The sequence below is a fragment of the Lacinutrix sp. WUR7 genome, assembly GCF_016864015.1.
Taxonomy (GTDB): Bacteria; Bacteroidota; Bacteroidia; order Flavobacteriales; family Flavobacteriaceae; genus Oceanihabitans.
The window spans coordinates 3,333,426-3,448,768 of the sequence record NZ_CP045067.1 but is presented as its reverse complement, the minus strand read 5'-3'; the positions used below and the strand labels follow the sequence as shown (position 1 = coordinate 3,448,768).

73 protein-coding genes, 3 tRNA genes and 1 other RNA gene (2 of these 77 cut by a window edge) are annotated in these 115,343 nt (G+C 33.1%); 38 read left to right on the top strand and 39 right to left on the bottom strand.

The genetic code is table 11. The annotated features are described in order from the left end of the window. Together FG167_RS15005 and FG167_RS15000 are read right to left on the bottom strand one after the other, a co-directional pair. A protein-coding gene (locus tag FG167_RS15005) for a gliding motility-associated C-terminal domain-containing protein (protein WP_203459030.1) crosses the window boundary here: on the bottom strand, positions 1-15,273 show its 5' portion. It extends 678 nt beyond the left edge of the window; 15,273 of the gene's 15,951 nt are visible here — the first part of the coding sequence; it begins with the start codon at positions 15,271-15,273; its stop codon lies beyond the left edge, outside the window. A 10-nt stretch (positions 15,274-15,283) separates the two neighbouring features. Next, positions 15,284-15,766, bottom strand: coding sequence for a hypothetical protein (locus FG167_RS15000; RefSeq protein WP_203459029.1), 483 nt, complete (start codon positions 15,764-15,766; stop codon positions 15,284-15,286). A 335-nt stretch (positions 15,767-16,101) separates the two neighbouring features. Between FG167_RS15000 and FG167_RS14995 the strand changes: the two genes are divergently transcribed. From FG167_RS14995 to FG167_RS14975, 5 genes are all read left to right on the top strand, one after another. Next, the gene (locus FG167_RS14995; RefSeq protein ID WP_203459028.1) at positions 16,102-16,587 is read left to right on the top strand and encodes a histidine phosphatase family protein; all 486 of its coding nucleotides are present in this window, start codon (positions 16,102-16,104) and stop codon (positions 16,585-16,587) included. Between the two features lie 72 nt (positions 16,588-16,659). After that, positions 16,660-18,717, top strand: a complete 2,058-nt coding sequence (gene ppk1 / locus FG167_RS14990) for a polyphosphate kinase 1 (RefSeq protein ID WP_203459027.1) — start codon at positions 16,660-16,662, stop codon at positions 18,715-18,717. Beyond that, entirely contained in the window at positions 18,718-19,623 is a 906-nt protein-coding gene (locus tag FG167_RS14985; protein WP_203459026.1) for a Ppx/GppA phosphatase family protein, read from the top strand. It abuts the gene before it with no gap. A 166-nt stretch (positions 19,624-19,789) separates the two neighbouring features. Next, positions 19,790-20,323, top strand: a complete 534-nt coding sequence (locus tag FG167_RS14980; protein ID WP_203459025.1) for a porin family protein — start codon at positions 19,790-19,792, stop codon at positions 20,321-20,323. A gap of 62 nt (positions 20,324-20,385) precedes the next feature. After that, positions 20,386-20,913, top strand: coding sequence for a porin family protein (locus tag FG167_RS14975; protein WP_203459024.1), 528 nt, complete (start codon positions 20,386-20,388; stop codon positions 20,911-20,913). Between the two features lie 75 nt (positions 20,914-20,988). On the opposite strand, the gene FG167_RS14970 is transcribed toward FG167_RS14975, so the two are convergent. Genes FG167_RS14970 through dnaX form a run of 3 tightly spaced genes read right to left on the bottom strand, consistent with a single transcriptional unit; the run spans position 20,989 to position 23,846 of the window. Further along, the gene (locus FG167_RS14970; RefSeq protein ID WP_055445026.1) at positions 20,989-21,570 is read right to left on the bottom strand and encodes a tRNA-(ms[2]io[6]A)-hydroxylase; all 582 of its coding nucleotides are present in this window, start codon (positions 21,568-21,570) and stop codon (positions 20,989-20,991) included. A 1-nt stretch (position 21,571) separates the two neighbouring features. Continuing rightward, positions 21,572-22,150 carry a hypothetical protein gene (locus FG167_RS14965; protein ID WP_203459023.1) on the bottom strand — a complete coding sequence of 193 codons (579 nt, stop codon included), beginning with the start codon at positions 22,148-22,150 and terminating at the stop codon, positions 21,572-21,574. After that, positions 22,143-23,846 carry a DNA polymerase III subunit gamma/tau gene (gene dnaX / locus FG167_RS14960; RefSeq protein WP_203459022.1) on the bottom strand — a complete coding sequence of 568 codons (1,704 nt, stop codon included), beginning with the start codon at positions 23,844-23,846 and terminating at the stop codon, positions 22,143-22,145. The genes FG167_RS14965 and dnaX overlap by 8 nt, the downstream gene beginning before the upstream one ends. Before the next feature lie 418 nt (positions 23,847-24,264). On the opposite strand from dnaX, the gene FG167_RS14955 reads away from it, so the two are divergent. After that, on the top strand, positions 24,265-24,981 hold the full coding sequence (locus FG167_RS14955) for a DUF6090 family protein (RefSeq protein WP_203459021.1): 717 nt from the start codon (positions 24,265-24,267) through the stop codon (positions 24,979-24,981). 488 nt (positions 24,982-25,469) lie between these two features. Here FG167_RS14955 and FG167_RS14950 read toward each other — a convergent pair whose 3' ends face one another. Next, the gene (locus tag FG167_RS14950) at positions 25,470-25,676 is read right to left on the bottom strand and encodes a helix-turn-helix transcriptional regulator (RefSeq protein ID WP_055445021.1); all 207 of its coding nucleotides are present in this window, start codon (positions 25,674-25,676) and stop codon (positions 25,470-25,472) included. Beyond that, positions 25,666-26,148, bottom strand: coding sequence for a hypothetical protein (locus FG167_RS14945; protein ID WP_203459020.1), 483 nt, complete (start codon positions 26,146-26,148; stop codon positions 25,666-25,668). The genes FG167_RS14950 and FG167_RS14945 overlap by 11 nt, the downstream gene beginning before the upstream one ends. Before the next feature lie 243 nt (positions 26,149-26,391). On the opposite strand from FG167_RS14945, the gene rnpB reads away from it, so the two are divergent. After that, positions 26,392-26,704: RNase P RNA component class A (gene rnpB / locus FG167_RS14940), an RNA gene on the top strand. A gap of 50 nt (positions 26,705-26,754) precedes the next feature. Here the strand turns inward: rnpB and FG167_RS14935 are convergent. The 4 genes from FG167_RS14935 to FG167_RS14920 form a co-directional block, all read right to left on the bottom strand. After that, positions 26,755-27,282, bottom strand: coding sequence for a hypothetical protein (locus FG167_RS14935; protein ID WP_203459019.1), 528 nt, complete (start codon positions 27,280-27,282; stop codon positions 26,755-26,757). Between the two features lie 111 nt (positions 27,283-27,393). Next, positions 27,394-27,942, bottom strand: a complete 549-nt coding sequence (gene rsmD, locus FG167_RS14930) for a 16S rRNA (guanine(966)-N(2))-methyltransferase RsmD (protein ID WP_203459018.1) — start codon at positions 27,940-27,942, stop codon at positions 27,394-27,396. Next, entirely contained in the window at positions 27,942-28,763 is an 822-nt protein-coding gene (locus tag FG167_RS14925; protein ID WP_203459017.1) for a DUF3822 family protein, read from the bottom strand. Before FG167_RS14925 ends, rsmD begins: the two co-directional genes overlap by 1 nt. Continuing rightward, a complete protein-coding gene (locus FG167_RS14920) occupies positions 28,747-29,484 on the bottom strand; it encodes a hypothetical protein (protein WP_203459016.1) in 738 nt (245 codons plus the stop codon). Before FG167_RS14920 ends, FG167_RS14925 begins: the two co-directional genes overlap by 17 nt. Before the next feature lie 125 nt (positions 29,485-29,609). On the opposite strand from FG167_RS14920, the gene FG167_RS14915 reads away from it, so the two are divergent. The 12 genes from FG167_RS14915 to FG167_RS14860 all read left to right on the top strand — a co-directional run bounded on the left by FG167_RS14915 (position 29,610) and on the right by FG167_RS14860 (position 41,955). Then, complete coding sequence (locus FG167_RS14915) at positions 29,610-31,043, top strand: ATP-dependent RecD-like DNA helicase (RefSeq protein ID WP_203459015.1); 1,434 nt, start codon at positions 29,610-29,612, stop codon at positions 31,041-31,043. Positions 31,044-31,154: 111 nt separating this feature from the next. Beyond that, on the top strand, positions 31,155-31,721 hold the full coding sequence (locus tag FG167_RS14910; protein WP_203459014.1) for a DUF4126 domain-containing protein: 567 nt from the start codon (positions 31,155-31,157) through the stop codon (positions 31,719-31,721). Between the two features lie 212 nt (positions 31,722-31,933). Beyond that, positions 31,934-32,662: a 3-deoxy-manno-octulosonate cytidylyltransferase gene (gene kdsB / locus FG167_RS14905; protein ID WP_239004406.1), complete on the top strand. Its 729-nt coding sequence runs from the start codon at positions 31,934-31,936 to the stop codon at positions 32,660-32,662. 60 nt (positions 32,663-32,722) lie between these two features. Then, positions 32,723-33,424: an HAD family hydrolase gene (locus FG167_RS14900; protein WP_203459013.1), complete on the top strand. Its 702-nt coding sequence runs from the start codon at positions 32,723-32,725 to the stop codon at positions 33,422-33,424. 4 nt (positions 33,425-33,428) lie between these two features. Beyond that, positions 33,429-34,046, top strand: coding sequence for a CatA-like O-acetyltransferase (locus FG167_RS14895; protein WP_203459012.1), 618 nt, complete (start codon positions 33,429-33,431; stop codon positions 34,044-34,046). Between the two features lie 46 nt (positions 34,047-34,092). Next, positions 34,093-35,175 (top strand): iron-containing alcohol dehydrogenase family protein, encoded by a 1,083-nt coding sequence (locus FG167_RS14890; protein ID WP_239004405.1) that lies wholly within the window; start codon positions 34,093-34,095, stop codon positions 35,173-35,175. 45 nt (positions 35,176-35,220) lie between these two features. After that, positions 35,221-35,727 (top strand): 1-acyl-sn-glycerol-3-phosphate acyltransferase, encoded by a 507-nt coding sequence (locus tag FG167_RS14885; protein ID WP_239004404.1) that lies wholly within the window; start codon positions 35,221-35,223, stop codon positions 35,725-35,727. 441 nt (positions 35,728-36,168) lie between these two features. Then, complete coding sequence (locus FG167_RS14880; RefSeq protein ID WP_203459010.1) at positions 36,169-39,222, top strand: hypothetical protein; 3,054 nt, start codon at positions 36,169-36,171, stop codon at positions 39,220-39,222. Next, positions 39,203-40,147 carry a C25 family cysteine peptidase gene (locus FG167_RS14875; RefSeq protein WP_203459009.1) on the top strand — a complete coding sequence of 315 codons (945 nt, stop codon included), beginning with the start codon at positions 39,203-39,205 and terminating at the stop codon, positions 40,145-40,147. Before FG167_RS14880 ends, FG167_RS14875 begins: the two co-directional genes overlap by 20 nt. After that, on the top strand, positions 40,144-40,380 hold the full coding sequence (locus FG167_RS14870) for an acyl carrier protein (protein WP_055445009.1): 237 nt from the start codon (positions 40,144-40,146) through the stop codon (positions 40,378-40,380). Before FG167_RS14875 ends, FG167_RS14870 begins: the two co-directional genes overlap by 4 nt. Beyond that, entirely contained in the window at positions 40,367-41,515 is a 1,149-nt protein-coding gene (locus tag FG167_RS14865; protein WP_203459008.1) for a beta-ketoacyl-[acyl-carrier-protein] synthase family protein, read from the top strand. The genes FG167_RS14870 and FG167_RS14865 overlap by 14 nt, the downstream gene beginning before the upstream one ends. Further along, positions 41,506-41,955, top strand: a complete 450-nt coding sequence (locus tag FG167_RS14860; protein ID WP_203459007.1) for a hypothetical protein — start codon at positions 41,506-41,508, stop codon at positions 41,953-41,955. The genes FG167_RS14865 and FG167_RS14860 overlap by 10 nt, the downstream gene beginning before the upstream one ends. 122 nt (positions 41,956-42,077) lie before the next feature. On the opposite strand, the gene FG167_RS14855 is transcribed toward FG167_RS14860, so the two are convergent. The 15 genes from FG167_RS14855 to FG167_RS14785 all read right to left on the bottom strand — a co-directional run bounded on the left by FG167_RS14855 (position 42,078) and on the right by FG167_RS14785 (position 58,498). Continuing rightward, positions 42,078-43,571, bottom strand: a complete 1,494-nt coding sequence (locus tag FG167_RS14855; RefSeq protein ID WP_203459006.1) for a carboxypeptidase-like regulatory domain-containing protein — start codon at positions 43,569-43,571, stop codon at positions 42,078-42,080. Positions 43,572-43,616: 45 nt separating this feature from the next. Continuing rightward, positions 43,617-45,095 (bottom strand): hypothetical protein, encoded by a 1,479-nt coding sequence (locus tag FG167_RS14850; RefSeq protein WP_203459005.1) that lies wholly within the window; start codon positions 45,093-45,095, stop codon positions 43,617-43,619. A 184-nt stretch (positions 45,096-45,279) separates the two neighbouring features. Continuing rightward, positions 45,280-46,002, bottom strand: a complete 723-nt coding sequence (locus FG167_RS14845; protein WP_203459004.1) for a YebC/PmpR family DNA-binding transcriptional regulator — start codon at positions 46,000-46,002, stop codon at positions 45,280-45,282. A 75-nt stretch (positions 46,003-46,077) separates the two neighbouring features. After that, complete coding sequence (locus tag FG167_RS14840; protein WP_203459003.1) at positions 46,078-47,115, bottom strand: hypothetical protein; 1,038 nt, start codon at positions 47,113-47,115, stop codon at positions 46,078-46,080. A gap of 3 nt (positions 47,116-47,118) precedes the next feature. Next, positions 47,119-49,161 (bottom strand): carboxy terminal-processing peptidase, encoded by a 2,043-nt coding sequence (locus FG167_RS14835; RefSeq protein ID WP_203459002.1) that lies wholly within the window; start codon positions 49,159-49,161, stop codon positions 47,119-47,121. A gap of 24 nt (positions 49,162-49,185) precedes the next feature. Beyond that, a complete protein-coding gene (locus tag FG167_RS14830; protein WP_203461130.1) occupies positions 49,186-49,479 on the bottom strand; it encodes a 4a-hydroxytetrahydrobiopterin dehydratase in 294 nt (97 codons plus the stop codon). 22 nt (positions 49,480-49,501) lie between these two features. Then, positions 49,502-50,329 (bottom strand): sugar nucleotide-binding protein, encoded by an 828-nt coding sequence (locus tag FG167_RS14825; RefSeq protein WP_203459001.1) that lies wholly within the window; start codon positions 50,327-50,329, stop codon positions 49,502-49,504. Positions 50,330-50,346: 17 nt separating this feature from the next. Next, positions 50,347-51,261, bottom strand: a complete 915-nt coding sequence (locus tag FG167_RS14820; RefSeq protein ID WP_203459000.1) for a glutaminase — start codon at positions 51,259-51,261, stop codon at positions 50,347-50,349. A gap of 1 nt (position 51,262) precedes the next feature. Continuing rightward, entirely contained in the window at positions 51,263-52,333 is a 1,071-nt protein-coding gene (gene gcvT / locus FG167_RS14815; RefSeq protein ID WP_203458999.1) for a glycine cleavage system aminomethyltransferase GcvT, read from the bottom strand. A gap of 326 nt (positions 52,334-52,659) precedes the next feature. Beyond that, positions 52,660-53,382, bottom strand: coding sequence for a DUF6090 family protein (locus FG167_RS14810; RefSeq protein ID WP_203461150.1), 723 nt, complete (start codon positions 53,380-53,382; stop codon positions 52,660-52,662). 229 nt (positions 53,383-53,611) lie between these two features. Further along, the gene (locus FG167_RS14805) at positions 53,612-54,265 is read right to left on the bottom strand and encodes a YdcF family protein (RefSeq protein ID WP_203458998.1); all 654 of its coding nucleotides are present in this window, start codon (positions 54,263-54,265) and stop codon (positions 53,612-53,614) included. A 75-nt stretch (positions 54,266-54,340) separates the two neighbouring features. Continuing rightward, complete coding sequence (locus tag FG167_RS14800; protein WP_203458997.1) at positions 54,341-55,531, bottom strand: dipeptidase; 1,191 nt, start codon at positions 55,529-55,531, stop codon at positions 54,341-54,343. Positions 55,532-55,664: 133 nt separating this feature from the next. Beyond that, complete coding sequence (locus tag FG167_RS14795; RefSeq protein ID WP_203458996.1) at positions 55,665-55,868, bottom strand: hypothetical protein; 204 nt, start codon at positions 55,866-55,868, stop codon at positions 55,665-55,667. A gap of 234 nt (positions 55,869-56,102) precedes the next feature. Continuing rightward, complete coding sequence (locus tag FG167_RS14790) at positions 56,103-57,563, bottom strand: potassium/proton antiporter (RefSeq protein ID WP_203458995.1); 1,461 nt, start codon at positions 57,561-57,563, stop codon at positions 56,103-56,105. A gap of 134 nt (positions 57,564-57,697) precedes the next feature. After that, positions 57,698-58,498, bottom strand: a complete 801-nt coding sequence (locus FG167_RS14785) for a DUF1853 family protein (RefSeq protein ID WP_203458994.1) — start codon at positions 58,496-58,498, stop codon at positions 57,698-57,700. A gap of 237 nt (positions 58,499-58,735) precedes the next feature. On the opposite strand from FG167_RS14785, the gene FG167_RS14780 reads away from it, so the two are divergent. Further along, positions 58,736-59,386, top strand: a complete 651-nt coding sequence (locus FG167_RS14780) for an SDR family oxidoreductase (RefSeq protein ID WP_203458993.1) — start codon at positions 58,736-58,738, stop codon at positions 59,384-59,386. Here the strand turns inward: FG167_RS14780 and thrC are convergent, their stop codons facing one another. The 3 genes from thrC to thrA form a co-directional block, all read right to left on the bottom strand. Continuing rightward, positions 59,387-60,682: a threonine synthase gene (thrC, locus tag FG167_RS14775; RefSeq protein ID WP_203458992.1), complete on the bottom strand. Its 1,296-nt coding sequence runs from the start codon at positions 60,680-60,682 to the stop codon at positions 59,387-59,389. It abuts the gene before it with no gap. Positions 60,683-60,753: 71 nt separating this feature from the next. Continuing rightward, positions 60,754-61,686, bottom strand: a complete 933-nt coding sequence (locus FG167_RS14770; protein WP_203458991.1) for a homoserine kinase — start codon at positions 61,684-61,686, stop codon at positions 60,754-60,756. 141 nt (positions 61,687-61,827) lie between these two features. After that, positions 61,828-64,272, bottom strand: coding sequence for a bifunctional aspartate kinase/homoserine dehydrogenase I (thrA, locus tag FG167_RS14765; RefSeq protein ID WP_203458990.1), 2,445 nt, complete (start codon positions 64,270-64,272; stop codon positions 61,828-61,830). A 122-nt stretch (positions 64,273-64,394) separates the two neighbouring features. Here thrA and FG167_RS14760 point away from each other — a divergent pair, with 122 nt between their 5' ends. After that, entirely contained in the window at positions 64,395-65,954 is a 1,560-nt protein-coding gene (locus tag FG167_RS14760) for an NAD(P)H-hydrate dehydratase (RefSeq protein WP_203458989.1), read from the top strand. Between the two features lie 85 nt (positions 65,955-66,039). Here the strand turns inward: FG167_RS14760 and FG167_RS14755 are convergent, their stop codons facing one another. Next, entirely contained in the window at positions 66,040-67,089 is a 1,050-nt protein-coding gene (locus tag FG167_RS14755) for a redoxin family protein (protein ID WP_203458988.1), read from the bottom strand. A 118-nt stretch (positions 67,090-67,207) separates the two neighbouring features. Between FG167_RS14755 and hutH the strand changes: the two genes are divergently transcribed. Next, on the top strand, positions 67,208-68,734 hold the full coding sequence (gene hutH / locus FG167_RS14750; RefSeq protein WP_203458987.1) for a histidine ammonia-lyase: 1,527 nt from the start codon (positions 67,208-67,210) through the stop codon (positions 68,732-68,734). Here hutH and FG167_RS14745 read toward each other — a convergent pair. Both FG167_RS14745 and FG167_RS14740 read right to left on the bottom strand, forming a co-directional pair. Further along, positions 68,731-69,108: a hypothetical protein gene (locus tag FG167_RS14745; RefSeq protein ID WP_203458986.1), complete on the bottom strand. Its 378-nt coding sequence runs from the start codon at positions 69,106-69,108 to the stop codon at positions 68,731-68,733. The genes hutH and FG167_RS14745 overlap by 4 nt on opposite strands. 85 nt (positions 69,109-69,193) lie before the next feature. Next, a complete protein-coding gene (locus FG167_RS14740; RefSeq protein WP_203458985.1) occupies positions 69,194-71,740 on the bottom strand; it encodes an ATP-dependent Clp protease ATP-binding subunit in 2,547 nt (848 codons plus the stop codon). A gap of 262 nt (positions 71,741-72,002) precedes the next feature. Here FG167_RS14740 and gyrA point away from each other — a divergent pair, with 262 nt between their 5' ends. After that, on the top strand, positions 72,003-74,555 hold the full coding sequence (gene gyrA, locus FG167_RS14735) for a DNA gyrase subunit A (RefSeq protein WP_203458984.1): 2,553 nt from the start codon (positions 72,003-72,005) through the stop codon (positions 74,553-74,555). A gap of 29 nt (positions 74,556-74,584) precedes the next feature. Next, positions 74,585-75,829 (top strand): tetratricopeptide repeat protein, encoded by a 1,245-nt coding sequence (locus FG167_RS14730; RefSeq protein ID WP_203458983.1) that lies wholly within the window; start codon positions 74,585-74,587, stop codon positions 75,827-75,829. 84 nt (positions 75,830-75,913) lie between these two features. Here FG167_RS14730 and FG167_RS14725 read toward each other — a convergent pair whose 3' ends face one another. Together FG167_RS14725 and FG167_RS14720 are read right to left on the bottom strand one after the other, a co-directional pair. After that, positions 75,914-76,663 carry a C40 family peptidase gene (locus FG167_RS14725; RefSeq protein WP_203458982.1) on the bottom strand — a complete coding sequence of 250 codons (750 nt, stop codon included), beginning with the start codon at positions 76,661-76,663 and terminating at the stop codon, positions 75,914-75,916. A gap of 66 nt (positions 76,664-76,729) precedes the next feature. Then, a complete protein-coding gene (locus FG167_RS14720) occupies positions 76,730-77,908 on the bottom strand; it encodes an acetyl-CoA C-acyltransferase (RefSeq protein WP_203458981.1) in 1,179 nt (392 codons plus the stop codon). Between the two features lie 124 nt (positions 77,909-78,032). On the opposite strand from FG167_RS14720, the gene FG167_RS14715 reads away from it, so the two are divergent. The 4 genes from FG167_RS14715 (at position 78,033) to FG167_RS14700 (ending at position 80,482) form a co-directional block, all read left to right on the top strand. Beyond that, the gene (locus FG167_RS14715; protein ID WP_203458980.1) at positions 78,033-80,081 is read left to right on the top strand and encodes an HD family phosphohydrolase; all 2,049 of its coding nucleotides are present in this window, start codon (positions 78,033-78,035) and stop codon (positions 80,079-80,081) included. A gap of 103 nt (positions 80,082-80,184) precedes the next feature. Then, positions 80,185-80,273 (top strand) — tRNA-Ser (locus tag FG167_RS14710). Positions 80,274-80,304: 31 nt separating this feature from the next. Next, positions 80,305-80,379: transfer RNA gene (locus tag FG167_RS14705), tRNA-Pro, on the top strand. 29 nt (positions 80,380-80,408) lie between these two features. Next, positions 80,409-80,482, top strand: a tRNA-Arg gene (locus FG167_RS14700). 299 nt (positions 80,483-80,781) lie between these two features. On the opposite strand, the gene FG167_RS14695 is transcribed toward FG167_RS14700, so the two are convergent. Both FG167_RS14695 and FG167_RS14690 read right to left on the bottom strand, forming a co-directional pair. Beyond that, positions 80,782-81,903, bottom strand: coding sequence for a GTP cyclohydrolase (locus tag FG167_RS14695; RefSeq protein ID WP_203458979.1), 1,122 nt, complete (start codon positions 81,901-81,903; stop codon positions 80,782-80,784). Between the two features lie 15 nt (positions 81,904-81,918). Beyond that, positions 81,919-82,923 (bottom strand): transporter, encoded by a 1,005-nt coding sequence (locus tag FG167_RS14690; RefSeq protein WP_203458978.1) that lies wholly within the window; start codon positions 82,921-82,923, stop codon positions 81,919-81,921. A gap of 106 nt (positions 82,924-83,029) precedes the next feature. Here FG167_RS14690 and FG167_RS14685 point away from each other — a divergent pair, with 106 nt between their 5' ends. The 4 genes from FG167_RS14685 (at position 83,030) to FG167_RS14670 (ending at position 88,848) form a co-directional block, all read left to right on the top strand. Next, complete coding sequence (locus FG167_RS14685; RefSeq protein ID WP_203458977.1) at positions 83,030-83,305, top strand: DUF4834 family protein; 276 nt, start codon at positions 83,030-83,032, stop codon at positions 83,303-83,305. 117 nt (positions 83,306-83,422) lie between these two features. After that, positions 83,423-85,828, top strand: a complete 2,406-nt coding sequence (locus FG167_RS14680) for a YfhO family protein (RefSeq protein ID WP_203458976.1) — start codon at positions 83,423-83,425, stop codon at positions 85,826-85,828. A 75-nt stretch (positions 85,829-85,903) separates the two neighbouring features. Further along, positions 85,904-87,193 (top strand): glycosyltransferase family 4 protein, encoded by a 1,290-nt coding sequence (locus FG167_RS14675; protein ID WP_203458975.1) that lies wholly within the window; start codon positions 85,904-85,906, stop codon positions 87,191-87,193. A 197-nt stretch (positions 87,194-87,390) separates the two neighbouring features. Then, the gene (locus FG167_RS14670; protein WP_203458974.1) at positions 87,391-88,848 is read left to right on the top strand and encodes a lipopolysaccharide biosynthesis protein; all 1,458 of its coding nucleotides are present in this window, start codon (positions 87,391-87,393) and stop codon (positions 88,846-88,848) included. Positions 88,849-89,024: 176 nt separating this feature from the next. On the opposite strand, the gene FG167_RS14665 is transcribed toward FG167_RS14670, so the two are convergent. Continuing rightward, positions 89,025-90,098, bottom strand: a complete 1,074-nt coding sequence (locus FG167_RS14665; RefSeq protein WP_203458973.1) for a hypothetical protein — start codon at positions 90,096-90,098, stop codon at positions 89,025-89,027. Between the two features lie 658 nt (positions 90,099-90,756). Between FG167_RS14665 and FG167_RS14660 the strand changes: the two genes are divergently transcribed. The 5 genes from FG167_RS14660 (at position 90,757) to FG167_RS14640 (ending at position 111,192) form a co-directional block, all read left to right on the top strand. Further along, positions 90,757-100,956 carry an immunoglobulin-like domain-containing protein gene (locus tag FG167_RS14660; RefSeq protein ID WP_203458972.1) on the top strand — a complete coding sequence of 3,400 codons (10,200 nt, stop codon included), beginning with the start codon at positions 90,757-90,759 and terminating at the stop codon, positions 100,954-100,956. A 160-nt stretch (positions 100,957-101,116) separates the two neighbouring features. Next, on the top strand, positions 101,117-106,285 hold the full coding sequence (locus FG167_RS14655) for an immunoglobulin-like domain-containing protein (protein ID WP_203458971.1): 5,169 nt from the start codon (positions 101,117-101,119) through the stop codon (positions 106,283-106,285). A gap of 129 nt (positions 106,286-106,414) precedes the next feature. Then, on the top strand, positions 106,415-107,932 hold the full coding sequence (locus FG167_RS14650) for a nuclear transport factor 2 family protein (protein WP_203458970.1): 1,518 nt from the start codon (positions 106,415-106,417) through the stop codon (positions 107,930-107,932). A gap of 153 nt (positions 107,933-108,085) precedes the next feature. Beyond that, positions 108,086-109,825 carry an amidohydrolase family protein gene (locus tag FG167_RS14645; protein WP_203458969.1) on the top strand — a complete coding sequence of 580 codons (1,740 nt, stop codon included), beginning with the start codon at positions 108,086-108,088 and terminating at the stop codon, positions 109,823-109,825. A 116-nt stretch (positions 109,826-109,941) separates the two neighbouring features. Continuing rightward, positions 109,942-111,192: a DoxX family protein gene (locus FG167_RS14640; RefSeq protein WP_203458968.1), complete on the top strand. Its 1,251-nt coding sequence runs from the start codon at positions 109,942-109,944 to the stop codon at positions 111,190-111,192. Between the two features lie 180 nt (positions 111,193-111,372). Here FG167_RS14640 and FG167_RS14635 read toward each other — a convergent pair whose 3' ends face one another. Continuing rightward, the gene (locus FG167_RS14635; RefSeq protein WP_055444965.1) at positions 111,373-111,753 is read right to left on the bottom strand and encodes a RidA family protein; all 381 of its coding nucleotides are present in this window, start codon (positions 111,751-111,753) and stop codon (positions 111,373-111,375) included. A 197-nt stretch (positions 111,754-111,950) separates the two neighbouring features. Then, positions 111,951-114,677 (bottom strand): putative LPS assembly protein LptD, encoded by a 2,727-nt coding sequence (locus FG167_RS14630; RefSeq protein ID WP_203458967.1) that lies wholly within the window; start codon positions 114,675-114,677, stop codon positions 111,951-111,953. A gap of 127 nt (positions 114,678-114,804) precedes the next feature. Here FG167_RS14630 and FG167_RS14625 point away from each other — a divergent pair, with 127 nt between their 5' ends. Beyond that, positions 114,805-115,343: the 5' portion of an N-acetylmuramoyl-L-alanine amidase gene (locus FG167_RS14625; RefSeq protein ID WP_203458966.1), read on the top strand. 586 nt of this gene lie beyond the right edge of the window; only the first 539 of its 1,125 coding nucleotides appear in the window; it begins with the start codon at positions 114,805-114,807; its stop codon lies beyond the right edge, outside the window.

Here is a 115,343-nt window from a genome sequence, read left to right as displayed (position 1 = left end):
TAAACCAGGAGCAGAAGATAAATCAGCAAAGTTATAATCTGAAGTTATTTGACCAGAAAAGTCTAAATCACAACCATCTGTAACACATGCTTCAAGAGCTGCAATGTTTTCCGCATTCCATTGGTCTGCAATTGCTTCATTGTTATCTCCATCACAGTCTAATGTTTGATCGGTTACACAATTAGTTGCATCTGGAGCCGTATTATCTACTATAGTAAGTGTCGCAGTAAGTGTTGTAGAATTATTACAATCATCTTTTACAACATAATTAACTTCTATTGAACCAGTAAGACCACAAGCAGCTACAAGATTAGTGAAATCATAATCAGAAGTTACATCAAATACTGCATCTGTATCACATGCATCTGTACCACAAGATTGAAGCGCAAGAATGTTTGCAGCATTCCAATCGTTAGCAAGTGTTTCATTATTTGTTCCGTCACATTCAATCGTTTCATCTACCACGGTACAAGACGTTAAATCTGGACCGATAGAATCTTCAAGAGTAATCGTTGCAGTAAGTATGGTTTCATTACCACAATCATCTGCAACTGTATACGTAACTAAGATAGTACCACCAGCTCCACATGTAGAAGCAAGGTTTGTAAACACATAATCAGAAGTTACATCGAATACTGCATCTGTATCACAAGTATCTGTACCACAAGATTGCAGTGCTAAAATATTAGCAGCATTCCAATCGTTGGCGATCGTTTCGTTATCTGTACCATTACATTCTATAGTTTCGTCTACAACCACACAAGACGTTAAGTCTGGACCGATAGAATCTTCAAGCGTAAGCGTTGCAGTAAGTATTGTTTCATTACCACAATCGTCTGCTACCGTATACGTAACTAGGATAGTACCACCAGCTCCACAAGTAGAAGTAAGGTTGGTGAATACATAATCAGAAGTTACATCAAATACTGCATTTGTATCACAGCTATCTGTACCACAAGATTGAAGTGCTAATATGTTTGCTGCATTCCAATCGTTAGCAATTGTTTCATTATCTGTACCGTTACATTCTATAGTTTCATCAACAACTGTACAAGACGTTAAGTCTGGACCGATAGAATCTTCAAGCGTAAGCGTTGCAGTAAGTATTGTTTCATTACCACAATCGTCTGCTATCGTATACGTAACTAGGATTGTACCACCAGCTCCACAAGTAGAAGTAAGGTTGGTGAATACATAATCAGAAGTTACATCAAATACTGCATCTGTATCACAGCTATCTGTACCACAAGATTGAAGTGCTAAAATGTTAGCAGCATTCCAATCGTTAGCAAGCGTTTCATTATTTGTTCCGTCACATTCTATAGTTTCATCAACAACTGTACAAGACGTTAAGTCAGGTCCGATAGAATCTTCAAGAGTAAGTGTTGCAGTAAGTATGGTTTCATTACCACAATCATCTGCAACTGTATACGTAACTAGGATATTACCACCAGCTCCACAAGTGGAAGCAAGGTTAGCAAAAGTATAATCTGAAGTTACATCAAAAACAGCATCTGTATCACAGCTATCTGTACCACAAGATTGAAGTGCTAAAATATTAGCAGCATTCCAATCATTCGCGATCGTTTCGTTATCTGTTCCATTACATTCTATAGTTTCGTCGATTACCGTACAAGCCGTAAGGTCTGGTCCGATAGAATCTTCAAGAGTAAGCGTTGCAGTAAGTATAGTTTCATTATCACAATCATCTGCAACGGTATAAGTAACTGTTAATGTACCACCAGCTCCACAAGTAGAAGCAAGGTTTGTGTACGCGTAATCAGAAGTTACATCAAAAACAGCATCTGTATCACAAGCATCTGTACCACAAGATTGAAGCGCTAATATGTTAGCCGCATTCCAATCGTTAGCAAGTGTTTCGTTATTTGTTCCATCACATTCTATAGTTTCATCTACCACGGTACAAGACGTTAAGTCAGGTCCGATAGAATCTTCAAGAGTAAGTGTTGCAGTAAGTATGGTTTCATTACCACAATCATCAGCAACTGTATACGTAACTAGAATAGTACCACCAGCACCACAAGTGGAAGTAAGGTTGGTGAATACATAATCAGAAGTTACATCAAATACTGCATTTGTATCACAGCTATCTGTACCACAAGATTGAAGTGCTAATATGTTTGCTGCATTCCAATCGTTAGCAATTGTTTCATTATCTGTACCGTTACATTCTATAGTTTCATCAACAACTGTACAAGACGTTAAGTCTGGACCAATAGAATCTTCTAGAGTAAGTGTTGCAGTAAGTATTGTTTCATTACCACAATCGTCTGCTACCGTATACGAAACTAGGATAGTACCACCAGCTCCACAAGTGGAAGCAAGGTTCGTAAATACATAATCCGAAGTTACATCAAATACTGCATCTGTATCACAGCTATCTGTACCACAAGATTGAAGTGCTAAAATGTTAGCAGCATTCCAATCGTTAGCAAGCGTTTCATTATTTGTTCCGTCACATTCTATAGTTTCATCAACAACTGTACAAGACGTTAAGTCTGGACCGATAGAATCTTCTAGAGTAAGTGTTGCAGTAAGTATTGTTTCATTACCACAATCATCTGCTACCGTAAACGTAACTAGGATTGTACCACCAGCTCCACAAGTAGAAGTAAGGTTGGTGAATACATAATCAGAAGTTACATCAAATACTGCATCTGTATCACAGCTATCTGTACCACAAGATTGAAGTGCTAATATGTTTGCTGCATTCCAATCGTTAGCAATTGTTTCATTATCTGTACCGTTACATTCTATAGTTTCATCAACAACGGTACAAGACGTTAAGTCTGGTCCGATAGAATCTTCAAGAGTAAGTGTTGCAGTAAGTATGGTTTCATTATCACAATCATCTGCAACTGTATACGTAACTAGGATAGTACCACCAGCTCCACAAGTAGAAGCAAGGTTGGTATAAGCATAATCAGAAGTTACATCAAATACAGCATCTGTATCACAAGCATCTGTACCACAAGATTGAAGTGCTAGTATGTTAGCGGCATTCCAATCGTTAGCAATCGTTTCGTTATTTGTTCCATCACATTCAATCGTTTCATCTGCAACAGTACAAGCTGTAAGGTCAGGACCAATAGAATCGTTAAGTGTAAGAGTAGCAGTAACCGAAGAAGTATTTAAACAATCATCAGTAGCAGTATATGTTACTTGAATAGTTCCACCAGCACCACAAGTTGTAGCTAGGTTAGTGAAAGCGTAATCAGAAGTAATGTTTACATTAATATCATCTGCACAAGCTTGAAGTTCTGCAATATTATCCGCATTCCAAGTATCTGCTAAAGTTTGGTTATTATCACCATCACATTCGATCGTTTCATCTACCACATTACAAGCAGTAAGATCTGGACCAGTAGCATCACCGAAGTTCAGTGTTACTGTAATTGTAGATTCATTACCACAATCATCTGCAACGGTATAGGTAACCGGAAGCGAACCACAAGGACCACAAACTACATTTAAGTTATTGAAGTCGTAATCTGAAGTTACGTTATAAACACCATCTGCATCACAGCTATCTGAACCACAAGATTCCAAAGCAAGTATGTTAGCAGTATTCCAAGCATCTGCAATTGTTTCGTTATCATCCGCTGTACAATCTACAGACTCATCTGTAACTGTAGTACAAACTGTTAAGTCCGGACCGATAGAATCGTTAAGGGTAAGAATTGCAACAAGTATTGTTTCGTTATCACAATCATCTGCAACGGTATAGGTAACTGTAATTGTACCACCAAGTCCACAAGTGGAAGCAAGGTTAGCAAAAGCATAATCTGAAGTTACATCAAATACTGCATCTGTATCACAAGCATCTGTACCACAAGATTGAAGAGCAAGAATGTTAACAGTATTCCAATCGTTAGCAAGTGTTTCGTTATTTGTTCCGTCACACTCGATAGTTTCATCTGCTACCGTACAAGCTGTAAGATCAGGACCAATAGAATCATTTAGTGTAAGAATTGCAACAAGTATAGTTTCATTATCACAATCATCCCCAACGGTATAAGTAACTGTTAATGTACCACCAGCTCCACAAGTAGAAGCAAGGTTGGTGTACGCATAATCAGAAGTTACATCAAATACTGCATCTGTATCACAAGCATCTGTACCACAAGATTGAAGTGCTAGTATGTTAGCGGCATTCCAATCGTTAGCAATCGTTTCGTTATTTGTTCCATCACATTCAATCGTTTCATCTGCAACAGTACAAGCTGTAAGGTCAGGACCAATAGAATCGTTAAGTGTAAGAGTAGCAGTAACCGAAGAAGTATTTAAACAATCATCAGTAGCAGTATATGTTACTTGAATAGTTCCACCAGCACCACAAGTTGTAGCTAGGTTAGTGAAAGCGTAATCAGAAGTAATGTTTACATTAATATCATCTGCACAAGCTTGAAGTTCTGCAATATTATCTGCATTCCAAGTATCTGCTAAAGTTTGGTTATTATCACCATCACATTCGATCGTTTCATCTACCACATTACAAGCAGTAAGATCTGGACCAGTAGCATCACCGAAGTTCAGTGTTACTGTAATTGTAGATTCATTACCACAATCATCTGCAACGGTATAGGTAACCGGAAGCGAACCACAAGGACCACAAACTACATTTAAGTTATTGAAGTCGTAATCTGAAGTTACGTTATAAACACCATCTGCATCACAGCTATCTGAACCACAAGATTCCAAAGCAAGTATGTTAGCAGTATTCCAAGCATCTGCAATAGTTTCGTTATCATCCGCTGTACAATCTACAGACTCATCTGTAACTGTAGTACAAACTGTTAAGTCCGGACCGATTGAATCGTTAAGAGTAAGAATTGCAACAAGTATTGTTTCGTTATCACAATCATCAGCAACGGTATAGGTAACTGTGATTGTACCACCAAGTCCACAAGTGGAAGCAAGGTTAGCAAAAGCATAATCTGAAGTTACATCAAATACTGCATCTGTATCACAAGCATCTGTACCACAAGATTGAAGAGCAAGTATGTTAGCAGTATTCCAATCGTTAGCAAGCGTTTCATTATTTGTTCCGTCACATTCGATAGTTTCATCCGCTACAGTACAAGCTGTAAGATCAGGACCAATAGAATCGTTAAGTGTAAGAATTGCAACAAGTATAGTTTCATTATCACAATCATCCGCAACGGTATAAGTAACTGTTAATGTACCACCAGCTCCACAAGTAGAAGCAAGGTTGGTGTACGCATAATCAGAAGTTACATCAAATACTGCATCTGTATCACAAGCATCTGTACCACAAGATTGAAGCGCTAATATGTTAGCCGCATTCCAATCGTTAGCAAGTGTTTCGTTATTTGTTCCATCACATTCAATCGTTTCATCTGCAACAGTACAAGCTGTAAGATCAGGACCAATAGAATCGTTAAGTGTAAGTGTCGCAGTAACCGAAGAAGTATTTAAACAATCATCAGTAGCAGTATATGTTACTTGAATAGTTCCACCAGCACCACAAGTTGTAGCAAGGTTAGTGAAAGCGTAATCAGAAGTAATATTTACATTAATATCATCAGCACAAGCTTGAAGTTCTGCAATATTATCCGCATTCCAAGTATCTGCTAAAGTTTGGTTATTATCACCATCACATTCGATCGTTTCATCTACTACATTACAAGCAGTAAGATCAGGACCAGTAGCATCACCGAAGTTCAGTGTTACTGTAATTGTAGATTCATTACCACAATCATCAGCAACGGTATAGGTAACCGGAAGCGAACCACAAGGACCACAAACTGCATTTAAGTTATTGAAGTCGTAATCTGAAGTTACGTTATAAACACCATCTGCATCACAGCTATCTGAACCACAAGATTCCAAAGCAAGTATGTTAGCAGTATTCCAAGCATCTGCAATAGTTTCGTTATCATCCGCTGTACAATCTACAGACTCATCTGTAACTGTAGTACAAACTGTTAAGTCTGGACCGATAGAATCGTTAAGCGTAAGAATTGCAACAAGTATTGTTTCATTATCACAATCATCAGAAACAGTATAGGTAACTGTAATTGTACCACCAAGTCCACAAGTGGAAGCAAGGTTAGCAAAAGCATAATCTGAAGTTACATCAAAAACAGCATCTGTATCACAAGCATCTGTACCACAAGATTGAAGAGCAAGTATGTTAGCAGTATTCCAATCGTTAGCAAGTGTTTCGTTATTTGTTCCGTCACACTCGATAGTTTCATCTGCTACAGTACAAGCTGTAAGATCAGGACCAATAGAATCATTTAGTGTAAGTATTGCAACAAGTATAGTTTCATTATCACAATCATCCGCAACGGTATAAGTAACTGTTAATGTACCACCAGCTCCACAAGTAGAAGCAAGGTTGGTGTACGCATAATCAGAAGTTACATCAAATACTGCATCTGTATCACAAGCATCTGTACCACAAGATTGAAGCGCTAATATGTTAGCCGCATTCCAATCGTTAGCAAGTGTTTCGTTATTTGTTCCATCACACTCGATAGTTTCATCTGCAACAGTACAAGCTGTAAGGTCAGGACCGATAGAATCGTTAAGTGTAAGTGTCGCAGTAACCGAAGAAGTATTTAAACAATCATCAGTAGCAGTATATGTTACTTGAATAGTTCCACCAGCACCACAAGTTGTAGCTAGGTTAGTGAAAGCGTAATCAGAAGTAATGTTTACATTAATATCATCTGCACAAGCTTGAAGTTCTGCAATATTATCTGCATTCCAAGTATCTGCTAAAGTTTGGTTATTATCACCATCACATTCTATCGTTTCATCTACCACATTACAAGCAGTAAGATCTGGACCAGTAGCATCACCGAAGTTCAGTGTTACTGTAATTGTAGATTCATTACCACAATCATCAGCAACGGTATAGGTAACCGGAAGCGAACCACAAGGACCACAAACTACATTTAAGTTATTGAAGTCGTAATCTGAAGTTACGTTATAAACACCATCTGCATCACAGCTATCTGAACCACAAGATTCCAAAGCAAGTATGTTAGCAGTATTCCAAGCATCTGCAATTGTTTCGTTATCATCCGCTGTACAATCTACAGACTCATCTGTAACTGTAGTACAAACTGTTAAGTCCGGACCGATAGAATCGTTAAGGGTAAGAATTGCAACAAGTATTGTTTCGTTATCACAATCATCAGCAACAGTATAGGTAACTGTAATTGTACCACCAAGTCCACAAGTGGAAGCAAGGTTAGCAAAAGCATAATCTGAAGTTACATCAAAAACAGCATCTGTATCACAAGAATCTGTACCACAAGATTGAAGAGCAAGTATGTTAGCAGTATTCCAATCGTTAGCAAGCGTTTCATTATTTGTTCCGTCACATTCGATAGTTTCATCCGCTACAGTACAAGCTGTAAGATCAGGACCAATAGAATCGTTAAGGGTAAGAATTGCAACAAGTATAGTTTCATTATCACAATCATCCGCAACGGTATAAGTAACTGTTAATGTACCACCAGCTCCACAAGTAGAAGCAAGGTTGGTATAAGCATAATCAGAAGTTACATCAAATACAGCATCTGTATCACAAGCATCTGTACCACAAGACTGCAATGCTAATATGTTAGCCGCATTCCAATCGTTAGCAATCGTTTCGTTATTTGTTCCATCACACTCGATAGTTTCATCTGCAACAGTACAAGCTGTAAGGTCAGGACCAATAGAGTCGTTAAGTGTAAGTGTCGCAGTAACCGAAGAAGTATTTAAACAATCATCAGTAGCAGTATATGTTACTTGAATAGTTCCACCAGCACCACAAGTTGTAGCTAGGTGAGTGAAAACATAATCAGAAGTAATGTTTACATTAATATCATCTGCACAAGCTTGAAGTTCTGCAATATTATCCGCATTCCAAGTATCTGCTAAAGTTTGGTTATTATCACCATCACATTCTATCGTTTCATCTACCACATTACAAGCAGTAAGATCTGGACCAGTAGCATCACCGAAGTTCAGTGTTACTGTAATTGTAGATTCATTACCACAATCATCAGCAACGGTATAGGTAACCGGAAGCGAACCACAAGGACCACAAACTACATTTAAGTTATTGAAGTCGTAATCTGAAGTTACGTTATAAACACCATCTGCATCACAGCTATCTGAACCACAAGATTCCAAAGCAAGTATGTTAGCAGTATTCCAAGCATCTGCAATAGTTTCGTTATCATCCGCTGTACAATCTACAGACTCATCTGTAACTGTAGTACAAACTGTTAAGTCCGGACCGATAGAATCGTTAAGGGTAAGAATTGCAACAAGTATTGTTTCGTTATCACAATCATCTGCAACGGTATAGGTAACTGTAATTGTACCACCAAGTCCACAAGTGGAAGCAAGGTTAGCAAAAGCATAATCTGAAGTTACATCAAATACCGCATCTGTATCACAAGAATCTGTACCGCAAGATTGAAGAGCAAGTATGTTAGCCGCATTCCAATCGTTAGCAAGCGTTTCGTTATTTGTTCCGTCACATTCAATCGTTTCATCCGCTACAGTACAAGCTGTAAGATCAGGACCAATAGAATCATTTAGTGTAAGAATTGCAACAAGTATAGTTTCATTATCACAATCATCCGGAACGGTATAAGTAACTGTTAATGTACCACCAGCTCCACAAGTAGAAGCAAGGTTGGTGTACGCATAATCAGAAGTTACATCAAAAACAGCATCTGTATCACAAGCATCTGTACCACAAGACTGCAATGCTAATATGTTAGCCGCATTCCAATCGTTAGCAATCGTTTCGTTATTTGTTCCATCACACTCGATAGTTTCATCTGCAACAGTACAAGCTGTAAGGTCAGGACCAATAGAATCGTTAAGTGTAAGTGTCGCAGTAACCGAAGAAGTATTTAAACAATCATCAGTAGCAGTATATGTTACTTGAATAGTTCCACCAGCACCACAAGTTGTAGCTAGGTTAGTGAAAGCATAATCAGAAGTAATGTTTACATTAATATCATCAGCACAAGCTTGAAGTTCTGCAATATTATCCGCATTCCAAGTATCTGCTAAAGTTTGGTTATTATCACCATCACATTCGATCGTTTCATCTACCACATTACAAGCAGTAAGATCTGGACCAGTAGCATCACCGAAGTTCAGTGTTACTGTAATTGTAGATTCATTACCACAATCATCAGCAACGGTATAGGTAACCGGAAGCGAACCACAAGGACCACAAACTACATTTAAGTTATTGAAGTCGTAATTAGAAGTTACTTGACCAACAAGATTCGTATCACAGTTATCTGTAGCACAAGATTCAAGCGCAGCAATATTGGCAGCATTCCAAGCATCCGCTATGGTTTCGTTATCACCTGCTGTACAATCTACAGACTGATCTATAACACTAGTACAACTAGTAATATCCGGAGCGGTATTATCTGAAACAGTAATCGTTTGTGTTTGCGGCGTTGCAGTATTCCCACAATCGTCTGATAAAGTCCAAGTTCTAGTAATAACAAAAGAACCTTCACAAGCACCATCTGTTACAACATCTGTAAAAGTAGCATCTAAAGTAGTATCACAATTATCAGCTTCATTAGTTACATCACCAGTTTCGCTAACCGTTGCATCATAATTACAAGAAGCATCCGTAAAAATTTCAATAGCTGCAGGAGCAGTAAATGTTGGCGCAATATTATCTGAAACGGTAATCGTTTGTATTTGCGGCGTTGCAGTGTTCCCACAATCGTCTGATAAAGTCCAAGTTCTAGTTATAACAAAAGAACCTTCACAAGAACCAGCTGTTACAACATCTGTAAAAGTAGCATCTAAAGTAGTATCACAATTATCAGCTTCATTAGTTACATCACCAGTTTCGCTAACCGTTGCATCATAATTACAAGAAGCATCCGTAAAAATTTCAATAGCTGCAGGAGCAGTAAATGTTGGAGCGGTATTATCTGAAACGGTAATCGTTTGTATTTGCGGCGTTGCAGTGTTCCCACAATCGTCTGATAAAGTCCAAGTTCTAGTTATAACAAAAGAACCTTCACAAGAACCAGCTGTTACAACATCTGTAAAAGTAGCATCTAAAGTAGTATCACAATTATCAGCTTCATTAGTTACATCACCAGTTTCGCTAACCGTTGCATCATAATTACAAGAAGCATCCGTAAAAATTTCAATAGCTGCAGGAGCAGTAAATGTAGGCGCGGTATTATCTGAAACAGTAATCGTTTGTGTTTGTGGCGTTGCAGTGTTCCCACAATCGTCTGATAAAGTCCAAGTTCTAGTTATAACGAAAGAACCTTCACAAGAACCAGCTGTTACAACATCTGTAAAAGTAGCATCTAAAGTAGTATCACAATTATCAGCTTCATTAGTTACATCACCAGTTTCGCTAACCGTTGCATCATAATTACAAGAAGCATTCGTAAAAATTTCAATAGCTGCAGGAGCAGTAAATGTTGGAGCGGTATTATCTGAAACGGTAATCGTTTGTATTTGCGGCGTTGCAGTATTCCCACAATCGTCTGATAAAGTCCAAGTTCTAGTTATAACAAAAGAACCTTCACAAGCACCATCTGTTACAACATCTGTAAAAGTAGCATCTAAAGTAGTATCACAATTATCAGCTTCATTAGTTACATCACCAGTTTCACTAACCGTTGCATCATAATTACAAGAAGCATCCGTAAAAATTTCAATAGCTGCAGGAGCAGTAAATGTTGGAGCAATATTATCTGAAACAGTAATCGTTTGTATTTGTGGCGTTGCAGTATTCCCACAATCGTCTGATAAAGTCCAAGTTCTAGTAATAACAAAAGAACCTTCACAAGAACCAGCTGTTACAACATCTGTAAAAGTAGCATCTAAAGTAGTATCACAATTATCAGCTTCATTAGTTACATCACCAGTTTCGCTAACCGTTGCATCATAATTACAAGAAGCATCCGTAAAAATTTCAATAGCTGCAGGAGCAGTAAATGTAGGCGCGGTATTATCTGAAACAGTAATCGTTTGTGTTTGTGGCGTTGCAGTATTTCCACAATCGTCTGATAAAGTCCAAGTTCTAGTAATAACAAACGAACCTTCACAAGCACCATCTGTTACAACATCTGTAAAAGTAGCATCTAAAGTAGTATCACAATTATCAGCTTCATTAGTTACATCACCAGTTTCACTAACCGTTGCATCATAATTACAAGAAGCATCCGTGAAAATTTCAATAGCTGCAGGAGCCGTAAATGTTGGCGCAATATTATCTGAAACGGTAATCGTTTGTATTTGTGGCGTTGCAGTGTTTCCGCAATCGTCTGATAAAGTCCAAGTTCTAGTTATAACAAAAGAACCTTCACAAGCACCATCTGTTACAACATCTGTAAAAGTAGCATCTAAAGTAGTATCACAATTATCAGCTTCATTGGTTACATCACCAGTTTCGCTAACCGTTGCATCATAATTACAAGAAGCATCCGTAAAAATTTCAATAGCTGCAGGAGCAGTAAATGTAGGCGCTGTATTATCTGAAACGGTAATCGTTTGTGTTTGCGGCGTTGCAGTATTTCCACAATCGTCTGATAAAGTCCAAGTTCTAGTAATAACAAAAGAACCTTCACAAGCACCATCTGTTACAACATCTGTAAAAGTAGCATCTAAAGTAGTATCACAATTATCAGCTTCATTAGTTACATCACCAGTTTCGCTAACCGTTGCATCATAATTACAAGAAGCATCCGTGAAAATTTCAATAGCTGTAGGAGCAGTAAATGTAGGCGCGGTATTATCTGAAACGGTAATCGTTTGTATTTGTGGCGTTGCAGTATTCCCACAATCGTCTGATAAAGTCCAAGTTCTAGTTATAACAAAAGAACCTTCACAAGTACCAGCTGTTACAACATCTGTAAAAGTAGCATCTAAAGTAGTGCCACAATTATCAGCTTCATTGGTTACATCACCAGTTTCGCTAACCGTTGCATCATAATCACAAGAAGCATCCGTGAAAATTTCAATAGCTGCAGGAGCAGTAAATGTTGGAGCAATATTATCTGAAACAGTAATCGTTTGTATTTGTGGCGTTGCAGTGTTTCCGCAATCGTCTGATAAAGTCCAAGTTCTAGTTATAACAAAAGAACCTTCACAAGCACCATCTGTTACAACATCTGTAAAAGTAGCATCTAAAGTAGTATCACAATTATCAGCTTCATTGGTTACATCACCAGTTTCACTAACCGTTGCATCATAATTACAAGAAGCATCCGTAAAAATTTCAATAGCTGCAGGAGCAGTAAATGTTGGAGCGGTATTATCTGAAACGGTAATCGTTTGTATTTGCGGCGTTGCAGTATTCCCACAATCGTCTGATAAAGTCCAAGTTCTAGTTATAACAAAAGAACCTTCACAAGCACCATCTGTTACAACATCTGTAAAAGTAGCATCTAAAGTAGTATCACAATTATCAGCTTCATTGGTTACATCACCAGTTTCGCTAACCGTTGCATCATAATTACAAGAAGCATCCGTAAAAATTTCAATAGCTGCAGGAGCCGTAAATGTTGGCGCAATATTATCTGAAACGGTAATCGTTTGTGTTTGCGGCGTTGCAGTATTCCCACAATCGTCTGATAAAGTCCAAGTTCTAGTTATAACAAAAGAACCTTCACAAGCACCATCTGTTACAACATCTGTAAAAGTAGCATCTAAAGTAGTATCACAATTATCAGTTTCATTAGTTACATCACCAGTTTCACTAACCGTTGCATCATAATTACAAGAAGCATCCGTGAAAATTTCAATAGCTGCAGGAGCAGTAAATGTAGGCGCTGTATTATCTGAAACAGTAATCGTTTGTATTTGTGGCGTTGCAGTGTTTCCACAATCGTCTGATAAAGTCCAAGTTCTAGTTATAACAAAAGAACCTTCACAAGCACCATCTGTTACAACATCTGTAAAAGTAGCATCTAAAGTAGTATCACAATTATCAGCTTCATTGGTTACATCACCAGTTTCACTAACAGTAGCATCATAATTACAAGAAGCATCCGTAAAAATTTCAATAGCTGCAGGAGCAGTAAATGTTGGCGCGGTATTATCTGAAACAGTAATCGTTTGTATTTGTGGCGTTGCAGTATTCCCACAATCGTCTGATAAAGTCCAAGTTCTAGTTATAACAAAAGAACCTTCACAAGTACCATCTGTTACAACATCTGTAAAAGTAGCATCTAAAGTAGTATCACAATTATCAGCTTCATTAGTTACATCACCAGTTTCACTAATCGTTGCATCATAATTACAAGAAGCATCCGTGAAAATTTCAATAGCTGCAGGAGCAGTAAATGTTGGGTCCGTATCATCTATTATAGTAAGTAAAGCAGAAGTAGTTGTGGTATTTCCACAAGAATCCGTTGCAGTAAAAATTACGGTTGTAGATCCTGCTGCACCACATTGATTAGATGTTACTCCGTTAAAATCATTAGTCCAAGTTATAATGCAATCCCCTACAACAGAGGCATTTCCACCTGATGCTAACCAGTCATTTACAGCGGTTGTATTTCCAGAACCATCACATTCGACAGTAAGGTTTGAAGCAGCTATATCTATTTCAAGAGAAGGGATAACCGTTATTATAATAGGTTCTGATATTGGGTAAGCAATACAAGGAGCTTCTTGATAGCCACTATTAAATTTTATGAAAAACGGACTTTGTGAGACCGCTCCAGTACCTGTCATTAAAGCACTTGATAAAGAAATAGTTGGACTACAGTTTGGAGGATTAAAAGCTTCACAGTTTGCAGAAGCTTCTACTTCAAAGGATAATGAAGCTAAAACATCACTTAAGTTTATTGCTTCAGGCAAATCTCCAAATTGCCATATAATTCCTCCATTAGTTCCAAAAGCAGCATCATAATAAGGAGTTGTTGTGGTATTAGCAGGAGCATTTACTGCGTATTGAATACTACCAGGAACGAAATTAGCCGTTTCTGGAATAGGAATTTGTATTAAAAAATCTTCTAATGGTTCATTTCCATTATTATGAATTTCAATATCAAACTGAGCAGTTTCACCTGGATTAATAGCATATGGTTCTGATACATTAACATCACCAAAGATATTGTTAATAGAAACTTGACCATCTATGGAAGGTACAAAGGCATCAATAGCCATTGCAATATTAAAAATAATATACGTATCTTGTGTAGAACCATATCTGAAACTAGTGTTTGTATCACCATTATCAATAATACTATTATTAGCATTATTAATATTAAACATACTAATATCTAAACCAGTATTGTTTGTTAAAGAAGGGGTTCTAGCGTTTCCGCCAGTTTGAATAGAGGAATTAAAAAAGTTTCCAGTAGAATTTCCAGAATGTGATAAAGGAGTCCATTCATCAATAGAAGGAATAGCACTAACGTCTATAACTCCATCATCATCTTTATCTTCCCATATTTCAATATAATCTCCAGAAATACCTCTATCTCCTTCACCAGCAATTAACCCCAGTTTTACATTCACAGGACCGTTTTGTATCGCATTAAATCCACTAACATCTAATTGATTACTTGTTGTCTGAGAACCAACTAAATACGCATAACCATCAAAAACGGTTACATCTCTCCATTCCATTAAGTCATTGTCATATACAACAACCAATGCCCAACCACCATAATAACCTGTACCACCACCATCTCCAGTAGATACCTCTACGTTTCCAGTAAAATATTCACCAGTACCATTTGCTTTTACAATATTGGTAACTTCCGCGTAAGCGGCATACATATTATTATCGCCAGGGAAATAAATATTATTAACATCAGCAACAACATCTTCGTATGCACTTTGGTCTACATGTTTAAACTTTACGCTACGTTTTGCTAATGTTACAGCAGAACTAGAAGTTCTACCTGTCCAATATAAACCTGCGTAAATAATGTTGGAACAATCTGGAATAGCACCATTTTCTGTGCTAAAATTTAAAGTAGCAGAAGAAGAATTGGTTGTGCTAGAATCCCCATCAACATCTACAGCAATCATAGTATTATTACTATTAGTAGTATTCGTACCGTAATTTTGTAGCGTTAAATTGGTGTTACCTATTAAAGTAAAATCTCCTTTAATACTATAAACCGTTTGACCAGGAGTATCAGCCGCTGTTCTTTGCGTAAAAGGAACTCTAACTTGACTGTAAAGATTATTTAAACTAAAAAAGCATAGACAAATAACTACTATTGCTTTTATAAATGGGTTAGTAAATGTTTTCATAGTCTATGTTTTAAGAAGCTAATTGTTTCGTGTAATATTGTTTTACGTTAACAGGTAAACAATTAATTTTTTGTAATTCACTATTATTTTTGATTTCTATTTGATATCTAAAGTAGATGTATTTTAAATTATCAAATTGTTTTAGTTTAGAACAGTCTATCGTTTCTAAATTAAAATTAGGTTTTAAAATATCTATTATTATCATTTCAACAGAACTGGAGAAATCTAAGGATGCATTTAATTCTTCAATAGCACTACTTGTAACACGAATTAACTTTATGCCGTTTTTAGCATTATAAGTCTTTGTATTATTTTGTTCTAAGTATGCAACTCCAATTTCCGCTTTAGTAGCTAAATTTTTAAAGTCTTCTAGAGAACTACTTTTCATTAATTGACTATTCTCAAAATCGGAATAATCGAGTTTAACTAATTCTTGTGTAAAACCAATTTGCGATATAAGAGATACCACAAGTAATAAGATTACTTTTTTCATAATATTAAAATCTTAAATTCTTTAATTTATTTAAGTTACATTGTAATTAGCAATGTTTTGACTCTTACGTTATTTTAAAAGTCAATTTATTAAATAAAAACAACCAAAATGTAAAGCATTACAATAATCTTTAGAGAGGGAAGTACATTAATTTCTTAATGTGTTTAGATTAAGTTTAATTATTAAATTTGGGTTATTAATTAATAGCTTATATAACAAATTAATAGCGATTTTCTATTTTCATCAAATAAAAGTGCTAAGTAACTCAAAAATTCGACAAAATGAAAAACGATTACATTTAATCGTTAAATTATAATATTTTAACGAATACAGAAATGAAAAAATTAACCATAATTAGACATGCAAAATCTTCATGGGAGCATCCAGTGATAGATTTTGAAAGACCATTGAAAAAGAGGGGGTTAGAGGATGCTTCTTTAGTTTCATCTTATGCCAAAGATAAAATTATTATTCCAGATTTAATCCTGTCTAGTGCTGCAAATAGAGCTAGGTCAACAGCTGCCATTTTTATAAAAACACTAGATTTTCAACATGTTGATTTTCAGGAAGATAATAAACTGTATGATTTTGCAGGAAAAGACTTAATTGAGGTGATAAATAGTTGTGATAATGCTATAAATCATTTAATGATTTTTGGGCACAATTTTGCCATTACCTCCTTTGTAAACGCTTATGGATCTGTATTATACGATAATGTACCAACAAGTGGTTTGGTAAGTATTGATTTTGACACAGATACATGGCAAAATCTAAGTGCTGGGAAAACGGTTTTGAAAATTTTTCCGAAGGATTTAAAATAACATAAATCTATTCCTTTTTGAGCTAAAAAAAAGTATTAATTCATTTATATTTGTTTTAGAAAATACTACTAAATGATTAAACCTGAAAAATTAAATAATATTTATATTAATAGAGAAGTTAGCTGGTTGCAGTTTAACGCAAGAGTCTTACAAGAAGCAGAAGATGAGGATGTTCCGTTGATTGAGCGCTTGCGTTTTTTAGGGATTTTTTCTAATAATTTAGATGAATTTTTTAAGGTAAGATATGCAACCGTAAAACGTATTGTTGAAGCTGGAAAAGGTGGTAAAAGTGAACTTGGTGGAGTAAAAGCTAGTGAGTTGTTAGAAATTATTACTCAAATAGTTATAAAACAACAAAGCGAAAGCTTGAAAATTTTAAATGTTATTCAAAAGAAGTTAGAATTAGAGAACATTTTTGTTATTAATGAAACTCAAATTAATGAAGAACAGCATAAGTTTATTAAAAACTACTTCATTCAAAAAGTAAGTCCTGCTCTTGTAACTATTGTACTTAATGAATTTGTAAAGTTGCCTAATCTTAAGGATAGTGCGGCGTATTTAGCAGTAAATATGGTGCTAAACAATAACGAAAATCAATATGCTTTCATTGAAATTTCAAAAGCAATGGATCGGTTTATTGTTTTACCAAAACAAGAAGACAAAAACTATATTATCATGGTTGACGATTTACTTCGTTATTGCCTAGATGATATCTTTAATATTTTTGATTACAAAAGCATAACAGCGCACATGATTAAAATTACTAGAGACGGAGAGTTAGATTTAGAAAGTGATTTAAGTAAAAGTTTTATTGAAAAAATTTCCGATAGTGTTAAAGGTCGACAAATAGGGGATCCTGTTCGGTTTGTTTATGATAAGACCATAGATAAAAAGACACTTCAATATTTCATGACTAAAATGGGAATTGAAAACACAGATAGTATTATTCCAGGAGGTAGATATCATAATAGAAGGGATTATATGGATTTCCCTAGTTTAGGAAGAACAGATTTACTTTACGAAAAGATTGAAGCCTTACCAATAAAAGGGCTAAGTCTCGAAAAAAGTATTTTTAGTGAGATTGCTAAAAAAGATTATCTGCTATATGCACCGTATCATACTTTTTCTTATATCGTTAAATTTTTACGAGAAGCAGCTTTAGATCCTGCAGTAAAAACGATTAAAATTACCATTTACAGACTTGCACAAATTTCGCATGTAGCAAGTTCCTTAATTAATGCTGCCAAAAACGGAAAAAAAGTTACGGTTTCTATAGAAATTAGAGCAAGGTTTGATGAACAGGCAAATATTGATTATGCCGAACAAATGGAAAAAGAAGGTGTAAATCTAATCTTTGGAGTTCCTGGTCTAAAAGTGCACAGTAAAATGTGCGTAATAGAACGTCAAGAAAAAAATAAAATAGTTCGTTATGGATTTGTAAGCACAGGGAATTTTAACGAATCTACGGCAAGAATCTATACCGATTATACTTTATTTACTAGCGACCAAAAAATACTAAAAGACCTTAATAAAGTATTTAGTTTTTTCGATACGAATTATCGCGTTTTTAGATATAAACATATTATTACATCTCCACATTATACTAGGTCTGCATTTTTTAAATTAATTAATAAAGAAATAGAAAATGTAAAAGCTGGAAAACCCGCATATATAAAGCTTAAAATGAATAGTATGTCTAGCTATAAAATGATAGATAAATTATATGAAGCAAGTAGAGCGGGTGTGAAAATTCAGTTAATAATAAGAGGCCTTTGCTGCTTGATTCCTGGAAAAAAAGGAATGAGTGAAAACATTGAAGCTATTAGTATTATTGATAAATTTTTAGAACATACTAGGCTATTTATTTTCTGTAACAATGATAATCCTAAGGTGTATATATCTTCAGCAGATTGGATGACCAGAAATATTGATAATAGAGTAGAAGTCAGCTGTCCTATTTATGACGAAGAAATAAAACAAGAACTTATTGATACTTATAATATATGTTGGAGCGATAATGTGAAAGCAAGAATTTTAAACGCGAACCAAAATAATAAATACAAGCGAAATGATAAACCAAAGGTTCGTACGCAATTTGAAACGTATAAGTATTACTTAAATAAACAATAAATGTTATCTATAAAAAAATACGCGGCAATAGATATTGGTTCCAATGCTGTACGACTATTAATAGCAAATATTATAGAAGAAAAAGGGAAAGCTCCTCGATTTAAAAAGAGTTCTTTAGTGCGTGTGCCAATTCGTTTAGGTGCTGATGTTTTTATTAAACAAAAAATATCTAAAGAAAACACAAAGCGGATGCTAGATACTATGCAAGCTTTTAAATTACTAATGCAATCGCATAAAGTTGAAAAATATAAAGCATGTGCTACTTCAGCAATGCGAGAAGCTGTGAATGGAGAAAAAATATCTTCGCTTATTTTAGAGCAAACCGAAGTGAAAATTGATATAATTGATGGTGAAGAAGAAGCTGCAATTATTGCTGCAACAGATTTGCATGCATTTATAGATAAAAATAAAACCTATTTATATGTAGATGTTGGTGGAGGAAGTACCGAATTTACTGTGATAAGAAACGGAGATTTTATTACTTCAAAATCTTTTAAAATAGGAACCGTAAGACTATTAAATGATATTGTTAAAAAGGAAACTTGGTACGAACTTGAGCAATGGATAAAAGAAAAAACAGCACCTTATGATAAAATAGATGTTATAGGATCTGGTGGTAATATTAATAAAATATTTAAGATCTCTGGTAAAGCATTTGGTAAACCATTAACGTATTTCTATTTAACCAGTTATTATAATATGCTACAAACCTATTCTTATGAAGAACGTATTACTGAATTAAACTTAAACCAAGATAGAGCAGATGTAATTATTCCTGCAACTAGAATTTATTTGTCGGCAATGAAATGGAGCGGCGCAAAAGATTTGTATGTTCCAAAAATTGGTTTGGCAGATGGTATAATTAAGAGTATGTATTATGACACCGTTTCTAGTAATATACAGTAGAAAATTGCTTTTTATCTTTTAAATGTTTGAATTTTAGTATTTTAATTTATATTTATCCGACAAATAATAAAACGTATAAACTAATTTATTTTTGAAGGTTCTTGTATTCAAATCTTATATGTAATACCGGAAAACTTCAGACCTAATTAATAATAATCGTATCCAAATGAAAAAATCAATACTAATAATTACACTTTTATTTAGCACTTTTTACGGATTCTCTCAAGAAAAAGATGTGCTTTATGGTATAAGAGGCGGACTGAATATTTCTAATTTAGATTTTGATCCAGAACCAAATTTTACAAATGAACACAGAAACGGTTTTGCTTTTGGTTTTTTTGGCGAATTAGATTTAACTGAAAAAATTTCCTTAATGCCAGAACTTCAGTTTTCTGCCGAAGGTGCTAAGGAAAAATCCATACGTATTGATTATATTCAAGCACCAATTCTATTTAAATACAGAATTACAGATAAAATAGCTGCCGGAGTTGGACCTTTAGTAGGAGTTAAAATTCATGAAGAAAACGACGGATTTAAAAACTTTGCACTTTCTGGTATTGTTGGAGGAGAGTATATGATTACTAGTGAGATATTTATAGATGTAAGATACAGTTATGGTTTTACCAATAAAATTGATAAAGAATCCGATTATAAAGTAAAACAAACCAATATTCAGTTTGGTGTTGGTTATAAAATTTAATTTTATTCTTTTCTAAACATTTTTATTATTACTTTCGTTCCTTTAATTTTAAATTATAAACAATGAGAAAAAATTTACTTTTAGCAGTCTTTTTATTTACAGGATTTTTAATGCAAGCGCAGAATGTAACTTCTGGTATACGTGTAGCAGTTAATATTTCTAATTTAGATTTTGATCCAGATGCAACTTTTGGTAATACGCATAGAAACGGATTAGCAATGGGAGCTTTTGTAGATTATGCTTTTTCAGATAAAATATCCATCATGCCAGAATTAATGTATTCTGCTGAAGGAGGAAAAGAAGAAAACCTAAGGGTAAACTATATTCAATTACCAATTACTTTACGTTACCATATTGGTGAATTATCTATTGGTGTTGGACCACAAGCAAATTTGAAAATTTGGGATTACGAAGATGGTTATAAAACATTTAACTTCTCTGGAGTAGCAGGATTACAATATGATATATTGGAAAACCTTTTTCTAGATGCAAGATTTAGCTATGGATTTGGAAACATTTTAGATGATAATGTTGCTAATATTGAGGCTACAAATTCTACCATTCAATTAGGTATTGGATTAAAAATATAAGTACAATTACACCATATAAAAAGCCTTCAAGATTATTCTTGAAGGCTTTTTTATTTCCATCTATTTTATAAATGTTTAACCGTGTATGCTTTCGCTTTTACTTAAATCTTTCATGATTTCAGCTTCGTAATCTAGTAAGCCTTGCCATTTTTCATCTACTTCTTTTCGGTCACCATATTGTCTTGCAAAGCCCAAAAACATGGTATAATGATTGGCTTCACTAACCATTAAGTTTTTGTAAAAAAGAGCTAGTTTCTTATCTTCTAATTCTTCCGATAATAATCTAAAACGCTCACAGCTTCGTGCTTCAATTAAAGCTGCATAAAGCAGTCTATGTACCAATTGTGTCGTTCTGCTTCCGCCTTTAGGAAAGAACTTTAAAAGGGCAATTACGTATTCGTCCTTTCTATCTCTACCAAGTATCCAGCCTTTTTCAAGAATGATATCATGTACCATTTTAAAATGGCTAATTTCTTCTTTAACCAAAGCCACCATTTCCTGAACCAAATCGGTATATTCTGGAAAACTTACAATTAATGAAATTGCCGTACTTGTTGCTTTTTGCTCACAAAAGGCATGATCTGTAAGAATATCTTCTATATTCTTTTCTACAATATTTACCCAACGTGGATCTGTTGGTAGTTTTAATCCTAGCATATTAGTCTACTTCTTCAATTTCTTTAATGGAATATTCTCCTTGATTATTAATAATCATTTTATATAAATAGGAGTAATCTGTTTCTGGTTTATTAAATAGTATATAAATGAAAATTTCATCTTTGGTAAGCGCACTTTTTTCATCTAGCCAAACACCTGTTAAATTAGAAATTTTAAAATAATCTTCTAATGTATTGTCAAATTTTAAAAAGAATGGTTTGCCAATAACTTCAGATAAAATAATTTGTCCGTTTTTGGATACCTCAATTTTAGAAATTAAATCTCTATAATAATGTTTATGATTTGTAGTGTCTACTTTAAAAGCGTTAAGAACACTGTTTTTCATATCTGTAGAAGTGTTAATCTTTACTTCAAATCCATTGCTTAAAATAGTGTCTGTAACTACTTGTGTATATTTTTCAGGAAAATATGTAACAACATCACTAAAAGTATCTAATGCTTTATTTTCTATTAAATCTTGCTGTGTAGTGCGATGCTTTTTATCTCGTCCATCGCAACTAGAAAGTGCAATTGCAAGGAGTAAAAAGAGTAGTGGAAGGTGTTTTTTAAAACTAAACATCTAAGTCGAAAGTTTTTCGGAGTAATTCTATATTGGCATTTTTCTCCATTAATTTCTCAAACTTATCCTGGTTGGTATAGGCGTATTTTTTCTCCAATTGTTCGTTTACGGTAACCGATAAATTAATGTCATAATTATTCAGTTGTTTTCGAATAAAACCTAATAAAGGATATTGCTGACGCTCTATTTCCACCTTGTTAGTAGCATTTGGGTATTCTACATGTATGGTGGTTCCCGAAATTTTTGGTTTGTCTATTGATAAAATGGAAGCTAAATTATACTGTCCTTCTGCTTCTATTTTCTTAACAAAAGCATACCAAGCTTCAAGAGCAGCTTCTTCTGTAAACGCATCAGATGGTAAGTCTTCTTCATCAAGAACAACATCCATTTGTTTAATTTGGTGTTCTTTTTTTAGTCGAATACTTTTTAAAGAAAGTCCGGAAGCCCTATTTTTCTGTTTATTTAAAAGAATGCTTGGTGCTTTTTCGGTATTTGTAGCAACAGCTTGTGGTGCTGTCTCTGCTTTCTTCGGAATACTTTTTTCTTCCGCTTTAGGTCTTTGTACAGGAATTGGTGTTATTCCTTTTTTAGCAAAGTAGGAAGCAGGAATTATGTAGTTTTTGCTATTTTTTTTTTCTCCATCAAAAGTGATAGAGGCAAGCTGCATTAGAGTTAGTTCGACGAGTAGTCGCTGATTCTTACTAGTTTTATATTTTAAGTCGCAATCATTAGCGAGTTCTATTCCTTTTAACAGAAAGCTTTGCGAGGCTTTTTTACTTTGGGCTAAATACTTTGCTTTGGTTTGTTCACCAACTTCTAGAAGCTCTATTGTTTGTTCATGTTTACAAACCATTAAATCTCTAAAGTGACTTGCTAGTCCTGCAATATAATGATGCCCATCAAAACCTTTAGATAGCGTAGTGTTAAACTGCACTAATAATTCTGGAATTTTGTTTTCTAAAATAAAGTCGGTACTCGTAAAATACGTTTCGTAATCTAAAACATTTAAGTTTTCGGTTACTGCTTGACGCGTTAAGTTTTTACCAGAAAAACTAACCACTCTATCAAAAATAGAAAGTGCATCACGCATGGCTCCATCTGCTTTTTGAGCAATAATATGAAGTGCATCATCTTCAGCTTCTACACCTTGTTCTTTAGCAATGTATTTTAAATATCCTTTAGCGTCTTTAACTGTAATTCTCTTAAAATCGAAAATCTGACAACGCGATAAGATAGTTGGTATAATCTTATGCTTTTCGGTAGTTGCAAGAATAAATATACAATGCTTTGGTGGCTCTTCTAAAGTCTTTAAAAAAGCATTAAAAGCTGCTTGAGATAACATGTGTACCTCATCAATAATATATACTTTGTATTTACCAACTTGTGGCGGAATACGAACTTGATCTGTTAAACTTCTAATATCATCTACAGAGTTGTTAGAAGCTGCATCTAATTCAAAAATATTAAAAGCAAAATCTTCATCTGGTTTTTCGGTACCATCGCTATTAATCATTTTAGCAAGAATACGTGCACAGGTTGTTTTACCAACACCACGAGGACCTGTAAATAATAATGCTTGGGCTAGATGATTGTTTTCTATTGCATTAAGTAAGGTGTTTGTAATAGCCTGCTGACCCACAACATCTTTAAATGTTTGGGGTCTGTATTTTCTAGCCGATACTACAAAGTGTTCCAAGGTAACTTAATTGTTTTAGCATCTGAAAATGCTAGTTAATAAATAGAATAACAAAGTTAAAAATTACAATTAGAATTGTGGGTTTTAGACTTAAAATTTAATAGGAGTTATTAACAAAAAGGAGGTGAGATAAGGACTTAATAGATTGTCTTTATGCTATCTTTTTGGGAATTAGCTTTGTGTAGGATAACGTATCTTAAAATCAAAGCATATATTAAATAGAATCTACTCGTGCATGTATAGATTTGTTGTTTTAAAAAATGGTTATATTTATGGGATAACTACAACAAAAAAATCATCATATGCTGATTTGTTTTGAGGATATGGATAAAAAAATGTTGGATATAACGAGTTGTGCTTCATTACCAGAAACCGCTAACCAATGATAAAATTCTTTAGAAAAATACGCTACGACCTTATGGAAAAAAATAACGCTGGAAAGTATTTAAAGTATGCTATTGGAGAAATTGTTTTGGTCGTTATTGGAATTTTAATTGCGCTGAGTTTAAATAATTGGAATGAATCAAGGAAAAATGAGATAATTAAACAGCAATTAATTGAAGACTTAATTGTAGAATTACAATCATCGAGGGTTATAATAAATGATGCTATTGCCCTTGGTGATTCTCTAATTGCAGATGGTCAATTGTATTTAAAACATATTGGATCTAAAGAATTTACAATTCAAATAGATTCACTGAAAAAACTTGGAGATTTTATAACATATGGTATTCCTTATGATCTCAATTTACCAATTTATGAAGATTCAAAATCGTCAGGCAGGCTTAGTATGATTAATAATAAGAAAGTACTAATACTTTACGCTGAGATAATGTCTGCCGACATTGGTGGATCCATTCACCGTAAAATTAGTAATGATATGTATTATAATGGTTCTGACTGGGAACTAAGAAAAGAAATAGGATTAAGCGAAATTTTATCTACGCCTAATGAAATGATACCTGAAAGATTTAGATTAACTGAAAAAGAATTTTTGGAAATCCTTGCACGTCCTTCTACGTTTGCCACGTTAAATAATTCTTTACAGATGAAAGTTGTAAGGATTAATTATATGAATAGAATAAGCAATGGAATGACAGAAGTTATTGGATTACTTGAAGAAGAAAAAAAATAATCTTAAGTTATAAAAAATAACGAAAGCACAACAGCATATAAAAATAATTACTATTTTGTGCTTAACCAATATGAGTTGCTTTATTTGCTTACTTCTAATTTTCCTTCAGCAAATCCTCGCACACAAAACCATTGATGCTTATACCTAAACGTTTTATAAATTAAAAAAGTGCGTTAGTAGCTATTAGAAAAAATTATAGAAGGAATTGGTTTAAAAATAATTGCTAATAATGATATAGCATCTATTTGGGATTATCCGAATACCCATATTGCTTTAAAAGGATTATTATCTGCCGGTCCAGCAGGCAAAGCTATTGACAATAGTGATTTTGAAAAAGTTTATGAAACAATGACAGAAGCCATAAAACCACATATTCAAAATGATGGTCGCGTACTGTATAATAATAAATGGAGAGTTGTTATTTGTGAGCAATAGGAATAATAACTACTTCTGCTAATGCATATAGAAATCTGTTGGTAGCAATAAACCTAATCCCAATCGGAATCTTCCAAAGTAAAGATTTCACTAATTTCGACTTCAAAAATTTGAGCTAATCGTAAAGCCAAAACTGTGGATGGAACATATTTACCTAATTCCATAGCATTAATTGTTTGCCTACTAACTTTCGCTAATTTAGCTAAGTCAGCTTGCGTAATATTTTTTTTTGCTCTTTCTACTTTAATACTATTCTTCATAATGAGCTGACTTTTTAAGTTTAGAAATTTGCCAATTAAATCGGATTATGAAAAATAATAAAACAGTGAACATATTGAATATCATAACCCATAAAAAGGAAAAGTCGAAAATAAATATAAATGAAATTAGAAGAATTACATAATTAACATACACCGCCCAAACTAAAGACTCTAATCTGATTTTGGATATGTATTCGTCTTCTGATTTTTCTTTAGAAAAAGCCACAAATAAGGAACTAACAATAATTAAAACTCCAAGAATCTCATTAAGAATATTGTTGTTTACCATTCCAAAAAGTCGTTTACTATCTGTAAATGAAATTTCATTCACAAAAATTGCAGGAACATTAAAGTCTAAAAAGGAAGGTTCATACTCATAAATAAGCGTTATTAAACCAATAATAGCGGAAGGAATAAGTATAAGCCAGCCAATTTTCTTGAACTTATTCGGAAACAAATAATTTATTTTCATAATATTCGGATTGAATTCCTTCCAAATGTAAGAAATATAATACTATTAGTCAAGCAAACTTTACTTTTAGTTAGAATTATCTTACTTATAGCATTCCTATATAAAAAATTTAAATCCAAGTTTCCACCCAGTAAATTACAAGATGTTACCACCTAATTTTAGTAATATGGATACATAGAAAAACTTCCAAAATAAAAAACCTTTTCCTTGAAAAACATAAAATTGTTTGTTGTAATTTTGCAGCAAGTATTTCGCCTTATCGCTATTTGGAGCAATCCAGATGGAGGAAAGTCCGGACACCATAGTGTAACAAAGTGGTTAACAGCCACCAGTCGTGAGGCTAGGAAAAGTGCAACAGAAAGTATGTACAGGTAATGCTGTAGTGAAACCAGGTAAACTCTTTGTGGTGCAATGTCATGTAAACTAATGTTTGAGCGTACACGCGCGATGTTAGAGGGTAGGCAGCTAAAGTGTATTGGTAACAATACACGTAGATAAATGATAAGGGTACCGATGTATCGGGATACAAAATCCGGCTTATAGATTTACTTAATCAAACATGCCCTTTACGTGAGTAAAGGGCATTGTTTTTTGCTATAAAATCAACTATTCCTTGGGAGGAATTACTTTATATCCCAATGAATTAGCAATGGTTAGATTATCAAAATATATTCTGCTTCTGTTTATTTTTCCGTCGCTTACTCGTGCTGTTAATTGATAGGGAAGCTCCACGTGTTTTCCGTTTTGAGTAAAACTGTAAGTTCCCCATTGTGAAACCCAATCACCTTGTAAATCGCCTTGCAGAACTCTAAAGGTTTGGGATACAAAGCCTACTTTTTCATTGCTACGTACTTGGTGTGTTTCTGTCCATGCTTTAATTGTTCCTTGTTTTGAAATTGAGTCGTTAGGACCAGGTCCATATCCAATATATTTTTCGGATAGTAAGTTTTCTGCTTCTAGCATTTTATTATTAACTAAAGCATTAACATAGGAGCTTAGCACTTGTATATCTTCTTCAGCTTCTGGATTCTCTACAACCAGATCTTTATATCTTGGGGAATCACTTTGTGAAAAGGATAGTTGACTACTTATGACAAGACATAATAATAGTACTGAAAGTTTTAAAGTTTTCATAATTTATGTGTTTGATTATTAGCAACTTAAAGATAGTGAAAATGCTAATGCAAAAAACGTAAACTATTGAATTTCAGTATAATTACGTAAGAGAATAATTACGTGAGAATGCTATTCCTTATTTGCGGATTCAAAAAAACTAAACATATTTCCACCATAACTTTTAGAATGCGAGTAGTTTTCTAAATGGGAAATGTCTGTATGTTTAGAGTGCTCTATAATTAATAAACCATCATCTTCTAGCAAGTTATTCTGAAAAATTAATTCTGGTATTTTAGAAAATTTTTCAACAGGAAAGTCATAAGGAGGATCGGCAAAAATAATAGTATGCTTTGTGGTGGCTTTTTCTAAATACTTAAATACATCACTTTTTATGGTTTGTATTTGCATCTCAAAAGCTTCGGCAGTTTCGTTTATAAACTTAATACAACCAAAATGAGCGTCTACACTAGTAATTTCTGTGGTTCCTCTAGAGGCAAACTCATAGCTTATATTACCGCTTCCGCTAAATAAATCTAATACAGATACAGCATCAAAATAATACTGGTTATTTAAGATGTTAAATAGAGATTCCTTAGCCATATCTGTTGTTGGTCTAATGGGTAATTTTTTTGGTGCAGTTATTCTTCTGCCTTTGTATGTACCTGAGATTATTCGCATTAAAAGCTATGCTTTAAAATATAATTAGAATGTGCTGTTTGTTGTTCTACTTCTAGTAAGTAATTTGTATTTGGTTTTCCAAATTGTATATGTCGTATATACTTAAATACTATAGTGTATAAATCATCTCCTTCAAAAATTTCACCTAGAAGGATCAATGTTATGGTTTCTGGATTAAGTTGTAATTGTTCTGCTGTAAAGAGAATGTAATATATGAAATCTTCTTTTGTTGTAAAGGTAAACGTGTTATAAAGTATTAATTTTCCTTTATTGGTGACTACAATTTCAAAGTGATTGGTATGCACATGTACATACATTTTTTGATCTTGTTCCTGTTTTTCTGTTTGTAGAATTTCTTCCAATAAAATAGTAGAAAAATGCTTGTATGCAAAGGTGCCAAACCTTTCGTATAAATAATTATTGATATTCATGTAGGGTACATAAACATTTATACTATCATTTATCACAACAGTATCCTGAGCAATAAAATCGGATTGCAGAATCTTAGAATTGAATTTTAAGTAGTCTGCAATGGCATCTTCATGAAATAAAGGTTTTGGTACCAGAGTAGAGAGTTCGTTAATATAAATAACGTGTATCGTGCTAAAATTGATTTGTAGCTCTGTTGTCGTTTTAAATATTTTCTTTAATTCATCTAATACTTGAAATGGTGTGTGTTTTTGATTAAAAGCAAAATGCTTTAAATAACAAATCGTATTTGTATCTGATTGTAGTATACAAAAAGAAAGTCCATTCAAACTTATTTGAATGGACAATTCTTGGTTAATTAGTATAGTTGTTTTATTACTCGCTGTCGCCATAAGTTTTTGGCCAGTTACCACTAGTATTTATTTCTTCTAAAGATCCAACTCTAATTGCATCTCCATTAACACCATCCACAGAAATTGTTTCGTTTTCTTGTGCTAATAAATCTTTATTTTGATCTGCTAAAATTACGCTCTTTAATAGTTTTGCTTCAAAAACAGGAATCTTATTTTCTCCTTCTTCACCAAGTAAACCAGCTTTCATTTCTATTTTTGCACCTTCAATACTTGGAACAGTCATCATTGTTTTATATCTATCTGAATTCTTAAATAAAGAATCTTTAACAGAAACATAACCTAATGTATCAATAACAGTAATATCTTTCATGGTTTCAACACCACCAAAAAGTTTTGTTCTTTCTTCATCTAGAACCGTTTCAATTCTACGTTGTGTAATAGTAAACTTTGCAGTATCAATAAATTTAATTAAGCTTTCAAAGTTAGGAGCAAAATCACCAATAACTTGTCTGTGTGCTAATTGCGCATCTCTAACATCTACCATTTTTTCAATAACAGCAGCGTAACGCTTTTCTTTTACTTTGTTAAATTTAATAGGCTCATAAATAGAATTAAATGTTTGGTATCCTAAAAAGGCGATTAAAGCCCAAAGAGCGATCATTAAAACTGGTCTTAACTTAGATGGAATGAACTTGTCAATAAGCCAAACCAAACCAATAGTTACAAGAATTACTGCAATTGCAATTAGTATTAATTTCATAGTATGATTAATTAAATTTTATTAAAGGTCTTTCGCAAATCTACAATTTTTTTTTAATCGTTAAAACCAAACAGCATAAAAATCATCACTATATTTGACGAAATTTTATCTCACAGCCACAATTAATGAACGCATCCCAATTTTATTCCCTTATAAAACAACAGTTTCCGTTTAAACCAACACCAAAACAAGATATTGTTTTATTGCAACTTTCTGAGTTTATTTTTTCGGAAAGACCCAATGCGCTTTATTTATTAAAAGGATATGCAGGAACAGGTAAAACCACTATTATTGGTACTATTGTTACCCATTTATGGCAAGCTAAAAAAAGCGCTGTGCTAATGGCACCAACAGGTAGAGCAGCAAAGGTGATTTCTAGTTATTCTAAAAAAACAGCATTTACTATTCACAAAAAAATATATTTCCCAAAAAAAAATAAAGGAGGAGGTGTTAATTTTGTTTTACAACCTAATAAGCATAAGAACACCATTTTTATCGTAGATGAAGCTTCTATGATTCCAGATACTCCTGGAGATTCTAAACTTTTTGAAAATGGTTCTTTGCTAGACGATTTAATGAAATACGTATATTCTGGACATAATTGTAAATTATTATTAATTGGAGATACGGCACAATTACCTCCTGTAAAATTAGATTTAAGTCCAGCCTTAGACGAAAACACATTAACGCTAAACTATGATAAGGATGTCACTAGAATGGAATTAGACGAAGTAGTGCGTCAAGGACAAGATTCAGGAATTTTAGAAAATGCTACTATTTTAAGGGAAGCTATTGCTAGCTCTTTTGCCGAAACATTTAAATTTGATTTAAAAGACTTTAAAGATATTGTACGTCTTGTGGATGGTTACGAAATTATGGATGCTATAAACGATTCGTATAGCAACCTTGGAAACGAAGAAACTGCCATTATTGTTAGAAGTAACAAACGTGCGAATATGTATAATCAGCAAATTAGAGAGCGTATTTTATTTAATGAAAATGAGCTTTCTGCAGGCGATTATTTGATGGTGGTTAAAAATAATTACTTCTGGCTTAAACCAACAACCGAAGCTGGTTTTATTGCAAATGGTGATATTATTGAAGTATTAGAAATATTCTCTATTCAAGAATTATATGGTTTTCGCTTCGCGGAAGTAAAAATACGTATGGTCGATTATCCGAATATGATTCCTTTTGAAACGGTGTTACTTTTAGATACTATTTCTGCGGAAACTCCTTCGTTAGCCTATGAAGATTCCAACCGATTATACCAAGAAGTACAAAAAGATTTTGAAGACGAAACGAGTAATTATAAAAAGTTTTTAAAAATTAAAGGAAACAAACACTTTAACGCTTTACAAGTAAAATTCTCCTATGCCATTACTTGTCATAAATCACAAGGTGGACAATGGAATACCGTTTTTGTAGAACAACCATATCTACCAGATGGCATTAATAGAGATTACTTGCGTTGGCTATATACAGCAGTTACAAGAGCCAAAGAAAAATTGTACCTTATTGGTTTTAAGGAGGAGTTTTTTGTAGAAGATCAACGATAGAAGTCGATAACCATGGACAGATGATGAAAAATTTAAGAATAGCAATTAACGAATAAATAATTATTAAATAACAAGATTTCTTCTCTTTGGGAAGATGTCACAAAGTGATAGATGGGAACAGAAGCTATATTAAGTATTTTTTTAGGTATCGGACTTGCAGCATCTGTTGGTTTTAGAGTTTTTGTGCCATTATTTACATTAAGTCTTGCAGCACATTTTAATGTTTGGGAACTTAATGATTCTTGGTTATGGATAGGTAGTTTAACAGCCGTGATAACACTTGGAGTTGCTACTATTGTTGAAATATTTGCATATTACATTCCGTTTGTAGATAATATATTAGACACCATTGCAGTGCCTTTAGCAGCTATTGCAGGAACTGCTGTTATGGTTTCTACAGTTGTAGATTTAAGTCCGGTAATAACTTGGGCTTTAGCAATAATTGCTGGAGGAGGAACAGCTGCTGCAGTAGCAGGAACTTCCAGTGTTACGCGATTAGCATCTACAACCACAACCGCAGGTTTAGCAAATCCTGTAATCTCTACTTTAGAAACAGGAACCGCAATTGTAATGTCTATTATCTCTGTATTTCTTCCTGTTTTAGCTGTTGTACTGGTTGTAATAGTACTGTTTATTATTTTCAGACTTTATAAAAAGTTTAAATCTAGTAAGGCATAATCAAAAAACTATTTCTCTAGGTATAGCCTTGAGATTTCTATTAAAATTGTCATTCTCGCGAATGCGGAATCTAAAATACAGATTTTCGATTTTTAATATAAAACGAAAAGCAATTAAATATTTCTAATGCTTTGTCAGGAGTATATTTGGTTTCAAAAAATCTTTATTTCAATTTAAAAAGTTATATTTTTGTAAGAACATTAATAGCATATATGAAAATAATCTCCATGATTCCTGCACGTTATAGTGCTTCTCGTTTTCCAGGTAAGCTCATGCAAGACCTTAATGGTAAAACAGTTATTCTTCGTACTTACGAAGCTACAAAGGCAACCAATCTATTTGATGATGTTTTTGTGGTAACCGATAGCGAAATTATCTTTAAAGAAATTACAAGTCATGGAGGTAAAGCAATCATGAGCATTAAAGAGCATGAATGTGGAAGTGATAGAATTGCTGAAGCTGTAGAGCATCTAGATATAGATATTGTTGTAAATGTACAAGGAGATGAACCGTTTACAGAAGTCGCTTCCTTAAAAAAGCTAATCCAAGTTTTTAAAGAAGATACAGAAAAACAAGTCGATTTAGCTTCTTTAATGGTACATATTACCGACGAAGAAGAAATTAAAAACTCCAATACGGTAAAAGTAATCGTAGACCAAAACAACTTCGCTTTGTATTTTTCACGAAGCCCAATTCCGTTTCCAAGAGCAACAGATGTTGGCGCAAAGTATTACAAACACAAAGGGGTTTATGCGTTTAGAAAAGAAGCATTATTAGATTTTTATAGATTACCAATGTTACCATTAGAAGCATCAGAAAAAATTGAATGCATTCGCTACTTAGAATATGGAAAACGTATCAAAATGGTAGAAACCAATGTGCAAGGTGTAGAAATTGATACTCCTGAAGATTTAGAAAGAGCAAAAAAACTCTGGAAGTGACGAAGTCATTCCCTTGAAAAAGGGAATCTTATAAATTCAAATTAAAAATTTGTAAAAGAATTGAATAAAGAATACAAAAATATAAAAGTAATAGGCTTTGATGCAGATGATACGCTTTGGGTAAACGAAACGTATTTTCGGGATGCTGAGTTAGAATTTGCCAAACTTTTAGGAGGTTTTGAAACTGCTAATAAAGTAGATCAAGAGCTCTTTAAAATGGAAATGAAGAATTTACCTTTATATGGTTATGGCGTGAAAGGTTTTGTTTTATCTATGGTAGAAATGGCTTTAGAATTATCTAATTATACCATTTCTAATAAAACCATAGAACAGATTTTAAACATTGGGAAACAAATGCTTAATGAACCGGTAGAATTGTTGGACGGTGTGCAAGAAATATTGGAAGGTTTATCTGGAAAATATAAATTAATCGTTGCCACAAAAGGCGATTTATTAGACCAAGAACGAAAGTTGGAAAAATCGGGTTTACTGGATTATTTTCATCATATTGAAGTCTTAAGCGATAAAAAAGAAGAAAATTATTCTAAATTATTAAAGCATTTAGATATCAATCCGTCAGAATTTTTAATGATTGGAAACTCATTAAAATCCGATATATTACCTTTAATAAATATTCAAGCAAAGGCTATTCACGTTCCTTTTCATACCACTTGGGCACATGAACAAGTAACCGAAAAAGAAACCAATGGTAAAGCATATAGAACCGTAAAAAGTTTAAAAGAAATTTTAAATCTATTATAGCAATTTGAAAAAAATAAATTTAAAAACATGGAATAGATCAGAGCAGTTTCAGCATTTTAATAAAATGTTTGATCCTTATTTTGGAGTTACTATTCCGTTGGATGTTACCAAAGCATATCAGTTTTCTAAGGAGAATGATATTAGTTTTTTTGGTAAATATTTACACGCTTGCATGCAAGCAATCAATAGTGTAGATAATTTAAAATATAGAATTATTGATGATGAAGTAGTTGCTTATGATATTATTCATGCATCGCCGACTATAATGAGAGAAGATAAAACCTTCGGATTTTCATTCGTCGATTTTGATGAGAATTTAGATGTGTTTTTAAAAAATTTAGAATCGGAAAAATCAAGGATTCAATCCTCAAGTAATTTGTTTCCAGAAAGAAATGGATTAGATTGCATACATTGTTCGGCATTACCTTGGGTGAATTTTTCAGGGCATAAAGAACCGTTTTTTGGAGAAAAAGATTCTGTACCTAAAATAGCATTTAGTAAAGTAAATAGAGAGAAAAAGACCTTAAGCATGAATGTAGCAATATCCGTAAATCACGCATTGGTGGATGGCTATCATGTTGGTTTATTTTCTGAAAAGTTTCAATATTTTTTAAATCAGTAGGAATTAAAGCAATAGTATTTCTATTTTTGTTAAACAATTATAATAAATGAGTTATAAAAATTACCCAATGGTGTCCAGAGTAGTTTACGGACGTGGAAGTTTTAATCAGTTAAATGAAATTCTATCGCCTAAACGACAAAACGTTAAAGCGCCATTCATATTTTTAGTAGACGACGTATTTAAAGGTAAATCTTGGTTAACCTCTAGAATACCATTGTCTTATGATGATAAATTATTGTACATATCTGCAAACGAAGAACCAAAAACTTCGCAAGTAGATGACTTGGTAGAACAAATTATTCTGGATTATAAAGAAAGACCATCTGGAATTATTGGAATAGGAGGAGGAACCATTTTAGATTTAGCAAAAGCTGTAGCTTTAATGTTAACCAATAAAGGGGAATCTAAAGATTACCAAGGTTGGGATTTAATTAAAAACCCAGCAATTTACCATGTTGGTATTCCTACCATTTCTGGAACAGGAGCCGAAGTTTCTAGAACTACTATTTTAACAGGACCTATTAGAAAACTTGGAATCAATAGCGATTTTACACCTTTTGATCAGGTTATACTAGATCCTGAATTAACTAAAGATGTACCAAAAGACCAATGGTTTTATACAGGAATGGACTGTTTTGTACATTGTATAGAATCCTTAAAAGGAACGTACCTAAATGCCTTTAGTCAAAGTTATGGTGAAAAAGCTTTAGAACTTTGTAAAGAGATTTTTCTAGAAGATACATTAAGTGAAAAAGAAGCTGCAGATAAATTAATGATGGCTTCTTGGCATGGTGGAATGAGCATTGCTTACTCTCAAGTTGGTGTTGCACATGCCATGAGTTATGGTTTAGGTTATTTATTAGGCGTAAAACATGGCGTTGGTAACTGTATCGTTTTTGAACATCTAGAAGAATATTATCCAGAAGGAGTAGCCATGTATAAAGCCATGCGCGAAAAACATAACATAACTATTCCTCAAGGTATTTGTGCAGATTTAAGTGATAAAGAGTTGGATATCATGATAGATGTTGCCTTAAGTTTAGAACCGCTTTGGGAAAATGCAATTGGTAAAAACTGGAAAAAAACAATTACTAGAGAAAAGCTTAAAGCTCTATATCAAAAAATGTAATTTTTTATGTTAACAATTATATACAAATTTATATACTTCAAAATCATGAAATGGAAACTTATTGGTGAGTTTCCAAAAGACCTGAAGAAATACGTTATAATAGCTGTTCCTCATACGAGTTGGCATGATTTCTATATTGGATTATTAATCCGAAAAATCACAAATACAAAAATTAATTTTCTCGGTAAAAAAGAAATATTCATATTCCCATTTGGTTATTATTTTAGAGCTGTTGGAGGAAGAGCATTAGATAGAACTCCTGGTCAGAATAAAGTGGAAGCTATTGCTAAACTTTTTGAAACTAATGATGAATTACGATTAACATTAGCTCCAGAAGGTACTAGAGATAAAGTATCCGAATGGAAAACAGGTTTTTATCATATAGCAAAAGCTGCACATGTGCCAATTGTAATGGTTACTTTCGATTTTGGTAGAAAACAAAACAAAATTTCGAAACCTTTTTATCCTACAGATAATATGGAAGAAGATTTTGCTTTTATGCACAATTTCTTCAAAGGGGTAAAAGGAAAAGTATCCCATAAATCTTTTTAAAGTATTGGTATTTCTCTTCTAGGAGAAAATTTCTGCACACAAAACGTTAACCTTTTCTAAGTTTATCTATCAAATAGGAAAGATGCAAACTACTTCACGAAACATAAAGTAGACAATGTAAATTGTCCATAAAAAGAAACATGAAGTGAAGTAATAAAAAATGAATCACAAATCGCATTTATCCTATAAGTTACTGTGTGTTAGTTTGTTACGCTTTAATTCTTACGTTAATACAGATAATGTAAATAACTGTATTACAGGTGTTTTAAAATTAATCTATTATTTAATATACTGATTATCAGTTAATTAAATTTGTAATATTCCTAATTTTTATTACATTTGTGCTTTCTTCCTAACTTTTTTAACTGTATTTCCTAAAATACACGTACTGACAATTACTATTAATTCTTTTAGTGGCATTAATTTTTAAAACCATAAACCATGGGAAAGAAAAAATCCACATCGGGAAAATCTGCTCCGAAAAAAAAGACAGTTTCAAAAAAGGTTACTAAAGCTGCATTAGAAAAAGTTGAAACTCGTAAAAAAAACCTTAGTAAAACGAAGTTCGTAACTGGTAAAAATTCCATTTTAACAGCACTAGAATCTGCTTCTTTTAGAAGTAAAAAATCGGTAACAGATGCTGTAAAAAAATGTAAATACAAAGCAGTAGAACTTGCTCCTGCAGTACAAATATTATTTAAGGAAAGTGAAAACAAAGCGGTTAAACTATCCGAATCTTATGCCAAAACCATTAAAGATCCTAAAGAAAATAGAGAATTCTTTCAAGGGGTTGCACAAATGGATAAAAAAGAACGTTGCGCTGTTATTAAAGGCTATAGAAATGCAAACCAAGCTAGAGGTGTAGTGCATGCAATGAGCCAATTACCAAGACAACAATGTAGAACAATAATGCAAGATTTTGTATTTGATGATAAAGGCAATAAAGATGAAAATGGTGTTAATGAAGTTTTATTTTGGCTTCGAGATGCGGGAGCGCAAATACGAAAAGTAGAAGGACACACTCCTGTTTTTTCCGATGGAGAAATGGATGATGCCGTTTTAGAATTTTTTGAAGACATTGGGGATTTTATCGTGGAATCTATTCAAACAATTGTTGATGAACTTACCGGTTTTTTTGAAGATTTAGCCGAAGCTTTTGTAAAAGCGGTTCATTGGGTTGTTGATGAAGTTGCTAGTCTTGCAAAAGCATTAATTATAGCAGGTCAAGAAATTTGGAAAATCTTAAAAGCAGCCGCAGAGTACACTTTTTCTGTAGTTAAAAAGTTTGTCGAAGCAATACAACTTATAGGAAAAACATTTATTGAAATATTAGAAGATGTTTTTGCTTTTGCTAAAGATATCATTGAATCTGTAATTAAGGCTATCGATCAATTAGGTGAAGTTTTAGCAGATTTACTAAAATGGTTAGCAACAAAAACATACGAATTTGTTAAAGCTGGAGTAGAAGCCTTAATTCGTATTGGTAAAGAAATTGGTAATATTTTAAATCAAGCATTTCAATTTGGACTTACGCTAATTCGAAATACCGTTCGAGTACTCTTAGAAATAGGGGAAACCATAGGTTCTATCTTAGTAACCTTAGTTACGCGTCCTAGAGATTTAGTAAATGAAGTGGTTAGAGCTTTCACCGAATTAGGAAATACCTTAACGGAAATTATTCAGGAAACCGCAAATGCCGCAGCAGACTTCGTTAGTGAAGTAGTAAGAGCTGCTTCAGAAATTGGAACTGCATTAGTAGAATTTACAGACTTTGTAATTACAACCACAAAAGAATTAGCTACCAAAATTGTAGAAGGCTTACTTGCTGCCGGAAAAACATTAGTAGAATTAATTCAAACCATAGCAACTCAAAGTGTGGTCGCAATTAAAAAAATTGTAGAAGCTGCTTTTGAGCTTGGTAAATCTATGGTAAACATTTTAAAGGATGTGTTTGATTTAACGGTGGACTTATTAAAGGAAACCATACAAGCCATGTTAGAAATTGGACGACAAATAGCCGAATTCACGAAGGCCATGATTGCATTTACATACAGAAGTGCAGCAAGGCTTATTGAAGCTGCGATTGCTGCAGGAGCTACAATTGCAGATATTTTAGAGTCCGTAATTGAAGAAACCTATTATGTGTTCCGAAAAATAGTGAATGGCATCTTACAAGCTTTAGGTCCTGTTGGAGATATTTTTGAATGGCTAATTGCTAGAGGTGAAGATTTAGCTTCCGAAATTTGGAGACAATCCATTTTAGCAATTCGTTTTGTAAAGGAATCCATTACAGAAGTTATGGATTGGGCTTTAGAACAAGCAGATGCTATTTTTGATAAACTTTTAGAACTCGTCGAAGATATAGGAAGTCGAATTTCTGAAGTTATCGATTGGGCAATTGCTGTTGGTGATGCCGCTTTAGAGTTTTTAGGAGAAGCAACAGAACGAATAGGTAACTCTATTAGTTATGTACTTAATTATCTAGAAAATGATTTTATTCCTGGTATTCGAAAATTTGTAGAAGGCGCTTTAAGAGCAGCAAGTGCAATAGCAGGATTAATTGCTTGGGTTGCCAATAAAACTTTTGAAATCATGCGAGAAGTAGTTATTGGTGCTTTAGCAGCAGGAGTTGGTTTAGCTACTTTATTAACCGAAGTCATGTTGCACCCAGATCAAACCCTCGATCTCTTTATTGCCGCAGCTAGAGATGTAGGAAATTCTATTCAGGATATTTATCAGTCCGTTTTAGATACCGGTGAAGAATTTGTAGAAGAAGTAACGGAAACGCTTAGAGAATTAGGAGAGTCTATTGATGATATGCTAGAGGCAGCCTTCGAAGTGAGTACAGGAATGCTTGGTACTACAATATCTATTCTTTTTGAAATGCTTGGTAGTTATAGAAGTTTAACGGCGGCAGAAGAAGCAGATGGTCGTTTTGTTTTTGGAGATGGCATCGATTGGAATAATACATTCATTGCAAAAGAAGTAGCGTTAAATGATATTGTTTTTGGTGTTCAAGATTTTGTCACTAGAAATCCAGATTCTCGTGCTTTTGTAACAGGAAACTTAATCAATTTTGATGTAGATGATGATTTTAGTAGAGCGACACTAGTGCATGAATTAACGCATGTTTGGCAAAATCAAAATACCGGACCAGTTTATTTAGCACATGCTGTTGCGGCACAATTGGTGGGAGCAGGTTATAATTATGGCTATAATGAAGGTCCAGCGGATGTAGGGATTAATATTCCAAATGCATTTTTTGCACCAGTTGGAACACCGCCATCTACAACGTTGATTGGAGCTTCTCAAGGGATATTTACTGGAGCTGGAGGAGAAACGGTTTTGGACAATGCCACATCTATTCATGATTTTAACGAAGAGCAACAAGGTCAGATTTTAATGCAATACTTTGTTAGAGCACGTTTATTAGGACAAACAGGAACAGATATTAACAGATTTCAACCTTTTGTAGATGAAGCTAAAGCAGCATAAAACCATTTTAATTGTAAAACCACAATTTTCTTCCGATGCCAAATCGGAAGAAAATTTTATGTTGCTTAAAAGTACATATATAAAGCATCATATAGAGGTGCATGTGATTGATTATGATGCAAGACCAAGTTATAATCAGATTCAAAGTCAAGTTAAAAATCAAGATGCCGTATTATTAATTGGTGATGCGAAATGCTTTCCAAAAAACGCATTAAAGTTTCCATTTATTAAAACCATGGAAAATAAAAAAATACCGATTGCTTGGTTGCCCATTAGAAATAGTGAAGATCTCTTTACCTTTTCTAAAACTATTGATGAAGTGCATGGCAGAAAACAAGAACAATGTGCTATCGCTTTACTTTCACAAAAGCATCCTAGGTTTGTCAGAATTGTAGATCGTATGGCCACTATTTTGAAAACACCAAGTTTGTTGTCCTACAAATGGAGTAGTGATTTACTATTTCGAGAAAGTATGATTGCAGGTTTGGAAAGCGGAATCGGATTAGCAACCTATTTCGGACATGGCAGACCTATTGGTTGGGTGGGCTATTATGGTTTGCGTTCGCATCATTTTGAAAATAAAAAATCAAAACCTGTTGGAGCTTTGCTATCCTTATGTTGTAAAACTGCGAGTAGAAAAAATACAGAAATCTCCTTTTGTGAGCAATTGGTTTTAGATGGAAAAACGGCGGTTACATTTGGTGCAGTAGACAGTACTTTACATACAGACAATACCAGGTGGTCTGTTGGTATTACCAAAGCATTATTAGGAGGCGCAAGCACTATTGCAGAATTAGTTATTCAAGCAACACCAAAAAATCTTTCGTCATATACACACTATAGATTAATTGGAGATCCGTTAGCACCAATTTATTCTTCCAAAGAAACCGCATTATTAGCTAATACTATAAAAACATATCCATGAAAAATATTATTATAAATACCATTTTAACGCATTTTAGAGATGTGAAACCTAAATTGGAAATCGATTCTAATGACTCTAATTTTAAAGAAGAATTGGGTGTCGATTCTTTAGATATGGCAGAGTTTGTTGCCAGAATAGAACAGGAGTATAGAATAGAAATTCCAGATACAGATTGGTCACAAATTGCGACAGTAAATCTAATGGCAGAATACATTCATAATGTACAACACTAATGAAATAGCAGTTACTGGATTAGGTGTTGTTTGTTCGTTAGCAAATAATATCACGGATTTCTGGAATGCACTATTAAACGATAGTTCTGGTATTAAAAACTGGGAAGATTTAAAACATTCCGATTTTAAATATATCCATGCAAGTCGCGTAGAAAATATAGAATGTGATCCTTTACAGCGAGGATTTCATTTTTCTGTTGCAGCAATAGAGCAAGCTATAAAACAAGCGAACTGTTCAAAAACAGAAAAATGGGGTTTATTTCTAGGAACTACTATGGGAGAATCTGCTGCTTTTGAAGCTATAGCAGAAAATAAACAAACACTAATTCCGGAAGCGTATACTGGTTTCGGAATTTGTAAACGCTTGATGAAAAAGTATCCTGCAATAGATAAATTTCAATGTTTCGCAACCGCTTGTGCAGCTGGAAATTATGCGCTTAAAGCGGGAATGGATGCTTTACAAAAAGGAGAAATTTCTATGGCTATTGTTGGTGGAGTAGATCCTTTTTCTAAAATTGCAATGACAGGTTTTAGTAGGAGTAGAGCGATGAGTCCTTCCGGGATTTGTAAACCTTTTGATGCGAATCGGGATGGAATGATTTTAGGCGAAGGTGCTGGTTTTTTAGTTTTAGAAAAAGTAGAAAATGCAACCAAGAGAAATGCGAATTTCCTTGCTGTTTTAGACGATTGTGCTTTGTCTTGTGATGCCTATCATCCAACAGCTCCAAAACCGGATTCTTCCGGAATTATCAACTGTTTTCAGCAACTTTTAAAAACAAATAATTTGAAACCTTCGCAAATCGATTGGATTTCTGCACATGGAACTGGAACCAAATTGTCCGATCAATCGGAAGCTCAAGCAATAGCAAAAGTGTTTGATACACATTCACCGTATGTTTCTAGTATTAAACCTAAAATCGGACATACATTAGGTGCTTCCACAGCAATTGAAGCTATCGTTTCTGTGCTTTCTATTCAGCATCAAACCATTCCGCATACGCTTAATTATACCAATGCCGAATTTGATATTCGTATTCCGAAGAAACCTGTTTTAACCAAAGTCGATAAAGTACTGAATTGTGGTTATGCTTTTGGAGGATTAAATTCTATAACCTTATTTTCATCATGGAATTAAACTGGAATACATACCAAGCTACAGGGAAAACGGAAGCAGATTTAGCAACCCATTTTGTCGACGTTATTTCTGCGGAACAAGATTTTGAGTTTTATGGAAATCAATCTGCGGTTTACTTGATATCTTCTAATGCAGGAACTTTTTCTTCTATTGCTTTTTGGGAAAACGCTTTAGAGCATAGTCCGCGTTTTGCAAATCCTGGAATTTTTCCTTGGACCCTAGCCAATGCAACTTCCGGATATATTGCAAGAAAGTTTTCTATCACAGGACCCAATTATACCATCGTAGATAATACAGTAGATGAAGCACAATTAGTTTCAAATTTTAAAACGGATGCTTTAAAGTATTCTTTAAAAAATGCCATCTGTGTGCATTGGGAATTAAAAGTAGAAAACCACCAACTAACTGTGCTTGTGCAATGGTGTATTATTTTGGCATAATATTTGAAATTAATAAACTAGTAGGAAACTAGTGAAACATAAAGTAAACGATATGTCCCTAAAAAGAAACATTAGCATACTACTAACAAAAGCTATTTTAACTCCAGTTGATGTAGCTTTTTTTAGTTTTCTTCTTCAGATTCTATCTTAAAGTTTTTCATATCATTTAAAGGTTCTAAAACATTGTAATCGCTCCAAATTGTGGCATCGTAGGCTTTAGGGTTTTCATAATCTATTCTAGTTTTTTCTGTATAGTTAGTAAAATCAGTAGTTTGCAAATCACTTCTAGAAATAATTAACAATTCAGATTTACCTTTAAAAGTACCTTCAATTTTAAAGTTAAAAGCTACTTTATTTCTAGAATTGTCATTTTCAATAAACTTAATAGGTCTGTTTACATAGAAGTAGCGATCTATTTGTGTGTTTATATAACTAGGATAGTAGAAATTATCGTCCCATTTTTTATAGACAACAATACCTTTCTTGTTTTTTTCAATGTATTTTATTCCTAATAAAAGTCTCAGATTTAATTTATCACCAATTCGGTTTTCATAAAAATCATAATCTGCTCTAATTACAGCAAATGTATCATTAGAAACATATAGGCTTCCTGTGTATAAAGCAGAAGATCTTTTTGGTTTAAACGCTATAATATACACCATTTCACTGTCTAAAAAAGTGACATCTTTAAGGGAATATTTATATTTTCTAGTGTTAGTAACAAAATCTAGTTTCGCATCTGGATTAGAAAAACTACTATTCTTTATCATGTTAAACGTTTCGTTTTTCGCATATCGAAGCGTGTTTACTGTGTCTTGTCTTTTCTTAATTTCTTCTTTATTTACAGTAGCAGAATCTGTGACTTTAAAAAAACCAGATTTAACGGTATACATCTTGTCTTTATCTAGATGTTTCATCACTATATCTTGTCCGCGTTCTGCTAGACTTTCCATAGATTGGTTGTTCTTTTCATCCCGTAAGCTAATCGCTTTTTCTACCTCTAGTTTGGCATTATCTTTATCTAAAACTTTTAAAGAACCTACAAAGTCTGTGTATTGTTTCGATTTATTATTTACTAAAGAAGTTTCTAGCTTATCAAAATCATCATTAAATGCTTTCAGTTGTTTTCGTTTAAAGCCTGTGGATTTTTTAATTTTGAAATCTGCTAAATCACCAACAATATAATCTGTTTTTCTGCTAAAGACTTTAAAATCATTGAGGTCTAATTTATAATTCGTTTTTAAGTTCGCATTTACATAAAACATAATAGAGTCTGCAGATAGCGCTGTATGGTTTAAAAATACTTCTGAAAGTTCATTCAATTTTTCGTTTAGCACATACTCTTTAGATGTGAAATCTTCTAGAATAAAGGCGTTTTTTTCGAAACCCAAACAGGAAATGGTAACAGAGTCTGTTGCTATAAAACCTTTCGTTTCTATAGAAAAGTTTCCTTCTTCATTAGAAATAACACCATAATCATTCCCTATTTGAATGGTAGCAAAAGGAATTTCCTCATTGGAAGAAGATATTACTTTTCCAGAAATGGTTTGTGCTTCTATTTTAAAAAAGCTAAAAATGCTTAGCAAAAGAAAGAAAAGGATATTTTTAAATTTCATGGACATGCTTTATATTTAATCGATTTACTAAATAACAAGAGAAATCTATTCTAAATGATAATTTTCTATGGCTTTTACAGGAGCAATTACATTATGATTTTTCCATATTTCTGGATCATATGCTTTAATTTTTTCTATAAAATAGGTTTCCGAATTTTCGAACTGATTAAATGTTGTTTCCGTATTTAAACTGTTTTTTGTAAAGTATATTTCTTTTTTTGTGGTAATAATATTTTCAGTAGTAAAATCAAACTTCAATACATTTTTATCATCGTCCTCATTTTCTTTGTTTTTTATAAGCTTAAAAGGTCTCGACATATACATATAGATTTCTTTTTCGCTTTTTATATATTGTATATTATAGAATCCAGAGTCATCTTTTTTGTAAAAAACAGAACCATTTATTTTATTTTCTGACATTTTAAAACCTAATAATGCTTTTACGTTAATACTATATCCAAGCCTACCTTCACCTAATTCATAATCTATTTTCACAATAGCAAAATCGTCTGTATTTACATATATAATACCTTTAAATATTTCGCTTTTCCTTTTAGGAGTGAAGCTAATTTTATAGATAGAGTTTTCATTTAAATACGTTATCCCTTCAAGTTTATAATTGTTTTTATTTAAATTAAATATAAAACTAAAATAGGAATTTTCTTCTTCTATGGTATTCTTTTTAAGAATATTAGAAAGGGATTGTTTTATATATTGGGTTTTAATAGAATCTGTAGATTTGGTATTGGAATTGTTTACTACTTTTAGAGAGTCATCTACTTTAAAAATACCAGATTTGACTTTGTAAGTCGCATTAGTATCTAATTGTTTCATTATTAATGCTTCCAAATCTTTTTGTAGTTTATCTGCTGATTTATCTTTGGACTCATTAATCAGTTTGGTTGCTTTTATAATATTGATTTTACTAGTATCGTTAAATTTTGAATAGTTTAAAAGCAAGTCATTATAATTGGAAGATGTTTTATTTTCTGATCCTTTACGTAAATTTTCAAACTCGGAGTTGATCGCTTTAATTTTACTTTTTGGAAGTTCGGTTGCTTTTAAAATTTTAAATTCTACTTTTTTAGAGGTAATGAATGCTGTCGTTCTAAAGAAAATTTCACTTTGGTTGTTGACATTATAATTACTAGCAATATTGGTTTGTACGTTTTGTAAAATTTCTTCAACAGTAAGTTTTTTATTGCTTATAAAAACTTCGGAAAGTTCTTCCATTCTTTCCTTTAAAATATAATCATTAGAACTAAAACTCTTTACATCCATGGTTAAATTTTCAAAACCTAAGCAGGAAATTATAACTATATCTGTTGCTGAAAAACCATCAGTATCTATAGAAAAACCTCCTTCTTCATTAGAGATAACCCCATAATCAGACCCTATTTGAATGGTTGCAAAAGGGATTTCTTCATTTGTAGAAGATAAAACTTTACCAGAAACGGTTTGTGCTTGTATTGAAAATTGAAATAGGATTACGAAAAGAAAGGAGAGTAGATATTTAAATTTCATAGATATGGTTTTTATTATAACGAATTACAGTATATAATGTTACAAAAAAAAACCTAAACAATGGTGTTTAGGTTTTCTTAAAGTTTTTTTTACTTACCTGAAATCGTTTCAGGTTCTAACTAATATAGAATAATAAAATTGTAGATTGTTAAATCTAGTTAAGAGGTCAAGACCTCTTATTCATTTATTCTTCTGTAGATTCTTCCATGGTATGATATACGTTTTGTACATCATCATTATCATCTAATTTCTCTAGAAGTTTTTCTACATCTGCAGCTTCTTCTGGAGTAAGTTTTTTAGTTACTTGTGGAATACGTTCAAAGCCAGAAGAAAGAATTTCAATACCACGAGATTCTAGTTCTGCTTGTATAGCACCAAAACTTTCAAAGGGAGCATAGATTAAAATACCATCATCATCAGCAAAAACTTCTTCTGCACCAAAGTCAATAAATTCTAATTCTAATTCTTCCGGATCTAGTCCTTCGGCTTCAATTCTAAAATTACAAGTATGATCAAACATAAATACTACAGAACCTGAAGTACCTAAACTACCATCACATTTATTAAAATAGCTTCTTACATCTGCAACGGTACGTGTATTATTATCTGTTGCAGTTTCTACTAAAACCGCAATTCCGTGCGGTGCATAGCCTTCAAAAATTACTTCTTTATAATCTCCTAGACTTTTATCGCTTGCTTTTTTAATAGCACGTTCTACATTGTCTTTAGGCATGTTTACAGCCTTTGCATTTTGAATAACGGCCCTTAAACGTGAGTTACTTGCTGGATCTGGACCACCTTCTTTAACAGCCATTACAATGTCTTTACCAATACGTGTAAAGGCTTTACTCATAGCCGACCAACGTTTCATTTTACGTGCTTTTCTAAATTCGAAAGCTCTTCCCATCTTAATCTTATTTTTGTTTCCGCGAAAGCGAAAAATTTAATTATTTATTTATTGTTACAAATTTAAAAAAAATCATTAATCCTTTGGAATGTGTTTGTCTAAAAATTTCTCTTTAGTTAAATCTAAGGCATTAAATACTTTTTCACGTTTGTTATTTAATTCTGTATTTACTTTATTATAGTTTTTTACTGCTTTGTTGATTTGTTTTACCTTATCGTTATAATCGTCAATTTGCTTTTTAGTGCGTTTTTTCTCTGGTGTTTTTTCTAAGGTATTACTTATGGTTTCCATATCTTCATTTAGCACAAGAAAATCTAATTGTTGCGGTATTTTATTATCTGCTTCGTCAATAAAAAACTCAAATATTGCTTTGGTAGCCTTTACTATAGAAGGGTCGTTTTTATATAAAGTAGCGCTTTCTAAAATGGTTAATCCTTCTTTTGCAGATTGGCTTAGTGCATTTGTGTTTTGCTGAATGGCACTAATATCATTTTGTTCTAGAGCGTCCATTAAATAGATTTCATTAATATATACTTTAAAAAAGACAAGATACAACGCATTATAATGATTGAATACTTCTCCAGAAATTTTCATTTTTTTACTTAAATCAGAGTCACTTTCAATTATATTGATATCGTGTTTTTTAGCAAAAGTATAAAAGTTATTTTCATATTCTGCTTGTGCTTGTTCCATTTTCTCATCCGCCATTTCTTGTGCTAGAATGTAAGCTTCCATTAAATCATAAGATTCTTCTGCAATGGCTTTCATGTCTACAATTTCGGCATAATCATTATTTAATATATTCTTATTAAATGTTAAATGCTTTAATACTTGGTTTTTATATTCGTCGCCATCATAACCTTCGGCTTTTTGTATCTTTTGGTACGCTCTTTCTACCGATTTAATTAAAACTTTACGTTTGCTTGAAATGTTTTTATCGTTTTTACTGTGTGCTACAGCTTTGGTGTATTTCCAATTGTTTTTGGCAATAACTTCTAATTCATCGCCAACAAAAGTTAAGTAATCCGAAGGGTTATCAAATTTTTGAGCCGTACTATTTAGCGTTGTAAAACATAAAAGAATTCCAATAAAAAATTTAGTAAAGTTGTTCATATATTAATGGTTAGGATTTAATAAATCTGTTAATATTAAATAGGCTTCGTGAATATAAATATCTTTTGACAAATTGCCTAATAGCTGTTCATTATTCGTTTTTTCGGTTTCGCTATAGCTTAATAATTCTGTGGTAGAACTGGAATTAAAAACTACTAATTTTGCTTCCTTTTCTTTAGTATTAAAAACAGATTGCCACATGGTTTTATATGCTTGCTCATGGTTATAAATGTTATCTATTGTTAAACTATAAGATGTGGAACCATAATAATTTTCTAATAGCTTTTCATTCGCATTTTTTATTAATGTAAAATCGGCACTACTTTGTACACGAGTACTACTTTTTGATTTTAGATTGGTGAAATTTATTTTTGGAAGCGGAATATGTTTTAGCTTTACTTGAATTGTGTCATTGGTTAAAGCGTAAGGTTTATCTATTTCATTAAACTTAAATCCATCATAAATAGAAGGTAATTCTATATCCGGAATTACACCTTTTGATTGTAAACTTTTTCCGGTAACTCTGTAAAAGGATTCGACAGTAATTTTACTATAACCTAAGTTTTGGTTTTCGCTTAGCGGAAGAATTACTTGTGCACTAGATTTACCATGAGTGGTAGAACCCACAAGAATGGCTCTATTATAATCTTGCATTGTACTTGAAAAAAACTCGGAAGCAGATGCACTATAATTATTAATTAATACTACTATTGGTTTATTAAAAAAAGTGCCACGACTTGGGTCTCTAAAGGTATAACGATTGTCCTTATTATCTCTAATTACAGAAACGGGACCTTTATTTATAAACATACCACTAAGCGCAATAGCTTCTTGCATAGAGCCTCCGCCATTAAACCTTAAATCGATGATAAGTCCTTGTATATTTTCTTTTTGAAGTTTATATAATTCCTTCGCGAAATCTGCTGTTAGTCCTCTTTTGTTGTACGATTCTAAATTGGTATAAAAACTTGGTATTTTTATATAACCAAATGTATTTGCTTCTCCAACAAGATAACCTGTAATAGAGTTTTCTTCTACTTTTAAAATGGTTTTGGTTAAATCAATCTCTACTATAGATGCATTTTTTTTCTTAACTTTAAATCGAACCGTTTGGTTTTCTTTGTTATTTAAAAAGGAAATAACGTCTTCGTTTTTTATACAATGAATTTGTAAATTATTGTTTTTTGAAGTTAATGATTTAATGACGTCATCTTCTTCAAAAGAACCATTTTTAAAAGCAGCACTTCCTGGAATAATCTGACTTATTACAATTTCTCCGTTTTTTGTTTTTTTAGTTAGTATTCCAAAAGTTTCTTGTTGAATGGCTAAGGAATTTTCAAATAGCGTTTTATCCGTTTCATTAAAAAATGTAGAATTTGGATCTTGATATTGAATATATGCATTCAAGAAGTTTTCAGTAACAAAACTATAAATGCCTCCGTTTTGGTTTAAAATTTCATGAAGCAAACAGATTTGATTATCTATTATTTTTTCTTTGTTCTTACTTTCAAAAATTTTAAAATTTGCTTTTGCATTTTCTAAAATAGAATCTTGATCTAAAGCATCTAGAACTAATAAGTATCTGACTTTTTTTGACCAATATTTTTTGGATTCTTCTTTGTTTTGATAGATGCTAGCATCTTTATCTTGGGAGAATTTTAAAACATCTTTGCCCGAATAATCCAGTTTTTGCTGTTTTAAGTTTTCTAAATACTGAATAGATTGCTCAATTCTTTGTGTTAGAACTTCTACATATTTCTCTATAAAACTGCAGTTATTATTTTTAACATAGTCATCTATTTGAAACTGATCTGTCTTAAAATTGGTAATATCATTTTTAATAAAAAAACGTTTATCAGAATCTAAATGATCTATAAATAGATTAAAAACATGTTTAGATAGGGTATCATTAGTAGTTTTGGCTTTGTAATGTTCTGCTTTTATTAAAGAATCTAAAGCAGATACCTGTTTGCAAAACAAGTTGTTTTGTGCCGTAGAAAGTATTGGAATACAAAGTATAAAGAAATAGAGTAGGGTTTTATTCATAAAAAATAAAAGGAAGATAGTAAATTATTCGTCTTCCGGCACTACAATAGTATCAATAGCTTCTGCGAGTTTAAAATCTTTTTTGGTTACTCCTTTTACATCATGAGTAGATAAGCTGATTTTTAGAATGTTATATATATTACTCCAATTTGGATGATGGTTTTGCGCTTCGCATTCAAAAGCAATTCTGCTCATCGCACTAAAGCAATCTTTAAAATTGTCGAATTCAAATTCGGCATGAAGTGCATTGTCAAAATAATCCCAATCCGGAAAATGTAATAAGCGTTGTTCTATGTTGTCTTCGGAAAGTTTTTCCATCATTTTTATGTTTTTTTATACCCTACAAAATACTCATTTTAAGTACATCTTTACTTTGTATTTGTAGGTTTTTTGGTAATAAATTATCTTTTGGTAAAACAGCTAAATAGCGATCATCATTCGTGGTATACACTTGTTTGTAAACCGGATTATATAATACAAGAGAACTTACAATTTCTTTTATAAACTCATCATGATGTATTAAATCGGTGCTTCCTAAATGAAAAATGCCTGTTTTATTTCTGTTTATAATATAATGTATTTGTTGCGATAGTTTATAGTCTGTAGTGACATTAATTATCAAGTTAGGAAAAACCTCTATTGGCGTTTTTTCTTTTAATTGGGTTCTAATTTCTTCTATTCTTGGCGAACCCGTTCCAAAAACCATTGGTAATCTTAAAATTGCCCATTTACTTTTAGGTAAACGCATGAGCATGTTTTCAATCTTTATTTTAAAATGCCCATAAATACTTGAACTTAAAGTTTTGTCTAACTCGTAACTTGGATAGTTTTTATATGCATCAAATACATTGGCAGACGATATGAATATAATCTTACAGTTATGGTGTTTTACGTATTCTGTGATATGCTGATGCGCTATAGTTTGCGTAGCAAAGTTTCCGCGAAGCGAAGAAATAATGATACTCGGTTTTGTAGCTTCTAGTATTTCTACCACATCATCTTCTTCGTGGTTATAATGAAAAAATTGTTTGTTTTTTTCGGAAGCTTTATTTGGTGTGCTGTACGTTCCAAAAACTCTAAAATAGGGGTATAGCTCTTTGTAAATGGCATTACCAATAAAGCCATTAACACCAAGAACAAGTATTTTATGTTTTTTTTTATCCAGCATGAATTAGGGGTGCTATTTTAAAAAATAGAAAGTTTTGTTTTGGTCGTAAAAGCCTCTAAAGCTTGCATTCCAATTTTAGAATTCCCTTTTGGGTTGAGTCCTGGTGACCAAGTAGAGATTACAAATTGATTAGGCAATAACGCCACAATACCACCACCAACACCACTTTTACCTGGTAAACCTACCTCAAATGCAAACTCCCCAGCTTCATCATAAAAACCACATGTAAGCATAATGGCATTAATACGTTTTATCTGGCTCGCCGTTAACCATTCTTTGTTTTGTAAACAAACACCATGATTCGCAAATAAATAGAATGCATTTGTTAATTGCTCACAAGTCATCTCTAAAGCACATTGATAAAAGTAGAAGTCTAAAACATCTGCGACATCATTCTGTAAATTACCAAAGGATTTTAGAAGATTGGCTGCTGCATAATTATTATAACCTGTGGCTTTTTCAGATGCAGCAACTGCTTCATTATAATTTATGGTTTGGTCGTTTGCTAAAGCGCGAACAAAATGTAAAAAATCTTCTTTCGGATTTTCTAATCCCGAAACCAATATATCTGCAATCACAATAGCGCCAGAATTTATAAACGGATTTCTAGGAATGCCATTTTCAAGTTCTAGTAGCGACAACTGATTAAAAGGATCGCCAGAAGGCTCCACATCCATGCGTTGCCAAAGATCATTTCCTTGCAATTGAAACGCTTTAGCAAGCGCAAATACTTTAGAAATACTTTGAATAGAAAATGGCGCTTGCGCTTGGCCTACCGAAAAACTTTCTCCAGAAAGTAGTTTTAAGTGGATCCCAAAATTATTGGCATCGATATGTGATAATTCTGGAATATAATTAGCAACCAATCCACGATCAATTTCTTGTTTTAAATCGTTGTGAATGGTATTAATTACTTGCTGAAAGTCTATCATATTATCCTTTGTAGAATGGTAATTTTACCACCGTTGCAGGAATAGCATTTTTTCTAATTTGAATATTTATTTTACTATCTACATCTGCAAAAACAGTTGGTACATAACCAAGACCGATTCCTTTACCAAGCATCGGACTCATAGTTCCAGAAGTTACTACACCTATTTTTTTACCTTGACCATCCACAATATCATAACCATGTCTTGGAATTCCTCTTTCGTCCAATTCAAAAGCAACAAGTTTGCGTTTGGCACCATGACGTTTCTCGTCTGCTAATGCTTCGCTATTTGTAAATTCTTTGGTGAATTTAGTAACCCATCCTAAACCAGCTTCAATAGGAGAAGTAGTATCGTCTATATCATTTCCGTAAAGACAATAACCCATTTCTAAACGCAGTGTATCTCTTGCAGCAAGTCCAATAGGTGTTGCTCCAGCTTCGGTAACTTTATCCCAAATTTGTTTTACTTCGGTGTTTTTACAATAAATTTCAAATCCGCCACTTCCTGTATAACCAGTTGCAGAGATGATTACATTTTCGACTCCTGCAAAATCACCAACTTCAAAGTTGTAAAATTTAATAGCCGATAAATCATGACTTGTTAAAGGTTGCATAGCTTCAATAGCTTTAGGGCCTTGAATAGCAAGTAGTGAATAGTCTTCACTTAAATCGCGCATATCTGCATCGACATCATTTTTAGAGCTAATCCAGTTCCAGTCTTTTTCAATATTACTAGCATTAACCACTAATAAATATTGTTCTTCTTTCAATTTATAGATAATTAAATCGTCTACAATACCGCCATCATCATTTGGTATACAGCTGTATTGTGCTTTACCAATAGTAAGTTTGCTTGCATCATTACTACATGTTTTTTGTATTAAAGCAAGTGCATTAGGACCAGAAATTAAAAATTCTCCCATGTGGGAAACATCAAAAACACCAACGCTTTTTCTAACGGTTTCGTGTTCTATATTCACCCCTTCATATTGAACAGGCATGTTGTAACCAGCAAAAGGAACCATTTTTGCTCCTAGAGATTCGTGAGTAGCAGATAATGCAGTATTTTTCATAGAAAAAAGTATTTTTATATTCCCACGAAAGTGGGAATCTTATAATTTAATTGTTGAATAACAAAAGTATTGAAAAATATGGAAATGCTTTTAGGATTGGGAATAATGTTGTCTTAAAATTATTTTTTGTTTGGAAGGGTTGGTGTTTGAAGCGTTTTTTTTGAGGAGGGATTTTGGATTTCGAATTTAAACTAACCGTTTTGTGTATGATTAGCGGTGTGTTTAAGTACCTAATTTAGCAAATAAAAACCGAATAGAAAATCCGAAAGGATTTTCGTAAATAAGCTAGAACCAAGCAATAAATTATATACGTTGTTGTGCTTTCGTTATTTTTCTAATTCAGATGCTATAATTGTAAGGATTTCTCTAATGTAATCCTTAATTTTATACTGATAATCAATTCTCAATCCTTCGAGTACTGTTTTGTTTATTAATAATCCTAAATTAGCTTTATTTGTTATTATTTCATTTGCTGATGCGCTAATTGCTTTTTCATTTTTCACCAAGCCCAATCTTTCATATTGATTATCCAACATTAGATATGGTAAAATTGATGCATTTGACTTATTAAATTCAAATAAAATATTCATTGATTCTTCGTGGTCTTCAAAGCCAGAATTTACTTCTGATGAAAATTCTGCTAGAATTCTTTTTAGGTCATCATTTTTTAAAACATTAATATTTCCTGAACCCAAAATTGCGTTATAGGTTCCTGTTACGTATTCTGCTCTCCACCAAGATTGTGCTCCACGTGATATCATATTAGCTATTGAGTCTGAATCTATATTTTTATTTTCTGATAACATTATTTGGATTAGACCTTTACTGCTTTTAATCACACCTTTTTGTAAAGCAATGGTTTTTTCTAATCTAATGAGGTTTTCTTGAAAATCAGTATTCAAAGAAATAAGTAATTTTGTTTCTTCTTTATTTATTTTGTTGGTTTCGTTCCAATTATTTATTGACAACGCAATCAAAATTCCAATAACAACAAGCACAATTTCTCCAATTGCATATTTCAAATACTTTCCAGTTTTGTTTTTCTCCATAAGGTCGTATCGTATTTTTCTAAAGAATTTTATCATTGGTTAGCGGTTGATTTTAATGAAGCACAACGTATTCGATGATATGAAATCGTTTAAATGTTTTATATCATCAGTTCCTTTAAATTCTAAGTTCGCTATTTTTTTTGACATAGTCAAGTTTTATTATTCTAAAAAATAAGGAGTTATTTCTTGGTGAGATTGCTTTGTAACTCACAATGACAAATTCTATTTTTTATGGATCCAACGGACTATCCGATCGCTGGAGTACATCTGGACTTGGTATAAAACTGGTTCTGTAAAGCGATAAAAAACGAAATTTCCCAACCTTATAGCCTAAAGTCTTTTTACTCGCTTTTTGGTAGGTAGAAATAGCCTGCGCTCCAAAATAAAAATTTTGTCCGAAAGACGTAATAATTAAAGCTCTCTTTAATTTATGTTTGAGCATAAAGCGACCGCAATTGCGCATGTTTGTTACCGAAGTTCTTGCATAGGGATCTATAGCAATTTGACTTTCGTTAAGATTAAATTTAGAGATTAGAGCTTGTTTCAATCCGTAGGCTTCATTGTTTGGTGTTTGTGGTGGTCTTACATTTCCTCCAGAAACCATAATGAAAGGCACCTTAAATTTACGCATTGCTTTTATTGCTCGTTCTAATCGTTTTAGTTCTTTTTTATTGGTGCCTTCTGGTTTTGTAATATCTCTAGGAGTGAAGCCAGGAACAATAATCATTTGGTATTTTAACTTTTGGATGTGGTCTATATTATTTTGAATCGCTAGACTTACCTCTTTGTTTTCTGTGGTAATATTGATGGCAACATTACCTTCATGTGCAGCATTAGGATTTGCATAGGCATATAAATTTGGAGGGATAGGAGTAATTATCATGTGTTGGTTGTTTTGTTTTCTAATGCAATAGAATGGTTTGTAGAATTAATTATGCATCTCTTAAAATTGTCTTCATTAGTTATTGGATTCATTTGCTTTTAAAACTCTTAAGAAATTACCGCCAAGAATTTTTACAATATCTTTTTCACTATATCCTTTTTCTACTAATGCCTTTGTTATTAAAGGATAGGTTGTAACATCATCTAATGGAAGTGGAGTAAGGTTGATGCCATCAAAGTCCGATCCTAAACCTACATAATCTGCACCTACCAGTTTAACAATATAATCTATGTGATCTATCAACGTAGATAATGGTGGTCTTAATAAGTTCGCTTCTGCTGGATATTTTTTGTACAAATAATCCATCGTATACCATGGATCCATTCCGCTATTTACTAAGGAATCTTTTTCTATAGTGTGTTTCTTAAAAAAAGCCGCATCCTTTTCACCAAAACTAGGGTCAATAAAACCAGGATGAAAATTCACCTGAATGACACCTTTATTTTTAGCAATGGCACGTATTTGATCATCTTTTAAATTTCTACGATTAGGTACCAGACTATAGACCGAACTATGTGACGCTATTATTGGTTTGTTAGTAATTTTAATTACATCCCAAAATGTTTGATCGCCAGAGTGACTAACATCTATTAGCATTCCCAATGCATTCATTTTTTTTACGACTTGTATTCCAAAATCGGTTAGGCCTTTTGGGGTGAGATTCGGATTGCTTGTTTCATCAGCAGCACTTGTAGCCCAAGAAGGAGCAACATTATGCGTTAGCGTTAGATATCTTGCACCACGTTTATAGAGTGCTTCTAACTTATTTAGGTCATTTTCCATCATATGACCACCTTCTACACCAAACATTGCTGCAATTTTATTTTCATTTACAGCTTTTAAAATAGCATTCGTGTTGGAGGCTTTAGTAATCTTATTTGGGTTACGCGCAATTACGGCATCTAGACTATCCATTTGTCTATTGGCTAAAGCGTATGCGTTTTCAATCGCTCCGTCACTATAGACCGAAAATAATTGCACATCCAAACCGCCTTTTTTCCAACGGTTCAAATCGGAATGTGCTTGTCCGGTTAAATCTTGATCCATGATCATTCCTAGATCTGTCGTTTTCATTAAGATATCATTGTGGGTGTCTACGACAATGGCTTCTTTATGAATTTCTTCAAATGTTTTTGTTTCTAATTCTTTATCTGGCTTAGATTTACAAGCAGATAAAACGAGTAATAGAATTATAAAATATCTCATAGTTTTAATTTTATAAGGATGTAAGTTTTATTTAGAAAAAGTAATTTTGATTCTTAGGAATAGCACAAATGCTGTTCATATTTTAATCCGGGAAATTTTGAAATTTCTATGGAATAATCCATTTTGCAAGGTGCTACATTTCACTTTTCTTACTTTGCCTTTGGTCTTTATATTTCATAAATAGTCCAAAAATTAGACCTGAAATTAGAGAAAGAAGGACTCTTTTTTCCATATTATCAAAAGTGAAATCTCCAGCTACTAAATCAATAGCGCTGTTGGAAATTAGCACGAAAACCGCAAAAATTATTCCCTTGTAGTACCAATTTAGTTTTTTCATATTTCTTTGTTTTTAGTTGATTATGTAGTGGTTAGCGTCTAGTGAATTAAAAAATGAAGTTCGTTATTATTTTTGATAAAGGCAAGTTTTTATTTTTCCGCAAAGCAAATCGCCTTCTAATTCCATGGATATGGAAGAAGTGAAAAAAGGTCTAACAAGAAGAATTAGACCTTAAACAGGTTTCTTAAAAAGAATAGATTGTTTAAGTGTTTTATAGAATACTATTAGCGTTTTTTATTTGGTAAGTGTTTTGTGTACTTCGTCAAAAACTTCTGGTCTGTCGGCTAGTACAATTAAGGTGTCATTAACTTCTACAATTGTTAAGCCGTTTGGAATGATATAACTTTCGCCTCTTTTAATCATTGCTATTATGGCATTTTTAGGAAAGCCTAATTCTATAATTTTCTTATCTACCGCAAAGCATTCTTTAGATATGATAAGCTCTTTCATTTCTGCTTTAGGGTTTTCCGTTAGAAGCAAATCGGTATCTGTAAATTTCTTTTGTGTCTCTGGTAATCCTACACCTAACCATTTTGCAACAATAGAAAGTGTGGTTCCTTGAATTAAAATAGAAGTAACAGAAATGAAAAACACAATATTAAAAATCATGTGCGCTTTGTCTATTCCGGCTAAAAGGGGATAGGTAGCAAACACAATTGGAACCGCACCACGTAAACCAACCCACGAAATGTAAAACCTTCTTTTCATTTTCATTTTAAAAAACATAAGACTAATAAATACACCTATTGGTCTGGCAACAAGTATTAAGAATAAAGAAATAAGTAACCCGATACCCATATATGGAATGATTTCAGAAGGAAAAACGAGTAATCCAAGTGTAAGGAATAGCACAATTTGCATGAGCCACGCCAAACCATCAAACATTTTTAGGATTGTTTTTTTGTGGATTAGGTCTTGATTTCCTAAATAAACAGCACAGATATAAATGGAAAGAAATCCATTTCCTCCTACAAAATCGGTTGCGGAAAAAGTGATAAACATTAAGGCAATGACTAAAACAGGATACAGCCCTTCAAAGTCTAGTTTTATTTTATTGATTATATATTTACTAGCAACGCCAAAGGTTATCCCTAGAATACCACCAAAAATCATTTGTTGTAAAAACAATGGAATAATAGATAGAAAACTTTTGTCTTGATTAATAACTAAGGATAAAAAGGCTAAAGTAAGTACATAAGCCATTGGGTCATTACTTCCGCTTTCTAACTCTAAAGTGGGTCTTAAATTGGTTCTTAGTGCAAGACTTTTAGAACGAAGAATGGAAAATACAGCTGCTGCATCTGTAGAAGATACAATGGAACCTAATAAAAGACTTTCATAAATGGTGAAATCGGTAACAAACCATACAAAAGTACCAAGAGAAACTGCGGTTAATAATACCCCTAATGTGGATAATGCAATTCCTTCTCGAAGAATAGGTTTTACAGCTTTCCAATTGGTGTCGAGTCCTCCAGAAAATAAGATAAAATTTAGAGATACAATACCAATAAATTGCGCAAGTTTAGGGTCGTCAAAGCGAATACCTCCAATACCGTCGGATCCTGCTAGCATTCCAATTCCTAAAAACAGTAATAAAGTAGGAACACCAAACTTATAGGAAGTTTTTCCTGCAAAAATACTGATAAGAAGTAATAAAGAACCAACTAATAGTATATTTTCAATCGTTAAATTCATGCATCTTTCTTTTTGAAATCAAAAAATAAAGATACTGCTAGTTCTCTAAAAATCCATAAAAAAGGAGCACTTAACTTCTGCTAATTTTCGATGTAATTTCAATTTATTGAATAGACGTATAAAACACTATAATTTTACCACCAAACAACAAAGCATTTTTCGGTTTTACCATTTGGTTTTTTTATCCAACATAAGGGTGCTTTTTCTTGATTTAAAACCGGTTTTAATGCTTCCAAAAAAGTGTGGTAAGATTGCCAGAGATTATGTGTTGGAATATCGATTAGCCAATCTCGTTTTTCAGGAATAAAGAAGGTACAATCTGCAAATTGTTGAAGTTCCTTTTGGGTAATATAAAAACCTTTAACACAAGAAGCGTTAATCGATTTAAAAGGAATGTTTTGGTTTTTAAAAGGAACAAATAGTTGTGCTTTAAAACATACTTGTTGTTGTATTTCTTCGACTTGTAAATCTAATTTTTCTAGTACAGGTTTTGTGCAATTATGATAGAGTAGCGGTAATTGCTTTTCTTCTAGCTTGGCTAATTTTTGGACAAGACTATCTTTTCTATTCGGACCAATCCAATGGTCAACTTCAGTAGTGCCAACCGTTTCGTCGTACAAATAAAATTTATAGACTATTTCTAAATGAATAGGTTGTTCGTCCTTTTTAAGAAGACAATCTATTTCACCAATAGTAATTTTATCTTTTTGTATCTGAATATTTTCGACTAAAATAGAAACGGTATCGTCTTGTTTTAATTGCTGACTAACAAAACGTTCGACTAATTTACCAAGTCGTAATTTATGATTTTCGGAAGTGCTAAAATCAGTAACGGTATTGGAAAGGTTCCATTGTTGCATTTTAAAACCGGAAGTATTTAACCACAAATTCGGAGTATTAAGAAAACCTAAATATTGTAATGTTATGTCTTTCATTTATATTAAAAATGCTTTTTGAATCTAATTTCTTGTCTAGCAAAAGTATTGAAAAAGAAGTAGATGTTTTGGTGAAATATAAGAATATGCGTTTCAAATGTAAGCGAGATGTAAATAAGGCAAAAGTTATATCATATCCTATTACACCAAGTCTTAAAGTTTTATTAAGGGATATTAAACTTAAGTTAAAGGGCCGGGATTTTTTGGTTTATGTTCTTTTTATAGATAAGTTAAAGTATGGAAAACATTTTAGTAGCAGGTGCCAATGGCACTACAGGAAAAAAAATAGTTCAACTTTTAAACGAATCTCAATATTTTAACCCGATAGCAATGGTTAGAAAAGAGGAACAACAAACGTATTTTACAGCAAAAAATATAGATACGGTTTTAGGGGATTTAGAAGAAGATGTTTCTCATGTATTTAAGGATTCTAAAAGTATAGATAAAGTATTATTTGCTGCTGGTTCTGGTGGTAAGAAAGTAATTGAAGTAGATCAAGAAGGAGCAAAGCGATTAATAGATGCATCTAATAAAAACGGAGTAAAAAAGTTTGTGATGCTAAGTTCTATGGGAGCAGACCAACCAGAAAAAGCAGAACAGCTTCAAGACTATTTAAAAGCAAAACATAATGCCGATGTATACCTGAAATCTAGCGGATTAAATTATGCAATTGTTAGACCAGGTGCATTAACAAACGGCGAATTAACGAATGCAATAGCGTTGGAAGAAAAATTACATACCAGAGGAGAGATAAGTAGAAATGATGTTGCACAAACATTAGTACAAACACTTAATGATGACGTTGCAAATAATGTCACTTTTGAAATCATAAAAGGCCACACACAAATTGGTGAAGCCTTAAATAAAATGTCTTTTGTTAAAGCGTAATTAGCCTTTTAATAAGAAAGATTTTAAACCTTCGTAGCTGCCAATTTTGGTGGCTACTTTTGTTTTACCCATTACCGCCTGAATTTGTTCTGGTAATTCTTGCTTTTGAGGGATAACTTCTTCCACCACATCTAAAAATTTAGTTGGATGTGCTGTTTCTAAAAATACAGTATGTGCATTCGGATTTTCCTTTAAATATGCTTTACAACCTAAATAACCAACAGCGCCATGCGGATCTGCAACATAGTTATAATTGTTATAAATTTCTAACATCGCTTCTTTAGTTGCTGCATCAGAAAAACTGTAAGAAGAAAGATTGTCTTTTAAACTATCGAAATTATTTTTATAGATTTCTTGAATACGAATAAAGTTACTCGGATTACCAACATCCATTGCATTACTAATAGTTTGTACAGATGCTTTTGGGTTGTATTCTTCCGTTTGTAAATAATTAGTAACTACATTATTTTGGTTATTAGAAGCAATAAAATGTTTTATAGGTAAACCTAATTGTTGTGCCATCATTCCAGCGCAAACATTACCAAAGTTTCCACTAGGTACAGAAAAAACGATGTCTTTATGTGTTTTATGCAATTGCTTATAGGCAAACATAAAGTAGAAAAGTTGTGGTAACCAACGTGCAACATTAATCGAGTTAGCTGAAGTTAATTGCATTTTACTAGTTAGTTCTTCATCTAAAAAAGCACGTTTTACCATGTCTTGACAATCGTCGAAAACACCATCTACTTCTAAAGCTCTAATGTTTTGTCCAAGGGTTGTAAGTTGCATTTCTTGTATATCACTTACTTTTCCGGAAGGATATAAAATGACTACATTCACACCTTTAACACCTAAAAAACCGTTTGCAACAGCGCCTCCAGTGTCACCAGAAGTGGCAACTAAAACTGTTACTTCGTTGGTGTTATCTTGGTTGAAATAACCTAGACATCTAGCCATAAAACGAGCGCCAACATCTTTAAAAGCCATGGTTGGTCCATGAAATAATTCTAATGTAGAAATATGATCGTTTAATTGTACTACAGGAAAATCAAAAGAAAGTGTTTCTTCTACTATTGTTTTTAAAACGTCTTCCGGAATTTCAGGAGATACAAATTGTTTTATTGCTGTAAATGCTATTTCAGAATTGGATAAGTTGTCAATATTATCAAAAAAAGATTGTGGTAAAGGGGTAATGCTTTCCGGGAAATATAATCCTCTATCTGGAGCTAATCCTTTTATAACTGCATCTTTAAAGGATGTGTTTGGTGCTTTATGGTTTAAACTGTAGTAATTCATCTTTAGTTTCCGCGAAAGCGGTAATCTTTTAATTATTAAATCTTTTCTTTTTTTTGCTCACTGCTCACTGCTCACTGCTCACTGCTTAATACCTTAATTCCTTCTGCATTAATTTTAGAAGTGAATGTATAAAATTCAATTCCTGTGGTACCATATACTTCTTGTATCGCTTTCTCAACTTTTTTCGCAGTTTCTATGCCTTCCGATAAAGAAAAAATAGAAGGTCCGGAACCAGAAATTCCACAACCTAAAGCGCCATTATTAATAGCGGCTTCTTTTACTTCATCATAATGCGGAATAAGTTTGCTTCTATAAGGTTCTACAATAACATCTTGTAACGAATCTCCTAGTAAATTATAGTCGTTGGTGTGTAAAGCATGTACCAAACTACCAACATTAGACCATTGTGTAATGGCATCTTGCATGGGTACATTTTTTGGTAAAATACTTCTAGCTTCAGATGTTTTAACTTCTATTTGCGGATGAATTAAAGTCGCATATAAATTAGACGGCGTAGGTAATTCTAGTATTTGTAAAGGTTGATTACTCTTCACTAAAGTAAAACCACCAAAAATCCCAGGAGCAATATTATCTGCATGTTCGCTACCACTTGCAACCGCTTCGCCTTTCATGGCAAAGTTAGAAAGTTGTGTTTTATTATAAGGTTTGTCCAACAATTCATTGATAGCAAAAACAGCACCGGAAGCACTAGCAGAACTACTACCAATACCACTTCCAGGTTTGATTTTTTTGTAGATTTCAATTTCAAATCCGCAATCTGGATTAGCATCATTATATATCGCTAATGCAGCAACTCCTGCAACATTTTTTTTAGTTTCTAATGGTAAATCAAAACCTTCGATTTTGGTTATTTTGATTCCTTTTTCTACCGTTTTTTTTATAATCATTTCATCGCCAACAGTATCTAAGCAAAAGCCTAGTACATCAAATCCGCAAGAAACGTTTGCTACGGTTGCAGGTGAAAATATTTTTATTTGATTCATTAAAAAAACATTATTTTTTCATTTCCGCGAAAGCGGAAATCTTTTAATTTATACCAACAAGGTTTTTAAAACCTTACAGGAAAGTATTTATTTTACGTTTGCGTAAGCACTGTAAACTGCGACAGAACACTACTTATTTATTTATTTATTAGCAATTTGAATAATATCTGCAAATAAACCAGAGGCAGTAACATCTGCTCCAGCTCCAGCACCTTTAACGATTAATGGTTGTTCTGGATAGCGTTCGGTATAAAACATCACGATATTATCTTTTCCTTCTAAGTTATAAAAAGGATGTCCTTCCGGAATTTCCTTTAAACCAACTTTTGCTTTTCCTTTATTATATTCTGCAACATATTTTAACTGACAGTCATTCGCTTTCGCGGAAGCATATAGTTTTTGAAAATGAGGTTCGTCTGTTATTAGTGTTTCGTAAAAATCGTCAACAGATCCGCTTTCTAAGTTTTCTTTGGTTAAAAAGGAATCGTTTTTAATATCTTCAATTTCCATTTCTCCACCATTCTCACGAGCAAGAATTAATATTTTTCTGGCTACATCAATTCCGCTTAAATCAATTCTAGGGTCTGGTTCTGTATAGCCTTCAAATTGTGCTTGCTTTACCGTGTCATGAAAGTTTCTTTTATCGCTAAAGTTATTAAATACAAAATTTAAACTTCCAGATAAAACCGCTTGAATACTGGTTACTTTATCTCCCGAAGCTACTAAGTTTTTTAAGGTATTTATGATTGGTAATCCTGCACCAACATTTGTTTCGTATAAAAAAGGAGCATTGTATTTAAGAGATAAATCTTGAAGATTTTTATAATTTTCAAAGCTACTAGAACATGCAATTTTATTACATGCAACTACCGCAATACTATTTTTTAAATAGTCTGCATAAAGTTTAGAAACCGCTTCGTTTGCTGTAATATCTACAAAAATACTATTACGTAAATTAAGTGCAATTACTTTGTTTAAAAAACCTTGTAAACTAGAAGTTTCTGCATGATGAAACTGTGAAGTCCAATTGTTTAAATCGATACCTTTTTCGTTAAAAATCATTTTTTTGGAATTTGCCATTCCAACAATTCTAACATCAATTTTAAGATTCTTTTTTAAGTATGTATGTTGTTGTTGTATTTGGTCAATTAGCTTTTCACCAACATTACCAACTCCAGTAATAAAGACATTAAGTTGTTTTGTGTTTTCTTCAAAAAAGCGCTCATGCAACGTGTTTAATGCTTTTTTTACATCTTTATCTGCAATTACAGCAGAGATGTTTTTTTCGGAAGCACCTTGCGCGATTGCTCTAATATTGATATTATTTTTACCAAGTGTACTAAACATTTTTCCGCTAACACCTTGATGGTTTTTCATATTGTCACCAACAAGAGCGATGATAGATAAATCTTTTTCGACAATTAATGGTTCAATTTTATGTAGTGAAATTTCGTTTTCAAAAGCGGCATCTATAGTTTCTTTTGCAAGATCAGCATCTTTGGTATCTATACCTAAGCATATAGAATGTTCTGATGAAGCTTGTGTACTTAATATGATGTTTATTTTTTCTTGTGCTAGTGTTTCAAACAAACGTTTAGAAAATCCAGGAATACCAATCATTCCACTTCCTTCCAGGGTTAGTAAAGCAATATTACTAATATGGCTTATTCCTTTAATTGGTGATTTTCCTGAAGATACCTCTTTCGAAATAACAGTACCAATATCTTCTGGTTTTAATGTGTTTTTAATATGAATTGGAATGTCTAAATTTAAAACAGGTTGTACCGTTGGTGGATATAATACTTTTGCTCCAAAATGGGATAATTCCATAGCCTCTTGATATGAAATTTGATCAATTGGAAAAGCTTGTTTTACTAATTTTGGATTAGCAGTAAACATACCACTAACGTCTGTCCAGATTTCTAACTGTTTTACTTGCAAAGCTGCTGCAATTATAGCAGCTGTAAAATCGGAACCACCACGACCAAGTGTTGTGATTTCTCCTAATTTTGATTTGGCAACAAAACCAGGTAGTATGGTTATTTTTTGATTTGCTTTATTAAAATAATCTTTAATGTTTTTGTTCGTTGTTACGTATTCTACTTCCGCTTTTGTGAAATTAGAATTGGTAACCACTAACTCTTGACTATTTTTTAGTTCGGCATTAATACTTCTACTTTTTAAAGTTTCAGCAATAATAAAAGAAGATAATAACTCCCCAAAACTCACCAATTTATCGGATGTTTTAGGGGATAATTCGTTAATTAAATAGATCCCGTCTAATAAGCTTTTTAAACCTTCCAACGTTTTTTCAACTTCACTTAAAACCGCTTTATTTTGGTTCGGAATTAATTCAGAAATAATACTGAAATGTGCTTTTTGAATCGCTTCAAATTCCTTAATATATGCTTGATCTTTATTATTAGCTAGTTCTCCAGCTTTTAATAACTTATCCGTAATACCTCCAACCGCAGAAACTACACATATTATCGAGTCCTTTTTAGAATAGTCTTCTAAAATGCTAATCACTTTGTTTATGTTTTTTGAACTTCCTACAGAGGTTCCTCCAAATTTTAGTACTTTCATTAGGTTTTACTATGTTATATAAGTTTTAATATACGTATCAAAAGTATTACATTTACTTCTAAAAAAATATTAAAACGCTATTTTTGAGGAATTAGTAAAATAAGATATAGATAATTAGTAATATGAAAATATTTTCGAAAGAACAAATTTACGAAGGAGACAAATTAACGGCTGAAAAACAAAAGATTACATCTACAGATCTTATGGAGCGTGCGGCAACCCAAATATTTAATTGGATGCACATGCGAATGCAAGGTGCACAAGTGCCAATTCATGTTTTTTGTGGTATCGGTAATAACGGAGGTGATGGTTTAGTATTGGCTAGACATTTAATTACACATGGCTATAATGTAAAAATGTATGTTATAAATTATAGCGATACACGATCTAAAGATTTTTTAATTAATTACGACAGAATTAAAAATGTTAGTAAAATTTGGCCTTTATTAATGACAGATGCAGAAGAACTGCCTGTTATTAATCCGGACGATATTATAGTCGATGCTATTTTTGGAATTGGTTTAAACAGACCAGTTGTAGATTGGGTTAAAGCATTATTTCAGCATTTTAGAGCATCCAAGGCATTTACTTTGTCTATCGATTTACCTTCTGGTATGTATCCAGATCAAGTGCCAGAAAAGGAAGATGATGTGGTTTGGTCTCATTATACCTTGAGTTTTCAAACTCCGAAATTAATTTTCTTTTTACCAGATACAGAAAAGTATACGGTGCAATGGGAAGTTTTAGATATTGGTATAGATCCAGAATATATGCATACCACAAATACGGAGTATGAGTTAATTGGAAAAAACGAAATGCTTCCTATATATAAACCACGAAAAAAATATTCTAATAAAGGAACTTATGGCCATGCCTTAATAATAGGAGGAAGCTATGGTAAAATGGGATCGGTTAATTTAGCAAGTAGAGCTGCATTATTTTCTGGAGCTGGTTTAGTAACTGCTTATATTCCAAAGTGTGGTTACATTCCTTTACAAGCTTCCTTTCCCGAAGCAATGGTAATTACCGATACCAATGAAGAAATGATTACCAATATTAAGTTTGACATTGTACCTAACATAATTGCTTTTGGAGTAGGAGTAGGAACAGCAACTAAAACCATTTCTGCTTTTGAAATCTTTTTGAAAACGAATAAAATACCTTTGGTAATTGATGCGGACGGGATAAATATTCTTTCAAAAAAGAAAGCATTACTAAAATTATTACCGGAACAAACTGTTTTAACACCACACCCTAAAGAGTTAGAGCGTTTGATTGGAAAATGGAAAGATGATTTTGATAAATTAAAGAAAACGAAAGCATTATCTAAAAAACACAATCTTATTATTGTAATCAAAGGAGCAAACACCATTACTATCTTTCAAGATAAAGGTTATGTAAATACGACAGGAAACCCTGGATTAGCAACAGCAGGAACAGGAGATGTGCTTACCGGTGTTATTACAGGATTAATTGCGCAAGGTTATGAACCTTTAACGGCATCCCTTTTCGGAGTTTATTTACACGGAAAATCTGCAGATATCGCTATTGAAGATCTAGGATACCAAAGCTTAATTGCTAGCCATGTAATTGAAACTTTAGGCGAAGCATATATTGATTTATTTAAGCAACCAGAAGCTCCAAAAGTGGAAGAGGAAGGTGAAGAACGCCAAGAGAAATAGGAGTTAAATAAGTGAAAATAGAAATAAAAAAAAGCCACTCTAAAGAATGACTTAACTAAGTTATTATAGTGTGGCTTTTTTTATATTATAAACTTAAAGAAGTAAATAATTTATCAAATTTTGGACTAGAAGGTCTTGGTGCATCTGCATCTACAACAACGCCATTAGGATCTATTAAAATAAATCTTGGAATACTATTTACTTTATAAGCTGTAATGAAATCAGATTTCCAGTTTTTATCGGAAAACAATTGAATACCACCCATTTCTTTTTCGGCAATCATTTTTTTCCAACCTTCTTTAGAAGCTTCAAAAGATCTGTCTTTATAACCTCTTCCTTCATCCACAGAAATACTTACAAAAGCAACTTTTTTATCTTCATATTTTTTCTCTGCTATTTTTAATGCAGGAAGTTCTGCTAAACATGGTCCGCACCAAGTTGCCCAGATATCTATATACACATAGTTTCCTTTTAAATCTGCTAAAGAAGTAGTTCCTCCTTTTACGTTTTCATAATTATCAAAACTAGCAGAAGGTTTCCCAATATAACTTGCAAATTGTGCAGCTCTTTCTATTTCTCTTTCTTTGTTTTTAGAAAAATAACCAAGCATTTTCTTTTCAAATCCATCTACTTCCTCTTTTTCGGTAGCATAAAAGGCTGGGTCCATATCCTTGTTTTCTTCTAAAAAGGCGATGCGTTTTGCATTTATTTCAGCAATATTCTTTTTAAAATCTACTTCTTCAAAATCAAAAAGGCTAGGAGGAAAAAGTGTTTCTTCAAACAATGCTTTTTTAGCTAAATAATTGTTTGTTTTGTCTCCAGTTCCTGTGTAGCTAATGGTTTCATCAAACATTTTTGTGTCTAAGGTCATGTTTAGATCATATCCATTTTGTAGATAGACATTAGAGCTTTCTCCACCATCATAAAAATTATATATTCCTGTCGTTACTTTTAAGGTATCGCTAAAGGTGCCATCTTCATTTACCTTAATTGTTTTAGAATACGTTTGGGTTCTTAAAACAATAGAGTCGCTATTTTTATCTGTAATAGTTCCAGAAAAGGTAACATAGTCTTTAGTTTCTTCTTTACAAGCAACAATGCTTAATGCACATAATGCAATTAGTACTTTTTTCATTTATTTGTGTTTAGGTTTTTTCAAAAATAGGAATAATAATTAATTCACGTATTTAATTATTAACAATAGTTGCATAACTTGTTTTGAATTATCATTTTTGAAAGACTTAAAAAATAACATGAGCACATTTCATTATATATCTTCCGAAAAATTAGACATTGTAACTATTTACAATATTTTTAAAGACAATAAAAAATTAAAATTGTCTGAAGAATCTTCTAAAAAAATAGTTGCATGTAAAAAATATTTAGATAAAAAATTAAGCGAAGCAGAAAAACCTTTTTATGGAATTAATACTGGTTTTGGATCTTTATATAATGTAGAGATATCTAAAAACGATTTAACCCAATTACAGGAAAACTTAGTAATGTCCCACGCTTGCGGAACCGGAGAACGTGTTCCAGAAAGCGTAGTTAAAGTGATGTTGCTTTTAAAAATACAGTCCTTAAGTTATGGTCATTCTGGTGTGCAGTTACAAACTGTAAATAGACTCATTGACTTTTTTAATAACGATGTTTTTCCGTTTGTTTTTACACAAGGATCTTTAGGTGCTTCTGGTGATTTAGCGCCTTTAGCACATTTGGCTCTGCCATTATTAGGAAAAGGAAAAGTGGTACATGATAATAAAGAATTGGATGCAAATACCATTCTAGAAAAGTTTGGCTGGGAACCTATACAATTAGAAGCCAAAGAAGGATTAGCACTTTTAAACGGAACGCAATTTATGAGTTCTTATGGTGTGTATCTTTTATTAATGTCACACAAAACATCGTATTTAGCAGATGTAATAGCAAGTATTTCTTTGGATGCTTTTGATGGAAGAATAGAACCATTTCATGATTTAGTACATCAAGTGCGTCCGCATCCTGGACAATTAAAAGTAGCACGACGTTTTAATGAGTTTTTAAAAGGAAGTGAAATTATAGTAAGGGAAAAACAACATGTGCAAGATCCGTATTCTTTTCGTTGTATTCCGCAAGTGCATGGAGCAACAAAGGATACTTTAGATTTTGTGGAACGTGTTATTTTAACGGAGATTAATTCGGTTACCGATAATCCTAATATTTTTCCGGAAGAAGATTTAATTATTTCTGGTGGAAATTTTCACGGACAACCATTGGCGTTAGCATTAGATTATTTAAAAATAGCGATGGCTGAAATTGGTAATATTTCGGAAAGACGCGTATTTCAATTGGTATCCGGATTAAGAGGCTTACCAGCGTTTTTGGTAGATAACCCAGGTTTAAATTCTGGTTTTATGATTCCGCAATACACAGCGGCAAGTATTGTTAGTGCAAATAAACAGTTGGCAACTCCTGCAAGTGTGGATAGTATTGTTTCTAGTAACGGACAAGAAGATCACGTAAGTATGGGAGCAAATGCAGCAACACAAGCATACCGATTAATTAGAAATGTAGAACGTGTAATTGCTATTGAGCTGATGAATGCTAGTCAGGCATTAGCATTTAGAAATCCGTTAAAAACGTCTCCTTTTTTAGAATCCTTTTTAGAATTATACCGAAAAGAGGTTTCTTTTGTAAAAAAAGATCGCGTATTGCATGATGATATTACCGCATCTATTCAGTTTTTAGAAGATGTAGATATTGAGATAGAGGAGTTGTTTTTGAATAATTACGGTGTTTAATTTTTATTATATTTTAATACTAAATCTTCAGACCAAGCAATGGCTTCCGAAAGTGTATCAAAATGTAAAAAAGGTTTTTTGAAGAATAATTTTTCAATATCCGAATTGCTAAATGCTAAATTATTTTTAGATACAATAGCGAAACCAATGAGGTTAAAGATTTTTGCTGTTTCTACATAAATTGCGGGATCTACAGCATAAGAGTTTATTCTGTTTGTTATATAAACAAAAGGTTTGGAGTGAAAATAAGTGGTTACAATATCGAATAAGACATCATTTAAATCTGGTGTAACCGTAATACCTTCTTTCATGATAGCGATGACATAGTTTTCATGTACAAAAATTTCGCCAAAGAAGTATTCTAGCTTTTTCATATTTTAAAGTTAAGATAATCCAGTGTTTAATCATAAAAAAGACCGTTAATTATTTAACGGTCTTTTTTATTGGAAAGAAATTATATTATGATTCTGCTGGCTTTTCAGCTTTTTCAATTTCAATTTTTAATTCATTATTTTCTTTATCTAAATCCATCATTATTTTATCACCTTCTACTAATTGTGAGTTAATAATTTCTTCAGCTAAAGTATCTTCTACATACTTTTGAATTGCACGTTTTAAAGGTCTAGCTCCATATTGTTTGTCAAACCCTTTATCTGCAATATAATCCTTGGCAGCTTTGCTTAATTTTAAAGTATAACCAAGGTCTTTTATTCTTACAAGAAGTTTTTCTAATTCAATATCAATAATTTTATTAATGTCTTCTTTTTCTAAAGCATTAAATACTACTACATCATCAATTCTATTTAAAAATTCTGGAGCAAATGCTTTTTTAAGGGCATTTTCAATAACACCTCTTGCATTCGCATCTTCTTGAGATTTTTGCGAAGCAGTACCAAAACCAACTCCAGTTCCAAAATCTTTCAATTTTCTAGAACCAATATTAGAAGTCATGATTATAATTGAATTTCTAAAATCAATTTTTCTACCAAGGCTATCTGTTAAGTATCCATCATCTAAAACTTGGAGCATCATGTTAAAAACATCTGGATGTGCTTTTTCAATTTCATCTAATAAAATTACAGAATAAGGTTTGCGTCTTACTTTTTCGGTAAGTTGTCCGCCTTCTTCATAACCTACGTATCCTGGAGGTGCTCCAACAAGTCTAGATATTGCAAATTTCTCCATGTATTCGCTCATGTCTATTCTAATTAAAGAATCTTCAGAGTCAAATAATTCTTTAGCTAAAACTTTAGCTAATTGGGTTTTACCAACACCTGTTTGTCCTAAAAATATAAACGAACCAATTGGCTTATTTGGATCTTTAAGTCCTGCACGATTACGTTGAATTGCTTTAACAACCTTTGCTACAGCTTCGTCTTGACCAATTACTTTTCCTTTTATAAGTTCTGGTAATTCGGCAAGTTTATTACTCTCTTTTTGAGCGATTCTGTTTACAGGAATACCAGTCATCATAGAAACTACATCTGCAACGTTATCTTCGCTAACAATTTCACGATGTAATTTGGTGTCTTCTTCCCATTTTTCTTGGGCAATAGCAAGGTCTTTTTCTATGCGTTTTTCGTCATCACGTAACTTTGCAGCTTCCTCGTATTTTTGTTTTTTAACTACTGAAGATTTAGTTTTCTTAACTTCTTCTAGTTGTTTTTCTAACTCCAGAATTTGCTTAGGTACTTCTATATTTGTTATGTGTACACGAGATCCAGCTTCATCTAAAGCATCAATTGCTTTATCTGGTAAAAAGCGTTCTGTCATGTATCTATTGGTAAGCTTCACACAAGCTGCAATAGCTTCATCTGTATATTCTACGTTGTGATGTTCTTCGTATTTACCTTTAATATTGTTAAGAATCTCAATCGTTTCTTCCACCGTTGTAGGCTCCACAATTACTTTTTGAAAACGACGTTCTAAAGCGCCATCTTTTTCAATGTATTGTCTGTATTCATCTAAAGTGGTTGCACCAACACATTGTATTTCTCCTCGTGCTAATGCAGGTTTAAACATATTAGAAGCATCTAAGCTTCCAGTTGCTCCACCAGCGCCAACAATGGTATGAATTTCGTCAATAAAAAGAATAATATCATCATTCTTTTCTAGCTCATTCATAACCGCTTTCATGCGTTCTTCAAACTGTCCTCTGTATTTTGTTCCAGCAACTAAGCTAGCCAAATCAAGAGTTACAACACGTTTGTTAAAAAGAATGCGAGATACTTTTTTGCTTACAATTCTGTTCGCTAATCCTTCTGCGATTGCAGATTTACCAACACCAGGTTCTCCAATAAGTAATGGATTATTCTTTTTTCTACGACTTAAAATCTGTGAAACTCTTTCAATTTCTTTTTCTCTACCAACAACAGGATCTAGTTTTCCTTCTTCTGCCATAGCTGTTAAATCGCGACCAAAGTTATCCAAAACGGGTGTTTTAGATTTCTTGTTTGCTTTTCCGCCAGTAGGAGGCGTATTAAAAATATCTTTCGAAGCATCTTCCGAAGAAGTATCATCATCTGGAAATTCTGCTTTTGGTTCTATATAATTATCATCGTTTGTAATCATAAATTTAAATTGTTCTTTAACGTTATCATAATCCACTTTCAACTTATTTAAAAGTTTTGTAGTAGGATCGTTTTCATTTCTAAGAATGCACAGTAATAAATGTGCAGTGTTAATCGACGTACTTTGAAATAATTTAGCCTCTAAAAAGGTGGTTTTTAAAGCACGTTCTGCTTGTCTAGTAAGATGTAGGTTTTTCTTTTCGTTAGAAGCCACTGCAACATTTGGATTTGCAGGACTTAAAATCTCAACTTTACGCCTTAAATGATTTAAGTCAATATCTAAAGCGTTTAATATGTTAATAGCTTTGCCATTACCATCTCTTAATAAACCAAGCATTAAGTGCTCAGTACCTATAAAATCATGGCCTAAGCGCAATGCTTCCTCTTTGCTAAATGCAATTACATCTTTTACTCTTGGTGAAAAATTATCATCCATAAATTGTTCCTTTCTTCATTAAAAATACTAAAATCCTAATACTAAAATCAAAAACTATACCTTAAATTATAGGATATATGCTAATAGACGAAAAAAAGTTTATAAAATCAAAATAATTAACAGCATACTTATTAACTAATAAAGTATCTAAAATTGTTAATAAAAAGTCTCAAAAAAAACATTTGAAAGGCTTACTATGACTAATGGAAGTATTATATTAGCGTGTTTTGAAAATAACAGAATAATTTAATATTTTATATATATGGCAGAAGGAGAAAAACTCATTCCTATTAACATTGAAGATGAAATGAAATCGGCTTACATTGACTATTCAATGTCAGTCATTGTGTCACGTGCTTTACCAGACGTTAGAGATGGTTTAAAGCCAGTACATAGACGTGTACTTTACGGTATGCACGAACTAGGTGTTCGAGCAACTGGTGCACACAAAAAATCTGCAAGAATAGTTGGTGAGGTTTTAGGAAAGTATCATCCGCATGGAGATACTTCGGTTTATGATGCAATGGTGCGTATGGCTCAAGAATGGAGTTTACGTTATATGTTGGTAGATGGTCAAGGTAATTTTGGTTCTGTGGATGGAGATAGTCCGGCAGCAATGCGTTATACAGAAGCACGTATGCGTAAAATATCTGAGGACATGTTGGCAGATATTGACAAAGAAACAGTAGATCATAAATTAAACTTTGATGATACTTTAGAAGAACCAACCGTTTTACCAACGCGTATTCCAGGGCTTTTAGTAAACGGAGCATCTGGTATTGCAGTAGGTATGGCTACAAACATGCCGCCACACAACTTAACCGAAGTTGTGGATGGTATTATGGCTTATATTGATAATAAAGACATTGAGATTGATGAGTTGATGCAACACATTAAAGCACCAGATTTTCCTACAGGAGGAACCATTTATGGTTATGATGGTGTTAAAGAAGCTTTTCATACTGGAAGAGGTCGTATTGTTATGCGTGCTAAAGCTATTATAGAAGAAGTACAAGGTAGAGAATGTGTTATTGTAACCGAAATTCCATACCAAGTTAACAAAGCAGACATGATTAAAAAGACTGCAGATTTAGTTAACGAAAAGAAACTAGAAGGAATCTCTACAATTAGAGATGAATCGGATAGAAACGGAATGCGAATTGTATACGTTTTAAAGCGTGATGCAATTCCGAATATTGTACTTAATAAACTATTTAAATATACCGCATTACAATCTTCATTTAGTGTAAATAATATTGCACTTGTAAATGGAAGACCTCAAATGTTAAACTTAAAAGAGTTAATTCATTATTTTGTTGAGCATAGACATGACGTGGTTGTTAGAAGAACTACTTATGAATTACGCAAAGCGGAAGAAAGAGCACATATTTTAGAAGGTTTAATAATTGCTTCCGATAATATTGATGAAGTTATAAAAATTATTAGAGCATCTTCTAATGGAGATGAAGCAAGAGCCAATTTAATAGCGCGTTTTGAACTTTCAGAAATACAAGCAAAGGCAATTGTTGAAATGCGTCTTCGTCAATTAACCGGACTAGAGCAAGATAAGCTTAGAGCGGAGTACGAAGAAATCATGAAAACGATTATCGATTTAAAAGATATCCTAGACAAAAAAGAACGTCGTATGGATATCATTAAAGAAGAATTAGCTGTAGTTAAAGATAAATATGGTGATGATCGTCGTTCTGTGATTGAATATGCCGGAGGAGATTTAAGTATTGAAGATATGATTCCAGATGCAAAGGTAGTAATTACCATTTCGCATGCTGGTTATATTAAACGTACATCACTTAGCGAATACAAAACACAAAATAGAGGAGGTGTTGGTCAAAAAGCATCCACTACAAGAAATGAAGATTTCTTAGAGCATTTATTTGTGGGTACAAACCATCAGTACATGTTATTCTTTACACAAAAAGGAAAATGTTTCTGGATGCGTGTTTATGAAATTCCTGAAGGAAGTAAAACTTCTAAAGGTAGAGCAATTCAAAACCTTATAAACATCGAACAAGATGATAAGGTAATGGCATTTATTTGTACACAAGATTTAAAAGACGAAGAATACATAAATAGTAATTATGTAATCATGGCTACTAAAAAAGGACAAGTTAAAAAGACTTCTTTAGAGCAATATTCTCGTCCTAGAACAAACGGAATTAACGCAATTACTATTAAAGAAGGGGATGAGTTACTAGAAGCGAAACTTACTACTGGAGAAAGTCAAGTAATGTTAGCACTTAAATCTGGTAAAGCAATTCGTTTTGAAGAAGCGAAAACAAGACCAATGGGAAGAAATGCTTCTGGTGTTCGTGGTATTCGTTTGCAAGACGAAAAAACCGACGAAGTTATAGGTATGATTGCCGTAGATGATATGGAAAGTAATATTCTTGTGGTTTCAGAAAATGGGTATGGGAAACGTTCTAGTTTAGAAGACTACAGAATTACCAATCGTGGAGGAAAAGGTGTAAAAACTATTTCAATTACAGAAAAAACAGGTAACTTAGTAGCAATCAAGAATGTAACAGATACAGATGATCTAATGATTATTAATAAATCGGGTATTGCTATTAGAATGGCAGTAAAAGATTTAAGAGTAATGGGTAGAGCGACACAAGGAGTTAAACTTATTAATTTAAAAGGAAAAGACTCTATTGCAGCAGTAGCAAAAGTAATGCAAGATGAAGACGAAGTAGAATTGGATGAAGATGGAAATGTAATTATTCCGGAAGCTACCGAAACTATTGGTGATGATGAAGATGGCACAACTATTGATATTAGTGAAGAAGAAGAATAAACAATACAATTAATTAAACAAACTTAAAAATGAAAAAACAAGTAATTATAGCTTTAGCACTATCTATCAGTGCGTTTTCTTTTGGACAGAAAAAAGAGCTTAAAACTGCAGAGAAAGCAATCAAGAATAATGATTTCTCTGTAGCAAAATCTATTTTAGATCAAGCAGAATCTATGCTGTCTAGTATGGATGATAAATCTAAAGACAAGTTTTATTACCTAAAAGGTAAAGCGCTTTATGCTAATGGGGCTGGTAGTGATGCAGATTTAGATTTGGCTATTGAGAATTTTGACAAAGTAAATAGTGCTTATAAAGTAGAAATAGGTGATGTAAAACAAGATTTAATCAATACACTTTTAACAAACTCTAATAGCCAGTATACTTCTGGTAAATATTTAGAAGCTGTAAAAGGTTTTGAAAAACTGTACAAACTTATTCCTACAGATACTACTTATTTATATTATGCTGCTTCTAGTGCTATTACAGGAAAAGATTTTGATTCTGCTGTAAAAAACTATGAGAAATTATTAAACTTAGGTTATACAGGAATCACAAAACAATTTGTTGCAACAGATGTTGAAACCGGAGAAGTAGAAGTGTTTGCTGAAGCTCAAAGAGATTTGTTTGTTAAATCTGGTGCTTATATTAAACCTGCGGAAAGATTTTCGGAATCTAAAAGAGGTGAAATAGTGAAAAATCTTGCATTTATTTACTTAAACAATGGAGAATCTGAAAAAGCGTTAACTGCTGTTAAAGCGGCAAGAGAAATGGATCCTACAGATTCAAATTTAATTTTATCTGAAGCTAATTTATATTACAAAAATGGAGATAAGGAAAAATACAAAGCATTAATTGAAGAAGCAATTCAGTTAGATCCAAATAACACCGATTTAATATTTAATTTAGGAGTTGTTGCTGCAGATAATGGAGAAATGGATAAAGCAAAAGAATACTATACGAAAGTGATTTCTTTAGACCCAGAAAATGTAAATGCACAAACCAATATGGCGGCATTAATATTAGGTGAAGAAAATGCATTAATTGAAGAGATGAATGGTTTAGGTACGTCTAACGCAGATAATTTACGTTACGATGAATTAAAAGCAAAACGTACAGGTCTTTATAATAATGCTGTACCTTATTTAGAAGCTGTTTTAAAAGTACAACCTAAAAATATGGAAGTAGCTAAAACACTATTAAATATTTATGGTGCGATTGGTGATACAACAAAAGAAAAATCAATTAAAGCTTTAATTGATTCTTTAGCGAATTAAGTTTAAGTTTTTAAAGTAATAAAAAATGCCACTTCATTGAAGTGGCATTTTTTTTATACAGTAATTTCAAAAGTTAAAAAGATATTATATAATCTTTTTAATTACTCTCAATTTATGGGTATGCATTCTTTTATCTGCATTGTATATTCCAGAATGATCTAATCGGTCAATTCTTACTTTACCATGTGCATGAATAATATAATTATCTTCCATGATAATACCAACATGTATAATCACGCCCTCGCTATTATCAAAAAATGCTAAATCACCAGGTTCGCTTTCTTCAATAAAACTTAAAGCTTCTCCCTGTGATGCTTGTTGTGAAGCATCGCGTAATAAGTTATAACCATTAAGTTTGTACACCATTTGGGTAAATCCAGAACAATCTATTCCTAAAGGTGTTTTACCTCCCCAAAGATACGGTGCATTTAAAAACGAAAAAGCAGTTTTAATTATATGTTCTTTTGCGTTAATACCAGTAGTTGTTGTACCATCAAATGTATGTTCTAAAAGTTGTAATCCGTTTAAAGAAGCTCCCAATGTAACAGGGTATAACTGTTGGTCTTTATCTTCTACAAATTCAATTAAATCATTAGAAAGAATTGGAGTTTTTTGATCTAGAACGTGGTATTGCTCTTCCGTTATTTCAACATATTGTTTATTATCAACCCAACCTTCATAGCTATCAAATGCTAACCGAATTTTGCTCCAAGATTTACGCTGCTCCAAAACCTTAAAATAATCGCCATACAAAACTTGCGAAACGAGTTCGGTTTTGTCTGATGGCTCAAATCTTAAAGGAACAATGCTTAAGTTACAAATTCCGTACTGCATTAATTAGAATTGAATTTAGATTAGATTTAGGTTTATTGGTTTAGTAAATAATATATGTTCTACTTATTATGCACGTTCTATAACAATTGCAGAAGCACCACCACCACCATTACAAATAGTTGCAGTACCAATTTTAGCATTATTTTGTTCTAATACATTTAATAATGTAATTATAATTCTAACTCCAGAACATCCTAAAGGGTGTCCTAAAGAAACAGCGCCACCATTTACGTTGACATTGCTATCGTTCAAACCTAAAATTTTCATATTGGCTAAACCAACAATAGAAAATGCTTCGTTAAACTCAAAATAATCTACATCACTTAAAGCTAAACCAGCTTTATCTAGAGCTTTAGGTAATGCTTTAGAAGGAGTCGTTGTAAATCTATTTGGTTCTTGTGCAGCATCTGCATAACTTTTTATAATTGCTAAAGGTTTTAAACCTAGAGCATTTGCTTTTTCTCTACTCATTAAAACCATTGCGCCAGCACCATCATTTATGGTAGAAGCATTTGCAGCAGTTACGGTTCCGTCTTTAGTAAAAGCAGGACGTAAAGCAGGAATTTTATCCATTTTTACATTGGTAAATTCTTCGTCTTTATTTACAATTACTGGTTCACCACGTCTTTGTGGTACTTCTACAGGAACAACTTCGTTATCAAATTTTCCAGCTTCCCAAGCAGCAGCAGAACGTGTATAAGATTGTATAGCGTAAGCATCTTGATCTTCTCTAGAAAAACCATATTCTGTTGCACAAGCATCTGCACAAACGCCCATTGCATTTTGGTCGTAAGCATCTACTAGTCCGTCACGTTGCATACCATCTTCCATTTTTGCAGGACCAAACTTTGTAGCCGTTCTTGCATGAAAATAATGGGGTATTAAACTCATGTTTTCCATTCCTCCAGCAACTACAATTTCTGCATCTCCTAAAGCAATAGCTTGCGCAGCTTGCATAACCGTTTTCATACCAGAAGCACAAACTTTATTAATCGTAGTACAAGGTACAGTATTAGGAATACCAGCATAAATAGCCGCTTGTCTTGCTGGTGCTTGACCTGTTCCAGCTTGAACAACATTTCCCATTAAAACTTCATCCACCATTTCTGGTTTCAAATTTATTTTATCTAAAGCTCCTTTAATTGCAATTGCTCCTAATCTAGGTGCAGGAATTGTAGATAATGCGCCTAAAAAACTACCAATTGGTGTTCTTGCTGCAGATACTATAACTACTTCTTTACTCATAATAATGTGCTTTTAATTTTAATTGTTGCGAAATTAATCATTTTTTGGCATAAATTAATACGATTAACATTTTATAAGTATTTAAAAAGTATATTTTATTACATTTGAAAATAGTATTATCCCTATGAAAGACGTTATAAACAATTTATATAAAAATCATGCATTAATTTACAAGGTGCTACTTTTTATAAGTGCCACAGTATTGATCGTGTATTTGTTTCCGAAACAAGGAAAGTTTAAATACAATTTTGAACAAGGTAAACCATGGCAATCCGAAAACTTGTATGCTCCTTTTGATTTTGCGATTAAAAAGACTTCCGAAGAAATAAATCAAGAAAAACAACTTATAGAAAAGCAAGCCAGTCTGTATTTTAATATAGATGATACAGTAGAAGACAAAGTGAGAACACATTATAAAGATGCATTTCATGAAATTTTTCCAGATTCACTTTCCGATGTAAAACTTAATACGTTGTTTAAAACAGGAGAGCTTTTATTAGATAAGCTTTATGATAATGGCGTTTTAAATGAAAATTATTCGTTTTCCGAAGATAAAAAAAGTGTCATTCTTAATGGGCAAACAACTATTAAACAAACCCAATTTTCTAATCTAGTACAGCAAAAAGACTTAACTTCTATAGTAAATAATGTATTGGTTTCTAATGCGCAAGAGGTTTTTCAAACGCAATTTCTTGCCTTATTTTTTGATATTGTAGAACCAAATCTCACCTATAATAAATCGTTAACCGATGGCGCTTTATTGGAAGATTTAAATAGAATAGCCTACACTAGAGGAAGTATAAAAAAAGAGACCTTAATTATTTCTAAAGGAGAAGTGGTGGAAGGAGAGAAATACCAAACTTTAGAATCTTTAAAAAACGAATACAAGTCGCAAGTATGGACCGCGTCCAATTATAACTGGGTTATTTTTGCCTATACCTTATTAGTGTCATTAGCATTATTGATGCTACTGCTTTTTTTAAGAAAATATAGATTAGACGTTTTTAATAATAATACCAAAGTAACTTTTATATTCTTTAATGTTATTTTAATGGTATTGCTAACTACTTTGGTGATTAGTTATAATTCGAAGTATTTATATGTAGTGCCCATTTGTATTCTTCCTTTAGTTTTAAAAGCTTTTTTCGATGCAAGACTAGGTTTGTTTACACACGTAATAACGGTTGTGTTATTAGGTTTGATTGTTCCGAATAGTTACGAGTATATGTTCCTGCAAATTATAGCCGGAATTGTAACCATTCTTACGGTTTCTGAATTATATAAACGTGCGAATTTATTTATTTCGGTCGGACAAATAACACTTATTTATATCATTGCCTATTTTGCCTTTTTTGTAATCCATGAGGGAAGTGTAGATGCTATCCATTGGGAAACTTTTGGTTTATTCGTTTTATGTGGATTAGCAACGCTATTTGTGCAACCACTTATCTATGCTTATGAAAAATTATTCGGATTAGTTTCTGATGTATCGCTATTGGAATTATCAGATACCAATTCGAAGCTTTTAAAAGAATTATCTAACAAGGCACCAGGAACATTTCATCATTCTTTAAACGTAGCAAATTTAGCGGAAGCTGCAGCGAATGAAATAGGGGCAAATGCGATGTTGATTAGAGTAGGAGCATTGTATCATGATATTGGTAAAATGAAGAATCCAACGTTCTTTACAGAAAACCAATCTACAGGAATCAATCCGCATGATGAATTATCTTCTATTGAAAGTGCGAATGTGATTATAGATCATGTTATAGATGGTATTGAGATTGCAAGGAAAAATAATCTTCCAGATCGTGTAATAGACTTTATTAGGACGCATCACGGAACCAGTTTAGTATATTACTTTTATAAAAAAGAAAAAGCGATTAACGAAGATTTAAACATAGAAGACTTTATGTATCCTGGTCCTAAGCCATTTAGTAAAGAAACGGCAATATTAATGATGTGTGATAGTGTAGAGGCGGCTTCTAAAAGTTTAAAAGAACCTACTTCTACAAAGATTGATAAATTTGTAGAAAACATTATAAATAAGCAAATGGAAGGGGGGCAATTCCTAAATGCGAATATTACTTTTAAAGAAATTCAATCGATAAAAAAAGTGCTAAAACACAAGCTTGCAAACATTTATCATCTACGGATAGAATATCCCGAATAATTTTTTAAAAAAAGTAAAAAAAATGCTTGTGTTGTTTAAGATGATGTCTTACATTTGCATCCGCGTTGAAATACAAACGCAATAGTTCTTAAACAAAATTAACGGAGAGGTGCCTGAGTGGCCGAAAGGAACGGTTTGCTAAATCGTCGTAGGTGGCAACACTTACCCAGGGTTCGAATCCCTGTCTCTCCGCAATTTTTTTTATTGTAAATTGATAATCACTCGGGGTGTAGCGTAGCCCGGTTATCGCGCCACGTTTGGGACGTGGAGGCCGCAGGTTCGAATCCTGCCACCCCGACACTGTTTTCGTAGAAACATAAAACCTACGGGCTCTTAGCTCAGCTGGATAGAGCACCTCCCTTCTAAGGAGGCGGTCTCAGGTTCGAATCCTGAAGGGCTCACTTAAAGCTTCACAGAAATGTGAGGCTTTTTTGTTTTATAAGGTTTTGTAATACTTCACAAAGGTTTTCTCTTAAAACCAAAACTTCAGAAGAAAAGAGTATTTGTTAAAGAGATGTCTTTGGAGACACACTTTTAGGTGTACCAATTTTACTTTTTGGGTACACTTTTCTTACATGTAATATGTGTATTACATGTAATCCCTTTGAATACAAGTTTCGATTAAAGAAAAGCAGAATACATTCCAATAAAAAAAAGCTTCACATTTCTGTAAAGCTTTTCTTGTAAATTATAGTTCCTATTATTCAATTTCCTTTCTAAACGTTTTTCTGCGTTTTATAATTTCTGGATCAAAGTGTTTCCAAATTTGTTGAATAGCGATATTATCTGCTAATTCTGGAGTTCTAATACAGTTTTCAATATTTTTGTCTTTTAGTGTTTCGTAACACTCATTAAATATTATAGCTGTAATACCTTTGTTTTGGTATTCTGGAGCAATTCCTATTAAATAGAAAATAATATCCTTGCTTTCTTTTTTTGCTTTCAGCAATTTTAAAAAACCAAAAGGAAAAAGTTTTCCGCCTATTTCTTGCAATACTTTTGCAAACGAAGGCATCAAAATTGCAAAGGCAATCATTTTATCGTCTTTATCAAAAACAAATTTGATGTATTCCGGATTGATAAAACTGATAAATTTCTTCTTAAAATACGCTTTTTGTATGTCGGTAATCTCAACAAAAGAAGCTAAGGAAGCATAAGAGGTGTTAAACAAATCAAACATCTCATCTGCATAAGGCATGACATCTTTAGTGTGTGTGAAATTACGAACACTTACTTGATAACGCTTTTTAATTAAGGTATTCGCTTTAGTGAAGGATTCCGGATTAATATTACTAAACGGAAATCTGCTTTCTATCCATTCTTTTTCCGGACGATAGTTTAGTTTTTCTAAATGCGTTACGTAGTACGGATGATTGTACCAAGTAATCATAGTACCTAATACGTCAAATCCTTCGGTTAAAACACCAACCTTATCTAGATTAGAAAATCCTACAGGACCTTCCGTATATTCCAAATTGTTTTGCTTACCAATTTCTGTAACTTTATCTAAAAGGGCTTTAGATACGTCCAAATCATCAATGTAGTCAAACCAGCCAAAGCGCATTTTCTTTTCGCCTTGGTTTTTAACTTCCAACCAGTTTATAATTGCCGCAACACGACCAACAATTTCTTCGCCTTTATAAGCTAGAAAAAAGTAGGCATCCGCATCATTAAATACAGGGTTTTCGTTCTTGTCGAAAGTTTTTATTTCTTGCGAGATTATTGGGGGAACCCAATATTTAGAATCTTTATATAGTGAGAAAGGAAATTTAACAAATGCTTTAAATTCTTTCTTCGTGTGTACTTGTTTTATGGTAATCATAAAATCAATAATGCTTTAGTCTTCATCAAAATTCTGTTCTTGCTTTTGTCTGTTGTTCTTTTTTGATTTTCTGGATTTTTTATCTCCTTTACTTTTTTTCTTCTTTTTAGCCTTCGATCCATCTCCAAGTTCACCACCATTATCTATTTCTTTATCTTGATGAAAATCTAATCGGTAAGAAGCACCAACAGTTACACCAAAAACAGAGGGAGTGTCTTTTGTATTTAGAGTTAATGCAGTATCTAACTGAAAGTTTCTGCTCCAAAGATAAGCACCTCCAAAGCGAATTAAATTATCGGCATAGAAATCACTACTTATTCCTTGTGCTTCTCCAAATACCACCCATTCTGAATTTATAGATTTAGTAAGTGTTAGTATATATGAAAAATCGGATTGATCTGTACCAATTCTATCTTTTACAAAGTTCATCACATACACCCAACCTCCAGCAAAGTTGTTTTGTGTGGCAACCATTACTTTCGGACTAAAACCTTCTACACCATAAGCGGTAAACGGATTGTCTTTAGCATCAAAGTTAGCTCCAACATAAACAGAAACAGCAGGAATTAATGAATTCCATTTAAATTTATGGTTGGCATTCCAGCTATAGATATTCGGTTTTTCTTCTCCTGCTTTTTTATAAGGATCGTACACCAAATATTTTGCTCCTAGTGTTAATGTTTTAAAATTACTGAATTTGTCCTCATTAGCTACCGTATTGGTAAAGCTTCTTTTTGTAGATTGGTAAGTACCTTCTATATTAAGTTCTAATTGTTCCCAAAGTAAACCATATCGCGCTGTGAAATCGATGCCGTAACTTTTATCTTCACGACTTAAACGAGAATGATCTTCGTTTAGCATATATGGTCCAGCTTCAAATTGAATAACATTGGTACCCACTGAAAATGCACTTTTAGAAACTCCAGGTCTGTTAGAGTTGATTACATCGGTGTATTGCGAATAACTAGTTAGTGAAACAGAAAAAGCAAAAATTGTTAAAAAGAATTTTAAGAACTTCATGTTTGTGAATTTGTTAGAGTTCAAATATATATATTTTATAGTTTTTTTAAGAATTTATACCATAAATTAAGACATAAGAGTTGTATTTTTGTTAAAAAATGATTTTATGTTGCAATTAGCATCTGTTACTGGAGTTGTAAAAGTTATCTTAATCATACTATTAATTTATTATGGTGTGAAGATTTTATCTAGATTATTTGCTCCTATTTTATTAAAGTTTATCACTAAAAAAGCCGAACAGCGTTTTGGAGAACAGTTTGGTGGTTTTAGAAATCCGCCTCCTCCAAAGAACGAAGGAGAGATTACTATAGATAAAATGCCGGATAATAAATCTTCGAATAAAAATGTTGGTGAATATGTAGATTACGAAGAAGTGGAATAAAACGCTTTTATCTATTATTTCTAAAAAATGGAATTCTAAAATAATTAGCTTCCCTTAAATAGAATAAGTTTCAAAAATTATTATTATTTTTCAGACTTATTGTTATATCTCTATTTCATGCAATTTTCTATAAAAAAAGTACTTCCTCATTTTCTTGTTTTTGTTGGTTTTATATTACTCTCACTGGCATATTTCAGTCCTGTTTTAAAAGGAAAACAAATATATCAAAGCGATATTAAGCAATACATTGGTATGTCTAAACAGCAAACCGATTTTAAAGCAAGTACTGGAGAAGATACTTATTGGACCAATAGTGCTTTTGGAGGTATGCCAACCTATCAGTTAGGGGCAAAATATCCACATAATTACATAAAAAAGTTAGACTTAGCTTTACGTTTCTTACCTAGACCAGCAGATTATCTATTCTTATATTTCATCGGGTTTTATATCCTCTTACTCGTTTTAAAAGTGGATTATAAACTCGCCGCACTTGGTGCTATGGCCTTTGGCTTTTCTACGTATCTTATTATCATTCTTGGGGTTGGACATAATAGTAAAGCACACGCCATTGCCTATATGCCTTTGGTTTTAAGCGGAATTATTCTCACATTTAGACGAAATTACATCTTCGGATTTTTACTCACAACCGTCGCTATGGCATTACAGTTAGTAGCAAATCACCCGCAAATGACCTACTATTTAATGCTATTAGTCCTTGTTTTAGGAATTGCATATTTAGTAGATGCGTATAACAAAAAACTTTTGCCACATTATTTTAAATCGGTTGGTTTATTAGTAATAGCGGTAGTTCTCGCTTTAGGATTAAATGCTACAAGTATCATGGCTACTAAAGAGTATGCAAATGAAAGTACTAGAAGTAAAAGCGAATTAACTATTAATCCGGATGGCTCTCCAAAAGAGGCTAGTTCTGGACTTACTAAAGAATATATTACAGAATATAGTTATGGTTTTTTAGAAAGCTTTAACCTATATATATCCAGAATTGTAGGAGGAGGAAATAACGAAGATGTTGGTGAAGATTCTGCATCTTACGACTTTTTTATCGGACAAGGAGTTCCTGCTTTACAAGCTAAAGAATATGTAAAACAAACACCAACCTATTGGGGTAGTCAACCCATAGTAGAAGCTCCAGCTTATGTTGGTGCAGTGGTCATCTTCTTATTTGTTTTTGGACTGTTTTTAGTAAAAGGAAGATTAAAATGGTGGCTCGTTGGTGGTACAATTCTTTCTTTATTACTTTCCTACGGAAAAAATCTAGGCTTCCTTACAGACTTCTTTATCGATTATGTTCCTTTATATAATAAGTTTAGAGCGGTAAGTTCTATTCAAGTTATTTTAGAATTATGTATTCCTGTTTTAGCCATTTTTGGTTTATCGCGTTTGTTTAATCATTTTGAAAAAGACGAAGAAAAACTAACAGCACTTAAGTATACCGTTGGTATTACTGCCGGAATTGCCGTTTTATTACTTTTATCTAAATCCGCTTTTAATTTTGTTGGTCCAAATGATGGGTATTTTAAACAAAATTACGGACAGCAATTTATAGATGCTTTGCGTGATGATAGAAAATCACTTTACACACAAGACACTTTAAGAACACTTGTTTTGGTATTACTTTCAGCAGGAACTATATTTATGTTCTTGAAGAAAAAGCTTTCCGAAACACTTGTAATTGTAGCTTTTGCAGCTTTAATTCTTTTCGATTTAGTTTCTGTAGATAGACGTTACGTGAACAATGACAATTTTGTTTCCGCTTTACAAGTCAAAAAACCATATCAAGCAAATAAAGCAGATCTAGAGATACTTAAAGATACCACACATTTTAGAGTTTTCGATATTACAGATGGTACTGCAAGAGCTTCCTATTTTCATAATTCCTTAGGTGGTTATCATGCTGCAAAGCTGAAACGCTATAATGAACTTTTCGATTTTCATATTGCTAGAAACAATATGAACGTACTAAATATGCTAAACACCAAGTATATTATTGCAGAAGAGGAAGGTGAAATATTTCCGTTTACCAATACCGATGCTAATGGAAATGCTTGGTTTGTGGAAGCGCTAGAGGAAGTACAAACTGCTAATCAAGAAATTATTGCTTTAGATAGTTTGAATACGAGCAAAAAAGCGGTCTATCTTAAAAGCCAAAATATTACAGCGAATAAAGAGTTTCGAGTAGATTCCTTAGCAAGTATTACTTTAAAAGAATATAAACCAAACTACATAAAATACGAGTCTAATAATAGCAATCCTGGATTTGTTGTGTTTTCTGAAGTCTATTATGGTAAAGGTTGGAATGCCTATATAAATGGAAAACTAGAAGATCACTACCAAGTAGATTATGTATTGCGTGGTATGGAAGTTCCTAAAGGAAAAAATACCATAGAATTTAAGTTTGAACCTCAGGTAGTACAAACAGGAAGCAGCATAGCACTTGTAAGTTCTATCCTTTTCGGATTGATACTTATTGGCGGATTATATTTTGGTATAAAGAAAAAATGATTGGCATTCCTGCTTTCGTAGGAATGAACTATATGGTTTAATTTATGAGATTCCTGCCTCCGAAGGAATAAAATAATGAATAAAAAAAAGGTACTTATTATTAGCTATTATTGGCCACCAGCAGGAGGTCCAGGAGTACAACGATGGCTAAAATTTGTAAAGTATTTACCTGAGTTTGATATAGAACCTATTGTTTATATTCCCGAAAATCCTAATTATCCTTTAATAGATACAAGTTTAATAAACGAGGTTTCCAAAGAGCTAACCATTATTAAACAGCCTATTAGCGAGCCTTATAAGTTTGCGGGCTTTCTATCTAAAAAGAACGCCAAGTCAATTAGTAAAGGTTTAATTCCGGAGCAGAAAAAGCAAACGATTATTGAAAAATTGATGCTTTTTGTTCGTGGTAATTTCTTTATTCCAGATGCACGTAAAAACTGGGTAAAACCTTCTGTAAACTATCTTTCTACATATATAAGTGATTATAAAATAGATACTATTATTACAACGGGTCCGCCACATAGTTTACACCTTATTGGTATGCAACTAAAGGAAAGACTAGGAGTGAAGTGGTTGGCAGATTTTAGAGATCCTTGGACTACCATTGGCTATCAAAAAGAACTAAAGTTAACTAAAATAGCCAAGCAAAAACACATTGCTTTAGAAGAAAAGGTTTTGCAAACCGCAGACCAAATTATAGTTACTAGTAATGTGACAAAAAAGGAGTTTCAGGAAAAAACAGAACAACCAATTGCAGTAATTACAAATGGGTATGATGTAGAGAAAACGAACAGTATTACTTTAGATAAAAAGTTTACTTTAGCACATATTGGTTCTCTATTAGCAAAAAGAAATCCAGAAGTTTTATGGCAAGTACTGCAGGAATTAAGAGCGGAAAATACAGCTTTCAAGAAACATTTTCAGTTAAAACTGGTAGGTGCCGTTAGTGAAAACGTGCTGAAAAGTATCGAAATCTACGGATTAATTGATTGTTTAAATAATGTAGGATATGTTTCTCACAATGAGGCTACTACGTTTCAAAAAGAATCGCAAGTATTATTATTGATTGAAATCGATTCCGAAGAAACAAAATGCATTATTCCTGGAAAGCTATTTGAATATATGGTTTCTAAAAGACCAATAATTGCATTGGGCCCAAAGGGATCGGATGTCGAAAAAATAATTGCAGAAACCAACACCGGAAACTATTTTAGTTATTCGGATTATGATAACTTAAAAAGCGTAATTTTGACGCACTTTAAAGCATTTCAAGAAAACACATTACAATCGCATGCTATAGGATTGCAAAAATATAGTAGGAGAGCGTTAACAAGTACATTGGGGGAATTAATTCATAAGAAATAACCAGTGTTCCGTGTTCAAAATAAAAAACAATAATCGAAAAGTTGTTGCAATTTTTTAAATTGAAATAAAATTGATGCACAGAGTTTCACAGAGAGAAACATTTGAAAAAAAATGATTTTAATTAGTGTATTTTCGACTTCGAGTTGAATTTTGGAATTTGGAATTTAGTTTTTGATATTTGTTATTTATAAATATTTATGGGAATAGTTGCTTCACAATCTATAAAAAACACCATCGTTACCTATTTAGGTTTTGGTGTTGGAGCAATTAATACCTTGTTTTTATATACCGCATTTTTATCTGCCGATTATTTTGGTTTGGTAGTATTTGTACTTTCTACAGCAAACTTAATGATGCCAATACTTATATTTGGTGTAAATAATACCTTAATAAAATTCTATTCTTCATATAAAACAAAGCGACTTCAAAACAACTTTTTAACTTTCATGTTGTTTTTACCTTTATTGGTTATTATTCCTGCTGGGATTTTAGGTTCTCTTTTTTACGAAACGATTTCCAATTGGCTAGCTAAAGAAAACCAAATAATTAAAGACTATACATGGCTAATGTATGTATTAGCTGTTGCTTTTGCTTATTTTGAAATCTTTTTCTCATGGAGCAAAATTCACTTTAAATCGGTTTTTGGTAATTTTATGCGTGAAGCATTTCATAGGTTGGGTACCATGACTTTGCTATTTGCAGTTTACTTTAAAAAACTGACGGTAGACGAGTTTATTTACGCAGTTACCATAGTGTATATTATTAGAATGCTAATCATGATGGTTTATGCTTTTAGTGTACGTTTTCCAAAGTTAAGCTTTACTAAATCTTTCGATTATCTAACGGTTATAAAATATAGTTTCCTAATAATAATTGCGGGTTCTGTTTCTATGGTTCTTTTAGATTTAGATAAGTTTATGATTGGTGAACTTATTCAAATAGAAAACATTGCATATTATAGTGTTGCTATTTTTATCGCTACTGTAATTGCAGTTCCTTCTCGAGCAATGCAACAAATAATAAACCCTTTAACCGCTTCGTATTTAAATAATAAAAACCATCGGGAATTAGCACAACTCTACAAAAAGAGTTCTATCAATTTATTTATTATAGGAGGTTTTATTTTTGTGCTCATTATCGTGAATATCAATCAATTATACATGTTGATGAATCCAGAATATAGTCAGGGGTTATTCATTGTTTTTATAATTTCTATTGTAAAACTGGTAGATAATCTTTTAGGAAACAATAGTGCTATTATTTTTAATTCGGATTATTACAGAATCATACTAACCTTTGGTTTTTGTATTGTTTTGCTTGCCATAGGATTAAATTATTTTCTTATTCCTTTGTATGGAATAGAAGGAGCTGCAATAGCAAGTCTTATAGCATTTACTATATATGATGCCTTAAAATTGTGGTATGTAAATTTAAAATTTAAAATCCATCCTTTTACAAAAAAGACTGGGTATACATTAGTGCTGATAATAATGCTTTGTTTAGGATTTTATTTCTGGGAATTCCCTTTTCATCCAATACTTAATATTGCAATAAAAAGTACATTAGTAGCAATGCTTTATGGTTTTGTTGTACTTCAGTTTTCTTTGTCTAGTGACATTACATCACTAATAAAAAAGCTATTAAAGATTAAGTAAACCTTTCAATTTAATAAAATTAGGAGGATACTTTTAGCATTTGTTAAGATGCAAATATATTTTCAATGAAAGTACTTTGAGAATAAACCGAAAGGTGTATTTATGGTAAAAAAAATCCTATCACGTTGCTTTGGGGCAAACTTGTGATAGGATCTTCAACTAACTAACCATTTTTTTTATCTTCTACTTCTAGAGTTAGAAGCAACGCTTCTGCTACTAGATTTTGTACTTCTTGAAACAATTTTTGTTGTGCTTTTTCTAGGGCTTGATGTGTTTACTCTAGGACTAGATGTTGTTCTAGGCTTACTAGACACTGTGCTTCTTGGCTTTGATGCTGTTCTAGGTTTTGTGGATACTGTATTTCTAGGACTAGATGTTGTTTTAGGCTTCGTAGAAACAGTACCTCTAGGTGTTGACGTTGTTCTAGGTTTTGTAGATACTGTATTTCTAGGATTTGATGTTGTTCTAGGTTTTGTAGTATTCGTACTTCTAGGCGTTGTTGCTAAACCTCTTGGTCTAACCGTGTTTGCAGCTACTGTGTTTCTAGGTCTATCATTTCCTCTAGTTGCCAATTCACTTCTTCTGGTAATAGTGTTTCCACGTCTACTAGCAACGGCAGAAGTTCGTCTGTAGTTATTTGTAAAAGGTCTCGTGTATTGGTATCTAATAGGTCTGTAATGTTGTCTATAAGGTCTGTTGTAAACTACACAATGACTAAAAAGTGGAATTCTAAAATGTGCATGCCAAGGTCTATACACATAAAAACGGTTGTATACGTTTATAAACCCAGTGTGGTGCGTAAAACGGTTGTATCTATTATAATGTACATATAAACTTCCAACTTGTGTTACATAACCAAAGCTGTTGTAGTTAATAAAAACATTACCAACTTGGTTTACACGACCATAATAATCGTAAAAAACAGGAACATGTTCTATTTGTACTATTGCTCCAAATTCATCGTATTGTACATACGCATCATAATCATAACCAGTGTTAAAACTAATGTTTGTATTACCATGATTTACAGACACGTTGATGTTTGATCCTTGATTGTTCATGTAAAAATCAAACTGTCCGTCTGGAAAGATGGAAAACTCAACACCTTGTTCTACAAATATGAAAGAATTTCCATAACCTCTCGAAGCTGTATTGGTATTAATATCGTCATCTAGTGTGGTGGTTGGGGTTGCGTTTGCAGTAAATCCCGTAAAAAGGATTGCTGTAAAAATTGCTAATATCTGTTTCATAATTGTAAGTTTTAAAATTGAACTTACTAAGAGAAATACAAGCATCGTGCCAAAAAGGGTTGGTGTTGTTTGACTCCTTGATAACAAAGAGGTCTTCTCTTTTTTTACAATTATACATTTTTATCTAAACAGATAATTAAGATAGCCTAATGAACCAGAAATAAAAATTACTGTGTGTAATTGATGCATATAATAACACAAAAAAGTAATGGTTGGAGAATTAGAAAAATGTCTTTTACAATTAGAATAATGATTTCTGTAAAATCTAGTTTAAATATAAATTATTCCTACAATAAATATGAAAATGAAGGGATTTAAATTAAAATGTAATTTTTAATAGTATAATTGATGAAAAACAATTAATAATTTATAAAATTTAACTTTTAAACTAATTAATAGTGTAAAACATCGAAAAAAATAATTAATAAGGCATTTTTTTAACAGTTTAATATAAATTAGATTTCTGAACGATTAATAGCACAAATATTTTATTTAACATAACTAACCTAGGTTATGAATTTTTTAAAAGGCATAATTCTAATACATAGAGTTATTGTCTCTGTGAATGTAAGTGCCCGCTTCTACTCATAATATACCTGACTATAATTGAAGTTAACCGCTTCAATCTATGGTGCTATAACTAACCAAACCAAATATTATGAAAAGAGTTTTACTACTAATTGTTCTATTCTTGTCTTTTACTGTACTTAATGCACAGATTCAATTAAGAGGAACAGCTGCAACTGCAACAACAACTTCTACAAACCTAACAATTAATAAACCTACAGGCTTACAGGTTGGAGATATTATGTTTCTTCAAGTTGTGCAAACTAGTGATTCTGGTAGTTTTTTTGGTAGTGGTGATTTAAGTGATATTACTCCTTCAGGATGGGCAGAAATAAATGGTAACTATATTAGAAACACAAGTAGTGGGAATATTTTTAATAGACAATATCAAAAAACTCGAGTAACATTATTATATAAATTTGCTTCCAGTGCAGATGTAGCAACAGCAAATTTCTCTTTTTCTTTAGATACTGATGCAGATGATGGAGAAGGTGCAATAGTAGCCTTTACAGGTTTTGATATTGCAAATCCATTTAATGCTACTTTAAGCTCCTACCAAATTGGTAATGATAATTCTTTAACAACAAATAGCATTACTACTTCAACACCAAATAGTGCTGTTATTATGTTTGGAGCTATAGATGACAATCGAAATATTTCATCATGGTCTACTTCAAATCCAGGCTCTCTTAATGAATTATATGATGTACCTTTTAATGCAAATAGAGATATGGGAATGGGAGCTGCTTGGAATATAAAACCAAGTGCTGGTCCAACAGGGCAAGGTCTTGGGATTCTTGCTGGTGGTGGAAATGATTATAATGGAGCCATTCTGATTGCTTTAAAAGAAGGGTACACTGGCCCACTATTAGAGGTTAGCCCAACAAGTTTAAGTTTTGGTGTGATACCGGATGGTAATACCTCTCCTGAGCAAAACTATGTAATGTCAGGAAGCAATTTAAATTCTGGAAACATAACCGTTAACGCACCAGCTAATTTTGAAGTTTCATTAACATCTGGTTCTGGATTTGGAAATTCTGTAAGTGTTCCTAATTCAGGAGGTACGTTAAATAATACAAACATATATGTTCGATTTATTCCTTCTGCTCCAAATTCAAATTATACAGGTAATATTACCAACATTGGTGGGGGTGCTTCATTCCAAAATGTTAGTGTAACAGGGACTTCAGATATTCCAGATAATTGTGCTTCAACGGGGCAAATTACACAAGATGAGTTTATAAGTAGAGTACAATTAAACACTATTGATAATAGTTCTGGTGCACAAACATATTCTGATTTTACAAACATATCAACCGATTTACAAAGAGGAGATACATATACTATTTCAATTACACCAACATGGAATGGTTCCGTTTATCCAGAAGGATATGCGGTATGGATGGATTATAATTTTGATGGTGATTTTGAGGATTCTGGAGAGTTGATTTTTTCGCAAGGAGCAACTACGAATACACCTGTAACTGGTGGTTTTACAGTTCCAATTAATGGTTTTTTGGGTTTTACAACTATGAGAGTATCTATGAAATGGAATGATATTCCAGACCCATGTGAAACATTTACATATGGCGAAGTTGAAGATTATGCTATAAATATAATGCCAGCGTGCGATCTTCCTATAGCTAACTGTCAAGATATAGATTTAGTACTTGATGCAAATGGAAATGCTACATTATTGCCAGAGCAAATAGATAATGCAGGAAATCTTAGTACCTACGAATGTGGTCTAGATTCTTGGTCCGTTTCAAAATCAAACTTTGATTGTTCCGATATTGGACCTAATACGGTTACATTAACCATTACTGATATTAATGGAAATGTAGCAACCTGTGATGCCACAGTAACAGTAGTAGATGAAACCGCAGCTATAATAACCTTAACAGGAGCTAACCCTCAAGTAATTGAAGTTTGTGATATATATACCGAATTAGGAGCAACTGCAAACGATAATTGTGATGTAAACATAACCTCAAATATTAATATCGATGACTCTATAGTTGATACAAATGTGGTTGGTTCTTATTCTGTAACCTATAACGTAACAGATGCCAATAATAACGATGCTACTGAAGTAACTAGAACAGTAAATGTTGTGGATACTACGATTCCAGTAATTTCACTTACTGGAAATGCAACTATAACATTGGAGGCTTGCGACACATACAACGAACAAGGAGCTATTGCTACCGATGGTTGTTTGACAATAGGATCTGTAACCGTTGGAGGAGATACTGTCAACCCAAATGTGGTTGGTTCTTATACTGTAACCTACAATGTAACAGATGCCAATAATAACGATGCTGCTGAAGTAACTAGAATGGTAAATGTTGTGGATACTACGATTCCAGTAATATCCCTTACTGGAGATGCAATCCTAACATTGGAAGTTTGTGATACGTACAACGATCAAGGGGCTACGGCTACGGATGGTTGTTTAACAATAGGATCTGTAATCGTTGGAGGAGATACTGTCAACCCAAATGTGGTTGGTTCTTATACTGTAACCTACAATGTAACAGATGCTAATAATAACGATGCTGCTGAAGTAACTAGAATGGTAAATGTTGTGGATACTACGATTCCAGTAATTTCACTTACTGGAGATGCAATCCTAACATTGGAAGCCTGCGATACGTACAACGAACAAGGAGCTACTGCTACTGATGGTTGTTTGACAATAGGATCTGTAACCGTTGGAGGAGATACTGTCAACCCAAATGTGGTTGGTTCTTATACTGTAACCTACAATGTAACAGATGCCAATAATAACGATGCTGCTGAAGTAACTAGAATGGTAAATGTTGTGGATACTACGATTCCAGTAATATCCCTTACTGGAGATGCAATCCTAACATTGGAAGTTTGTGATACGTACAACGATCAAGGGGCTACGGCTACGGATGGTTGTTTAACAATAGGATCTGTAATCGTTGGAGGAGATACTGTCAACCCAAATGTGGTTGGTTCTTATACTGTAACCTACAATGTAACAGATGCTAATAATAACGATGCTGCTGAAGTAACTAGAATGGTAAATGTTGTGGATACTACGATTCCAGTAATTTCACTTACTGGAGATGCAATCCTAACATTGGAAGCCTGCGATACGTACAACGAACAAGGAGCTACTGCTACCGATGGTTGTTTAACAATAGGATCTGTAACCGTTGGAGGAGATACTGTCAACCCAAATGTTGTTGGTTCTTATTCTGTAACCTATAACGTAACAGATGCCAATAATAACGATGCTACTGAAGTAACTAGAACAGTAAATGTTGTGGATACTACGATTCCAGTAATTTCACTTACTGGAGATGCAATCCTAACATTGGAAGTTTGCGATACGTACAACGAACAAGGGGCTACGGCTACCGATGGTTGTTTAACAATAGGATCTGTAACCGTTGGAGGAGATACGGTCAACCCAAATGTGGTTGGTTCTTATATCGTAACCTATAATGTAACAGATGCCAATAATAACGATGCTGCTGAAGTAACTAGAATGGTAAATGTTGTGGATACTACGATTCCAGTAATTACTTTAACAGGAGCAAATCCACAAATGATTGAAGCTTGTACAGCTTATATTGAATTAGGAGCAACTGCAAATGATAATTGTTTAGGGGATATTACAGGAAGCCTTGTAATAGATGCCTCTAGTGTTAATACTAGTGTAGAAGGAACATACGTGGTTACTTACAATGTTATAGATACCAATGGAAACGAAGCTGTGGAAGTAATACGAACGGTTACTGTAGAAGACACACAAGCACCAATTGTTAATTGTATTTCAGATTTTACTATTCAATTGGATGCTAACGGAAATGCTTCCATTACTGTAGCAGATATTGAAAATGGTTCTACCGATGCATGCGGAATTGCATCTACAAATATTGATGTAACTAGTTTTGATTGTAGTGATGTAATGTCTGGAAGTCCAACAGTTTCCGATTTGTTTATTTCTGAATATGTGGAAGGAAGTTCATCTAATAAATATATAGAAATTTATAATGGAACAGGAAATACAGTTAGTCTATCTGATTATGAAATTCGTCTATATTCAAATGGTAACTCTTCTCCATCAACCACAAGTAGCCTTTCTGGATCACTAACTGATGGTTCTACTAAAGTATATAGAAATTCTTCCGCTAATATTTATGGAGGTGCAACAACAGTATTACCCGCTGTAAATTGGAATGGAGATGACGCTATTGCTTTATGGAAAATTAGTGCTAATGCTGCTATAGATATATTTGGAAAAATAGGTCAAGATCCTGGATCGCAATGGAATGTTAGTGGAAATGAAACAGCAAACCAAACCTTAGTTAGAAATCCAAATGTAACAGGAGGAAATATAGATAACGCAACAGGATTTCCTTCCTTAGGAACAGAATGGACAGAATTTGCGCAAAACAACGTTTCAAACTTAGGTAGTCATACCATTGCTTCCGTTAGTTCGGGAGTACCCGTAGTCTTAACAGTAACAGATGTTAACGGAAATACATCTACGTGCACTACAACAGTAACAGTTATAGACGCGGTGTCACCATATGTGAATTGTAAAAATATTACCGTACAACTAGATGCTACCGGAAATGCAACCATAGCAGAGGATGCTGTAAATAACAATTCTTCAGATGCCTGTGGCGGACTAACGTTCGATACAGATATTACAAGTTTTGATTGTTCTAATGTAGGAGCAAATGCAGTTATATTAACGGTAACAGATGCAAACGGAAATGAAAGTAGTTGCACCGCTACAGTAACTGTGGAAGACAACATAGATCCTGTAGTAATTTGTCAAAATATTACGGTAGAGCTAGATTCTACTGGAAATGTAACAATTGCTGAAGATGCTGTGAATAACAATTCAACAGATGCCTGTGGAGGTTTAACTTTTGATACAGATATTACAACTTTTGATTGCTCAAATGTAGGAGGCAATACAGTGATATTAACAGTAACAGACGTAAATGGAAACTCAAATACATGTTTCGCAACAGTTACAGTGCAAGATAACACTGCTCCAGAAGTTGTTTGTCAGGATATAACCGTAGAGTTAGATGCAGCAGGAAATGCAAGTATTTTAGCATCAGATATTGACAATGGTTCTACAGATGCCTGTGGAATTGCTTCTACAACTATTGATGTAAATAGTTTTGATTGTAGCGATATTAGTGCTGCTCCAGTAATCAATGAATTATTTATTTCCGAATATATTGAAGGAGGAAGTAATAACAAATGTATCGAGATTTATAATGGAACAGGCAGCTCCATTGATTTAGCTGCAAATAATTATAGACTTTTAGTTTATGCTAATGGAAGTTCAAATGCAGGATCTAATATTGCACTTTCAGGAGTAGTTGCAAATGGCGATGTATTTGTAATTTGTAATACTGGGGCATCAGGAACCTTTACTTCGGAAGCAGATCAAACATCTGGAAGTGTTTCTTTTAATGGAGACGATGCCGTCGAATTAACTAAAGGTGGTTCTTCAATAGATATCTTCGGAAGGATTGGTCAAGACCCAGGATCTTATTGGAGTGCAACAGGAATTAGAACGCAAAACAGAACTTTAGTTAGAAACGAAAATATTTCAAGCGGAAATACAGATAATACATATGGATTCCCTTCCTTAGTAACAGAGTGGACAGAATTTCCACAAGACAATGCTTCTAATTTAGGAAGTCATAGTGTCGCTGGAGGTGGAGTTGCTGTAACATTAACAGTTACCGATAATAATGGAAATGTTTCTTCTTGTAGTGCCACAGTAACAGTAGTGGATAATATAACACCTCAAATTACTTGTGTAGCAAATAGTACAAGAGATACAGATGCAGGACAATGTGATTATACCATACAAGGCAATGAATTGGATGCTACATTTACAGATAACTGCGCTTCTGGAAGTATAACGAACGATTTAAACGGAACCGCAAGTATTGCTGGTGAAGTTTTACAAAAAGGAACTATTGCAGTAGTTTGGACAGTCGATGATGGTAACGGACAAACAGCAACGTGCACAACTACAATTACAGTAGAGGATAACGAAGATCCAATAATTGCTTGTGTAGCAAATGGAATCCGAAATACAGATGTTGGACAATGTAATTATACCGTGCAAGGAAATGAATTGGATGCAACATTTACAGATAATTGTGCAGATGGCACCATTACAAACAACTTAAACGGAACTGCAACAATTGCTGGTGAAGTTTTTACAAAAGGGCATACTACTATAATATGGACTGTTGTAGATGGAAACGGGCAAACAGCAACGTGTACAACCACAGTTACAGTAGAAGACAACGAAGATCCAGTAATTACTTGTATTGCAGATGATCTAAGAAATACCGATTTAGGAGAATGTACATATACCATTCAAGGAAATGAGTTGGATGCAAGCTTCACAGATAACTGTGCAGATGGAAACATTATAAATGACTATAACAATAGCGCTACTTTAACTGGAGCAGTATTCCAAAAAGGAGCAACCGTAGTTACTTGGATAGTTGATGATGGTAACGGACAAACAGCAACTTGTACAACTACAATTACAGTAGAAGACAACGAAGATCCAGTAATTGCATGTGTAGCAAATGATACACGAAATACAGATGCAGGACAATGTAATTATACCGTGCAAGGAAATGAGTTGGATGCAAGCTTTACAGATAACTGTGCAGATGGAAGTATTACCAATAACCTGAATGGAACCGCAACAATTGCTGGTGAAGTTTTTGCAAAAGGGGATACTACTATTATATGGACTGTAGAAGATGGTAACGGACAAACAGCAACGTGTACAAATACTATCACAGTTGAAGATAACGAAGACCCTGTAATTATTTGTATTGAAGATACTACACGAGATACCGACTTAGGAGAATGTACATATACCATCCAAGGTAATGAGTTGGATGCAACATTTACAGATAACTGTGCAAATGGAAGTATTACAAATAACTTAAACGGAACGGCAACCATTGCAGGTGAAGTACTTGTTAAAGGAGATACCACCATAACATGGACGGTTACAGATGGAAACGGACAAACAGCTACTTGTACAACAACTATTACTGTAGAAGATAATGAAGCACCAATTGTAGATTGTCTTAATTTACAAGTATTATTAGATGCTAACGGAAACGGTGGAATTACCATTGCTGATATCAATAATAATTCTACAGACAATTGCGAAATTGCAAGTATCACTTTATCACAAATGACTTTCGATTGTAGTGATATTGGAGGAGATTTAGATGCCTTAATTATATCGGAATATATTGATGGAACTGGTAATACAGATTGTATCGAAATTTATAATGGTACTGGTAATAGTGTTAATTTATACGAAGGAAATTATAGTCTTAAGTTTTACCTAGATGGTGGAACCACAGCTACATATAACATCCCTTTATTAGGAAGTATTGCCGATAGAGATGTGTATGTAGTATGCTTCGGAGCTTCTCCAGGTTCAAGCCAAGCAGATCAAACAGCAGGATTTGCTTTTGATGGAAACGACGCAATTGCATTATCTAATGCAGATGGAGCGATTGATATTATTGGAGTAATTGGTCAGGATCCTGGTACAGGAGGTTGGAATGCATCTCCAAATACAACAGCTGGTACTACTTTGGTGAGAAGCGAGACAGTATTACAAGGAAATATTAATAGTTTCCAAACAGGATTTGCTACAGAGTGGATTGCATACCCGCAAGATACTTTTACTAATTTAGGAAATCATGATATTGAAATTACAGACCTAGCGAACAATGTGATTCTTACTGTTACAGATACCAGTGGAAATGTTTCTACTTGTGAAGGAAACGTAACCGTAGTGGATGACACGCCTCCAATAGCAGAATGTCAAAACGTGGTGGTGCAATTAGATGCAAATGGTTTTGGTAGCACAACTGCTTCTGCAGTAGATAATGGATCTAGTGATGCCTGCGGAATTAGAAGTCTTACATTGAGTGATACAGAATTCGATTGTAGTAATATTGGAGCAAATACTGTAACACTGACAGTAACCGATAATAACGGAAACACCTCCACTTGTAGTGCAACCGTTACTGTGGAAGATAATGTAGCACCAATTCCAAATTGTCAGAGTATTATAGTGCAATTAGATGCGAATGGTAATGTCACTATTGCAGAAGATGCCGTAAATAATGGATCAACTGATGCTTGTGGCGGATTAACATACGACACAGATATAACTAGTTTCGATTGTTCTAATGTTGGTGAAAATACCGTAATATTAACCGTTACAGATGCTTATGGAAATTCCAGCGTATGTACTTCAACCGTTACCGTTGAAGATAATGTGAATCCAAATGCTGTTTGTCAAAACATTACAGTACAATTGGATGCAAATGGTTCTGCAACTATTACTGGGACAGATGTGGATGGCGGATCGAATGATAATTGCGGAATTGTTTCTTATGAAGTTACGCCTTCCACATTCACTTGTGATACTATTGGAGTAAATACCGTTACATTAACGGTTACAGATGAGAATGGTCTTACAGACACTTGTACAGCTACTGTAACTGTTGAAGGGATAATACCAACAGTAACTATTTCTGAAGGGGAACTTCCTGATTTCTGTCAAGGAGCAGCTTTAGTCTTAACTGCTAATAGTGATGAAGCTATTTCTTATTTATGGAATGATGGAGAAACAACTGAATCTATCGAGGTTCCTGGAGATGGTACTTATGGTGTAATAGTTACTTCTGCAACAAATTGTACTTCTTATGTAGAATATATCGTTGCAGGATTTGATGCTGGTTCTTTAATTTCAGCATATACCATATTAGCAACAGATAATGTGCACTTACAAAACAGTAACACGGTACAAAGTGGTGGTGTTGGTGTTACCGGTGTTGGTAAAAAGATAAAACTGCACAATGCTAGTAATGTCATTGATTTTGCTCAAGCATCACAAATACAAATAAACGGAGGAAGCATGGTAGGAACAGCTATTTACCAGCCAGCGACTCCTATAATACCTCCTTTTGTTCATAATATTCAGTCTAATTCAGCAAGTCCAGATGTTACCATAAATAATAATTCAAGCACTACCCTTAACGGAAGTGTCTATGGTACGATTAATATTAAAAATGGAGCTACAGTTACATTTACAGAGCCTAATGTGCATATAGATGAATTAAAAACAGCTAATGATGCAACAATAGAATTTTCAGGATGTACCAATCTTCTTGTCAATAAAAAACTAGACTTTGGCGATCGTACCTTATTTAATTCGGATGGACATATGGTTACCGTATATGCAAATAGTGATGTTGAGGTGAATAAAGGTTCCTTGATTATTGCACGTATTCATGCAAATGATAATTCCATTTCTGTAAAAGGTAATAATGGAAGTGCAACCTATATGACTGGCTTCTTCATTGGTAAATCAATTACTGGTAATAAGAATGTAATTTGGAATGCTGATACATACTGCCAACCTTGCCCAGCACCAAATGATGGAGCAGATTGTAGTGATCCTGCAGAAATACCAGTGCCATTTGTATTTGAAGGTGTTGGAGAATTCTGTTGGGAAACTTCAGGAGTTATCAATTTTGTAAACTCTTGGGAACTACAATTTTTAGAGATTAATGGTGTAAGTTACCTGAATCAATACAGCACAACGATGCCAGCTAGAATTGATGGTAAATATTATATCCATTACATTTCTAATGTGCCTTGGGGACATTTCGAAATCAATGGTTTTGAAGATCCAGGAGATACAGGACTTAGTTGTAATGATCCTATTGAAATTCAGGTGCCGTATTCTTTTAATGGAACAGACGAATATTGTTGGGAAACGTATGACGATATTGATATCGTAAATTCATGGTCATTAGTATCCTTAGAAATCAATGGTGTCGATTTTACGAATCAATATTCAACAAATTTACCTCCAAAAATTAACGGTAAATACATGATACATTATGTTTCAGAAGTTAGTTGGGGACATGTTGAATTGCGAAATAATGCTTCTGGAAGAATAGATATCTCCTTTGATGTTGCGGCTTGGCCAAATCCTTCAGATACTGTTTTTAATTTAAGATTGAAAACAGAAAATCCAACAGATCAGGCAGTGATACAAGTTTTTGATATGAATAATAGATTAGTACATCAAGGAGAATTCCATCCAAATGAAGTTTACAAGTTTGGTAATAATTTAGAAGGTGGAGGATATATTGTACAAGTATCACAAGCAGGTAAAAAAGCGTATACTAAAGTAGTTAAGTTTTAATAAAGCATAAGGTATTGTCTAATCCTAAATAAGCTATCGTTTAGATAGGGTTAGACAAATTGCTTTTTAACTTTAATAGTTATCATATTAATGCATAACTATAACAACAGAAAGATTTTTTTATATTTTTAAAGGGAATCTTTTGATTAAAAATATTAGAATGAAAAAAAAATACGGGAATTTTATATTCTTATTTTTTTTATCTATTTACTCTTACAGCCAATGTTCTCCAGATGTTACGCCACCTGTAATAACATGCCCTGGAAATGTTGTTGCTCCTTGTCCGCATGCCGTTGGGTCAATAGCGCCAACGACTTCAGATAATTGTGGATCTATTGTTTTACAAACCTATACTTTAACAGGTGCAACGGTATTATCAAGTGCAAGCACTGGTATTAATGATGCTAGTTCTGAAAATTTTTTAGCAGGTACAACCACAGTTACTTATACTATTGATGATACAAGTGGGAATTTTAATAGTTGCAGTTTTACTGTAACAGTTAATGATTTCATCAAACCTATTGTGGTTTGTCAAGGGGATATTACTACAACTAATGATTCTGGGCAATGCGATGCCTTTGTTGATATGTATGCCATAAACGTATTTCCAACAGCATTTGATGGCTGTTCTGGATTATCGACAGTCCCTACAGGAATTCCACCAGGTGGGAATTTTCCGGTTGGTATAACAACTGTTACTTGGACCGTCACAGATGCCGCTGGTAATTTTGAAACCTGTACGCAAGATGTGACTGTTACAGATAACGATCTACCAACAATTACATGTCCTAGTAATAGGACTGTAAATGCTACTGCTGGACAATGTACAGCTAATGTTACAATACCATTGGTTGTAGCTTCAGATAATTGTTCTATTGCTACCGTAACTAATAGTTTTAATAGTGGAGGAGCTAATGCAAGTGGCGTTTATCCTCTAGGAACTACAACGGTAACATTCACAGCAACAGCTGTAGATGGAAATATGGTAAGCTGTTCTTTCGATGTAACTGTTGTAAGTAGCCAAATCCCTGTGCTTACTTTATTAGGAAGTAACCCAATTACCATGGAAGCTTGTGATACGTATACTGAGTTTGGTGCTACTGCAAACGATATTTGTATTGGAGATATTTCTGGAAATATTGTCATTGACGATTCGAATTTAAATACAAATCAGGTTGGATCTTATAGCGTGACGTATAATGTTACAAATGCTAATGGTCTTTCTGCGACACCAGTTATTCGTACCGTAAATGTTATAGATACTTCAAGCCCATCGTTAAGTTTAGTTGGACCAAATCCACTGAATATAGGAGATTGTTCTAGTTATACAGAACTTGGTGCAATAGCAATAGATCCTTGTTTTGGTGATATTTCAGGAAATGTAGTAGTAGATAATTCTTCTGTAGATACAAGTACACTTGGCACGTACACCGTTATTTATAATGTAACAGATGCTTCCGGAAACCCAGCAACTCCAATTACTAGAACCATAGAAGTTATTGATGTTACTGGTCCTGAAATTGTTTTAGTAGATCCAAACCCACAAATAATGGAATTGTGTTCTCCTTATATAGAATTAGGTGGTACAGCAATAGATCCTTGTTTTAATATAGATTACACCTCCGATATTGTTATTGATACTTCTGCATTAAATGTAAATGTAGTTGGGTCATATCCTGTAACCTATAATGTTATGGATATTTATGGGAATTTAGCTGATGAGGCTATTCGAACAGTAGAAGTGGTGGATACGGTAATGCCAACAATCAGCTGTCCAGGAGACATCATTGTGAATACAGATGCCGGTAGTTGTACTGCTTTAGTAAATTATAATCTTACGGTTACCGATAATTGTCCGGGAGAAACTGTTTTACAAACATCTGGTTTGGCTTCTGGTTCTTTATTCCCTTTAGGGATAACTACCAATACTTTTGAACTAACCGATGCGCATGGAAATATAGCATCTTGTTCCTTTACTATAACCGTAAACGATCTAGAAAACCCAATTGCAACTTGTAAATATATTAGTTTACCATTAGATCCGAATACAGGGACTTTAACTATAGTCCCTTCGGATATAGATGGTGGTTCTACCGATAATTGTAGTCTTAATTTTAATGTTTCTCAAACTATTTTCGATTGTAGTCATATAGGATTAAATACCGTAACATTAACAGTAATAGATGATAGTGGAAACTCAAGTTCTTGTGATGCCATGGTTACTATTACAGATTTGAGCGAGAACGCTTCGGTAAGTATAATAAGCTCTGCTACTACTATTTGTCAAAATGAATCCGTTTTATTTACGGCAACTCCAATAAATGGTGGAACAACTCCAGTATATCAATGGCAAATAAATGGTATGGATGCCGTTGGAGCGTCTTCCAATACATTTACATCTACAACACTACAAGATGGAGATGAGGTAACAGTAATTATGACTTCCAGTACATCTGTTTGTGCACAACCACAAACCAGTAATGCCATAACTATTTTAATGAATGAATATAATGCTCCCTCAGATGCAGGACTTGATGTAATTAATACTATTTGTACAGATACCACAGTTTTTTTAGCAGGAAATGCAATTACAGGTAGTGGTTCTGTTGGTTTATGGACCGTTACTTCTGGGCAAACAAGCGGATTTTCATTCTCGGATGCATCTAGTCCAATAGCTACTTTTATTGGTGATATTGGAGAAACCTATACCTTAACTTGGACTATAGACAATCCAGAACCTTGTGTTGATACTAGTGATAGTATCACAATTGCATTTATTACTTGTAATGCTTTAGATTTTGATGGCGTGGATGATAATATCACCTTTCGGGATAACTATGATTTAGGAAGTGCTTTTACTATGGAACTTTGGGTGAAATCAGATGTTACCAATACCAATATGCAAACCATTTTATCCAAACGAGAAGCGAACAATTTAATCGATGGTTATGATTTAAGAGTCGTTAATAATATCGTTTCTTTTCATTGGAATAACGGACAATCATTAGCATCACCATTTCCAATAAATACCAACAAATGGCATCATATTGCGCTTACTTATGGTGGCGGTAATTATACCTTGTTTGTCGATGGATTAGAAGTGAACAGCAGTAATGGTGCTGTACCAATACCAAATGCTTCGGAGTTTCTAATAGGGGCAATGGATCAAGCTTTGATAGCTCCTTTTAAGCCGCTCCATTATTTTACTGGAGGAATGGATGAATTTCGACTTTGGGATACTGCTTTAACAGTAACGCAAATTAGAAAGATGATGAATCAGGAAATCACATCTTTAAATCCAATTACTAATATTGCAGATGGACCAATTTATGGTTCCGTGTTGCCTTTGACTATTTCTGGACTTTCATGGGCCGATTTAAATGGCTATTATCAAATGAATCAAAATACAGATTTGTCTGGTGGTAGTTTAATATCCCTAACAAATACTATCAATGGGGTATTAAGATATATGACCACCTTGCAGCCAGAAACCGCACCATTGCCGTATCAAACGGTTTCCAATGGGGATTGGACAAACACCAATACATGGTTATATGGCAATTCCCAAAACATACCAAATAGTTTAGGAGTAGACGGCACTTCAAATATCGATTGGAATATTGTAAGAAGTTCCCATAACATTTCATCTGGTGACAGGAATCTAACCTTACTAGGTTTAGAAGTGAATGCAAATACGCTACGAATAGAAAATACCAATCCTATAGATGGACAAAGCCTTCGTATTACAGATTACTTGATTTTAGATGGCGTAGATACCGTTTTAAAATTAGTGGGCGAATCGCAATTACTTCAAGATATTGGTAGTGTAGTGGATTATTCCGGAACTGGAAAATTACATCGAGACCAACAAGGGACTGCTAACTATTTTAACTATAATTATTGGGGAGCTCCTGTAAGTGAAGATGGTAATTCTTTTGCATTACAAAATATTCTATATGATGGAACGCAACCAGTACAATGGACAAGCGCTCATAATGCAAATGCTAGTACTACACCAATTACAATGAGTAGACGATGGTTGTATTTATATGAAAATTATCCGCTAAATTCTTATGCCGATTGGCATGCCATAAATGAAGATGATGCTATAGAGATCGGTTTAGGTTTTCTTATGAAAGGTAGTGGGAACGCTGTAGCGGAACAAAATTACACCTTTGTTGGTAAGCCCAATAACGGTACAATAAGTTCTAGTATAACACCTAATTACGAAGCTTTAGTTGGTAATCCATATCCATCGGCTATAGATTCACACGCGTTTATAAATGACAATAGCGGAAGTATTTTAGGGACTATTTATTATTGGGAACATTACACTACCAATAACACACATGTAACTGTGGATTATCAAGGTGGTTTTGCAGCCTATAATTTTTCTGGAGGAAATCCTGCCGTTTCACCTCCTGAAATTAGTGATTTAGGAGCACCTTCAAAAATACCAGAACGATATATACCAATAGGGCAAGGGTTCAATGTAAGAGGAAGTACTACTGGTGGGAATGTTGTCTTTAATAATGACCAACGTGTTTTTGTAAAAGAATCGGTTACCGGAAGTTTAAATGACGGATCGGTATTTATGCGAACAACAAACGATTCAGAAAATAACACAGAAACAGATGCTATGCAAAGAGTGCGTATTGATTTTACATCTCCAGAACAAGCCATCAGACCCATAATGCTCGCTTTTGTTCCTAATAATTTAGCAACAGATGGTTTTGATTTTGGCTATGATGCGTTGAATACCGAAAACCTGCCAAATGACATGTCGTGGATGATGGAGGATGAACCTTACATTATTCAAGGCGTTGGTACGTTGGATGTTACAAAACAATATCCGTTAGGTGTTTTTTTAAACACGGAAGGAACAATAAAAATTTCCTTAAGAGGATTAGAGAATTTAGATCCCGATATGGATGTATTTGTGTATGATGCTGTTTTTGGAAGCTATACCAATATTAATAGTATAGACTTTCAAATAACCTTAGAAGCACAAGACTATCTCGACAGATTTTATATTACTTTTATAGCATCAGAAACACTGAATACGGTAGATCAAGAACCTGAAAACATAGCATTGTCTTTCTTAAATGACACCAAAGAAATTTTGATACAAACTCCTAATGCTATAGATGTAGAAAAAGTATATTTAGTTAATATTTTAGGACAAACAATTAATTCCTGGGAAGCTAATGACCTTTCATTATCTAATGAAATACGAATCCCTGTGAAACAAATAGCGGAAGGAAATTATATTATAAAAGTAGAAACTTCAACAGGAATAACTACTAAAAAAATCATAGTTAGATTTTAAATTACAATCCGAAATTCAATAAAAAAGATAAGGTAAAAAAAGACTATATCCTGGTTTGTTAAATACGTTAGAAGTAATTAGAGTAAATGTATTAGATTACACAGACTATCAAATCAAAATAAATAACAAATGAAAAAAATAATATTTCTAGTCCTCGTTTTTATCTCGATGCACCTTTCTTCGCAAACGAATACAGAGGTTTTTTTATTAGATATCATAAATACTAAGGATAGCATCGCATTGGTACATCTGAAAAATATTTCAAATAATGCGGGTTATGATAACCAACCTTATTTTTATGACAACAATACGGTTCTTTTCGCTTCCTCGAGAAACCATCAGACCGATATTAAAAGCTATACGATAACTACAGATGAAAATGCTTGGAAAACAAATACTACTTCCGGAAGCGAATATTCTCCTTTAAAAATTCCTAATAAGGAGACTGTTTCTGCAATTCGATTAGATAAAAACGGATTACAAAGACTGTATAGCTACGACTTCACAAACGAAACTTCTCAAATCCTTTTAAAGGATATAAAAGTGGGCTATCACGTTTGGTATAACCAAAACATCTTGGTTTCTGCGGTGTTAGTAGAAGATAGCATGGACTTAATGGTATCTAACTTAGATAAAAACACCAATCTAACGGTACATAAAAACGTTGGACGTTCCTTACATAAAATTCCAAATTCTAATCTAATTGGTTTTATAAGTGTTGAAAACAATGCCACAACCATAAAATCTTTAAATCCTATCACAGGCGATATAAAAATCATCAAATCGTTACCTATCTTAATTACCGATATATGTTGGTTATCTGAAAGCAAAATCTTAATTCCGGATGATAAAATAATCGCCCAATGGAATGCTTTAGACGATAGTATTAGTATTCTACATCAGTTCCAGGAAAATGAAATAAATGGGATTTCTAGAATGGCAATAAGTCCCGATGGCAAACATTTGGCGCTAGTATCTGAAGAATCACCAGTTCTTTTAATTGAAAAACAATCCCTTGCATTTAACAGTAAGGATTTAGAGCGTTTTGCATCTTATTATTCGGATCCTGTAATTGTTCAGAACTTTCCCAACGATACATTATACCAAGGTAAATCGAAACTAATTTCAGACTATAAAGATTTTTTCTCAAAGAATCCGGAAGCTAACGTTGAAATCTTAAAACGAATACATAAAGGGAATATAGTTATCGATAAAGAACGTATAATTATAAACGGTAAAGAGCATCATCGTGCTGTACTATATGAAATCCGCAATGGACAAATAGTTAGTAAGACTTTCATTCAGGATAAAGAAAAACTACCAGAAGCAGAAGCTATTATTCAGCAACAATTAGAAGCATTTAATGCGAAAAATATGGATGCTTTTGCGGAGACCTTTGATAGCGAAGTAGTGGCGTATGACTTCCCAAATAAGATTTATGTCCAGGGCAAAAAACAATTACAAACCGTTTTTAGTGATTTTTTTGCACAAACACCCGATTTACACTGCGACATTACAAACCGAATAATTATTGGAAATGTAGTTATTGACGAAGAATATCTGACCGTTAATGGTGATAATTTTAACGCGATTGTTATTTATGAAATAGAAAATGGTAAGATTTCGAAAATGACTACGATACGGTAAGATAAAAATGAACGGAATAAAAGGAGTAAAACCTTCCGATTTTTTTATACGTTTTTATTTACTAAATTGGTTATGTGCTGTGTTGAACTACTTGTTTATGAATTTGTTATGTGCTGTTTAAGTAAAAATACTATTAATTTAAAATCTATTAAAATGATAAAAAAACAAATTATAGTTCTCGCGGTTCTAATGACCTCATTTTCCATTTTTGCACAAACCTATATTACCAATGTTACCATAGCAGATGTAGAAAAACAAAAATTAATTCCTAACCAAACAGTTGTTATCACTAACGATGTGATTACCAATATTGCAAAAAGTAATAAAATAAAGGTTCCCGAAAAGGCAATAATAATCGATGGTTCTAATAAATATTTATTTCCAGGTTTTGTAGATGCACACATTCATTTTTTTCAAAATGGCGGATTATATACGCGTCCAGATGTTATGAATTTACAAAAATATAAGAGCTATGACGAAGAAATCGCCTATACAAAAACCGATATGGAAACCAAATTAAGAAGATACCTTCAAAATGGAATTACTACGGTGGTAGATGTAGGTGCAAATTATCATTTCCTTAATCAGCGAAAAGATTTTACCGACAAAGCTTTTTCGCCTTCCATTTTTATCACAGGACCTTTATTAACCACGTATGAACCAGAAGTATACGAGAATTTAGGAATAAACGAACCATTTACATTAACTAAAACTATAGAAGATGGTATCCATGGCGTTAAAGAACAACTGCAGTATAGTCCCGATTTTATCAAAATATGGTATATCGCTGGTGCGGATGGTTTAAGTGTAGAAGAAAGCGCGCATAAAAACCTGCCAATAATAAAAGCTATAATAGAAGAAGCACATAAAAACAATTTGAAAGTTGCAGTGCATGCAACCGAACGTATTACAGCACAATTGGCCGTTGAAAATGGTGCCGATTTTTTAGTACATAGTGTAGATGACGAGATTTTAAAGGACGATTTTGTACAATTAATGAAAAGGAATAAAACCATTATTTGTCCAACATTAATAGTGAATAATGGCTATTTTAATACATTCGGTCAAAACATAAAAATGAGTAATCACGAGTTGCAAAAAGCAGATCCGTACCAATTAGGTTCTTTATTGGATCTAAAACATTTGTCGGATACTACGCTAGTTCAGAATTACAAAAACTATGCAAACGCCGAAAAAAGCATTAATGACTTAAAAAAGTTGAATGCGATTAGTATGGAAAATCTTAAAATCCTATCGGATGCAGGAGTCTTAATTGCTACGGGTACAGATGCTGGAAATATAGGAACTTTACACGCTTCTTCGTATTTAGCAGAATTAAAAGCGATGCAAAAAAGTGGCATGAATACTTGGAAAATCATGCAAGCATCTACAATAAATGGCGCAAAAATATTTAATAAAGAAGCGGAATTCGGAACGGTAAGTATTGGTAAAAAAGCGAATCTTGTTTTATTGGATGCAAATCCGATTGATGACATAGAAAATGTAAGTAAAATTAATGTCGTTATCAATAAAGGCAAAGTTTTTAAGCCGAATGAATTACTAAAAGACACACCTGTAGATTTAGCACAACGACAATTGAACGCATATAATTTTAGAAATATTGATGCCTTTTTAGAACCTTATGCCGAAGATGTTGCTGTGTATATGTATCCAGATAAACTACTTTATACAGGGAAAGAAACGATGAGAAAACAATATGCTAGCATGTTTGATAATATGCCTAATCTACATTGTGAATTAAAGGAAAGAATTGTTCAAGGCAATATTGTTATAGATAAAGAACTTGTGCAATTTGGAGAAGAAATGTTGGAAGCAGTAGCCATCTATCATATAGAAAATAATAAAATTAAAAAGGTGTATTTTATTCAGTAAGAAAATGAAATGTATCAGATAAAATATAGAAGTAAAAGAGCCTATCGATATATTACTGTAACAAATTCCACTTGCTATCTACTTATAAAATCTAGAAATCAACAAACCAACCACAATTGAAACTACTAACTCAAGATTATAAAGAACACTGGAGTACAGCAAGTAAAGTTTTGTTTAGAGTAGTATCTACCTACTTTTTGTTATATACGTTTTTCACCATTTTTGGAGTGCTTTTTGAAACGACATTTAGAGCGATTGGGACATCTATTTTTAAAATAGATTACCAATATACGGTAAGTGGTAAAGGTAGTGGAGATCATACTTATGCCTATTTAACGCTATTTGTTTCCGTCGTTTTTACGGTGATACTTGCTAGTATATGGAGTGTTTTAGATAGAAAGCGTAAAAGCTACAACATGTTTTTTTACTGGTTTTTAGTGTTTCTACGTGTTGCTTTAATTGCTTCCATGTTTCTTTATGGTTTTGTAAAAATCTTTAAACTGCAGTTTCCAGCAGCGTCATTAACGCGTTTATTAGATCCGTTAAGTGACTTTTCACCAATGGGTTTAGCTTGGACATATATGGGGTTTTCTAAGGGATTCAACGTTTTTGTCGGTTTTATGGAAGTGCTTGGTGCTTTATTCTTAATTCCAAGACGCACGCAAACAATAGGTTCCTTTATCATTATTGGTGTGATGACTCAAGTTGCTATGATGAACTTTTGTTATGATATACCTGTAAAATTATTTTCCATACATCTCATTGTAATGGCTTTTATTATTTTTATAACCGACCACCGATTTATAGATGTATTTATTAAAAACAAGGCGGTAGAAAAGTACATGTATTTTAAGCCTATTGAAAATCCGGATTATCATAAAATTGTATTTTGGATTAAATCGGTTGGGTTATTTTTTCTAATTGCTTTTATATCTTTTAATTTTTATACCACGGAAAGCCATAGAGGAGAAGCGAGGAAAAAACCATTGCTTTATGGTATTTGGGAAGCTTCCACTTTTATTAAAAATGGAGATACGCTGCAACCACTTATTACAGACACCTATAGATGGCGTTATTTAATTGCGGATTTAAAAGATAAAGCGACGGTAAAAACCATGGATGATCTAAAACATCAATATGTATTTAGAACCGATTCTACAACTCAAAAAATTAAGATGTACAAAGATGAAGCTGATGCTTTAGATTTTAATTTCAACTATAAAAATCCAAATCCGGAGTCTCTAGAATTAAACGGAATTGTAGAAAAAGACACCTTACAAATTTACTTCTCTAAGATAGATCATGAAAAATTCAACCTCAATTCTCGCGGTTTTCATTGGATTAACGAGCGGCCTTATAATAAATAAAAATAGCAGTATTACCTATGTTTCTATATGTACTTCGGAAGGAATTGTAGATAAATTAGTATTAGAAATAAATTATCTAAAAGAATACAAGTGCAATATTGCAATACGTTATAAAACAAAAAACACCCAAAAACTACATTAGTCTTTGGGTGTTTTTATGGAGTGTATCAACAGCTTTTTTTATAAAACAGCAATACAACTAATTTCCACATTTACAAACTTAGGTAGATTAGCAACTTCAACCGTTTCTCTAGCAGGAGCAGAGTCGTTATCAAAATACTGACCATACACTTCGTTTATTTGTGCAAAGTTGTGCATGTCGCTAATAAAAATAGACGTTTTAATCACGTTATCAAAAGTCATGTTTGCAGCAGCAAGAACTGCTTTCATGTTTTCCATAACTTGTTTAGTTTCTGTTTTAATATCGTCCATAACCAATTCTCCAGTTTCTGGATGTAATGCAATTTGTCCAGAAGTATATAAAGTGTTTCCAGATAAAACAGCTTGGTTGTATGGTCCAATAGGAGCAGGAGCGTTTGGTGTAGTGATTATTTTTTTCATCTTTAGTGCCTGCAAAAGCAGGTATCTCTTTTAATTAAACTTTATTTATATAGATGCTTCGATAAGCTCAGCATGATAGGTGCTAATGTATTAAATTTTAGGTAAAAATAAGTATTAGATTCTTTGGCAAGCTAAGCATGATAAATTACTTCTTTACCACTAAAGGCAAACTGCGACTGAACACGGAATACTAAAAATTACAGTTGATCGTCTGGTGCTTTTTGCTTATCGTATTTAATATCCTTCAAGATACTAGATTTAATTCCAATAAAGAAATTCCAAGAACTTCGTGAACTAAACGGAACCCAAGAAAGATTCATTCGCCAACTTAGTAAGTCACGTTCAAAACGTAATTGTGTATAAGTAAAACCTTGGTTTAGCAAATCGTAACCAGAAGATGCACCAACAGTCCACCGTGGCGAAAACTCAATATCTCCAGAAAACATTAAAGAATGTGAGGAAATTTCGTTTTGCCTAGTTCCATTAGAGTAATTTACCGCATAAGCAATTCGTAAACTCCAGGGCATTTTGTAATTATAAAACTCGCTAGGTTCTTTATCTTCTTGTTTATTATTATTTAACCTTTGATCTGCAAAATCTTCAGAAACACCAAAAAGGTCATCTCCTCGTCCTCCACTTTTTAAAGTTTCGTCTCTACTATTTTCTCGGCTTTCATCTTCTTTTCCGCTAAATGATTTACTATTTAATGTGTAATTCATGGTAAGATTGGCACTTGTAAGTCTAAATAAGCTTCCACCATTATTTATATTATAGACATCTACTTTTCTGTTATTATTATCTAAAGCATAAGGATCTAAAACTGCTCCAAAATTGACAGACATTTTATCGTTAAGTATTTGTGTTCCTCCACTAACACGCATTGGGCTCCATTTTAAAGAGTCTCCAGCAAAATTATAAGAGGTAGAAAAGTTTAAGTTGTTAAGTAAAGTGATTTTTTTAGATTCGGTTGCTGTACTGTCTTTATCTCTTACTTTTGCTTCAAAATTATTAGAAAGATTTAAACCTAAAGAACTAGAGAAGTTTTGATTTGGTGCACCATAAAGGCTTTCTTCAAATCTAGAAAATTCAACTTCTTCTTCAACTTCTCCATCCGCATTTACTACTTCGTATGAATCCCAATATCTATCAAATGAAGGATTTATATTATAACTTACCGATGGACGCATAACGTGCCTAATCGCTTTTATTTTTTTATCTTCTCCTTCTTTTTCAAAATTAAACATACCATAAATAGTAGTTCCTAAACTGGTACTAAAATTATAAGTTCTAAAAGCGTCAAGACCACTTTTTTCTGTAGTCACTTCTTTTTCCAAAACAGTGTCATAACTTTTATTGATGGTATTAAAAGTCCATTTTTCTTCATAATTACTACTCGCACTTAAACTAAAATATTTAAAAAGCTTAAAGTTGGTAGATAATGGTATGGTATGCTTAACACCAGTTAGTGCATCGTCCCACATTTCTTTTTTAAAGAATAACGAATCTGTTGTGGTTATTTGGTTTTCTGCACTTAAATTATACTGAAAGTTAATGTTTTGTATAACCCCTTTTTTTGTTCCTGACTCACTAGCAAACGGAAAAATTCTGCTAACACTTGCTTGTATTGAAGGTAGCGTCATGCTAATACTTTCTGTATTGGTGTTTTGTGAGTGTGTTGCAGTGGCACTCATATTTACTTGTGGTTCTCCTTGAAATGTTTTCGAATAGGAGATAGAAGAAGACAGCGTATTATTTAAAAAATTGGAAACGTTTGTTTGATTAACCGATGTTTGGTAGTAATTACTACTTCCTAAATTTACAGAAGCTGAAAAACGGGAGTTCGGATTAGCCTTAGTATCTTGACTGTGTGACCATTGTAAATTATAAATAGTGCTTTTTGCGTAATCCTCGAAGCCTCGCTCACTAGTAATTAAGTTTTCATACTTAAAACTAAAACTACCATTATATTTATAGCGTACATTGTATTTACTTTGTAAACGCATTCCATAACTACCATTGGTATAATAATCACCAAGGACTGCTAGATCAATATAATCACTAAGCGCAAAATAATAACCACCATTTTGTAAAAAATAACCTCTAGAGTTTTGCTCTCCAAAACTAGGGAATATAACACCAGATGTCTGTTTTTTGGTTAACGGAAAATACGCAAATGGCAACCCGATAGGAGTAGGAACACCATAAATAAACATATTTGTTAATCCCGTTGCTACTTTTTCGTCTGGTACCACTTTCGCTTTCCGTAATAAAAAGTAATATTCTGGGTCTTCTCTGTTTTCGGAAGTCGTATACTTTGCATTTCGTACAAAATAAACAGAATCATTTTCTTTTTTTGATATTTCACTGTCAAAAAATCCGCCAGCTTGCTCTGTTCTTGAGTTAAATATTAATGCTTTTTCGGTATCTATATTAAAGCGTATAGAATCTGGTTCTACTATTTGTGTGCCTTGTTTAAAAACGGGATGTTGCGAGTAAACACCTGCAGAATCTTTAACTCTTCCAGCATATACTTCGTTTTTACTATAATCTATAACAATAATTCCAGCTTTAATTTCCATGTCTCCATAATAAATTTCGGCTTCATTATATAGGTATAGCTTTTGCTCCTTTCGGCTAAAAGAAGTGTAGTCTTTCGCTTTATAGGTAACAATATCGGTAAGAAACTCCGGTTTTGGTTTTACCGAGTCTGTTTTGGTAGAGTCCTTTCCTTTTTCGGTAAGTTCCACTGTGGAATTCTTAGCCTTTGGTTGTAAAACATCGTTTACATTAACAGTAATAGAATCTTCCTTTTTTGCAGGTACAATCTCTCCTCCAGATTTTGGTCTGTCTTGTGCATAGCCACACATGTTAATAAACATGGTAAAACTTAAAGCAAAAAGTATTTGAAATTTATTTGTACGCAACGCTTTTAATGTATTTTTGTAAAAGTATGGCTCGGTTATTGAATTGCCAAAATTACATATATTTTTTATGATTAATTTAATATTAAGCAATTTAAAATAATTCAAACCTTAAATAGTTATTATCTGTATGCAAACCAATAGATTATTTTATATTTTATCTCTTATAGTAGTATTAGCCATTTTTGTTAATACACCCAATGTTTATGCGCAACAATCCAATAAGTTTGTTGTAGTGTTAGATGCTGGTCATGGCGGACATGATCCTGGAAGACCAACAAAAAATGGGTATACAGAAAAGGATATTGCTTTGAAAGTAGCTTTACAAGTCGGTAAAAATTTAGAAAAAAATAAAAACATTAAAGTTATCTACACTAGAAAAACAGATGTTTTTGTGACGCTTCGTGGAAGAGCAAAAATTGCAAATGATGCTGATGCCGATTTATTTGTATCTATACATTGTAATGCGCATAATACGCAAGCTTCTGGTACAGAGACTTATGTGTTAGGTGTTGGTAATACCGCACGTAATTTTAATGTAGCTAAAGCGGAAAATGAAGTAATATTTTTAGAAGATAATTACGAAAAACATTATGAAGGTTTCGATCCAAATGCTCCAGAATCCCTAATCGGACTGACCTTAATGCAGGAAGAATATGTAGATCAAAG

Coding starts and splice junctions, on each gene's coding strand:
- FG167_RS15000 (WP_203459029.1), bottom strand. CDS start 15,766: ATGAAAAAAGTAATCTTATTACTTGTGGTATCTCTTATATCGCAAATT.
- FG167_RS14995 (WP_203459028.1), top strand. CDS start 16,102: ATGAAAAAATTAACCATAATTAGACATGCAAAATCTTCATGGGAGCAT.
- ppk1 (WP_203459027.1), top strand. CDS start 16,660: ATGATTAAACCTGAAAAATTAAATAATATTTATATTAATAGAGAAGTT.
- FG167_RS14985 (WP_203459026.1), top strand. CDS start 18,718: ATGTTATCTATAAAAAAATACGCGGCAATAGATATTGGTTCCAATGCT.
- FG167_RS14980 (WP_203459025.1), top strand. CDS start 19,790: ATGAAAAAATCAATACTAATAATTACACTTTTATTTAGCACTTTTTAC.
- FG167_RS14975 (WP_203459024.1), top strand. CDS start 20,386: ATGAGAAAAAATTTACTTTTAGCAGTCTTTTTATTTACAGGATTTTTA.
- FG167_RS14970 (WP_055445026.1), bottom strand. CDS start 21,570: ATGCTAGGATTAAAACTACCAACAGATCCACGTTGGGTAAATATTGTA.
- FG167_RS14965 (WP_203459023.1), bottom strand. CDS start 22,150: ATGTTTAGTTTTAAAAAACACCTTCCACTACTCTTTTTACTCCTTGCA.
- FG167_RS14955 (WP_203459021.1), top strand. CDS start 24,265: ATGGAAAAAAATAACGCTGGAAAGTATTTAAAGTATGCTATTGGAGAA.
- FG167_RS14950 (WP_055445021.1), bottom strand. CDS start 25,676: ATGAAGAATAGTATTAAAGTAGAAAGAGCAAAAAAAAATATTACGCAA.
- FG167_RS14945 (WP_203459020.1), bottom strand. CDS start 26,148: ATGAAAATAAATTATTTGTTTCCGAATAAGTTCAAGAAAATTGGCTGG.
- FG167_RS14935 (WP_203459019.1), bottom strand. CDS start 27,282: ATGAAAACTTTAAAACTTTCAGTACTATTATTATGTCTTGTCATAAGT.
- rsmD (WP_203459018.1), bottom strand. CDS start 27,942: ATGCGAATAATCTCAGGTACATACAAAGGCAGAAGAATAACTGCACCA.
- FG167_RS14925 (WP_203459017.1), bottom strand. CDS start 28,763: ATGGCGACAGCGAGTAATAAAACAACTATACTAATTAACCAAGAATTG.
- FG167_RS14920 (WP_203459016.1), bottom strand. CDS start 29,484: ATGAAATTAATACTAATTGCAATTGCAGTAATTCTTGTAACTATTGGT.
- FG167_RS14915 (WP_203459015.1), top strand. CDS start 29,610: ATGAACGCATCCCAATTTTATTCCCTTATAAAACAACAGTTTCCGTTT.
- FG167_RS14910 (WP_203459014.1), top strand. CDS start 31,155: ATGGGAACAGAAGCTATATTAAGTATTTTTTTAGGTATCGGACTTGCA.
- kdsB (WP_239004406.1), top strand. CDS start 31,934: ATGAAAATAATCTCCATGATTCCTGCACGTTATAGTGCTTCTCGTTTT.
- FG167_RS14890 (WP_239004405.1), top strand. CDS start 34,093: ATGAGTTATAAAAATTACCCAATGGTGTCCAGAGTAGTTTACGGACGT.
- FG167_RS14885 (WP_239004404.1), top strand. CDS start 35,221: ATGAAATGGAAACTTATTGGTGAGTTTCCAAAAGACCTGAAGAAATAC.
- FG167_RS14880 (WP_203459010.1), top strand. CDS start 36,169: ATGGGAAAGAAAAAATCCACATCGGGAAAATCTGCTCCGAAAAAAAAG.
- FG167_RS14875 (WP_203459009.1), top strand. CDS start 39,203: ATGAAGCTAAAGCAGCATAAAACCATTTTAATTGTAAAACCACAATTT.
- FG167_RS14870 (WP_055445009.1), top strand. CDS start 40,144: ATGAAAAATATTATTATAAATACCATTTTAACGCATTTTAGAGATGTG.
- FG167_RS14865 (WP_203459008.1), top strand. CDS start 40,367: ATGTACAACACTAATGAAATAGCAGTTACTGGATTAGGTGTTGTTTGT.
- FG167_RS14860 (WP_203459007.1), top strand. CDS start 41,506: ATGGAATTAAACTGGAATACATACCAAGCTACAGGGAAAACGGAAGCA.
- FG167_RS14855 (WP_203459006.1), bottom strand. CDS start 43,571: ATGAAATTTAAAAATATCCTTTTCTTTCTTTTGCTAAGCATTTTTAGC.
- FG167_RS14850 (WP_203459005.1), bottom strand. CDS start 45,095: ATGAAATTTAAATATCTACTCTCCTTTCTTTTCGTAATCCTATTTCAA.
- FG167_RS14845 (WP_203459004.1), bottom strand. CDS start 46,002: ATGGGAAGAGCTTTCGAATTTAGAAAAGCACGTAAAATGAAACGTTGG.
- FG167_RS14840 (WP_203459003.1), bottom strand. CDS start 47,115: ATGAACAACTTTACTAAATTTTTTATTGGAATTCTTTTATGTTTTACA.
- FG167_RS14835 (WP_203459002.1), bottom strand. CDS start 49,161: ATGAATAAAACCCTACTCTATTTCTTTATACTTTGTATTCCAATACTT.
- FG167_RS14830 (WP_203461130.1), bottom strand. CDS start 49,479: ATGGAAAAACTTTCCGAAGACAACATAGAACAACGCTTATTACATTTT.
- FG167_RS14825 (WP_203459001.1), bottom strand. CDS start 50,329: ATGCTGGATAAAAAAAAACATAAAATACTTGTTCTTGGTGTTAATGGC.
- FG167_RS14820 (WP_203459000.1), bottom strand. CDS start 51,261: ATGATAGACTTTCAGCAAGTAATTAATACCATTCACAACGATTTAAAA.
- gcvT (WP_203458999.1), bottom strand. CDS start 52,333: ATGAAAAATACTGCATTATCTGCTACTCACGAATCTCTAGGAGCAAAA.
- FG167_RS14810 (WP_203461150.1), bottom strand. CDS start 53,382: ATGGAGAAAAACAAAACTGGAAAGTATTTGAAATATGCAATTGGAGAA.
- FG167_RS14805 (WP_203458998.1), bottom strand. CDS start 54,265: ATGATAATTACTCCTATCCCTCCAAATTTATATGCCTATGCAAATCCT.
- FG167_RS14800 (WP_203458997.1), bottom strand. CDS start 55,531: ATGAGATATTTTATAATTCTATTACTCGTTTTATCTGCTTGTAAATCT.
- FG167_RS14795 (WP_203458996.1), bottom strand. CDS start 55,868: ATGAAAAAACTAAATTGGTACTACAAGGGAATAATTTTTGCGGTTTTC.
- FG167_RS14790 (WP_203458995.1), bottom strand. CDS start 57,563: ATGAATTTAACGATTGAAAATATACTATTAGTTGGTTCTTTATTACTT.
- FG167_RS14785 (WP_203458994.1), bottom strand. CDS start 58,498: ATGAAAGACATAACATTACAATATTTAGGTTTTCTTAATACTCCGAAT.
- FG167_RS14780 (WP_203458993.1), top strand. CDS start 58,736: ATGGAAAACATTTTAGTAGCAGGTGCCAATGGCACTACAGGAAAAAAA.
- thrC (WP_203458992.1), bottom strand. CDS start 60,682: ATGAATTACTACAGTTTAAACCATAAAGCACCAAACACATCCTTTAAA.
- FG167_RS14770 (WP_203458991.1), bottom strand. CDS start 61,686: ATGAATCAAATAAAAATATTTTCACCTGCAACCGTAGCAAACGTTTCT.
- thrA (WP_203458990.1), bottom strand. CDS start 64,272: ATGAAAGTACTAAAATTTGGAGGAACCTCTGTAGGAAGTTCAAAAAAC.
- FG167_RS14760 (WP_203458989.1), top strand. CDS start 64,395: ATGAAAATATTTTCGAAAGAACAAATTTACGAAGGAGACAAATTAACG.
- FG167_RS14755 (WP_203458988.1), bottom strand. CDS start 67,089: ATGAAAAAAGTACTAATTGCATTATGTGCATTAAGCATTGTTGCTTGT.
- hutH (WP_203458987.1), top strand. CDS start 67,208: ATGAGCACATTTCATTATATATCTTCCGAAAAATTAGACATTGTAACT.
- FG167_RS14745 (WP_203458986.1), bottom strand. CDS start 69,108: ATGAAAAAGCTAGAATACTTCTTTGGCGAAATTTTTGTACATGAAAAC.
- FG167_RS14740 (WP_203458985.1), bottom strand. CDS start 71,740: ATGGATGATAATTTTTCACCAAGAGTAAAAGATGTAATTGCATTTAGC.
- gyrA (WP_203458984.1), top strand. CDS start 72,003: ATGGCAGAAGGAGAAAAACTCATTCCTATTAACATTGAAGATGAAATG.
- FG167_RS14730 (WP_203458983.1), top strand. CDS start 74,585: ATGAAAAAACAAGTAATTATAGCTTTAGCACTATCTATCAGTGCGTTT.
- FG167_RS14725 (WP_203458982.1), bottom strand. CDS start 76,663: ATGCAGTACGGAATTTGTAACTTAAGCATTGTTCCTTTAAGATTTGAG.
- FG167_RS14720 (WP_203458981.1), bottom strand. CDS start 77,908: ATGAGTAAAGAAGTAGTTATAGTATCTGCAGCAAGAACACCAATTGGT.
- FG167_RS14715 (WP_203458980.1), top strand. CDS start 78,033: ATGAAAGACGTTATAAACAATTTATATAAAAATCATGCATTAATTTAC.
- FG167_RS14695 (WP_203458979.1), bottom strand. CDS start 81,903: ATGATTACCATAAAACAAGTACACACGAAGAAAGAATTTAAAGCATTT.
- FG167_RS14690 (WP_203458978.1), bottom strand. CDS start 82,923: ATGAAGTTCTTAAAATTCTTTTTAACAATTTTTGCTTTTTCTGTTTCA.
- FG167_RS14685 (WP_203458977.1), top strand. CDS start 83,030: ATGTTGCAATTAGCATCTGTTACTGGAGTTGTAAAAGTTATCTTAATC.
- FG167_RS14680 (WP_203458976.1), top strand. CDS start 83,423: ATGCAATTTTCTATAAAAAAAGTACTTCCTCATTTTCTTGTTTTTGTT.
- FG167_RS14675 (WP_203458975.1), top strand. CDS start 85,904: ATGAATAAAAAAAAGGTACTTATTATTAGCTATTATTGGCCACCAGCA.
- FG167_RS14670 (WP_203458974.1), top strand. CDS start 87,391: ATGGGAATAGTTGCTTCACAATCTATAAAAAACACCATCGTTACCTAT.
- FG167_RS14665 (WP_203458973.1), bottom strand. CDS start 90,098: ATGAAACAGATATTAGCAATTTTTACAGCAATCCTTTTTACGGGATTT.
- FG167_RS14660 (WP_203458972.1), top strand. CDS start 90,757: ATGAAAAGAGTTTTACTACTAATTGTTCTATTCTTGTCTTTTACTGTA.
- FG167_RS14655 (WP_203458971.1), top strand. CDS start 101,117: ATGAAAAAAAAATACGGGAATTTTATATTCTTATTTTTTTTATCTATT.
- FG167_RS14650 (WP_203458970.1), top strand. CDS start 106,415: ATGAAAAAAATAATATTTCTAGTCCTCGTTTTTATCTCGATGCACCTT.
- FG167_RS14645 (WP_203458969.1), top strand. CDS start 108,086: ATGATAAAAAAACAAATTATAGTTCTCGCGGTTCTAATGACCTCATTT.
- FG167_RS14635 (WP_055444965.1), bottom strand. CDS start 111,753: ATGAAAAAAATAATCACTACACCAAACGCTCCTGCTCCTATTGGACCA.